Below are 115,343 nucleotides of genomic sequence, written 5' to 3'. Positions count from 1 at the left end.
CGGGTGCCGAAGCCGCCTTCGCCACCACCGCCGGTCATGTGCACCAGCGGATCGACCAGGCCAGGGATGACTCGACGGCCCTCGAGGTCGTGTACCTCGAGGCCGGGAAAGTGTTCATCGACGCTGGCCTCGGGCTCCAGCACCGCCGCGATGCGGCGGTCGGTGATCAGCAGGTGCTTCAGGCCCATCGCGGCAGGGGCGTAGAGGCGGGCATTCTTCAGAAGGGTCAGCATGGCGGCTCCCGAGACAGGGCCGGCCCTGGGGCAGGCCGGCCTGAACGATAAAGGGCAACGTTCACAGTTTGACGTCGTAGCTGAAGTACTCGTTCATGATCTCGTCGTAGGTGCCGTCTGACTTGAGCTCGGCCAGGGCCTCGTTGAAACGTTCGGCGAGTTCACGGTCGCGCTTGCGGAAGGCCACGCCGACGCCCTGGCCGAAGTAGGTCTCGGGCTCCTTGATGAAGTCGCTGATGCGCACGAAGTCGCTCTGCTCGGTATCGATGTCGATCATCGCCTCGGCGATCGGGTAGTCCATGAAGGTCAGGTCCAGGCGGCCGGCACGCAGGTCGGCGACCACGTCGTCGGCACTGGCGTAGCGGCGTACTTCGAGCACATCGCCGTACAGGTCGGTGACGTAGCGATCCTGCAGGGTGGCGCGCTGCACGCCGACGCTCAGGCCCTCGAGGCTGGCCTTGTCGGCGATGTCGATGTCGCGGTCGCGCGGCGTGATCCAGGCGCTCGGGGTGGTGTAGTAGGGCTCGGAAAACAGCACCTGGCGGCTGCGTTCCTCGGTGATCGCCATGGACGACATGATGGCGTCGAACTTGCGCGCCATCAGCGCCGGGATCATGCCGTCCCAGGGCTGCTCGACCCAGGTGCACTGGATCTCGAGGCGCTCGCAGACGGCGTTGCCCAGGTCGATCTCGAAGCCGGTCAGGGTACCGTCGGCGGTCTTGTACTCGAAGGGTTCGTAGGGCACATCGACGGCCAGACGCAGCGGCTCTTCGGCGAGTGATGGGCCTGCGCCGATCATCAGCGCGGACAGGGCGGAGGCCAGCAGAAGGGGGGAACGATTCATGGGGATTTCCTTGGACAAGAGTGAATAACCACAGAGTAGGACCCCTGCAACGATGCATCAGCAGGGAGCTGCCGACAGGCAGGGCAATGTCGCCAGGGGAGGGCGAACAAGCAGAACTTTCAAGGCATTGGAGTATGCGCAGGGGACGCTATTCGTCGAACCATTCGCTCAGGGCAAAGCCATCCAGCCAGGGCGGCCGGGGAAGGGACTCTGCGAAGATGGGGAGCCAGGTCAGGGGCACGAAGATGTCCTGTCGCTTCAAGGTGCTGTCGAGTGTTCTAGCGAGTGCTACAGCAAGTGTTCCAGCGAGTGCCGGTGGTGACACCGGACCCAAGAGGGTCCGGCGCGGTTCCTGCTCGAGGCGTTGGCTCGGGCAGGACTTGTTGCTTCAGCAAGATGCTTATTCAGCAAAGACTTATTCAGCAAAGTACTTGGCATGAATCTCTTCGTAGGTGCCGTTGTCCTTCAGGGTGGCGAGCGCCTCGTTGAAGGCCTTGGCCAGGTCCTCGTCACGCTGACGGAAGGCGATGCCGAAGCCGTCACCGAAGTACTCCTTGGGCTCGGTGATCTGCTCACCGACCACCTTGTAGTCGCCTGCCTCGCTGTCCAGCAGGGTCGACTTGCCGACCGGATAGTCGAGGAAGCCGATGTCGACGCGGCCGGAGTCCATGTCCAGCACCAGGTCGTCGGCGGTGGCGTAGCGGCTGACATCGGCCACGTCGCCGTACAGGTCGGTGACGTAGTTGTCCTGCAGGGTGCCACGCTGCACGCCGATGGTCAGACCCTCGAGGGACTCGACGTCAGGGTTGCCCATCTCCAGGTCGGTCGGGGCGAACCAGGCGGACGGCGGGGTGAAGTAGGGGTCGGAGAACAGCACCTGCTCACGACGCTCGTCGTTGATGGTCATGGAGGACATGATGGCGTCGTACTTGCGCGCCATCAGGCCGGGGATGATGCCGTCCCAGCCCTGAACCACCCACTCGCACTGGATGCCGACTTCAGCACAAAGAGCGTTACCCAGATCGATGTCGAAGCCGGTCAGCTCGCCGTCGGGGGTGCGGTATTCCATCGGCTCGTAGGGCACATCGACGCCGATGCGGATGTCACGAACCTCGGCCTGGGCGGTAGAAGCGAGAACCGCGGTGCCGATCAGGCCAGCGGTAAAGAGCTTGCGCAGTGTCATATAGGTAAACCCTTGTTATTGATAAGCGGGTGTTGATGCGATGGGAGGGCGTCTTGTGGACGCATACCATCACCTTAGCGAATCGGGGCCCTCTCAGGAAGGGCAGGGCGGCAGAAATGAAACGCCAGTTCCCAACGCTTGTTTGACGATAGCGCGACGGCGCCGGAGGCGGTGGCCTCCGGCGTCACGACGGCTTAACCGGAGGCCGGCTTCAAGTGGGCCAGCAGGCGCTTTTCCAGATAGCGGAACAGGTACAGGATGGCGAAGGTCAGGCACAGGTAGATCGCCGCCACGAACAGGAAGGCGTCGAAGGGCGCGTAGTAGCGGGCATAGACGAAGCGAGCCGCACCGGTCAGGTCCATGATGGTCACTACGCTGGCGATGGCGCTGGCGTGGAGCATGAAGATCACCTCGTTGCCGTAGGCCGGCAGCGCCCGGCGGAAGGCGCTGGGCAGCACGATGCGGCGCATCATCAGCGAGTAGCGCATGCCGTAGGCCCTGGCCGCCTCGATCTCGCCACGCGGGGTGGCCTTGATCGCACCATGGAAGATCTCGGTGGTGTAGGCCGCGGTGTTCAACGAGAACGCCACCAGCGCCGGGAAGAACGGCTTCTCCAGCAGTACCCATAGCCAGGTGTCCTGGATGCCCTCGACGAACACCACGCCGTAGTAGATCAGGTAGAGCTGCACCAGCAGCGGCGTGCCGCGGAATACATAGGTGTAGAAGAAGATCGGCATCTTGATCCAGCGGCGCTTGGAACCCCGGCCGATGGCCAGTGGCACCGCGGCGATCAGGCCGACGATCAATGACAGGAACACCAGCTGGACCGTGGTGGTCAGGCCCTCACCGTAGTACGACAGGGTGTCGAGGGTGAAGATGGTGTTGTCGGCCAGCAGTGCTTCGATTGAGGCAAGCAGTGAATCCATCAGTCATGCCCTCCGAAGCCGACGTCGTAGCGCTTCTGCAGTCTGGCGAAGAACCACTCCGAGACGCTGGCGATCAGCAGATAGATGACCGCCACGATGATCATGAACAGGAAGGGCTCGCGGGTGGCCTTGGAGGCCTCCGCGGCGACCCGCACCATGTCGGACAGGCCGATCACCGAGACCAGGGCGGTGGTCTTCAACAGCACCATCCAGTTGTTGGACAGGCCCGGCAGGGCATGGCGCATCATCTGCGGGAAGCGAATACGGCGGAACACCAGGGCGTGGCTCATGCCGTAGGCGCGGCCTGCCTCGATCTGGCCGCTGTCCACCGCCAGAAAGGCGCCACGGAAGGTCTCGCCCATATAGGCACCGAAGATCAGGCCGATGGTCAGGACGCCGGCGACGAACTCGTTGACGTTGATGAAGATGTCGATACCGAAGCGGGCGTACAGCCAGTCGGTGACCATGTTGATGCCGATCTGGCCGCCGAAGAACAGCAGCATCATCAGCACCAGGTCCGGTACGCCGCGGATGATGGTGGTATAGAGGGTGCCCAGGCGGTGGGCCACCCAGTTGCGCGACATCTTGGCGCTGGCGGTGACAAGGCCAAGCCCGATGGCCAGGATCAGTGACAGCACCGCCAGTTCGATGGTGACCAGCGCCCCCTCGAGAAGGCGTGGCCCGTAACCGTGAAGGTCAATCATGGGTCTCTCCTGGCCGCCTCAGCGCTTGGGTGCAAGGAATTGCTTGAGTCGCTCGGAGCTGGGGTTGCCCAGCACCTGGTCGGGCGGACCCGCTTCCTCGACCTGACCCTGGTGCAGGTAGATCACCTGACTGGAGACGTCGCGGGCGAAGGCCATTTCGTGGGTTACCACGATCATGGTGCGACCTTCTTCGGCCAGGTCACGCATGACCTTGAGCACGTCGCCGACAAGCTCCGGGTCCAGCGCCGAGGTCGGCTCGTCGAACAGCATGACCTCCGGGTCCATGGCGAGTGCCCGGGCGATGGCGCCACGCTGCTGCTGGCCACCGGAAAGCTGAGCCGGATAGTAGTCGGCGCGTTCGGCCAGGCCGACCCGCTTTAGCAGGGCGCGGGCGTGTTCGATGGCCTCCTTCTTCGACTTCTTGAGCACGTGGACAGGCGCTTCGATGACGTTCTCCAGAAGCGTCATGTGGGCCCAGAGGTTGAAGCTCTGGAACACCATCGACAGCTTGGCGCGCATCTGTACCACCTGGTTCCAGTCGGCAGGCTCGCGGCCGTGCTTGGTTTCCTTGAAGCGGATCTGTTCGCCGTGGACAAACAGCTCGCCCTCGTTGGGCTGTTCAAGCAGGTTCATGCAGCGCAGGAAGGTGCTCTTGCCGGAGCCGGAGGCGCCGATCAGGGTAATGACGTCCCCCTTGCGGGCCTCGAGAGACAGCCCCTTGAGCACTTCGGTGTTGCCAAAGCGCTTCTTGATATTGCGCACTTCCAGCGGAATTGGTGTATCAGCCATGAATCGGGCTCCAGATAGAATCGGCCGTGCCGGGTGGGCCGGCCGGATGGCGCGGGCTGGCGCGAAAAAAACGGGGGATTCTAACAGGCTTGGAACGGCGCAGCAGACGAAGCTGATCCGAGGGGGTATAGACCTTCGTCGAGTATAGGGGCGGGAGTTGTCATGCGTCTATCTCCAGGTTGTTGTTATGTATATATTTATTGTAAGTAAAAGAGGTGCGGTCTCACGCTGATGTCAGCCTCACCGGGCGCACCAGCAGCGCCGCTCGAGCGCCGAGTTCTACCTTTGCGTTGGGGAACACCACCTTGAGCGGCTCGTCACCGATACGGGTATCGCCGGCCTGGGCGTCACGCGCCACCACGGTACCGGGGGCGAACTCGGTGAAGTTGGGAATGTCATCGGCAAAGCACAGCGCGAAGTCCTCGCTTTCACGGAACACTTCGACAGCCACCGCAAAGCCATCAAGCTGCTGGATCTCGCCCGACTCGGGCAATTGTCCGGCGATCAGCGACTGAATCAGCCGGCCCATGGGTTCAAGTGGCTCGAGATCATTGTGGCCGAACGGCAACGCCTTGCCGAGTTCCAGGGTAAACGCCTGGGCGCCGTGGTAGTGCTTGCTGTAGTGGGAGAAGGTCCAGCTATGCTGATGCTGCTTGAGCGCCGCCTGGATGCCCGCGCCGGCCATCCAGTGCCACTGCTCGCTATCGGTACGAGTCTCGGCGAAAGGGTCCACCACGAAGCGTGGGTAGTGGCTGTCGCGGATCGCGGTGTGCAGGTCGTAGTGCAGCCTTGGCAGCTGGCTGTGGTCGGCGAAGAAGGCATCCACCGCGGCCATCAGCTCACGCGCGCGGTCGGCCTCGTCACCTGGCTGGTCGAGTTCCCGCCGGAACAGTCGATTGAGGTTGGTCTCGACGAAGCGGGTGTTGCGACGAATCGCCTCGAGGTTGCCGAGGATCACCAGCACCGGAGCACCGACAGAGGCAAGCCCTGCCTCAAGGCGCGCCAGGCAATCACCCAGCAGCTCGATCGGCGCGGTCTCGTTGCCGTGGATGCCGACGGACAGCACGCAGGCGCGTGCATCTGCGCCGACGGTGTCCGGGATCAGGCGCAGCAGGCCCGGCCCCTCGATCCGATAGCGGCCGCCTTTTAGCGAGCCTTCCCGGCCCTTGATCGGCCGGTCGGGGGACGACGCATCGGCCTCAAGACTTGCCGTCAGCCACTCAGCCAGCATGGCGACCTCCCGCCAGAGGCGAGGAACAAAGGGAACCTGAGTCGGGTGTCAGAACAAACGTCATCGGGAGTCTTCTTGTTGCCAAGGCATTTATCGAATTCTTGTCGCCGCATCATAGCGAGCCCCCAGGAGGGCCCCGTTGCCTCTCATCGGCCCAGAGCTGGCCCACTACCTACCCACTAGCGACCCTCCGGGCCGACTCGCCAGCCGAGCGGGGGCGAACGGAAACAGGGCAGGGCGTGGCCTGTCAGCGGCCGATGGCCGGGCATTCGATCATCGCTGGAGGCGCGGATGCCGCTTCACCTTCTTAGGCAGCGAGGGACCTCGCAAGAGCGAGCGTCGATCTGGTGAAAACCGGGGGTGCGATAATGAAAGGCCCGGCAGCATTCGCCGCCGGGTTGGAAATGAGTGGCCACAGCGGCAGGCGCCTAGAGACCGCGAGCGCCGGTATAGAGGGTATACAGCGATTGACTGGCGGCCATCAGCAGACGGTTGCGCTTCTCTCCGACGAAGCAGACGTTGGCGCAGACTTCCGGCAGCAGGACGCGACCGATCAGGGTGCCATCCGGAGCAAACACGCTGACCCCATCCTTGCCCTCGCCCCCTGAGGTGCCGACCCAGAGGTTGCCGTCCTCATCACAGCACATGCCGTCGTAGCCCTCGCTGGTGCTTTCCACCAGCCTCTCGGCACCAGCCAGCGTCCTGTTCTCGGCGCTGAAGGTGAATCGCGTGATGGTAGCGGGCTGATCGGGATGGTGCGAAGGGGCGCTATCTGTGACATACAGCGAGCTGCCGTCCGCCCCCAGGGCGATACCATTGGGCTTGTAGAGCTCTGTGGTCAGACGGGTCGGCTCCTGCATGCCGTCCTCCCAGTAGTAGATGGCGGTCTCGAGTTCGAGCGAGCGCTGCTTGCCCTCGTAGTCGGAGTGCGCGCCGTAGCCGGGGTCGGTGAAGATGATGGCGCCGCCGGGCAGGGTGACCAGATCGTTGGGGGCATTGAGTGGCTTGCCGTCGAAGGTGCTGGTCAGCACATGGCGACTGCCGTCCCACTCGTAGCGAACCACCTGGGCCGGTGAGTGTTCGCAGGCGATCAGGCGACCACGATCGTCGAAAGCGTTGCCGTTGGAATGGCCGATATGATCACGCAGCACGCTGACCTGGCCGCTGGCCTCGTCCCAGCGCATCTGCCGGGCCCTGGGGATGTCGCTGAACACGGCGTAGCGACCCACGGCGTTCCAGGCAGGCCCCTCGAGCCAGAGTCCGCCCGTCCATTCCCGTTCCAGCGGGGCGTTGAACAGCATGTACTGCTCGAAACGATCATCCACCACCTGCCAGGCGTCGATCGGATAGCGCTCGGGCGTGGCGGCATGGGCAAATAGCGACGGCGCCGCAGCGGTGGCGCCGATGGCCGCCGTGGCGGCAAGAAACTCTCGTCTTCCCAGTGACATTGCTTGACCTCCATGCAGTGAAAGGGCGACCGAGGTGGTCGCCCTTTCAGCGTATGAGGTGTTCACTGATCTGTATGTTATACATTCTGACGAGGTCAGGCGGCCTGTGGCAGCGTCTGACTATTGCTCAGCCCTGGCGATAGGGCTCGCACTCCTCGCCCTGTTCGACCTCTATCAACTCCTCGACCGGGTAGTCCAGATCCTGTGCGCGCTGGACCAGCGAGCGGTAGGTCGCATCGTCAAGCTGGGGACTTCTGGAGAGGATCCACAGATAGTCCCGGTCAGGTCCGGTGACCAGCGACCATTGTCCGGCGTCATCCAGCGCCAGAATGTTGTAGCTTGCATAGAAGGGGCCGAAGAAGCTCACCTTGAGGCGGCCGACGTTGTCTTCCTCCAGCAGGTAGGCCTTGCCTTCGGCCACGTCGGGCTCGCCCCTGGACAGGTCGACGCCACGGTTGATCACTTGGACGCCACCGTCATCCCGGGTGGCGTAGTCGGCGGTGACGCAGTCGAGCCCTTCCTCGAAGCTGTAATCGAAGCGCGCGATCTCGTACCAGCGACCCAGATAGTCTTCCAGGGCGAAGTCATCGATGGGCTGGGTGCCAGAGGGCAGGCCTGTGCAGGCCGACAGCACCAGCGGGGCGCCAACGGCGGCGAGCAGGGCAGAGCGTCGCGTCGGCTTTCGAGCCGGGGCCGACGAAGGCCGGCGTCCTTGCGTATCCATGAGGGCTCCTGAAGGGTGGCAGGTGGGTGGAAGTCGAGTCACCGCTGGATGTGTTGCACAATTTCCGTACAAGAAGTGTATGTCTTTTTTGCTGCTGTTGTCCAAGAGGCTTCCCGCTTGAGATCGAGCAGCCATAAACGTGCAAGGAGCGCCGCATGACGCTAAAGGGGGCACCAGGAGAGGCCGCGCAGGGAACGGCAGGTAGCCAGCTGGGCCAGCACTATGATGCCAAAGGAAGCCTGCTGGCTCGGCTCGAACGTGCCTTTGTCGAGGCGGGATGCGACCCCGACCATCTGAGTCATGACGAGATGGCCGGTATCGATCAACTGCATCTGGGGGGCAGGGCGGCCAGCCGGCGATTGATGGCCCTGGCGGGGAGGGATGCCGGCCAGCCCCCGAACAAGGGGGACGGTCCTCGCTTGGACGCGTTCGCGGGTGCGGGCACGGGTTCCAGCGGCGCAGCGCGCCTGCTCGATCTGGGCTGCGGTACCGGCGGCGCCAGTCGTCTGCTGGCCCGTGAGCTTGGCTACGAAGTGGTGGGGGTGGATATCACGCCGGGCTTCATCGAGGTCGCGACCTGGCTGAGTCGGGCCTGTGGACTGGAGGACACTACCCGTTTCGTGTGCGCCGATGGTGCCGAGTTGCCGCTGGGGGATGCCAGTGTCGAGGCGGTGTGGTGCCAGCATGCCCTGCTCAATATGCCGGACCTCGCCGCTGTGTTGAGCGAGTGTCGCAGGGTGCTCGCTCCGGGCGGCAGGTTGCTGCTCCACGAGGTGGTTCGAGGCGACAATCCTGCGCCGTTATCGCTGCCGGTGCCCTGGGCGAGAACGCCCGAGCATAGCCGACTGTTGTCCCTGAAGGATCTCGAGCAACACCTCCAGGCCGCCGGGTTTCAGCGCCAGGCACTGGAGGATGTCAGCGCCGAGGCGCTGGCCTGGCGAAGCCATCACCGGCGTCGCGAGCAGGGCGGGGCTGACCGCCGAGCCCATGGTGGCAGCAACACGGACCAGGCGCAGCCGCCCAGGCAGGAGGGGGGCGAGTCGTCACCTCAGGCGTCAGGACCTGCTGCCCGTCCTCCCATTCGTCCCCGCTTGCCTGGTCCTGCGCTGATCTTTGGTGAGGTCTTCTTGGAGATGGGCCGTAACCTGCTCGACAACCTCGGCGACGACCGGGTACGGGTGTTTCAGGGGGTGTGGCGGCGTTAGCGGGACGCTATCCGCCCGGTAGCGATCGATACCGGGCGGGGGTTCGCTGTTTCAGGTTCAGGTTCAGGTTCAGGCTCAGGCTCAGGCTCAGGTTCAGCCCTGGGCGATACGCTCGCTGATCGCGGCGCCCAGACGCTCGGTGGTGCCGTTGCCGCCCAGGTCCGGGGTCAGCACTTCGCTGTCGCCGTCTTCCAGCACCGCCTCGATGGCGGCCAGGATGGCGTCACCGGCGTCCTTGTGACCCAGGTGTTCGAGCATCATGGCGCCGGACCAGATCTGGCCGATGGGGTTGGCGATGCCCTTGCCGGCGATATCCGGGGCGCTGCCGTGAACCGGCTCGAACAGGCTCGGGAAGGTGCCTTCGGGATTGATGTTGGCCGAGGGCGCCACGCCGATGGTGCCGGTGCAGGCGGGCCCCAGGTCGGAAAGAATATCGCCGAACAGGTTGGAGGCCACCACCACGTCGAACCAGTCCGGATGCATGACGAAGTTGGCGGTCAGGATATCGATGTGGAACTTGTCCACCTCGACGTCGCCGTACTGCTTGGCCATCTCGGCCACACGGCTGTCCCACCAGGGCATGGTGATGGCGATGCCGTTGGACTTGGTGGCCGAGGTCAGCTTCTTGCGCGGGCGGCTCTGGGCCAGGTCAAAGGCGTACTTGAGCACCCGGTCGACGCCGTGGCGGGTCATCACCGTTTCCTGGATCACCACCTCCCGGTCGGTGCCCTCGAACATGGTGCCACCGACGCTCGAGTATTCGCCTTCGGTGTTCTCGCGGACCACGTAGAAGTCGATGTCGCCGGGCTCGCGACCGGCCAGCGGGCTCTTGATACCCGGCAGCAGGCGGCAGGGGCGCAGGTTGACGTACTGGTCGAACTCGCGGCGGAACTTGAGCAGCGAGCCCCACAGCGAGATGTGATCCGGTACCTTTTCGGGCCAGCCGATGGCGCCGTAGAAGATCGCATCGAAGTCGATCAGCGTCTCGCGCCAGTCGTCCGGCAGCATCTTGCCGTGCTCGAGGTAGTAGTCGCAGCAGGCGAAGTCGAAGGTCTGGGTATCCAGGTCGATAGCGAAGCGCTTGGCGGCAGCCTCGAGGGCGCGCACGCCCTCGGGCATGACTTCGGTGCCGATACCGTCACCGGCGATGATGGCGATGCGATGGGCCATGAAAGCTCCTTGATCCTGTCTGCTGGCGTGTAGAGGGTGCCTCGCGCAGCGGCCACGATTGTGCTTGGTGTGAAGGGTGGCGGCGGCAAGGTGTAAGGTCAGTCTAGCTCTTTACAGCGAGGCGATAATGGGGCTCGATGGCAATTCATTGTTGATCTCAAGTGGAGAAAAGGGTGGCGTCACTCGATGATCTGGCGTTCTTTCGTCAACTGGCCCAGGCCGGCAACTTGACCGCCACTGCACGCGAGCTGGGGCTGTCGCTGTCGGCGGTCAGCAAGCGCCTGAAGCAGCTGGAGGCGCGGCTCGGGGTGGAGCTCGCCACGCGTACCACCCGGCGGCTTACCCTGACCGCCGAAGGTGAGCGTTACCTGGCAAGGGGGGTAGCGCTACTGGATGAGCTGGCCGAACTGGAAGAGAGCCTGGGCGAGGATCGCGAGGCGCTGGCGGGGCCGCTGCGGCTCAACGCGACCTTCGGTTTCGGCCGTCGCCATGTGGCGCCCTTGCTGTCCGAGTTCTGTGCCTTGCATCCGGGCATCGAGGCGTCACTGGAACTCTCGAACTTTCCCGCGCCATTGGTGGAGGGCGTGGATCTGGGCATCCGGATTGGCGAGCCCCCCGACTCGCGCCTGGTGGCCCGCCGTCTGGTGGCCAGCCGACGTGTTGCCTGCGCCTCTCCCGACTATATCGAGCGCTGTGGTCGGGCCGAGACTCCCCAGGCGCTGCAGCGCCACGCCTGTCTGGTACTGCGGGAGAATGACAGCGATTTTGCGCTGTGGCGATTCGTCGACGCCGACGGTGTCGAGACGTCGGTCAAGGTCGGCGGGCGCCTTACCAGCAATGACGGTGAGGTCATCAAGCGACTGGCGCTCGATGGTCACGGGGTGATGCTGCGCTCCTGGTGGGACGTTCACGATGAACTGAAGGAGGGGCGCCTTGTCAGCCTGCTGCCGGGCTGGCAGGGGGTGCGTGCCGACTTCTTCGCGGTCTACGCCCAGCGCCGGCACGTCCCCGCGCGCTTGCGTGCGCTGGTCGACTTCCTCGCTCGGCGCCTGGCGGCCAGGATCCCGTCACTCGATTGAACGACTGCCGGCCCCGTCAGCCCTTGCGTGCCAGCACTCGCAGCCGGGATTCCAGCATGTCGCGGTCCAGGTAGGTGCCCTGGAGGTGACGCTCTCCGGTGGAGGGATCGAAGGCCTCACGTCCATGCAGTACCCGGCGGTTGTCGAAGGCCACCATCTGCCCGGGACGCAGGTCGAGGGCAATCTGATGCTGTGGTGCATGCAGCAGGGTCCAGAAGTGGTGGTAGGCCTCGTACCAGGGGGTGATCAGTTCGGCAGGCAGGTGCAGGGTGTCACGAATCCAGTTGTTGAAGCGAATCTCGCGGATGCGCCCATCCGTGCCGACGTCGATGACCGGCTCGCGGACGCCGATATCGTGTTCCTCGTCCTGGAAGCGAAAGTCGATGGCGGTCTCGGCCAGAAGCTGGAAGTGATCGGGGTTGGCCGCGCGCAGCGCCTCGGCGACCTGGATGCCGTCGGCGAAGATCGAGCCGCCGCCTTCGGCATCGTTCTTCAGGCAATACAGCAACTGCATGTCCGGCGGTTGGCGCCAGTTGGGCAGGTCGGTGTGCAGCGCCAGGGCAATCGAGGTGTAGGCCGCGTTGTTGGGGTTGGGCTTTGAAATGACGTCGAAACGAGCCCCAAAGTTGGTGGCCTTGAGCGGGCCAATGCGCCGTGCCAGGCGACTGACCTCCTCGAGTTCCAGCGGCCCCTCGTCGAGCAACACCAGACCGTCGCGCAGCAACGCCGTGATCCAGGCCTTTTCGCCGTTGCCCCCGGCTACCAGATCGGCATGCCGCACATGCTGGGGGGAAAACGGCGTCTGCCAGGCGACAGGCCGCGGCAGGCTGTCGATGACGGCCTCGCCGGGGCGACGCTGGTGCAGCCAGCCGGCGGCGAAGCGGCTGTGGTGTCCGTCCTGCCAGTCAAGGTGGAGCTGACCGTGCTCGATGCGGGCCTCGTCGAGCCCTGGAACGGCGGCCATCGGTGTGACCAGGCGTTCCCGGGTCAGCGGGTGGCGGCACTGATCACAGGCGCAGTGATCGCGCAGCCACAACAGAGGAAATTGTCCTCGGTCGCCGTTGTTCCAGACCAGCGAGAGACGCAAGCCTTCAGCGGCCACGTCGGTCAGCGTCAGGTGCTGGGGCCAGGGGGCCAGTTCGTGCATATCGATGTGGCCGGCGTCGGCGGTCGAGGTCAACGAGGTGGTGCTCATGGATGGCTCCCAGGTGACGAGTGTTGACGAAATAGGTGACGAGTGTTGACGCCGATGGTGGGGGCTCGAGGCGATGGCGACAAACGACTAATATGACGCCTTAGGCCAAGCCTGGCTTATGACTGTCTTTTTCATCGTCGCTAAACCACAGGGCCAGAAACTACATGCACCGACTTCCTCCTCTGCATTGGCTGCAGGCCTTCGAGGCCTCGGCAAGAACCCTGAGCTTTACCGCGGCGGGCCAGGAACTGTCGGTGACCCAGGCCGCCATCAGTCAACGTATTCGGCTGCTGGAGGACCGCCTGGGGCAACCGCTGTTCGTACGCCACCCACGTAGCCTGACGCTGACGCCGGCAGGCCAGGCCTGGTTGCCGAGCGTCCTGGAGGCCTTTGTACGACTCGATGAGGGCACCCTGGAGGTCTTCGGGGAGACCCCGGATCGTTCGGTGACGCTGCGCACCACTCCGGCGCTTCAAAGCCAATGGCTGGCGCCTCGTCTGGCACGATTTCACCTGGCCCACCCCGAGGTTACCGTGCGTGTCGTCAGCGCCGTCTGGAGCTCGGATTTCGGTGCCGAAGGAGCCGATATCGAACTGCGCTACGGCCAGGGGGAGTGGCGCGGCATGGAGTCGATCTCCCTGGGTGCGTCGTCGTTGTTGCCGGTCTGTACGCCGTCGCTGGCAGAACTGCTCGTCTCGCCGGATGCCCTGGCCGGGCAGACCCTGCTCCACGCGGCGGGCTTCGCGGTCGGCTGGCCAGCCTGGCTCGAGCATGCCGGGTGCAAGGACGTGTCGAGCCACTGTCACAGTCTGATCTGCGACAACCTGTCCATGGTGATGGCGCTGGCCAGACAAGGGGCGGGGGTGGCGCTGGTGCACCGCTGCCTGCTGGAAGATCCCCAGGGTCTGGTTACCCCTTTCGATATCGAGGTGCCCTCTCGCGAAGGATTCTGGTTGTGTCGGCCGCACAACGAACCGGGCAGCGTCGAAAGCGAACGGCTATGGCGCTGGCTGGCGGGCGAAGTAGCGCCAGGCCCATCGTGACAACTTTGTCGGCAAGAGGTCAGGCCTCGGCACTTTGTTCCAGGCGGGCTGGGGCTGAACCGATCGAGTCGGTATGATCGTGGTCGCTGAACGGGCGCTATTGTTTACGGGCGTAGGCGCTCGTCAGAGCATAGAATTGAGAGGGAGGGCGCGATCCTGCCTTCGTCTGCACCGCCCCCCGGGATTTGCGTCGCCGGGGTGCGGCCCATGATCTGTTTCAGGAGACTGCTGCCACCGTGAATGTGCTGATGTTCACCAACACCTATGCGCCGATCGTCGGTGGTGTCAGCGAGTCCGTGCAGCGCCTGAAGCACCAGTTGCAGCGGGCGGGACATCGTGTACTGGTGGTGGCGCCTCGGCTGGAAGGGCAGCCGCAACACGAGTCGGACGTGGTGCGTGTCGTCGCGGTGCAGCACTTCAATGGCAGCGACTTCTCGCTGCCGGTGCCGATTCCCGGACAACTGTTCGACGCCATCGAGGCCTTCGAGCCGGACATCGTGCATTCCCACCATCCCTTCCTGCTGGGCGACACCGCGGCACGTGCGGCGGAAACCTATGGCCTGCCGCTGGTGTTCACCCACCACACGCTGTACGAGCACTACACCCACTACGTGCCGGGGGATTCCTCGCGGATGCAGCGCTTTGCGGTGGCGCTGGCGACCCAGTACACCTGGCTGTGCGATGAGGTGATTGCCCCCAGCGAGAGCGTCAAGCAACTGCTGGTCCAGCGCGCCGGTAACCCGGACATGACGGTGGTGCCCAGCGGGGTGGATACCGCACGCTTTGCAACGGGCAAGCGCGATCGCTGGCGGGATCACTTCGCGATCCCCACCGATGCCCGGGTGATCGGTCATCTCGGGCGGCTGGCCAGAGAAAAGAACCTGGCATTTCTGGCGGGTGCGGTGTGTAAAGCGCTGGCCGAGGATGGCGAGGCCAGGTGGCTGGTGGTAGGGGACGGGGATGCCCGAGAAGCGGTGGAAGCTGCCGCCGATCGTCATGGGGTGAGCGAGCGCGTCTGTTTTACCGGCTGCCTGCACGGGCAGGCGCTGATCGACGCCTACCATGCCATGGACGTCTTTGCCTTTGCATCACACAGCGAGACCCAGGGCATGGTGGTGGCAGAGGCGATGGCGGCGGGGCTGCCGGTGGTGGCCCTCGATGCCCCGGGCGTCCGTGAAGTCGTGCGAGATGGCGAGAATGGACGTCTGCTGGCGCACGAGGATGAGCAGGACTTCGCCCTGGCCCTGGCCGAATGTACCGACGCCCGCTATTGGCCGTCTTTGCACGAGGCCGCCCTGAGCACGGCCCAGGCCTACGACGAGGCGCGCTGCGCCGAGCGCTGCCTGCGGGTCTACCGCCTGGCGATCGCCCGGGGTGGCCCCTTCACCCACGCCGATGACGGCGGCTGGGAGCGCGTACGCAGCCGCCTGGGCGCAGAGTGGCAGATGCTGCGCTACCGTGGGAGGGTGCTGCGCCACCTGGTCCAGGAGGAGTGGCGTGAAGAGTGGCGTGAAGAGCGGCCTTCCTGGTGGCCCGGCCAGCACGAAGACGAGCCCGAACTGCCGTCGAGATGACGCCGCCTGGTGAGACAGAGTTATTGGGCTTGGGCGCACAAAATGTGCCGAACAGTGCGTTACTTCATTTTATGCTCATGTGGTTCGTGTTTCACCTGGGGAGCAAGATAGAATCTCTCAAGGCTTCGTTTCTTCGGTTGGATAGAGCGACCAGCGCTCGGTGAGGGTAAGACGGTGGAACAGACAGGTCAGGACAGCAAACGATCATTGGCGACCCAGCGTGATGACGACGCCGTGTCCCTGCGCGCGGATCTGACCATCGAGTTACCGATACGCTTCGTGCATGAGCTGTCCGCGGCCGAATCGCTCCAGGACGTGCTGGATACGGTGGCACGCTGGTCAAGTACGGTGTTTGGCGCCAACCGCGCTTCCATCACTCTGGCGCAGTCCGAGACCGAGCTGACCCTGATCGCCATGGAAGGTAACAACGCCATCCCGATGGATCAGCCTGTGCCGATCTACGGCACCATGGTCGGACGTGTCTATCGCACTCGTCAGGCGGAGTACGCCGAGCGTTTTGACGGGAGTCCCGATCTCGACTGCCAGATGCTCAGTGCCAAGGGGCTGGGGTGCTGTCTCGATGTCCCGATGATCAGCGGCAGTCGCTGCGTGGGCACCATGAACATCGCCCACGAAAGCCCGAATGCCTTCACCGATGAAGATCGTGAGCGCCTTCAGGCCATGGCCCACTGGGTCGCCGCCAGCATACGCATCCATCATCAGATCGAAGAGATGGAGGTGTTGTCCGAGACCGACCCCCTGACTGGGGTGTGCAATCGTCGCGCCTTTGCTACCCGTTTTGCCACCCTGGCCAAGCGCTGGCAGCGCGGCAAGGGAACGCTGGGTGTCGCGCTGGTCGATCTCGATCACTTTAAGTCGATCAACGATACCTACGGCCATGAATCCGGGGACAGGGTGCTGGTCGCCGTGGCCAAGGCGCTCGACGCAAGCTTTCGCAAGTCGGACCTGATCGCCCGAATGGGGGGAGAGGAGTTTTGCGTGGTCATGGCGGACGTCGACAAGCCTGCCTTGATGTCTGCCCTCGAGCGTTTCAACCTTGCCCTGTCCGAGCTGGAGATACCCGTCGCCGACAGCGTGATACGCGTCACCGCCAGTATCGGTGCGTTGCTGATCGACAGTGACAGCGCTGACCTCGACAGCCTGGTCAACCAGGCCGATCAGGCGATGTACAAGGCCAAGACCAATGGTCGAAACCGAGTCGAGTTCGTGCACGTGATCTAGTTGTCGAGGCTGCATTATTACCTCAACAGTCGCTTTCGTTCACCTCCTTCTCCACGACCAAATGGAAGTCTGATGGCTCCCCAAAGGGGACTACCTCGATTTCGAAGATATCATTGACTTCTGCGCAGAAAGTTGCACGCTCTTCCTCGTTATCCGCGTTGGTGCTCTCGGCAGCAATGTCGCCATCTTTTCGAATATACAAGTCAAGATCGGCTGTCATGTTGTCAAGTCTCACGTGATAGGTACCAGCCGTTTCGGCTTTATAGAAAAAGTTTCCCTGGGACTCCAAGGGGGCATCCGATTGAAAGGTCAGGTCGAGCGGCAGATATATTGGCTCTGTGGCGAGTAGTCTTATGGACACGTCACTTTCGTCGAAGCTATCCAAGTAGGGGCGGATAAGCAGTTGGTACGGTCCACCTTTCTGCAGGGGGGCGCTGGCCGTTTCTACTGCTGGGTCTTTAGCTGTTCCAGCACTTGCATCGTCAATATTTTCGTCGAAAATTTCCTCACTCTTAGAATTTAGCAAGTTAAGGGTGACGTCTGCGGAACTGCTGACAGTTGCGGTAAATAAACTAAAGGAATCGATGTTAAACTGGCAGGAGATTTCCTGGGAAGACTTTCCATCTATAGTCGCTGCTGCACCTATCTTTCCAGGTGTAAGAAGAGGTGGCACAGACTGAGCTGAAAGATATTGGGTTTGACCATCAATAGAACAGTATAGTGCCCAAGGTTTTTTGGTATCCAAGCTCAACCCAAGGGTATCGCTCTGGTCGCCAGTCCCTGTTGAAATTTTCGGTTCGAATAGGGTAAGGTCAAGTTGGTAGTCTCCTTGAGGGAGTCGTTGGGTCGTCCATTCTTGATGTCCTTCATCTCCGCTACCTAGTTCTGCATTATCTCTCGTTCCGAGCCTGGTGTCCGGTACGCGAATGAGTTCGTCATCATCGCCTACCTGATATAAGCTCAGGCAGCCAAGGTCATCGGCTGAAAGGCTGGAAAATCTAATGCTGCCTTCTTCATCGAGTTGAATTCTTCGACTGAAAATGGCTGAGTTTTCCATATCCAGAGACCAGTCAAGCGGGGTGTCAATAGACAATTTCCCATCATGCGTTGAAGTCTCCGCTGAATTCTCATCTTTCCATATATAAAATCTGCTAACAGAAGGACTGATGGAGAGTGGGTGGTTGGCTGGATGATCAATAGTCGTCCATGTCCCATCGTCAGTATCCGGGGTCCAGTTGTACGCATGAAAATATGGAAGATTGCGGTTTTGAACGTTTTGTAGCGTTACTAGTCGTGTGCTGTTTAGCTGGATGCCATTTCTGGAAGTTTCGTCAATGTCATTGTCAGTGTCATTCATACGCTGCATGATGATAGTTGTTGCTGGATCGGACTCTGATATATTGGTTTGTTGGTTATCAAGTAGTGAAAGTTTACCAGAGGTTGTGTTTATTGTGATGAGTGTCTCTTGGTCGTCTGGAAGTGGATAGGTGTTGCTATAATGGCTTGTGTAGGAAATTCCATAGTCTTCTACTTTGCAAGAGTCAGGCAGCATGGTTACTCGGCGTGCTCTATCAGGAAGGGAATCAAGCTTCGTTGAATTCGCTGTGGTGCTGTTGGAATCCTGTCCGCAGCCTTCTGGTATTTCATATTCCACCAGATTTCTGAACTCTAGTCCGGAGTGGCATAGAGATTCGTGAATCGGTTTTGCCTCTTCCTTTGTCCACTGTCCTCCCTCTCTCATGGTTTCTGCTGCAATGGCCAGGTGTGGGTCGAGGGTAGCTACTATATGGGTCTGCAACGTTGTTTCAGACTGTGGTTGATCCCATGCATCCTGGCGAACAGTTGACTCAGCCATTGTATATGGAAAGTAGCTCATTAATGGGTTTATACCACAGCGTTCTATCAAAGATCGCATCAGTGCTTCATTTCCATTTAAAATCGCATGGCTAAGGAGAGGTAACGAAGTAAACTTCTGATTAAGGTTTTGTGATAGAGATATTTCATCATGAAATAGTGCGCAGTTCGTAGGCTGATTATCTGAGAAAAAATTTGGGTCAAGCGTTTCTAGAAATTTTCGGACGCGCAGACATTCGGTGGAGCCTTGCATATTCTCGTCGTCACAATAGATATCCCCTGTATCAATGCGCCTTAGGACCATGTTGATGAGAGGTTCGTTATTACTCCCTTCGACTGGTTGACCAAGAGAGAAGAAAATATCCTCGTTGTCAATATTTGCTCTTCTGAATAGCTCTATGGATCTGGGTGAAAGCAAATATATGGCACTTTGTAGTGATGCCATGGAAAAGCTGAGACCAGCCTGACGAAGTTCTTCCTGTGCGATATCAGATTCGCGAATATCTTGACTTCGCCCAAGCGAGACAAGGAGAGCCATGAGGCCTACGATAAATAGCGGGACCAATACGCGAGAGGACAAGAAAAATGGCATGTGTTCATCAGTCGAGGGCCGGCTCTTGTTCGAAAATTCTCTGTCTGTCCCTTTCTGGCAAAGTACAAGTAAGCAGTATATGGCTGCTAGAGAAAGTGACAGCATGAGAATGAAATACAAAATCCATAGTAAAGGAGAGTTTACTGGAGGAAAATCTTTTGAAACATATAGAAGGTCGAATATTATTGCTAGAAGTAAAGAAATAAGTGGAAGGATGGAAAAAAAAGTAAAGTGTCCCCCTGCTCGGATTTTTTTTGCAGTTTTCATTATTTTTTTTAGCTTGTGTTTTTGGTATGAATGTTGAAATGTAGGTATATATAAGTCCGGCGACAGCCATCGCCATAAGGCCGATCCCGAGGGAGAAAGCATGCTTTAGATAGACCAAAAAAAATGGGTCTATTCGAAGAAAGATTTCAATGATCCCCCAGAGCGCCGCTACCGAAGCAGCGGAGTAAGCCGCCGTGGTGAAGATGGGATGGTTGTCAATGACGGGAGGGGAAGCCATGACTGTCTCCTTGCCACTGCTGAATTTGCCACCATGCTGTTCTATCGACGTCAAAGGCGCGTCAAAGGCGCGTCAAAGGCTTGCTCGAGAGCGCATGGAACACCCTGATGCTCTAGAGCAAGGCCCGGGCGTAGGCCGAGCGGCAAAGAGCACAGATATTGTTCTCTTGAGTACAGTTTAGACAGGAGAGGGTAAAGTGTTGCTTTTTTTGTGCGGAACTCGGCGTAGGTTCGAGGTGCTCCACTTTATTCTTTTTATGATGCAAGTCTTATTTGGTGTGTGGAAGGACGCTAGCGACCGGGTTTTGGTTGATCGTCAGTCCGATCGGCCTTTCTCCCGTCGGCCCAGCGCTTGAGTCCGACCAGCAGGCCGACACCCAGCGCCAGGCCACCCAGCGCATAGAAGATCTCGCTGCGACTGTCGGCGGTGATCAACTCGCCCAACTGGCTGCCGAGCAGGGTGACCCCGGCCAGGCCCGGGGCGATGCCCAGGGTGGAACCGATCAGGTAGTCGCGAAAGCGCAGATGGAAGGCTCCGGCCATCATGTTGGTCAGGGTGAAGGGGGCCAGCGGCAGCAGGTTGACCAGCGTCATGGTGCGGATGCCGCGTCCCGACAGGTAGCGTGACAGGCCGTTCAAGCGCTTTCCCCCGTAGCGCAACAGCGCATCGCGGCCAAGCTTGCGACCGACCCACCAGGTCAGGCAGGAGGCCGACAGGGTACCGATCAGGGCGTAGCCGAAGCCCCACCAGGGGCCAAATACCAGCCCGGTCGCTGCCACCAGCAGACTCAGCGGAAACATCACAAGCGATAGCCCTGCATAGACAGCAGCCACCACGACGATGGCCCAGGGGCTGTCGCGCCACGCCGTGCCACCCTGGGAAAGCTTCATCAGGGTGTCGACGGTAAGCAGGTCATGCATGGCCAGCCACTGCCAGGTCAGTCCCAGCGCTGCCAGCACGGTGATGGCCAGGGTCGGCAGTAGCCAGCGCCTCGTCATCGGGGGGATTCCTGAGTGGCGGGTGAGGGTGCGGGATGGTCGTTATCGGCAGTCAGCGCCCATGTGAGGGGCTGCTGCTGAAAGTAGCGACAGAGCAGATCGTAGAGTCCCGGGTAGGCCTCCATCAGACGGTCGGGGGCGCTGAAGAAGGTCTCGCAGCAGACGGCAAAGCACTCGCCGGGATGGCTCGCGGCGTAGTCATCGATGGGCGTGGGGTCGCCTGCTTCGAGGCGCTTTTGCAGATCCTGCCAGACCGCCGTGAACTCGCGATGCCACTCCCTGGAGGCGATGGTGACCGGCAGTGGTGGAAATCCGTCGACGTCCTGAGAATTGCCCATGTCGAGCTTGTGGGCGAATTCATGGATGACCACGTTGAAGCCATCCAGGCCACCGCTCTCGACCAGATCGGGAAAGGCGATCACCACCGGCCCCTGGTAGAAGGTCTCGCCGGCGCGCTCGTCCTCGTAGACGTGCATCACCCCGGCCTCGTCCATCTCTTCGACCTGGCGACGAAAGGCGTCGGGCAACACCAGTACTTCGTGCACGTTGGCAAAGGCTTCCTGGTGCTCGTGCTCACTCCAGCCCAGCGTCAACAGGCAGGCCTGGGCCGCCAGGGCCAGGCGTTCCTCGCTATCCAGTGCCGCAGGGTCCAGGTCCGGGTGCAGGCTCAGACGCTTGTCGTGAAGAAACCGCCAGGCGCGCTGACCCAGGTGCTGGGCCGAAGCCTCGGGCACCCGGGCCAGCAAGGGCAGCCGCGCCCGCGCGCCTGCCCAGGTGTCAGCGGGGAAGGGATGGCGGGCATCGAAGCGGGCCGCCCGCCAGCGCTTGAGTCGTGACAACACAGCCTAGCTGTCGTCCTGGTCCCTGGCGCCGGACTTCCACGACCAGTCGCGCAGGCGCAGGTCGAACAGGTCCTTGCGGCGGTCCTTGAGGTTGGTCACCGAGCCCTCGGCGCGCACCACGGTCAACCGCGACAGATCCAGGTCGGAGAACATGATCATCTCGGTGTTGGGGGTGGTCTCTGCCATCACTGCGTCGTGGGGGAAGGCGAAGTCGGAAGGCGAGAACACCGATGACTGGGCGTACTGGATGTCCAGGTTCTCGATGGACGGCACATTGCCGACGCTACCGCACAGCACCACGTAGCATTCGTTCTCGATGGCTCGGGCCTGGGCGCAGTGACGAACCCGCAGATAGCCGTTCTTGGTGTCGGTCCAGAAGGGCACGAACAGCAGGTCCATGTCCTGATCGGCGAGCAGTCGGCCCAGCTCCGGGAACTCCACGTCGTAGCAGATCAGGATGCCGATGCGTCCGGCATCCGTCTGGAATACGCACAGATCCTCGCCGCCCTCGATCACCCAGTCGCGGCGCTCCTGGGGGGTGATATGCAGCTTGGCCTGGCGCTCGATGGAGCCGTCGCGGTGGCACAGGTAGGCCACGTTGTAGAGGCGTCCGTCGTCACCTTCCTCGATCATCGATCCGGCGATGATGTTGATGTTATAGGCCACCGCCATGCGCGACATTTCGGTCTTGAAGCGCTCGGTGAAGCCGGCCAGAAAGCGGATGGCCGCCATCTGGTCCTGCTGGGCGGCGCGGTCCTGAAGGCCCATCAGCGGTGCATTGAACAGCTCCGGGAAGACCGCAAAGTCGCTCTGGTAGTCGGACAAGGCATCGACGAAGTACTCGACCTGCTGCAGCACCGCCTCCACCGAGGCGAACTCGCGCATCTGCCACTGCACGGCGCCGACTCGAACCTGGGTCGGACGACTTTCCAGCATGCGTTCGGCCGGCTCGAACAGGATGTTGTTCCACTCGAGCAGGGTCGCGTAGCCCTGGGACTTCTCGTCTTCCGGCAGATACTTGCGCAGCAGGCGCTTGACCTGGAAGTCGTTGGACAACTGGAACGACAGGATCGGGTCATGCAGCTCCTTGCGCGAGACCTTGTCGATGTACTCGCTCGCCGACATGCTGTCGGCCACCCGGTGATACTCGGGGATGCGTCCGCCGGCCAGGATGGCCTTGAGGTTGAGCTGGCGACAGACCTCCTTGCGCGCCTCGTAGAGGCGACGGCCAAGCCGATAGCCGCGGTAGTCGGGGTCGATCAGCACGTCGATGCCGTACATGGCATCGCCGTCCTTGGCGTTCTGGATCGTCTCGCGCTTGCCGATCAGGTCGTCGTACTTGTGCGGGTTGGAGAACTCCTCGTAGTCGACCAGGGCGGTAAGCGCCACGCCGATGACCCGGCCGTCGTCCTCGATGACGATCTGGCCGTCAGGAAACTCCGCCACCAGCCTGTCGATGGTGATCCTGGGCCAGGCTCCGCCGATGTCGTGGTAGACCTTGTCCATCAGCCCCTTGAGCTGAGGGTAGTCGTCACAGGTGAGGTTGCGGAGATTGAGCTGAAGATCATCGAGGGACATGAAGCGTTCCTCCGGAAATGGACCGCATAGTCTAACATGCCGCCCAGGGCAAGGCGGAACGAGGTGTGCAGCATAGCGCAAAAGCATAAGCGTTATGCATCTAAAGCTCGGGGGGCAGTAGTGCACATCAAGGGAAGCATGAAGCGCTGGAGAGAGCGCTGGAGAGAACGCGTCCAACAAACAGCGGGCCTTGCCACGACAAAGGCCCCGCCGTAGCGGAGCCTTGGGGTGCTGCGCGCAAGCTCTGCAGCGCAGGTGTCCTGCAATCTGGAGGCTTAGACGTCGTTTTCCGGCTCGTTGGCCGAATCGACACCGCTGTCTTCCACCAGGTCGCCCTCGTCCAGCGCCGACTGGCTGTCGCTGGCGGAAGCGTCGTCGCTGGGCGCGTGGTTGGAGTCGACACCGCCATCCTTGACGATCTCGCCTCCGGGAATGGCGCCATCTTCGCCCTCGGCCTTCGCTGAATCGTTGGAGGAGTCGACGCCGCTATCTTCAGGCATGACTTGCTCCTGCTTCATCTCTTCGTCTCCCTCGGCGTGGTGATCGGCCAGGGCGGCGCTGGAGAACAGGCCGATCAAGCCGGCCAGGGCGAGGCGCTTCAGCAGTGTGGTCTGGTAGGTGTTCATCGTAGTACCTCCGGGTTGTAGCTGTTGATGATGCTCTGATGACGGCCCAACGGCATTCCCGTCGTCGACCTTCCGTTGTCCGTCGCGTCATGCGGGGACTGAAGGTGGGGGGCGGGATGTGGGGCGGGTCGTGAGCAGGCCTGCTCGCGACATATTGCGTCACCTTCCTGGTGACGCCATCGAGTGGGTGGCCTGAGCCCTTCCGTGGGCCCTGTGTTCTTCCCTGTCGGTGTCGGGCACTGAGCCTGTCCGCTGGCTCTGTTGGGCTTCCTGCCCAGCGGTTCTTTCCTGGAACCTCTTGCGGCCATCCTGGCCGCTATCACGCGGCGATGACTGCCACGCGGCTGTTCGGGTCAAGGCCTGGGCCCTTCCGTGGGCCCCGAGATCGTCCATGGGGATATCGGGCGCGAGCCTGTCCATCGCTCAGTCGTGGGCGTCCTGCCCTGCGGTTCCTTCCTGGAACCACCGGCAGCCATCCTGGCCGCCATGCCGTGGCGAGTCCCTGCCACTGTGACCATCCGTGGCCTGGCGATTATTCGGTGTCGTTGGCGGAGTCGACGCCGCTATCCTCTGCCAGCTCACCCTTCGGCTGGGTCTCGGACATGCTGTCGTCGGCTTGCTCGGCGCTGTTGGAAGAGTCTACGCCACCGTCTTCGACGAGGGGCTTGTCGGCATTCATGGCGCTGTCATCGGCCATGCTGGAAGAGTCTTGCTGTTCGGTCACATTGTTTGAGGTATCGACGCCGCTTTCCTGGGCTTCGTTTTCCTCATGGTGAGCGGCCATGGCCATGCTGGAGAACAGCGCCATTGTGCTCATGAGTGCTGCGGCCTTGACGATGTGTTTCATGCGGAACCTCTCGTCGCTGGATTTGCAGAGGCCGTTGGCGTCCTGTGCTCAACGGTTGTACTAAACCTATACAACGCATGGTGGTTTTGCAAATACGGACGTTATTCTTGTCTAACTATGGTTAGCCGTTTCAGCGACATCTTGACGTCCTCGGCCCTTGTGACGGGGCCGCGGGACGAAAGTCAGCGGGCCTCGCCGTGACGGCGGATCGGCTGCCGGAAGGTCTGGGCCGTCAGTACGCCGGCAAGCACCAGAGCGCCGCCGCTGAGGTGGTACCAGCCAAGCCGTTCGCCGAGCCAGAGCATGGCGATCAGGGCGCTGAACAGCGGCATCAGATTGATGAAGATGCTGGCGCGGCTGGCGCCGATGTGGCGAATCGCGAACATCCACAGATAGGTGGTGATGATAGAGGCGGGAATGCCGGCGTACAGGATCAGGCCGGCGTTGCTTGTGTCGATCGGTGTCATTGGGCCCAGCAGGTAGGCCGGCAGCAACAGCAGGACGGCGAACATCGCTTGAACGTAGAGCATGACCCAGGGCGATATGGCAAGCGGCCAACGCTTGAGCATGACCCCGTAAAGAGCGTAGCAGGTCGCGGCCACCACCATCAGCGCATCGCCAGGGGCCACTTCCAGATTGGCCAGGACGGCGATGTCACCTCGGCCGAGTAGCCACAGCACGCCAGCGAGAGCCATCACGCCGCCCAGGCAGCCGCCCCAGCTAGGTGGCTCACGCAGCACTAGGGCGCTGAGCAGAATCGTCAACAGCGGCACCATGGCCGCCAGAATGCCCATGTTGGTGGCGCTGGTAGAGGCCGCCGCGACGTAGGCCAATCCTTGCCACAGGGCCATGCCCAGCAGTCCCAGAAGCGCAAGCTTGGGCCAATGCGCGGCGATGGCGTGTCGCTCGCGCCAGCTCTGGCGCCAGACGAAGGGCGTCAACACGGCCACCGCCAGTAACCAGCGCAGGAAGGCGATGCTGCTGGGGGCGATGGTGCCGACGGTCAGCTGGTTGATGGTCATGTTGCCGGACCAGATCAAGACGGCGCCCAGGGGGGCCAGAAAGGGCAGGAGGGGCATCGGGACGGGTCCATGTCATCGAGAAGGTCTGGCGGAAAAGGCACCGCCGCCAGTCAAGGCGGCGGTCGATAACGCAATACCAGTTGTACAGCAGGCTTGTACAGGATTCGAGTGACGTATCACTGTGTCCTGCCCAGGCGTTTAGCCGATAGCGGCGGCACCGGCCTTGGCGACCTGGATGTCCTGGTCCGGCTTGACGCCGGAGATGCCAACGGCACCGGCCACCTGGCCGTCGATGATCACCGGTACGCCACCGGACATCAGGCCCTCCATGGGCGCCGACAGGAAGGCGTTGCGGCCGCCGTTGATCATGTCTTCGAAGACCTGGGTCTCCTTGCGACCGATGGCGGCGGAGCGGGCCTTGGCCATCGCGACGTCGGCACTGAACGGTGCAGCGCCATCGAGACGGCGCAGGCCCAGCGGGTAGCCGCCATCATCGCTGACGACGATGGTCACGGCGAAGCCATTGGCCTCGGCTTCCTTCTGGGCAGCGTCGAGGATGGCGTTGACCTGGGACTGGTCGAGGTAAGGCTTGGTCAGCATGGGGAGTCCTTGTGATTGAGGGTTGTGGTTAATATGGAAAATATTTTCGTTTTTAGTCTAGGCGCTCTGGGCCTGTCTGACCAGAGCCTCGTCCACGATCTCGATCCAGTGGCTCTCGCGCTAGCCTAGCGCTTCATCGACGATCTCGATCCAGTGGCGCACCGGGGTGCGGTTGGTGGCGGCGAGATGGGTCTGGCACCCAATGTTCGCGGTGACAACCACCTCCGGCTTGCCTTCCTCCAGCGCGTCCATCTTGTTGTCACGCAACTGGCGTGACAGTTCGGGCTGGGTGATCGAGTAGGTGCCGGCGGAGCCACAGCAAAGGTGACCATCTCGCACCGGCGTCAGGGTGAAGCCCATCCTGGTCAGTACCGTTTCCACCGCGCCGTTGAGCTTCTGGGCGTGCTGCAGGGTGCAGGGGCAATGGAAGGCCAGGCGCTGGTCGGCGCGCACGTCGAGGGTTGTCAGGTCTTCCTGCCCCAGCACCTCGACCAGGTCCTTGGCGGCCTCGCTGACCCGGCGTGCCTTCTCGGCATAGTCGGGGTCGTCGGCCAGCACTTCGACATACTCCTTGACGAAGGCGCCGCAGCCGCTGGCGGTCTGGATGATGGCCTCGCAACCGGCGTCCAGGTGAGGCAGCCAGGCGTCGATGTTGCGTCTGGCTCGCTCGCGTCCGGCTTCCTGGGCGTTCAGGTGAAAGTCGATGGCGCCGCAGCAGCCGACCTCGGGGGCAGGCGTCAGGCCGATCCCCAGGCGGTCCAGCACGCGAGCAGTGGCGGCATTGGTGTTGGGCGAAAGACCAGGCTGCACGCAGCCTTCGAGAATCAGCATCTGGCGCGGATGACGCTTGCCGTCGGGGCGCTTGCCAGCGTCGACCGGGGCCGGGGGCATCTTGCTCTTGAGCGCCCCGGGGACCAGCGGCTTGAAGGTCTGGCCCAGCGCCAGCAGGGCCTTGAACCGGCCGGGCTCGACCAGTGCCTTGCGCAGGCCGAAGCGAAGCGCCTTGTCGGAGGTGCTGCGCGGCACACGCCGCTCGATCTCGGCGCGGCCGATATCCAGAAGCTTGTGGTACTCGACGCCTGAGGGACAGGTCGTTTCGCAGTTGCGACAGGTGAGGCAGCGGTCGAGGTGAAGACGGGTTTCCTCGGTGATCTGGTCGTCGTCTTCAGGACTTTCGAGCATCTCCTTCATCAGGTAGATGCGGCCGCGCGGACCGTCGCGCTCATCGCCAAGCAACTGGTACGTCGGGCAGGTGGCATTGCAGAAGCCGCAGTGGACGCAGCTTCTCAGGACTCTGTCGGCCTCGCGAATGTGCGGCTTCTCGAGGTCTTTTTCGCTGAAATGGGTCTGCATGTTGTTATCCGCTAGTCATGGTCGAGGCCCGGACCGTCGCCGGGGCCAAACGGGGGATCAGGTCGTCTGTCGATGGCTTTCCGATCATGCCGCCTTCGCCGGGCGGCTGTGATCGTTCAGCGCCCGGTCTACCAGTCCGGATACAGTCGGCGCGGATTGAAGATGCCGTCGGGATCGAGCTTACGTTTCACCCGCTCGTGGTACTTGGCGACCACCGGCTGCAGTGGCGTGAAGGGCTCGGCGGTGCCCGGTGTGAAGCAGGTGGCGTGGCCACCTGCCTGGGCGACGGCGTCACGCAGCGACTCGGCGTCGACTTGCCCCTTGAGCCAGCGCTGATTGCCGGCCCAGTCGAGCAGCAGTTGATGTGGCTCGACGTCGGCGATGTCCAGGCTCGGGGTATTGGTCGGCAGGCTGATCCGCCACAGCGGCGTGCTGGCGTCGCTGAAGAAGGGCAGCGACAGCTCTCTGAGCTCGCGCCAGAAGTCGGCCTCGAGGGTGTCCCCGCCGATCGCCTCGCGGGTGGCGGCCACCGAGCTTGCACCGCCTTCGAGACGCAGATGCAGGGCGCCACTGTGCCAGGCCGCTGCGCTCAAGGGGAGCGGCTTGCGTCCCCATTCGGCCAGACGACTCAGAGCCTCTGACTGGGACATTTCCAGACGCAGGCTGGCGCTGGCGGTGGGTAGCGGCAGCACCTTGAGGGTGACTTCGGTGATCAGTCCCAGGGTGCCCTGGGCGCCGACCATCAAGCGTGACAGGTCGTAACCTGCCACGTTCTTCATGACTTCGCCGCCGAAGCGCTGTTCACGCCCCTGGTGATCGAGTACCCGCAGGCCCAGCACGAAGTCTCGCACCGAGCCGGCCCAGGGGCGGCGGGGCCCGGACAGTCCGGCGGCGATGGTGCCGCCGACGGTGGCCTCGGCACCAAAGTGTGGGGGTTCGAAGGGCAGCATCTGGCCCTGGTCGGCCAGCGCCTCCTCGAGTTCGGAGAGAAGGGTGCCGGCACGCACCGAGACAATCAGCTCGACCGGATCGTAGCTGGTGATACCGCGGTGTTCGCGGGTGGATACCGGCGTACCTTCCACCGGGCGGCCATAGAAGGCCTTGGTGTTGCCGCCGACGATGCGAAGCGGACGTTCGGCGCTTGCCGACTGGATCGCTTCGGACAGAGCCGCCAGGCCGTCGAAGGCGGAAGGGGAAACGTCATTGTTGGACATGGTGGTACCTGAATTCCGACAAAGAGGGACAAACGTCGACAAGGCGCGACACACGGAGCACGGCAGCGCTGCAAGGGCGTCACGGTCGACGGCAGGAGACGAGGCTTGCCGCCTTCCTGTCTGAACCGTGCCCCTTTCCTGCGGCGCCTGGAAGCGTGGCGGCTCTGGCTAGAACCTTGGCAGTTCCGGGTGCGGCAGCTCGTTGTTGTGCACCATGCATGGCACTGAACCTTGATCGCGCGCAGCGCGCCAGCGTCGGGACGCTCTCGTGGCTGTCATGGCTAGAACCTTGGCAGTTCCGGGTGCGGCAGCTCGTTGTTGTGCACGTGCATCGCGCCGAACTCGGCGCACCGGGCCAACGTCGGGATGTTCTTGCCTGGGTTGAGCAGTCCTTCTGGGTCGAAGGCGGCCTTGACCGCGTGGAAGGCGGTGATCTCCAGGCTGTCGAACTGGGCACACATCTGGTTGATCTTCTCGCGGCCGACGCCGTGTTCACCGGTGATCGAACCGCCGGCTTCCACGCATAGCTCGAGAATCTTGCCGCCCAGTGCCTCGGCGGTTTCGAGCTCCCCTTCGCGGTTGGCATCGAACAGGATCAAGGGGTGCATGTTGCCGTCGCCGGCGTGGAAGACGTTGGCCACCTTGAGCCCGTACTGCTGTGACAGATCGCTGATGCCCTTGAGCACCCTCGGCAGCTCGCGGCGAGGAATGGTGCCGTCCATGCAGTAGTAGTCCGGCGACATGCGGCCGACCGCAGGGAAGGCGTTCTTGCGACCGGCCCAGAACTTGGCGCGTTCGGCCTCGTCGCGGGCGAGCTGAACGTCGCTGGCGCCAGCCTTGGCCAGCACCTCACGCACGGTCTCGATATCGTCGTCCACGTCGGCCTCGACGCCGTCGAGCTCGCACAGCAGGATCGCCTCGGCGTCCACCGGGTAGCCGGCTCGGATGAAGTCTTCGGCGGCGCGGATGGCCAGGTTGTCCATCATCTCGAGGCCACCTGGGATGATACCGGCGGCGATGATGTCACCGACCGCGGCGCCGGCCTTTTCCACGTCATCGAAACTGGCCATCAGCACCTTGGCGGTCTCGGGCTTTGGCAGCAGCTTGACGGTGATCTCGGTGACCACGCCGAGCATGCCCTCGGAGCCCATCATCAGCGCCAGCAGGTCGAAACCGGGGCTGTCGAGCGCCTCGGAACCGATGGTCATGCGCTCGCCCTCGATGGTCATCACCTCGAGCCTCAGCACGTTGTGTACGGTGAGGCCGTACTTGAGGCAGTGCACGCCGCCGGCGTTCTCGGCCACGTTGCCGCCGATCGAGCAGGCGATCTGGGAGGAGGGGTCCGGCGCATAGTAGAGCCCGTAGGGCGATGCCGCCTCGGAAATGGCCAGGTTGCGCACCCCTGGCTGGACCCGGGCGATGCGGGCGTCGGCGTCGATGTCGAGAATCCGATTGAAGCGAGACATGACCAGCAGCACGCCTTGTTCCAGCGGCAGGGCCCCACCGGACAGTCCGGTGCCAGCGCCGCGGGTGACCACCGGCACGCCGAGTTCACGACACTGCTTGAGCAGCGCCTCGACCTGGTCCAGGCGCTCTGGCAGGGCCACCAGCATGGGCAGTACGCGGTAGGCCGACAGGCCGTCGCATTCGAAGGGGCGCAGGTCTTCCTCGCGGTGCAGCAGGGTGAGGTCGGGGACCACGCGGGTGAGTTCGGCGAGCACCTCGTTCTTGTCGCGCCGTGGCAAGGCGCCGTCCAGGCGTTCGTCATAGAGGATGTTCATGACGCTTCCTCGGTTGAGCTAGCACGGTCGTGCGGCTAATGATGGTTATTGTCTGCACTACAATCTGCGTTGTCTTGACCTCGGTGTCCAGATTTTGGTTTGCTGGTCTGACCAGTTATTGGCAGATGTGCTCGGTTCAGGGCATCAATACGGACGACGAACCGCGCACGCTGCGGGAGGCAGGACATGTGGGACAACGAAGAACGACTGGCACCGAGCAGCACCTCCCAGGCCATCGCCTCGAAGCTGGAGACGCTGATCCTTGACGGTGTCTTTCGCCCGGGCCAGCTGTTGCCCTCGGAACGGCGGCTGTGCGAGCGGCTGGGGGTGGGGCGTTCCTCGCTGCGCGAGGCGCTTGGCAGCCTGCGAAGCAAAGGCGTGATCGTGACTCGCCAGGGGCGTGGCTCCGAGGTGGCGCCGCTGGTGGAGGCGCCCCATGCCACGCCCTTGATGCACCTGTTTCGCGAGCACCCACGCACCCTGTACGACCTGCTCGAGGTGCGTGCGCTGCTGGAAGGGGAGTCGGCGAGCCTGGCCGCGAGCCGCGGCACCGCCTCGGACAGGGTGCTGATCACCCGGCGCTACCGCGAGATGGCGGACTACGTGGACAAGGCGGACCCCCTCGAGGTGGAGCGTCTGGCGCGACTCGACCACGCCTTCCACCTGGCCATCTGCCAGGCGTCGCATAACCCGGTGCTGGCGCATACCCTGCAGAGCCTCACCGACCTGCTGCTGAGTTCGGTGTTCGCCTCGGTCAAGCACCTCTATCATCGTCCTGACGCCCGGGACATGATCAACCGCCAGCACGCCCGCCTGCACCGCGCGGTGGTAGAGGGCAAGCCACAACTGGCGCGGCGGGTGGCGCTGGAGCACCTGTCCACCATCGGTGACATGCTGCGCGAGATCGAGGCCGAGGATCAGCGTCTGGAGCGCTCGGCCATGCGCCTGGAAGAGTGGTAAGTGCCGGGACGACGGCAGAGACTTCTGCGTGCCGGCCCGGGACCTGCTATTCCTCGTCGATGATGCCGCTGACGGCGGCAACCTCGAGCTTGTGGCCGAGGTGCGCGCGCAGGATGTCGCCCAGGCGCTTGCCATCGCGGGCCTCGATCGCCTCCAGCATGGCCTCGTGGTCGGCGACGGCCTTGGCCCAGTTGGCCGGGCCCATCTCGACGCTGTAGCGAATGCGCTTCACCCGTTGGCTCAGGTTGTTGTACATCTCGATCAGCACGTCGTTGTTCGACGCGGCCAGGATGCACTCGTGGATCTGCTGGTTGACCTCGAAGTAGGGAGCCAGCTCCTGGCGCTGGTAGTGGCCCAGCATCAGCTGATGCAGACGACGGATCTCCTCGACGTCGGTATCTGTCAGGTGCTGACAGGCCAGCTCACCGGACAGGCCTTCCAGGGCGCCCATGACGTCATAGGTGTTCTTGACCCCACGCCGGGTCAGGCGCACCACGCGGGAGCCTCGGTTGGGCAGGTTCTCGACCAGCCCTTCCGAGGTCAGCACCTTGAGGGCTTCTCTGAGCGGGGTGCGTGACACACCGAAGGTTTCACACAGGGCCTTTTCGGCGATCTTCTCGCCGGGCAGCAGGCTGCCTTGCTCGATCAGGTCGCGGATCCTGTCGGCGACTTCCAGGTACAGGCTACGCGGCTGAATCTTTTCCATGGCGGATTTCCCGGGCTCATTATCGTTTGACGGTCGAACGCTTGACGGTTCAACTTTTCCGTATTATGAATTCATTATTCAAATTATGCGAGTGTTGGCGAGCGTATTTGGCCAGGCACTCGGGTAACCCTGTGAGGCAGCGGAGGGTGGGGCCGAATGGCATCGATCGGATTCCGGCCGCTGTCTTGCTGCCTGCCTTTTCTGTCTTCTCTCATATCTTGCGCTGGAGTTGCTATGGCCGGAAACGTATTTCTTGCACAGGTACAATTGTCGCGTCAGTCGGCGCGGCAATTGCTCGACGCCGCCTTCGCCTTTGCCCGCAAGGGCGAACTGCCTCCTCTGACCGCGGTGGTGCTGGACGCCGGCGGCAATCCGGTGGCGGCCGAGCGTGAAGACGGCTGCAGCCCGCTGCGCTGGCCGGTGGCCAACGGCAAGGCCTACGCGGCGTTGGGTATCGGGGTATCCAGTGGTACCACCGGCGAGCGTAACCGCGAGCGTCCCGCCTTCCTGGCGGCGGTGGCCGAGGCCTCCGGGGGCCGCTTCGTGCCGGTGGCCGGGGGAGTACTGATCCTCGATGACGATCAGCGCATCCTGGGTGCGGTCGGTGTCAGCGGCGCTTCTTCGGCCGACGATCAGGCCGCCGCCATCGCTGGCATCGAGGCGGCAGGCTGGCAAGCCGGGCTGGAGCCCGATATGGCCCCCGATCCCTGATTTCGGTCTGGCAACTGTCTGGCGACAGGGACGGATGCCAGACCCGTCAGCAAGCGACAGAGCGAGCCTTCGAGCTCGCTTTTTTTGTGTATGTCTCCAGGGATGCAGCAAGGGAGCGAGTGGCTTGGATAGCTCGTTTTTTCTACATAAGACATTGAAATTTAAGCGATAAATATTCTCTAAGGCGAGTTTGCGAAAGACAAAAGTATAATACCTAATTTTGAATTATGTATCCATATTAACCCTGACCCAGCGGGAAGCGACTCCTGTCCCCAGGCCCTGAACGCCCTGGAAACGGAAAGCTCAAGTGACGGAATCCGCGACTGACGGAACCGTTACGTGAAGAGCACGCCAGCTCCCGTTGAGGCTTCCTCCAGGGTGCCAGTCGGCGCCCACCGCCAGACCACGATGGACAACAACAATCGGAGTGAGGGTTATGAAACTGCTGAAGACCGTACTGGCCGCATCCGTACTGGCGCTTGGCGTCGGTGCCGCTCAGGCCGACGAGGTGCAGATCAAGTTCGGCCACGTCGGTGGCCCGGGATCGCTGTTCGAGAAGACCGCCAACGAGTTCGCCCGTCTGGCCAACGAGCGCCTGGAAGGCGAGGCCGAGGTGGTGACCTATGGCTCCAGCCAGCTGGGTTCCGACGAGCAGATGCTCAACAAGCTCAAGCTCGGCACCATCGATCTGTCGCTGCCGTCCTCGATCATGAGCAGCGTGGCGCCGGAATTCTCGCTGTTCGAGATGCCCTACCTGATCGAGGACCGGGAGCACCTCGCCCGAGTCCGCGACGAGGTGCTGCGCGATGTCCTGTATCCGGTCGCCGAAGACAAGCGCTACCGCATCATCGGCATCTGGGAGAACGGCTTCCGCCAGATCACCAACAACGTCCGCCCGATCGTGGTCCCTGAGGATCTGGACGGCATCAAGCTGCGTACCCCCAACGGTGTGTGGCGGGTCGAGATGTTCAAGAGCTACGGCGCATCGCCGGCGCCCATGGCGCTGTCCGAGGCCTTCGTCGCGCTGCAGACCGGCGCCATGGACGGTCAGGAAAACCCGCTGGTACAGATCTATTCCCAGCGCTTCCAGGAGGTCCAGGACTACCTGTCGCTGTCCAATCACGTCTATTCCCCGGCCTATGTGCTGGCCGGTGCCAGCTGGACCCGCCTGCCCGAGCACGTCCGCGAAGTGCTGATCGAGACCGCCGAAGAGGTCGAGGCCTTCGCACTGGAGCAGGGCGCCTCGCTTGACGAAAGCCTGGTCAGCACCATGGAAGAAGAAGGCATGGAGGTAAACGAGGTCGACACCGACGCCTTCGTCGAGGGCTCTCGCGGGATCTACGAGAAGTTCGCCGCCGAGGTGGAAGGTGGTGAGGAACTGTTGTCGCGGGTGGAAGCACTGCGCGAATAACGCCTGTCCACTGCGGCCTCGCCACCTTCGGTGAGGCCGCATCCACCTTCGGAGGGATGCTCTGTGCTTACCACCATTTCCGCGGCCTACCAGAAGATTCTGGAGGTCATCGTCTTTCTCAATGTGCTGGCGCTGACCCTGGTGGTGACCATCGGGTTCGCGTCACGCCTGTTGGGCTCTCCTTTCAGCTGGTACGACGAGGTCGCCTCGATCGGACTGGCCTGGCTGACCTACTACGGCGCTGCCCTGGCTGCCTTGAAGGGCGCCCATATCGCCTGTCCCAGCGTGATCAACATGGTCTCGCCGTCCATTCGCCTGCCCATCGCGCTGCTCGCCGAGGCGATCACCATCGGCTTCTTCGTGCTGCTCGGCGTTACCGGTTTTCAGGTGGTGCAGATCCTCGAGGGCTCCACGCTGGTGAGCCTGCCCAGCATCTCGGTGCAGTTCACCCAGTCGGTGATTCCGATCGGTGCCGCGATGTTCATTCTCGCCCAGCTGCTCAGGCTTCCCGAGGTCATCCGGGCGGCCAAGGGAGCCGGCTTCGTCGATCACGAGCTCGAAGAGGCCGGTGTGCTGGCCGACGACGTGCGTACCGACGATTCACCCACCGGTCCGCAGCGCGCCAGCTGACGAGGAGAACCCCATGATCATTGCTTCCATGTTCTTCGGCCTGATCGGGCTGATACTGATCAACGTGCCGGTGGCCATCGCCCTCGGTCTCGTCGGCGCCCTGGCCACCGTGGCCAGCTACGGTACCCTGGCCCTGCCCAACGTCGGCATGGTGATGTTCGACGGTGCCACCAAGTTCCCGCTGATCGCGATTCCGCTGTTCATCCTGGCCGGTGCCATCATGAACGCCTCGAGCATCTCGCGCCGTCTGATCGATCTGGCCTCGGCCATGGTCGGTTTCATCAAGGGCGGTCTCGCCATGGTGACCATCGGCGCCTCAATCTTCTTTGCCGAGATCTCGGGCTCTGCCGTTGCCGGTGTCTCGGCGATCGGCTCGATCCTGATTCCGGCCATGCGCAAGAAGGGCTACTCCAAGGAGTTCGCCGCCGCCATCTCGTCGTCTGCAGCGAGCCTGGCGATCATCCTGCCGCCCTCGATCCCGATGATCCTCTACGCGGTCATGTCCGGCGAGTCGGTGGTCAAGATGTTCGTCGCCGGTATCTTCCCGGGCCTGCTCGGCGCCCTGGGGCTGGCGGCCATGTGCTACTTCCTGGCGCGTCGTCACAACCTGCCGGCGGAGCAGAACTTCCAGGCATCGCGTCTGTGGAAGGCCTTCAAGGGCGCCATCTGGGCGCTGCTGATTCCGGTGATCATCCTTGGCGGGATCTTCGGCGGCATCGTTACCGCCACCGAAGGCGCGGCGCTGGCGGTGGTCGTGGCGATCTTCATCAGCGCGGTGATCTATCGCGAGTTCAGCCTCAAGATCTTCTACAAGGCCTGTCTCGATGCTGGCGTGCAGACGGCGGTAGTGATGCTGCTGGTGGCATCCTCGGCGGTGGTCGGTCTGTATCTGACCGAGACCCAGATTCCCCAGCAACTGGCCAACTCGATCGCCGAGATGACCGACAACAAGTACGTGGTACTGGCGCTTCTGAACGTCATCTTCCTGGTGCTGGGCATCTTCCTGCACTCGGCGGCGGCGATCATCCTGGTGGTGCCCATCGTGCTGCCGCTGGTAACCGCGGTGGGCATCGATCCGCTGCACTTCGGCCTGATCGTGACGCTGAACCTGGCCATCGGCCAGCAGACCCCGCCGGTAGCCAGCGTGCTGATCGCTTCCTGCTCCATCGCCAAGGCCGACATCTGGGCCACCACGCGCACCAATCTGTGGTTCCTGGCGGTGCTGTTCGTGATCCTGCTGATCAACACCTACGTGCCCGCCGTGGCCCTGGCGCTGGTCAACCTGATCTACGGCGTGTGATCGCGACCACCACAAGGAGAACAACGACATGAGCGACAACGATCAAGGCCAGGTGCACTACCACAGTGAAGACGGCGTCGCCTGGCTGACCTTCGATCGCACCGCCAGTCGCAACGCCATGACCTGGCAGATGTACGACCAGCTCGAGGCCCACTGCGAGACCATCGAGAACGACCCGGAGCTGGTCGCGGTGGTGATGCGCGGTGCAGGTGGCGAAGCCTTCGTCGCCGGCACCGACATCAAGCAGTTCGCTGCCTTTGACAAGGGTGAAGACGCCATTGCCTACGAGCGTCGCATCGACCGGGTGGTCGGGCGGGTGGAGAAGCTGCCGCTGCCGACGCTGGCGCTGCTGGAAGGCTTCTGTGTCGGCGGTGGCGCGGCCATCGCCCTGGCCTGTGATTTCCGCCTGGCGACACCGAGTCTCAAGTTCGGTATCCCCATCGCCAGGACGCTGGGCAACTGCCTGTCGATCACCAACGTCTCGCGGCTGGTCGAGCACGCCGGCATCGCCCGGGCCAAGCAGGTACTGATGGCGGGCGAGTTGGTACGTGCCGAGGAGGCCCTGGCACTGGGCCTGGTCGGCGAGATCGTCGACGCCGAGACCATCGAGGCGACGGTGACCGAGCAGGCGCAGGCGTTCAAGGAACGTGCCCCCTTGACCGTGCGGGCGGCCAAGGAGGTGATCCAGCGGGTCATCGAACAGCGCCGCCCGGCCTTCGACGCCAGCGACGACTGGATCGCCACCTGCTACACCAGCCGCGACTTCAAGGCCGCGGTGGACAAGTTCGTCAACAAGACACCCTTCCGCTGGCAGGGCCGATAAAGGCCCTGGGGCAAGGAGAACCACAATGCTGCCACTCGATGGGATCAAGGTACTGGACGTCTCGCAGATCATGGCCGGCCCCTACTGCACCATGGTGCTGGGAGACATGGGCGCCGAGGTGATCAAGGTCGAGAAGGCCAACGGCGGCGACGACAGCCGCCAGATGGGCCCCTACGTCGAGGATGAATCGACCTGTTTCGCCCAGATCAACCGCAACAAGAAGAGCATTTCGCTTAATTTGAAAGAAGAGAAGGGGCGCGAGGTGTTCTATCGCCTCGCCAAGGAAGCCGACGTGGTGGTCGAGAACTATCGACCCGGCGTCACCCAGTCGCTGAAGATCGACTACGACAGCCTCAAGGCGATCAACCCGGGACTGATCTACTGCTCGATCTCGGGCTACGGCCAGACCGGTCCGTCGCGTCACAAGGGCGGCTTCGACCTGGTGGCCCAGGGCATGAGCGGGCTGATGTCGATGACCGGGGAGCCGGGCCGGCGTCCGCTCAAGACCGGGGTCGCCGTCTACGATATCGGCGCCGGCCTGACCGCCATCTACTCGATCCTGGCGGCCTATATCCACCGCCAGCGCAGTGGCGAAGGCCAGCACCTGGACATCGCCATCGCCGAGTGCGGCCTGCCCTGGTTCACCTGGGAGGCGGGCGCCTACTTCTCCGAAGGCCGAGTGCCCGAGGCCACCGGCTGGCGCCATCGGGTGTCCGCGCCCTACCAGGCGATGCGGGTACGCGACGGTTACATGATGCTCGGCTGCGCCAACCAGCGTACCTGGGAGCGCTTCTGCGAGGACGTCATCGAGCGCCCCGAGCTGATGGTCGACGAGCGCTTCAAGACCAACCTCGACCGCGGGGCCAACGTCGAGGCGCTGGAAGCCATCCTCGAGGACATCCTCGGGCAACAGGATCGCGCCTACTGGCTCGATCGCTGTGACGCCGCCGGGGTGCCGGCAGGGCCGATCAACGACTTCGACCAGGCCATGCACGACGAACACTACCTGGCCCGCGAGATGGTGCTGGAGGTCGATCATCCGACCATGGGGCGGATGAAGACCCTGGGCTTTCCCAGCAAGTTCTCGGCGACCCCGTTGGCGATTCGCCAGCCGGCGCCGCTGTTCGCCCAGCACACCGACGAGGTGCTTGGGGAGATCGGGCTGGCTGCGGACGAGATCGATGCGCTGCGTCAACAGGGTGCCGTGCGCTGACACCGGCACCACCGCGATCGGCAGCTAGCGTCTGGCATGTCGCCGAATCGGTGGGGCGGTGTCACCATAAAAATTGCATTCATTATTACAGATTATTACAAGAGGGGCGTGGCAGCGCTTGGCGCCCGAACAGCTACCCAGGCGTCGCCCAGTGCGACGTCTGGCCAGGAGGCCTTACATGCTGAATCTCGACTTTCATCCCACCGGACGTCACTTCCTCCAGATCCCCGGCCCCTCGCCGGTGCCGGATCGTATCCTGCGGGCCATGAGCCTGCCGACCATCGATCACCGTGGCCCGGAGTTCGGCGCCCTCGGACGTGAATTGCTCGGCAAGGTCGGCAAGATCTTCAAGACCGACAAGCCGGTGATCATCTATCCGGCTTCCGGTACCGGGGCCTGGGAGGCCGCCCTGGCCAATACCCTGTCGCCGGGGGATCAGGTGCTGATGTTCGAGACCGGCCACTTCGCCTCGCTGTGGCATCGTCTGGCCCTGCGTCTTGGACTCGAGCCCGAGTTTCTGGGCCTGCCGGGGGCCGAGGGCTGGCGCCACGGTGTCCAGGCCGACATGATCGAGGCACGCCTCAAGCAAGACACCGAACAGCGGATCAAGGCGGTGTGCGTGGTCCACAACGAGACCTCCACCGGTGTTACCAGCGACATCGCCGCGGTGCGCCGCGCGATCGACGCCGCCGGTCATCCGGCGCTGTTGCTGGTCGATACCATCTCGGGGCTTGCCAGCGCCGACTATCGCCACGACGAGTGGGGTGTCGACGTCACTATTTCCGGCTCCCAGAAGGGACTGATGCTGCCGCCGGGGATCAGCTTCAACGCGATCTCCGACAAGGCCCTGGCCGCCAGTCGCGAGTCGCGGCTGCCCAAGAGCTTCTGGGCCTGGGACGAGATCCTCGAGGCCAACCAGGGCGGCTACTGGCCCTATACCCCCAATACCAATCTGCTCTACGGCCTCAACGAGGCCATCGACATGCTGCTGGACGAGGGGATGGATAACGTCCTGGCCCGTCATCAGCGCTGGGCGGCGGGCGTGCGCGCGGCGGTGAACGCCTGGGGACTCGAGATCCAGTGCCAGGACCCCGAGGTCTACTCGCCGGTGCTGACCGGCGTAGTGATGCCGGAGGGCGTCGACGCCGATGCCGTGCGCAAGCTGATCTACGAGCGCTTCGACCTGTCGCTCGGCACCGGGCTTGGCAAGGCCAAGGGACGCATGTTCCGTATCGGCCACCTGGGCGACTGCAACGACCTGACGCTGATGGCGACCCTGGCCGGTTGCGAGATGGGGCTGAAGCTTTCCGGGGTGAGCCTTGCCGGCAGCGGCGTCGAGGCTGCCATGGCGTACTTCTCCGAGAACCCGGCGCCCCACGTGGCCCGCCTTGCTCGCGATTGAACCACCGCCCGCCCGTCGGCGGTGCTGTCGCCGACGGTCTACCCAGGGTTATCAAGGAGAGGGTGATGAACTCGTTGACGTCTGCCGCCAAGGGGCGGGATGCACGGATCCAGCCGCTGCCGGACTTTGCCGCGCGCCTGGCCAGGGAAATCCAGGGCGAGGTGCTGTTCGACGCCGCCAGTCGCGGCCGTTATTCCACCGACGCCTCGATCTATCAGATCACCCCGGTGGGCGTGGTGATCCCGCGCCATCAGGATGATCTGGCCACGGCCCTGGAGATCGCTCGTGGGGAAGGCATTCCGGTGCTGCCTCGGGGTGGCGGCACCAGCCAGTGCGGCCAGACGGTGGGAGAGGCGCTGGTGATCGACGCCAGCCGCCATCTGAACGGTGTGGTGTCCTTCGACAAGGAGGCGCGCACGGTGGTGGTCGAGCCCGGCATCGTGCTCGATCACCTCAACGCCTGGCTCAAGCCCCATGGCCTGTGGTTCCCGGTGGATGTTTCCACCAGCGCCCAGTGCACCCTGGGCGGCATGGCCGGCAACAACTCCTGCGGCTCGCGCTCGATCCACTACGGCAACATGGTGCATAACGTCCAGGCACTGGACGTCCTGCTGGCCGACGGCGAGAAGGTGCACCTCGGTCTGGTCGGCGAGCTGGCCGCCGGTTCCCGGGCGGCGCGGCTGGCCGAGCAGGTCGAGGCCATCGCCCGGCGTGAAGGCGAGCGCATCCGCGAGCACTATCCCAAGGTGCTCAGGCGGGTGGCGGGCTACAACCTCGATCTGTTCGACTGTCAGAACCCGCTGCCCTATGAGGCCGACGGTCGTGCGAACCTGGCCCATCTGCTGGTGGGGTCCGAGGGCACCCTGGCGCTGACCCGCCAGTTGACCCTGAAGCTGTCACCTCTGCCGCAGCACAAGGTGCTGGGGGTGGTGAACTTCCCCACCTTCTATCAGGCCATGGACCTGACCCAGCACATCGTGACCCTGTCACCGACGGCGGTGGAGCTGGTCGATCAGACCATGATCGCGCTGTCTCTGGAGAATCCGTCCTTCCGTCCGGTGATCGAGAAGGCCCTGATCGGCAAGCCCGAGGCGGTGCTGCTGGTGGAATTCGCCGGCGAGAACCGAGACGAGCTGCTGGCGAGCCTGGCTCGGTTGAACGAGCTGATGGCAGACCTGGGGCTTCCGGACTGTGTCGTCGACATGCCCGAACCCAAGGCCCAGAAGGCGCTGTGGGACGTGCGCAAGGCGGGACTCAACATCATGATGAGCATGAAGGGCGACGGCAAGCCGGTGTCCTTCATCGAGGACTGTGCGGTGCCGCTCGAGCATCTGGCCGAGTACACCGACAAGCTCACCGAGGTGTTCCATCGTCACGGCACCGAGGGCACCTGGTACGCCCACGCCAGCGTCGGCACCCTGCACGTGCGCCCGATTCTCGACATGCGCCGGGACGGCGCCGAGAAGATGCGCGCCATCGCCGAGGAGGCCTCGGCACTGGTCAAGGCCTACAAGGGCGCCTACTCCGGCGAGCACGGCGACGGCATCTGTCGCGGCGAGTGGGTGGCCTGGCAGTTTGGCGAGACACTCAACGACGCCTTCCGCGAGGTCAAGGGGCTGTTCGACCCGGACAACCTGCTCAACCCCGGCAAGATCGTCGACACCCCGAAGATGGACGACTCTCGGCTTTTCCGCTTTCCCGGGGAGTACCAGCGCATCGAACTGACGCCGGTGCTGGACTGGTCGCCCTGGAACGTCGAGCGAGATCCCTTGAACGGCGAGCAGACCCCACCGGGTAGCGGCCGCGATGTCACCGGCGGCCTCGCCAGCGCAGTGGAGATGTGCAACAACAACGGCCACTGCCGCAAGTTCGATGCCGGCACCATGTGTCCTAGCTATCGCATCACCCGCGACGAGAAGCACCTGACCCGCGGCCGCGCCAATACCCTGCGCCTGGTGTTGTCCGGCCAGCTCGGTCGCGACGGCCTGGCCAGCGACGAGGTCAAGGAGGCGCTCGATCTGTGCGTTTCCTGCAAGGGCTGCAAACGTGACTGTCCCACCGGCGTCGATATGGCGCGGATCAAGATCGAGGCCCGGGCGTCACGGGTCGCCAAGGAAGGGGTGTCGCTGCGCGAGCGCCTGATCGGTGACCTGCCAAGGCGCGCGCCGGTGCTGCGACGCCTGTCACCCTTGGTGAAGGCCATCGACGGCATGCCTTGGCTGGCCTCACCGCTGAAGCGGGCGCTGGGGCTGGCCGAGGAGCGCGCGCTGCCACGCGTCACCGACAACTACCTGGGGCGGGCCCGACAGGGAGAGCGACCTGCCGTTGCCGACCAGGCGGTGAAGGAGGTGGTGCTGTTCGTCGATACCTTCAACAACTATATGGAAGCCGACAACGTCGAGGCCGCCATGCGCGTGCTTCAAGCCGCGGGTTACCAGGTGATCCTGGCGAGCGCTGCGGATCGTCGTCCGCTGTGCTGTGGGCGTACCTACCTGGCCAGCGGTCAGGTCGATCGGGCCCGGGCGGAGGCCGAGCGGACCCTGGCGGCGCTGACCCCCCACGTGGAAAAAGGGCTTGCCGTGGTCGGGCTCGAGCCATCCTGCCTGCTGACCCTGCGCGACGAGTTCCTGGGCTTCGGCCTGGGCGAGCCCGCCAAGCGACTGGCCGAGGCGAGCCTGTTGTTCGAGGAATTTCTGGTGCGCGAGAAGGATGCCGGCAGGCTGGAGCTTTCGCTCGAGGCGCTACCGGTGTCGCGGGCGCTGCTCCACGGCCACTGTCACCAGAAGGCGTTCGATGCCCTGACGCCGGTGCAGCAGGTGCTGTCCTGGATTCCCGAACTCGAGGTGGAGACCATCCAGTCGTCGTGCTGCGGCATGGCCGGTAGTTTCGGCTACGAGCGTGAGCACTATGAGGCCTCCATGCAGATGGCGGAACTCTCGTTGCTGCCGGCGGTGCGCGACGCCGAGGATGCGCTGATCGTGGCCGACGGCACCAGCTGTCGTCACCAGATTCGTGACGGTGCCGCACGTGAGGCGCGTCATGTCGCCAGGGTACTGGCCGAGGCGCTGGCCTGAGTCGTCGGGAGGGCAGGGGGGCAATGCTCGGGTGACGGTCCTCTTGTGACAGTTCAGGAATGACAGTTTAGGGCGACAGTCCTCAGACGAAATCCGAACTGGCATACTCGGGGAAAGGCCAGCGCGAACAAGGAGAGCGCCATGATCGACCTACGCAGCGATACCGTGACCCAACCGACCGAGGCCATGCGTGATGCCATGGCCATCGCACCGGTGGGCGATGACGTCTGGGGTGATGACCCCAGCGTCGCCGCCTTCGAGGCAGAGGTGGCCGATCGCGCGGGCTTCGCCGCGGCGGCCTTCTTTCCCTCCGGCACCCAGAGCAATCTGACCGCCATGCTGGTCCACTGCGCGCGTGGCGACGAAGTGATCGCCGGGCAACGCTCGCACATCTATCGCGATGAAGGCGGCGGTGCCGCTGTCCTTGGCGGCATCCAGCCCCAGCCCCTGGCCCAGCAGGCAGACGGACGCATGGCGCTGGAGGATATCGCCGAGGCCATCAAGGGTGACGATATCCATCATGCGCGAACCCGACTGATCGCACTGGAAAATACCTTTCAGGGCCGGGTATTGCCCCAGGACTATGTGCAGGAGGTGACCGGCCTTGCCGCCGAGCGAGGCCTGGCCTGTCACCTCGATGGCGCCCGCCTGTTCAACGCCAGTGTCGCCACCGGCAAGTCGCTGGCGGAGCTGTGTGCCGGTTTCGATTCTGTATCGCTGTGCTTTTCCAAGGGGCTGGGCGCGCCGGTGGGCTCGTTGCTGGTCGGCGGCGAGCGCTTTATCGCCGCGGCCCGTCGCTGGCGCAAGACGCTGGGAGGCGGCATGCGCCAGTCGGGGCTGCTGGCGGCGGCCTGCCGGCATGCCTTGCATCACCATGTGGAGCGACTGGCCGACGACCACCGTCATGCCCGCCAGCTCGCCGAGTGGCTGGGTGGTATTGACGGCATCGGAGTGGCAGGTCAGGCCACCAACATGGTCTTTCTCGACGTGCCGGCTCCTCACTGCGCCGCACTGGAGGGCTTTCTTGCCGAGCGTGGCATCTTGATCGCGGTGAGGCCGCGTACCCGCCTGGTGACCCATCTGGGGGTCAGCGAGTCGGATGTACGCCGAGTGGCGACGGAGATCGCAGCGTACTTTGCCTCTCTCGCACAGGAACCGACAACGGAGTAGGCAGAGTTTGGAAACAGCGTCCACTATATAGGCAGGGTGGGCGCCCCGCGCCCCCCATCCACAAGGATAACCTCGTCAGGAGCGGGCCATGGCCATCTATCGTCTGGGTAACCATTCCCCCCATATTCATCGCACCGTCTTCGTCGCCGAGAGCGCCGAGGTCATCGGCCAGGTGAAAATCCATGAAGACGCCAGCATCTGGTACCAGGCGGTACTAAGGGGCGATACCGAATCACTTGAAGTGCGAGAAGGCAGCAATATCCAGGATGGTGCGGTGCTGCACGCCGACCCCGGCTACCCGCTGTCGGTAGGACCGGGCGTCACGGTGGGGCACCAGGCGATGTTGCATGGCTGCACCGTGGGCGAGGGCTCGTTGATCGGCATCCAGGCGGTGGTGCTCAATGGCGCCGTGATCGGCAAGAACTGCCTGATCGGGGCAGGGGCGCTGGTCAAGGAAGGCGCCGAGATCCCCGACAACAGCCTTGTCGTCGGCTCGCCGGGCAAGGTGATCCGGCAACTGGACGACAAGGCCATCGCCGCACTCAAGACCAATGCCGAGGGCTACGTGACCAAGGCGCGGCTACATCGTACCCGGCTGGCTCGCATCGGCTAGGTCATCAGAGCCTGCGCTCGTCGACGTATCGGACAGCGCCTGCCCCCCCTTCGCAAGAGGCCACGGACACCGTGCCGCGCTGTCTGTGGTCTGCGGGCAACTCGTCAACACCCTGGAGGGAGCGTCCCCGGTCTAGAGATGCCGTCGGGTCGGCCTTCTGTGCCGCTTGACCCTGTGCGGACCGGGAGCCTTGTGCCTCAGCAACAGCATGGATTCCGAGGATCTCGCGCCGTTGGTAATCACCACGACGGCGATCACGGTGATCATGGCAAGCAGCAGATAGGACATCTGAATTTCCCCTGGTCGAGAGTCGTGGCCCTTGTCGAGGCCATGCGTGCGTGGGCGCTCACGAAGAGCCATCCCCTGGTCAGTGCGCAGGCAACGCGCCTTGCCGCTGAACCTGAAAGCAAGAATGCTGCACGTGCGTACTACACTGAATTAACTCTAGGCGCAGGGTATAAGGGCCGCCATATCGGCACAGAGGTAGTCAAACTGTGCTTAGAGTGGCGCAGTTCTCGAGCAAAGGTGGCGCCTGTCGCCAACAAGAAGGGGGTGTCATCGTCGATGACACCCCCTTGTCGGTCAGCCAGGTGGCGCCTGGCTTGGCGTAGTGCCTACTGCAATAGCCCCATCAGCGGGTCGGAGATACCGACGACCTGCATCGCCACCAGCCCGATCAGCCCCGCCGCGAGCACATAGTAGATGGTCGGCAGGATGGTCTTGCGAATGGTGATGCCCTCGCGTCCCAGCAGGCCCACGGTGGCCGAGGCGGCTACCACGTTGTGGATGGCGATCATGTTGCCGGCGGCGGCGCCGACGGCCTGAAGCGCCACCATCAGCGCGGTGGACACACCGAGTTGCTGGGCCACGTTGAACTGGAAGTCTGCCAGCATCAGGTTGGACACGGTGTTGGAGCCGGCGATGAAGGCACCCAGCGCGCCGACGGCAGGAGCGAACAGCGGATAGATGTCGCCGACACCGTTGGCCACCGCGGTGGCCATGGCCACCGGCATGGAGGCCAGATCCGCGCCGTTGACGCCGGAGTTGATCAGAATGCGCACCATGGGGATGGTGAACACCAGCACGAAGCCGGCGCCCAGCAGGGTACGGCTGGATTCACTGAAGGCCGCCTTGAGCTGATTGCCGTTCATGCGATGCATCAGAGCGGTGATCAGCACCACCATCAGCAGGATTCCGCCGGGCAGGTAGAGTGGCTGCAGGCTGCCGGAGATACCGGCCTCACCCAGGATGTCGCTGAAGCCCAGGCTTACCGAGGTCAGTGCCTGCTTGAACGGCTCGATGGTACGTGACGCCACCAGCAGTACCGCCAGCAGCACGTAGGGCAGCCAGCCCATGAAGGTGCTCATCGGTGCGCGGCCCACGACCTCGTCGGCCTTGATGCTGAGCTTGCCGATCCAGTGGGCAGGCCAGCTGTCACTTTCCGGGAAGTCCCAGCTCTTTTCGGGAATCAGGAAACCGCGACGGGCGGCCGGGACCACGATGGCAAGGCCTACCATGGCGCCGATCATCGACGGGAATTCGGGGCCCAGGAAGACTCCGGCCAGGGCGTAGGGCACCACGAAGGCGACGCCTGCGAAGATCGCGAAGGGAGCAATCGCCAGGCCTTCCTTCCAGGAGCGGTTGGCACCGAAGAAGCGCACCATGACGCTGACCATGATCAGCGGCATCAGCACACCGACCACGGCATGCACCAGCGCGACTTCTCCGGCAATCAGGCGGAAGTACTCCATCCAGGTGGAGCCACCGGCTTCCAGCGTCTCGGTGATGCCGACCCTGTCCAGGCCACCGGCGACACCGACCACGATGGGGGTGCCGACAGCGCCGAAGGACACCGGAGTGGACTGGATCATCATGCCCACCACCACAGCGGCAAGTGCCGGGAAGCCCAGCGCGACCATCAGCGGGGCGGCCACCGCCGCCGGCGTGCCGAAGCCCGAGGCGCCCTCGATGAAGCAGCCGAACAGCCAGGCCACGATGATCGCCTGGACGCGGCGGTCCGGGCTGATGCCGGAGAAGCCATTGCGAATGGCGGCGATACCGCCGGAGTGCTTCAGGGTGTTGAGCAGCAGGATGGCGCCGAAGATGATCCACAGGATCGCCACGGTCAGGATCAATCCTTGCAGGGTCGAGGCCAGGACCCGTGTGAAGGTCATGTCCCAGGCCACCAGGGCAATCAGCGCGGTGACCAGAAAGACGATGGGCATGGCGACCTTGGCGGCCATGCGCATGCCGATCAGCAGGATGCCGGCCAGTATGAGCGGCACAAAGGCTATCAAGGCTAGAGTGGTGTCGGTCATGGTGTTGGGGTCTCTTGTCGTGTCCTTGTTTGTAATATCCGTTGTGTCGAAGTTGGCGGTCTCACGCCGGGGTAAGGCTCGGACAAGGCGGCACGATAAGCCGACTAGCGAAATCGTTCTAGACTGGGATATTGGTCAGACCAATGCGGTGCTTACGACTCCTCGTCCGATCATTCTTCAAATTTATTGTTTAACAGTAGGTTAGAGTCGACAAAGACGCTGGAGGCGGGTTCGAACGAGGCTAGTTTCTTAGACTAATGGACAGGTTTGTCTTCATCCCTCAGGAAATCATGGCGTTGGCGAGGTGGGCGGTTGATGGCACTATCGGCAGACATTCCCCTTCTAGAGGTATCTGGCATGGCCCTGGTGATGTACGACCTGTGTGGCATCGATGAGTCACTGCGTTTTTCTCCCTTCTGCTGGCGAGCCAAGCTGGCCATCGCCCACAAGGGGCTCGAGGTGGAGGCGCGGCCCTGGTGCTTTACCGAAAAGGAAAAGCTCGAATTCACGGACCATGACAAGGTCCCGGTGCTGATCGATGGCGACGAAGTGATCACCGACAGTTTCGAGATCCTGCGATACCTGGATCGTGCCTACCCTGAGGCCCCGACGCTGCTTGGCGGTCCCTTGGCCGAATCCCGCGCCCGCTTTTTCAAGCACTACAGCGAGCGTGCCCTGCAGTTGCCGATCCTGCGCACCATCGTGATGGACCTGATGAACGCCATCCATCCCAAGGACCGCGACTACTTCCGCACCACTCGTGAAAAACGCCTGGGCATGACCCTGGAGCAGTTCCATTCTCCGGCCAAGGGGCTCAGCCAGCTCGATAGCGCCCTGGAGCCCCTGCGTGGCCAGCTGTCGGGAAGCGACTTCATCGATGGCGATGCGCCCGGTGCGGCGGACTACCTGGTGTTTGCCAACTTCATGTGGGCCCGTTCGGTATCCACCGCGGATCTGGTGTCCAATGCCGATCCGGTTTACGCCTGGATCGAGCGGATGCTTGATGCCAATGGCGGTGTCGGCCGCAACGCGGTGCGCATCTGTGATATCGAAGGCGCCTATCGCGCCTGACCCTTGCTGCCGAGCGAGGCGACGCCCTGATATCGTCGTCTCGCTCTTTGCCCTCTGCTCTGTCTCGCACTCTGCTCTCGACTTCTCGATGCGCTTCCCTCCTCAGTTTCCTTCGGTAAGCCTTCGCCTTTAGTCTGCGGCGATCATGTCCCCACGGTTATTGCCGCATGTCGATCATGGCTTTAGAGGATCGCCGGCAAGGGCCCTCGTCTTAGCTAATCTTGCAGATATCTTTTGGAAGGCCATCGGACAACGCTGCGGTAGCTGTACCGAGCTGGTGAATCTGCGTGCAAGTTGCTCCGGTGGCCCGTCGGAAATGGCGAAACAGCGGTTCTGTGCTTGATGACGAAGCTGTCGATTGTCGCTACTGTCGATTGTCGCTATCGGCGACCGTCGTTATTGGCGATTGTATTTGTCGTTATTTCTTACAAAAGCGTGTTTGTTGTGCTTCTGGAGCTGGCGCCGCTGCTGTCATCAGAGCGTCAATCATCTACTGCTATGGTGCGAATGGTGCGCCGCTGGGCAGATGCTGAGAATGCTGGGTGACTTTACCCGCGTTAGTGCAATTAGTGGCTCGTATATGCCTTATATGATGTTGCGGTGCAGCAAGGTGCGTTCTAGTCTTCACATGCGAGACGATTCTGTGCTCGTTTGAAGACGATATGTAACCGGTGCAGCACAAGATACTGCCAGGCTGCCTCGTCTCGTCGTTGTTACGGCGATCAGGCTGCCCGTGGGCCGAGCGTGCTGGCATACCTATAGGGAGTACCAACATGAGCGAGAACAAGGCAATGCCGACAATGGAAAACATGATCCCCTCCATGGACAAATTGTTGAGTCCGTGGCGTGAGGGGAGCCTGCTGACGCTGGAGTATTCCCAGAAGATGCTGGATGTGCGTTTCAAGACCATGGACTCCGCCATGAAGGCAGGTATCGCACAGGCCCGGTCCTGGTGCGAAGTGCGCGATGCCGAAAGTCTGAAGAACGCCAGCCAGTCCCAGCAGGAAACCCTGTCGGTGATCGGAGAGAGCCTGCGCGAGGAGAGCGAGACGTTGCTCAAGTTGAGCAAGGAGTACCAGGAAAAGTGTCAGGGAGTGGCCAAGGAAGCGCTGGATTCGGCCAAGGAGTAGCGGCGAAGCTGGTACGTTCTGGACGCCAGGGGCGTCGGCTGTAGACATCGGCTAGCGTCATCGGCGAGGAATATTGCCCGCAGACACGGCCCGGATACATGGCTCGGTGATATGGCTCGGCGATATGGCCCTGAGATATCGACGTCGACATGTCGATGATGACACCGGCAGGCTCAAGCAGAGATATCAAAAAAGGAGAATGGAGCCAGCAGGAACGTCACCAGCAAGCGTTTAGCTAGCAGGAAATTAGCTAGAAAGAGATTAGCTAGAAAGAGATTAGTCAGAAGTAAATAAAGCAGTAAAAAGGTGTCTGGCCCCGAGCGACAGGCGCTGCGCAAGTCGCGGAAAGGTGGGCACGAGCGTAATGGTCCCGCCTTGGGTGCAGTTTCAGCATGGTCGTGAGATGAGGTAGTGCAACTCAAGCGAGAGCGACGAGCCCCATAAGTGAGGTAGCGCAACTCTACTGTCGTGCAGCTGGCAGGGTCCAGAGCATGACTCGGTGGTTCGCTGAACGTGGCCGATGGGCACCACGTGAAAGGGTCTGGTAGGCCGTCATCCACATGGGGCCGTTCGTCTACAACCAGCCCGGACGCGAAAAGCGTGACGATTTCAGGATGACGAGAGCGCCAAGGCCTCTGGTCATCGACGTAGGGTTTGGCGGCCGGTCACCAGGTGACCGGCCGTTTTTGTGTGCTTGCTACTTCAGCTAGCGCGATCTTCCAGTCGGAACCGAGCGATCCGATTGATCTGCACCACGGCTTCCTGCCTTTCCTGCTCGGCTGAGTTGTTCAGGCGCTGTTCGAAGGCGGCGAGGATGGTGTGCCGATTGCCGCCCTTGACCGCCATGATGAAGGGAATACCAAAACGCGCCTTGTAGCTATCGTTGAGGCGGGTGAAGCGCTCCAGCTCCTCCGGGGTGCACTGGTCCAGCCCGGCCCCGGCCTGCTCGCGGGTGGAGTCGTTGGTCAACTCGCCTGCGGCGGCAGCTTTGCCGGCAAGATCAGGGTGCGCCCGGATGACCTGTAGCTGTTCCTCCGGGGAGGCGTCGCTGAGGACCTGGCCCATGTGCTCGGCAAGACGTACCGGATCGTCATGCTGCTCGTTCAGGCCACGATCGAAGGCACGCTCCGCCACCCAGGGTGAGTGCTCGAAGACGTCTCCGTAGGTGGTCACGAATTGGGTCTTGTCCATCTGGCTGGGGCGTTGGGTGAGGCTAGGCATGGGGAGTGGCTCCTGTCATGACGGCAAGGTAGATGGGGACGATCATAGCTCTGATGACTCGTTGGTGTCGGTCACACCTTGTTGGCAGCGGGCGTAGGCGCAGACGGCAAGAGGTCGGTCGAGCCTTTGTTGCTGTCGGCAAACACCAGGCAGCTATGCATGCTCAAACTGTATACAAAAAATAGTTTGAAATGTACTCTTAATTTGGTCAATGATGTATGTTGTCATGGTTCCACACCACCATGCACTGGTTCCGCCATGCCGGCATCGCTCAAGTCACCTTCGTGTTGCTGCAAGCCACGACCGGCGAAAGCCTCTGGCCTGGTGTGACGAGAGACGATGATGCTTCATGTCAGTGATTCACTTTAGCCAGTCCAGGACTGGATACATTGACCCGCTGATCGACCCGCTGATGACCCGCGAGAGGGGAGGACACTTATGGGACGCCTGACCACCCATGTACTGGATACCGCGCTTGGCCGCCCAGGCCAGGGGATTCGTATTGAGCTCTTTCGCATCCTTGGCGACGAACGTCAGCGCCTCGTGGAGACGATGACCAACGATGACGGTCGCTGCGATAGCCCGATCCTCGAAGGCGACGACTTCGTCGAAGGAGAGTACGAACTGCTGTTTCACGCCGGTGACTATCTGCGCGCCCTGGGTGTCGAGGCCTCGGAGCCGCGTTTCCTCGATCGGATTCCCCTGAGATTCGGCGTGGCGGATGCCAGTGAGCACTACCATGTGCCGCTCTTGCTGTCGCCTTATAGCTACTCCACCTACCGCGGAAGCTGAGCGTCATCGAGCACGATCAACCAGGCAGCCATCGATACTGACTGCCTTCCAACAACAACTGAAGTCGGGATAGGGCCATGTCATCGTACCTGTTGGACGTGAGCAATTTTCTGCTGCGCTGGCTGCATGTCATCGCGGCCATCGCCTGGATAGGCGAGTCGATCTACTTTGTCATGCTGGACAACTCGTTGAAGACCCCCAAGGACGAAGAAGACCGCGGCAAGGGTGTGTTCGGCGAAATGTGGGCGGTCCACGGGGGCGGCTTCTACCACAATCAGAAATACGCCACGGCGCCGGCCAAGCTGCCGGACGATCTGCACTGGTCCTTCTGGAAGGCCTATACCACCTGGCTGTCCGGTTTTGCGCTGTTCGTGATTCTGTACATGGCCAACCCCAGTTTCTACCTGGTCAACCCCCAGAGTCCCTGGGAGTGGGCCGCCAATCTGTCCGGCTGGCAGGCCAATGTGGTGGCTCTGCTGTTCCTGCTCGGTGGCTGGGTCGTCTACAACGAGATGTGCAAGCGTGTCAGCCCCAACATGGAGCGCGATGGCCTCTTGAGCCTGGGTGTCGCCGTCATGATGGTGGTGGTGGCCTATCTCAGCGTGCATATCTTCGCCGGACGTGCCGCCTTCCTGCTGACCGGTGCCGTCATGGCCACCGCCATGTCCGCCAACGTCTTCTTCTGGATCATTCCGGGTCAGCGCCGCATGGTGAAGGCGATGAAGGCGGGCGAGACGCCCAACCCCCTGGACGGCAAGCGCGGCAAGCAGCGCTCGGTGCACAACACCTACTTCACCCTGCCGGTGGTGCTGCTGATGATCAGCAACCACTATTCCTTCGCCTATACCAGCGACTGGGCCTGGGTGATCATGGCGCTCTTGATCTTTGCCGGCGCCCTGATTCGCCAGTACTTCGTGCTGATGCACAGCGGTCAGCACAAGCCGAGCTACCCGGCCGCCGGGGTGACGCTGATTCTGGTGGCCTTCGCGGTGGGGGCTCCGAGCCTGACGACCAGTCCGGCCGCCGACAACGCCAGCAGCAGCAGTAGTGCACCGGTTGCATCCGACGCTTCGCCGTTGGCCCAGGTGCATGCTGTCATGCAGGAGCGCTGTGTCAGCTGCCACGCCGCCCAGCCCGCCCACGCCGGATTCACCGCTCCGCCCGCCGGTGTGGCGCTGGAAACCGAGGCCCAGGTCGAGCAGCAGAAGGCCGCGATCCAGCAGGTGGTCGCCAGCGGCTATATGCCGCTTGGCAACCTGACCCAGATGACCGACGAGGAGCGTGCTCTGGTCGCCAACTGGGGCGAATAGAGGACCAGGATGAGCCGCAGTTGCCCCGGCGGGATGCGGGGAACTGCGGTTCTTTCCTGTCGGTATATCTCGTATACAATGGGGATATATTGCATCCGAGGACAGTGTCGATGAATCAGCGCGTGAAGCCTTCGCCCCCCGCCTCACCGGCCCCCAGACAGGGCAAGAACGGTGACGGCGCCGAGCGTCACGAGGCCATTCATCGCTCGATCAGCGACGCCATCATCGAGCACCGGCTCAAGCCGGGCGCACGTTTGCGCGAGGATGCCCTGTCCGAGGTGTTCGGGGTCAGTCGTACCGGCATTCGCAAGATCCTGCAGCGCCTGGCGCTGGAGCAGCTCGTCACCCTGACGCCACGCCGTGGCGCCAGCGTGACGCGTCCTACCGCTGACGAAGCCAAGGACGTGTTCGACGCCCGCCAGATGGTCGAGTGCGGGCTGATGTCGGATATCGCCAGGCGCATCACCCAGGATGACATCGTCACCCTCAAGGACATGGCTCAGCGTGAGCGGGAAGCATTGCGAAGTGGTGAGCAGAGCGTCGCGATTCGTCTGTCCGCCGACTTCCACACCTATCTGGCCCGGGTCTCCGGCAACCGCACCCTGGCGGATTTCGTCGAGCGCCTGTGTTCGCGCAGTTCGCTGATTCTGGCCGTCTACGGCAACGCCGGGCACCTGGGCTGCGAGTCACATGACCATCAGGATCTGATCCAGTACCTGGAAGACGGCAAGGGCGAGCGCGCCGCCGCCTTCATGGGCCGCCACCTCAAGGCCATCGAGGCCTCGTTGTCGATCGTCGAGGAAGAGGACGAGGCGCCCAACCTGTTCGATATCTTTGCGCCCTGACGCTTACCGCGTCTCTAGAATGCCTGGCTCCGAAACGACAAGGCTCCCAGCGATCGCCGGGAGCCTTGTTGCTTGTTGCTTGTTGCTAGTTGCTAGTTACTAGTTACTAGTTACTAGTTACTAGTTACTAGTTGCTAGTTGCTAGTTGCTAGTTGCTAGTTGCTAGTTGCTGCTCGAGGAAGCTCGGCTGTCGGGCCTGGCCTCAGTGGGCCGTCACCGCCTGCTTGTGCTGGCGCATCAGCGCGTAGTAGATGGCGCCACCGAGTGCTGCCCCCATCATCCAGCCGAAGCCGGCCAGCCCCTGCAGGGCAGGCACCACCACCGTCGCCAGCGAAAAGATCGCGGCCAGCGCAAAGGCCACCACGGCGCGCAGGTTCCAGCCGTTGGTGTATGTGTAGGCGTCACCGTCACGAGACGAGAACAGCGCCTGGACGTCGAGTCGGCGGCCCTTGATCAGGTAGAAATCGACCACGATGATGCCGTAGAACGGAGCGACGATGGCACCCACGGCGTTGACGAAGCCGGGCACGCCGATCTGGCTGATCACCGAGACCCACAGCGCGCCGACGAAAAAGGCCACGCAGGCGGTGATCAGGCCGCCGACCTTGAAGCTGATCGCCCGGGGAAAGAGGTTGGCCAGGTCGTAGGCCGGGGGAATGAAGTTGGCCACCAGGTTGATGCCGACGGTGGCGGCGAAGAAGGTGACCGCCGCCAGCAGCGTCAACGGCAAGGCGTCGACCCGGTCGACGATATCGGTGGGGTTGGTCAGGGCCTCACCGAACAGCACCAGGGTACCGGCGGTGATGATCAGCGCGATAAAGGAGAAGAAGGCGACGTTGAGGGGAAGCCCCAGCAGGTTGCCGAGCTTCATCTGACGTTCAGTTCTGACGAAGCGGGTAAAGTCGCCGAAGTTGATCACCACGGCGGCGAAGTAAGCCACCATGGTACCGACCACGGCAGCGAAGGCGCCGATGCCACCGCCGCCTTCCCCGCTGGCCGAGAAGATGGTGCCCACCGCCGGCAGCAGCTCGCTGCCGGCCTGCCACCAGACCACCACCATCAGCGCTACCATGACCACGTAGACCAGCGGCCCCGCCCAGTTGAGGAAGTGCTTGATACGCTCGATCCCCGACCAGAAGATCGCGATCTGAAACAGCCACACCAGCACGAAGGATAGCCAGGCGACCGGTGACAGACCGAGCATGCCGGCCCCGCCGTCGGTACCGATCAGGGCGGTGATCATCAGGGTGACGGCGGTGGAGGCGAAGTAGGTCTGGACGCCGTACCAGAAGATCCCGACCAGGGCGCGCAACAGCGCCGGCAGGTTGGAGCCGCGCACGCCCAGGCTCGCCCGCACCATGACCGGGAAGGGGATGCCGTAGCGCACGCTGGGGGCACCGGTCAGATTGACCAGAAACATCACGATCACCCCGGCCAGGATGATCGCCGCCATCACCGCCCAGCCGCTCAGGTTGTAGGACAGAAACAGCGACGCGGCCAGGGTGTAGCCGAACAGGCTTTGGATGTCGTTGGACCAGACGTTGAAGATCTCGAAGGCGCCCCAGTTGCGCCGAGCGTGGGGCAGCGGGGCCAGGTCCTCGTTGTACAGGTCCGGATCGACCCGGGAGGTATCGAGGCTTAGATCGTCATGGGACATAAAGGTGTCTCTTTCTTGTTTCTGTTGTTGTTTCAGCCGTCGTGACTATTGATGCAAAGGACGCGCTCAGTCGCGGCCCAGGGCCGCGACCGCCGCCCTGGCCGCCGCACTGACGGCTATCACCAAGGGCACTTCGGTGCTGTCCTGAAGTCGAATGGCGGCATCTGACAAGGGCCCCCCGCCCATGATCACGGCTTCGGCGCCGTCTTCGCCGACCGAGGCCTCGATGGCGTCAGCCAGGGCGGTATCGAGTGCCTGCGGCGAGTCGAGCAAAGCAACCGGATCGCCGGGGGTGACGCGGGTGCCTCTGTACTGATCCTGATAGCCCAGAGCCTCGGCCTTGGCGGCAAAGGACTCGATCAGTGCCGGGTCAGGGGTGATGGTGGCGATACCGAAGGGGCGGCCATCGCGCGCTGCCTCGTGGAAGACCTCTTCGCCGATGCCGAATACAGGAATGTCGACGGCTTCGCGCAGTTGATCAAGTCCGGGATCGCTGAAGGCTGAAACGATAATGGCGCCGGTGGATGGGTCCTCGGCGGCCTGGCGGCCCAGTTCGACTACGCCTTGGCTCGCCGCGACCATATCCTCGGGGGTGGTCAAGAGGCGAGGCGCCGAGGTATTGCTGACCCCGACAACCCGCGCCTTTCCCTGGGCTTCCCGCTCGGCCAGCGCTGCCATGGCTTGGGTGGCGGTATCGCTGGAGTTGGGGTTGATGAGCACGATGGTGCTCAGGGGGGCCGATGCTGGTTTTTCGGCGCTGGCCATCGGCGCAACGGCCATCATCAGGGCGAGCCCGGGAATGGCGACAGCCTGGAGCAGGGAAGGAAGAGAGAGTGTCATCTTGTTGTCCTCGGAATTCGACGAGTGCGAGGCGCCCGACCACCTGGGGTCGGGGCCTCGCCTTGTTCACTGAGTAAAGCGCTGGCAGCCCTTCCAGTAGCGCATCAGCAGCAGGTAGGTGAGGCCCGCAGGGATCAGGCTTGCGTACCAGGACACTGTGGGCATGCTGAAGGCGGCGACGACGCCCACTGCGGTGGCGATGAAGGCGGCCAGATTGACGCCACGGTAAGGGCCGTTCTCGTCGTACAGCTTGTCCAGATCCAGGGTGCGGCGGCGAATCAGGTAATAGTCCACCACCAGTACCGCGAAGATCGGGCCGAGGAAGGAGGAGTAGGTCTGCACGAACACCTGCAGGCCGGCGGCAGACTCGTCCTTGACCAGCTCCCAGGGAAAGGTCGCGAAGGCCAGCAGGCCGACGACCACCGTCGCCTTGCGGAAGCTCATCTTGAAGGTGTCCATCAGCACGTAGGTGGGCGGCACCACGTTGTTGAGCACGTTGGTGGTGACCTGGGCGAAGGCGATGAACAGCAGGGTCGTCATCAGCAGCGGCGTGTTGTCGACGGCGTTGGCGAAGACCTTGATCGGGTCGGCCACGCCGGTGGCCTCGGACACCATGTAGCCGATCAACCCCATGAACAACGTGCACGGCAGGATTGACATGGCGTAGATGGTGGTCAACAGACCCGGCCCGGTGCCCTTGACGTGCTCGCGGGAGTAGTCGCTGACATTGAGCATCATGGTCGAGTAGATGCCCAGAAACAGCATGGTGGCACCCCAGAAAGGCAGCCCCCAGGAGCCTTCCATGGTCAACAGGTTGGCCGACAGGGCATCGCCGTAGCGGACCACGGTGCTGTAGAACATGTAGACCAGCGAGGCCAGGATGAAGGCGCTACCCACGTTCTCCAGCCACTTGATGCCCTGGAAGCCGAGCACCGACAGGCCGATCTGCAGAAACTGAAAGCCGATGAAGAACACGATCAGGTTGTCGTAGCCGAACAGGGTGGCCGACACCAGGTTCAGGGCGCCCGCTCCGATCCAGCTCTGAAAGCCGTACCAGACGATGGCCGGCACCGCCCTGACCAGTCCTGGCAGACGAGTGCCCTGGAAACCGAAGGCGCTGCGCGCCTGGACCATGAAAGGAATGCCGTACTTGTAGCCCGCGGCGCCATTGATGGCCAGGGCGATGCCGATGACGAAACAGCCGATGGCGATGGCCACCGTGGCCTGGATCAGGTTGAGGGTGCCGACCACGCTGGAGCCCATGGTGAAGGTGCCGATCGAGACGCAGCCGCCGAACCAGGCCAGCAGGTAGGAGGTGCGCCCCATGATACGGGTCTTCTGGGGGGCCAGCGATTCGTCGCCGACGCTCTTGGTGGTGGCCTCGGCGACGCCCTGGGGCTCGCCTGGCCGGGAAGTGGAAGTGGTCATCTTGGACCTCGCTCGTTGTGGATTGTTATGGGTCAAGCCTTGTCATGCTGTCGGAGGGCAGAGGGAAGGGCTCAGCGGCCGGTGGTCTCCAGATCCAGATGGGACAGATGCTGGAAGGTGCCGCTGAAGGCCTTGGGTCGGGGAAAGGCGAGGTCACCGGTCTTGCAGGTGCCAAGGCCCAGCCCTACCAGTGCCTCGCTCAGCTTCACCGCCGCCGTCACCCCTTCCACCACCGGCAGGCCCACCTCGCGGCTGATGGTCTCGGTCAGGTCGGCCATGCCGCCGCAGCCCAGCACGATGGCGCCGATGCCGTCCTCGTCCCTGGCACGACGGCTCTCCTCGATGATCTTGTCGAGTGCGCAGTCGCTATCGTCTTCAAGGTCCAGCACCGGGATCTCGGCGGCACGCACCCGGCGACACTGGTGACGGAAACCGTACTGGTCGAGCAGGTGTTCGGCGATGATCACGGTGCGTCCCAAGGTGGTCACCACCGAGAAGCGCGTGCTGATCAGGCTGGCCATATGGAAGGCCGCTTCGGCGATGCCGATCACCGGTGCACGGGTGGCTTCTCGCGCCGCCAACAGGCCCGGGTCGCCGAAGCAGGCCACCACGTAGGCATCGACCTGGGCTTCCCTGTCCATGCGCAGGACCTCCTCGACCACGCCCACGGCGCTGATCGCCTCGTCGAAATGGCCCTCGATGGAAACCGGGCCACTGACCGGCTGGGAGGCGGTGATGCGCGTGCCTGGCGCGGCGATGGCACTGCCGGCGAGGCGAATCGTCTCGGTCATGCCGGCGGTGGTGTTGGGGTTGATCAGGTGGAGATGCATGCCTGTATCCTTCGTGGACGAGGAATCAATGTCTTTGTACACAAAATAGATCGATATCGGATACGCATCAAGGGCTGAGTTGGTCGAACGCGGTTGGCTGGGAAACGCCTTAAAAAACAGTGTATTGAGTATTTTTGTGGTGCGAGGGTCACGATCATGAGGAGTGTGAACTGTAAGTGAATACTGAGTTATCGATATAGTAAGTACAATACAATGGCAATTGTTGTATACAGTTTCTCGTGTATGGACTTCATGCGGCTTGTCGTCATGAACGGTATGGGCAGTGAGGGGAGGGGCGTGGGCGAGTTCTGCGGCGAAGTACGATGTGCCTTTTCCCCTGGTAGGGGATCGATGAAGGTGTTGCCAAGAAAGTGAGTACAGTCTATTTTTAGTTTGTATACATAATGGCGTGCGGTGACGTCACGCACAGCGCGCGAAGGCAGGCGCAAGGGAGGAGCGAAGGCAGGCGCAAACGCTGCGCCCGGAGGTAGCGTTCAGCTGAAGTGTCTCGTTGAAACGATCGGCTGAAGCGCGCTATTCAGGGAGCCCCAGGCGTCGTTGCTCATGTGTCTGGCTAAAAGTGCCTGGTCCCGTGTGCCTGCCACCACGACCCGGGCCCCAGGTTCCAGAAACTGTGTTTCAGGTGCCCATTCAACCGCAGGCGTCCGGGGCCGCAGGCACGCCACCTTGCTCTCTCGCCTATGTACTTGCACGCTCGCACGGCAGTGGTGGCTCCGGCCATCGCCCGACTTTCAGGAGAAGCTACCCATGACAACAACATCCTATCCGCGTGATCTGATCGGCTATGGTCGCACGCCTCCCCATGCCAACTGGCCAGGCAAGGCCAGGATCGCCGTGCAGTTCGTGCTCAACTACGAAGAGGGCGGCGAGAACTGTGTGCTCCATGGTGACGCGGGCTCCGAGCAGTTTCTGTCCGAGATCATCGGTGCCGACAGCTATCCCGATCGCCATCTGAGCATGGAATCGATCTACGAGTACGGCTCCCGTGCCGGGGTCTGGCGAGTGCTGCGGGAATTCGAGCGGCGGGGGCTGCCGTTGACGGTATTCGGAGTCGCCATGGCGCTGGAACGCCACCCTGAACTGGCCCACGCCTTCAAGGAGCTGGGGCACGAGATCGCCTGTCATGGCTATCGCTGGATTCACTACCAGCAGGTCTCGGAGAAGGTCGAGCGGGAGCACATGCGCAAGGCCATCGAGATCTTCGAGCGGCTCTACGGCGAGCGTCCTCAGGGTTGGTACACCGGCCGCGACAGCCCCAACACGCGGCGGCTGATACTCGACGAAGGCGGTTTCCTCTACGACAGCGACTACTACGGCGACGACCTGCCGTTCTGGACCTGCGAGGCCGACAGCCAGGGCCAGCACCATCCGCATCTGGTGGTGCCCTATACCCTGGACAGCAATGACATGCGCTTCGCCGCGCCCCAGGGCTTCAACACTGCCGATCACTTCTTCACCTATCTGCGTGATGCCTTCGATGTGCTCTACGCCGAGGGCGAGGACTCTCCCAAGATGCTGTCGGTGGGCCTGCACTGCCGCTTGATTGGCCGTCCGGGACGTTTTCGCGCTTTGCAGCGCTTTCTCGACCATATCGAGGCCCACGATCGGGTCTGGGTCACCCGGCGGATCGATATTGCCCGTCACTGGGCGGAGCAGTTTCCCGCGCCGACGCCGGCGCCGATCGGCTGACGCAAGCCATCGCCCTGATCTCCCCGAGTGTCGACCGCCTCGGGGAGCCCTTTCTCGCCCGTACTTCAGGAAATACCATGCTCGAATTGACCGCACATCCCCTGACAGCGGAGGCCTTCGCCCCCTTTGGCGAGGTCATCGACGCGCGCAACTCCGCCTCCTTTCCGATCAATGCTGGTCGCACCCAGCGCCACCATGATCTGGTGCCGATCGAGACCCTGGGCGACAACGCGCGGCCGATGATCAGCCTGTTCGTCAGCCAGCCCATCGAGTTGCCGCTGACGCTGTCCTTTCTGGAGCGCCATCCTCTCGGCAGCCAGGCCTTCATGCCGCTGCACGAGGAACGCTTCATCATCGTGGTGGCTCCGGCCGGCGATAGCATCGACCCTGCCGAGGTGCGAGCCTTCGTCACCGACGGTCGTCAGGGCGTCAACTACCGCGCCGGTACCTGGCACGCCATCCAGTCCGTGCTGGAGCGTGAAGGCGAGTTTCTCGTCGTCGATCGCGGTGGTGACGGCAACAATTGCGACGAATACCCCCTCGAGGTTCGCGTCACCCTGGGTGAGTGACGAGCCCCGTCGACCGGGCGAAAGACACGGCTGAGCGATACAGCTGCATGGCATACGGGCCAACAACAAGGATTTTTCAATGAGCGCTTCCCAACCGACACGACACTACTATGCGCCCCGCGGTGGGCATCCGGACCAGAAGGTGATGACCACCGACAGGGCGATGTTCACCGAGGCCTTCGCGGTGATCCCCAAGGGCGTCTATCGGGACATCGTCACCAGCAAGCTGCCCCATTGGCACAACACCCGGCTGTGGGTGCTGTCACGGCCGCTGTCGGGGTTCGCCGAAACCTTCTCCCAGTACATCATGGAAGTCGGCCCGGAGGGCGGCAGTGAACGTCCGGAGCCCAACCCTCAGGCGGAAGGCGTGCTGTTTGTCGTCGAGGGGGAGCTGGAGCTGACCCTGGCGGGCCAGGTACACGTGATGGTGCCCGGCGGCTACGCCTTTATCCCCCCTGGAAGCGACTGGCAGGTGCACAATCGCAGCAAGGAAGCCGTGCGTTTCCACTGGATACGCAAGGCCTACGAACGCGTCGACGGTATCGATCTGCCCGAGCCCATCGTCACCAACGAGAACGATATCGCGCCGACGGTGATGCCGGATTGCAACGAGGTGTGGGCGACCACCCGCTTCGTCGATCCCGACGACATGCGTCACGACATGCATGTCACGGTGGTGACCTTCCAGCCCGGCGGAGTGATTCCCTTCGACGAGACCCATGTCATGGAGCACGGCCTCTACGTGCTCGAGGGCAAGGCGGTGTATCACCTCAACCAGCAATGGGTCGAGGTCGAAGCGGGTGACTACATGTGGCTGCGCGCCTTCTGCCCGCAGGCATGCTACGCCGGTGGTCCCGGTCCGTTCCGCTATCTGCTGTACAAGGACGTCAATCGGCATATGAAGCTGCCGACGCTGGACTGACCGACCAGGGCCTCGACCCGGAAAGCGAGCTCGATCGAGGCCCCCGACCCCGCCCCCTCACGCCCTTTACTCGGAACCTGCTGCGTGCTGCTCCTGACGCAGCAGGGTTTCCAGCGCGGGGGCCTCCATCGGGCGGTAGAGCAGGAAGCCCTGCATCAGGGTGACGCCGATTCGCTCGAGGCGAGCCTCCTTGGCGTCCTTGTCCACGCCCTCACAGATGACCTGCAGGCTCAAGTGCCGGCACAACTGGTACACCGATTCGACGACACTGGCCTGGCGGGGCAGGTGGATATCGTCGATCAGCGTCTTGTCCAGCTTGATGAAGTCCACGCCAAGCTGGCTCAGGTAGTTGAAGGAGGAGTAACCGCTGCCGAAGTCATCCAGTGCGAACTGGACGTCCATGGATTGAAACAGCTTGATATCGGAAAGCGTCCGGGGAAGGTCCTCGAGCAGGGCCTGTTCGGTGATCTCGATGCCCAGCGAGTTGACCGGGCAATCGTTGAGCGCATTGAAGAAGCATCGCCGGACGTTGCCGCTGGAAAAGAACAGTGGCGTCACGTTGATGAACAGACGCTTGGAAAACCCCGCCTCATTCCACTGCCGCACATGGTGAGCGGCAGTCCTTATCACCCAGCATTCGATGCCTTCCATGACGCCGGCGTGGTGGCGCAGCACGTCCAGAAACTGCGGGGGATGCAGCAGGCCCTGGGCATCGCGATAGCGCAGCAGGGCCTCGATGTGCTTGATGCGGTGAGTCCTGACGTCGACGATGGGCTGGAAAACCAGTTCGAGCTGGCCTTCGTTCAGCCATTTCAGGGTTCGGTCTGCCTGCTTGATACGACTCCAGCGGCTGACGTTCTCTTCCATCAGCACGATATCCAGGGCGTCATCGCCAAACGCCGAGTCGCTTGCATTGCGCGAGGGAAAGACCGGGTATTCATCCTTGCTGGAGCGCTCGCGGTGGACATAGCGGCGCCACGCCACGCTGTATATCAGCACCCCGCAGCCGATACAGGTCAGTTGCAGCAGCATCGATGGCAGGTAGACGCCATCGAAGGCCAGGTAGCTCGAGATCAGATAAGGCACCGCCCAGTGGACGCTGTTGGGTGGCGGCGCCACCCAGCCCATGGACATGGCGGCGTAGGCCAGGCTGGCATTGATCGTCGGCACCGAGATAAAGGCCCAGGCCATGCGCAGGTTGAACACCAGCGGTATGCCAAAGACCAGGGTCTCGCTGATGTTGAACAAGGTCAGCGGGGCGGAGATGCGCGCCAGCGACTTGTACTCCCGGCGTGAACTCACCACCAGCATCACCAGCATCAGGCACAACACCGAGCCCGCCCCACCCGGGGTGGCGTAGAGGGTGAAGAACTCAGGCGAGGGCAGCCCCAGCACGTCACTTTTGTTCTGCAGGTATTCGAACACCCCCAGCATGGTGGCGTAGCCGTGGATGGCGAACAGCGACAGCACCTGCAGAAACATCACAAACAGGATGACCTCCAGGTGATAGGGAATACGGTCGACCAGCAGCGCATAGATGTCCTGGGCGTAGCGATCGGCGAGGGCGACGAAGGCAAAGCGCAGCACAATGGCCAGCATGACTGCCATGACGCCAGGCAGCACGTAGCGCAGGTTGAAGGTGATCATCTGGCTCATGACCACGCGCTGGGGATGGCTCCGGGTGTTCTCCCGGGCGAACAGCTTGAAGGTGGTGTGGGTCAGAAGGATCGCGGGGTAGATGGCGATGGTCGACCCCAGGCTGCGGGTCTGCTGGCCGACTTCGGCGTAGAGCTGGTCCCAGCCACACAGGATCCAGAACACCGGCAGCGACACCAGCATGACGGCCGGCGCTCGGATACGGTTGTGGCTGTTCAGTGACCAGCTCAACGACAGCAGGATCACTTCGGGAAACAGCTCTCCGAGATAGCGCGCCAGGTGGCTGACATAGACGGCGATGCCGGTGTCGATGCCAGCGAAGTGAAACAGATTGGCGGCCACGGTCACCGCTGCCATCACGATGACGTAGGGCAGGATCGACAGATAGGCGTTGCGAATGGCCAGCAGGGTGCGATGCGCCGACAGGCTGGACAAGCGCTCATCGATATCGCGAAAGTTGGCCATCGTGTCGATCACCGTGGCAGTCGATCTCGAGCGCCCGGTGACGCTTGCGCGCAGGAGAGCGGGGCAGGGGCAAGAGCAAGAGCGTCATTGGCTGGCGCACCGTGAACCGCAGGTCAAGGTAGCCTTCCCGTCTGGTCATCAGAGGCGAATAGGGCGGGTGCCCGCCAATCCGGCGGCCTGTCGTGCTTTAGACCGCACAGTTTATCGAGTATAGCCCTTCGCTGTGCGGGTTGTTCCTGTTCCGCTCACTCTTGTCTTGACGTTTTCTCTGGTTCGAAAGCACGGCGCCGTGCTTTCGAATCTTTCCTTGTCCGCGCGACCGCCTGTTGTCGCGCGATTCGCCCGGATGGGCGATGCCCGTTACGGCACATCTCACCGATCACTCGTTGTATCAGGGACTTGTCGACGCAAGTTGGCTGACGCCAATGGACTAATGGAAAAAATTTCCAAAAATGTTTGCGGGGCGCTTGCCTGGCTGCTAGAAATAATGGAAAGAGATTCCAAAAAAACAGTTTCGTATGATGTTGCGCTGCAAAAATGTATACAATAATAGACGATTCAGGAGATGCATCATGACTCGCATGACTGCTGCCGACGCCGCTGTTCACGTACTCATCAAGGAAGGTATCGAGGTGGCCTTCGGCGTGCCCGGGGCCGCGATCAACCCCTTCTATTCGTCGATGCGACGCGTCGGCGGGATCGACCATGTGCTGGCGCGCCATGTCGAGGGCGCCTCCCACATGGCTGAAGGCTATACCCGCACGAAGGCCGGCAATATCGGGGTCTGCATCGGCACATCGGGCCCCGCCGGAACCGACATGATTACCGGGCTCTACTCCGCCAGCGCCGACTCCATACCGATCCTCTGCATCACCGGTCAGGCCCCGGTCAGCAAGCTGCACAAGGAAGACTTCCAGGCGGTGGATATCCAGGCCATCGCCGGGCCCGTGACCAAGTGGGCGATCACCGTGCGGGAGGCGGCCCAGGTGCCGCACGCCTTCCAGCAGGCCTTCCAGATCATGCGTTCCTCGCGTCCGGGGCCGGTGCTGATCGATCTGCCCATCGACGTCCAGTTGACCGAGATCGAGTTCGATCCGGACGCCTATGAGCCCCTGGCGGCCTACAAGCCGCGGGCCAGCCGTGCCCAGTGCGAAAAGGCCCTGGGTATGCTCAACGAGGCCGAGCGCCCCTTGCTGGTGGCGGGAGGAGGCATCATCAACGCCGACGCCGCCGGCGAGCTTCAGACCCTGGCCGAGCTGCTCGGAGTGCCGGTGATTCCGACCCTGATGGGCTGGGGCGCGGTGCCGGACGATCACCCGCTGATGGCGGGCATGGTGGGGCTGCAGACCTCCCATCGTTATGGCAACGCGACCCTGCTCGAGTCGGACTTCGTGATGGGGATCGGCAACCGCTGGGCCAACCGTCACACCGGCAATCTCGAGACCTACACCGAAGGCCGCACCTTCGTGCATATCGATATCGAGCCGACCCAGATCGGGCGCATCTTCGGCCCCGACTACGGCATCGTTTCCGACGCCAAGGCGGCGCTCGAGACGATGGTCGAGGTGGCCCGCGAGTGGCGTGAACACGGACGGCTCAAGGATCGCAGTGGCTGGGTGGCGTCCTGCCAGGAGCGCAAGCGCACCATGCTGCGCAAGACCCACTTCGACGATGTGCCGGTGAAGCCCCAGCGGGTCTACGAGGAGATGAACAAGGTCTTCGGTCGCAACGCCCGCTACATCAGCACCATTGGCCTTTCACAGATCGCCGGGGCCCAGTTCCTGCACGTCTATCGACCGCGCCACTGGATCAACTGCGGTCAGGCTGGCCCCCTGGGCTGGACCATTCCTGCCGCCCTCGGTGTCTGCCGGGCGGATCCCGAGGCCGAGGTGGTGGCGCTGTCGGGGGACTATGACTTCCAGTTCATGATCGAGGAGCTGGCGGTGGGCGCCCAGTTCAAGCTGCCCTACGTCCACGTTCTGGTGAACAACGCCTATCTCGGCCTGATTCGCCAGGCCCAGCGCGGCTTCGACATGGACTACTGCGTGCAGCTCGCCTTCGAGAACATCAACTGCGAGGAGATCGACGGCTACGGCGTCGACCATGTGTCGGTGGTCGAGGGACTGGGCTGCAAGGCGCTCAGGGTCAGTCGGCCCGATGACATTGCGCCGGCGCTGGAGCAGGCCCGCGAGACGGCCCGTCAGCACCGCGTGCCGGTGGTGGTCGAAGTCATCCTCGAGCGGGTCACCAATATCGCCATGGGCACCGACCTGACCGGTATCAACGAGTTCGAGGCGCTGGCCGAGAACCTCGAGGATGCACCGAGTTCCATCGCTGCCTTGACCTGATTCAGCTCGAACTGAGAGCGACGGCCGCCGTGGTCTGGCGGTCGTCGATCGACGAAGTGTCTTACGCGCAACAGGAGATTTTCATGGCCAAGTTTGCCGCCAACCTGAGCATGCTGTTCACCGAAGTGGACTTTCTCGATCGCTTCGAGGCCGCCGCCAAGGCCGGCTTCCAGGGTGTCGAGTACCTCTTTCCCTATGACCATCCCGCCGAGGAGATCAAGGCGCGGCTCGACGCCCATGGCCTGACCCAGGTGCTGCACAACCTGCCGGCCGGCGACTGGGCCGACGGAGAGCGCGGTATCGCCTGCCACCCGGATCGCGTCGAAGAGTTTCGTGCCGGCGTCGACACTGCGATTGAGTACGCCACCGTCCTGGGCTGCGGTCAGGTCAACTGTCTGGCCGGCATCGTGCCCCAGGGCGTCAGTCAGGACGAGGCTCACCGTACGCTGGTCGACAACCTGCGCTACGCCGCCGAACGCCTGGCCGACGCCGGTATCGTGCTGTTGGCCGAGCCGATCAATACCCGTGATATCCCGGGCTTCTTTCTCCATCGCACCGAACAGGCGCTGGCGCTGTTCGATGAGGTGGGCAGCGACAATCTGAAGCTGCAGTACGACATCTATCACATGCAGATCATGGAAGGGGATCTGGCGCCGACGATGGAGCGTCATCTCGCACGCATCGCCCACGTGCAGCTGGCGGACAACCCCGGACGTCACGAGCCGGGCAGTGGCGAGATCCACTATCCCTTCCTTTTCGCCCACCTCGACCGGATCGGCTATCAGGGCTGGATCGGCTGCGAGTACAAGCCGGCCACGACCACCCAGGAAGGCCTGGGCTGGTTCGACCAGGCCAGGGCGTGATCCCGATATTCGTAACCCCCTGAAAGATCAGGCAAGGAGAATCACAATGAGCAAGATCGGTTTTATCGGACTGGGCATCATGGGGCGTCCCATGGCGGGACATCTGCTGGATGCCGGGCATGAGCTGGTCAGCGTCAAGCGCGGCAAGCTCGACGCGACCCTGGCGGAAAAGGGGCTCAGTGAGGTCGCAAGCCCCAGGGCCGTGGCCGAGGCCAGCGAGGTGATCATCACCATGGTCCCCGACACCCCGGATGTCGAAGACGTGCTGTTCGGCGAAGACGGCGTGATCGAAGGGCTCAAGCCCGGCACCCTGGTGATCGACATGAGCTCGATCGCCCCCCTGGCGACCCAGGAATTTGCCCGTCGTATTCACGAGGCCGGGGGCGAGTATGTCGACGCGCCGGTATCCGGCGGCGAGGGGGGCGCCATCAATGCCGCCCTGACGATCATGGTGGGCGCCACCGAGGAAGGCTTCAAGCGTGCCTTGCCGCTGTTGGAGGTGATGGGCAAGACCATCACGCATATCGGCGGTCACGGGGCCGGGCAGACCTGCAAGGTGGCCAACCAGATCGTGGTGGCGTTGACCATCGAGGCGGTATCCGAGGGATTGCTGTTCGCCTCCAAGGCCGGTGCCGACGTGGCCAAGGTGCGTGAGTCGCTGCTGGGTGGTCTGGCCCAGTCGAAGATCCTCGACGTGCACGGTGAGCGGATGATCCAGCGGACCTTCGATCCTGGCTTTCGTATTCGCCTGCATCAGAAGGATCTCAATCTGGCACTGGAAGGAGCGCGAGGGCTCAATCTGGCGCTGCCGGGTACCGCCAACGCTCAGCAACTGTTCCAATCCTGTGCCGCCCTGGGTGGCAGCGACTGGGATCACGCCGGTATTGTGCGTGCCCTCGAGGCCCTGGCCGATCACGAAATCGGTCAGTAGACGGGTTCGAGCCCTCGGGCCGGCAAGGTCCGGGGGCCGGGCAGGGAGATGACTGCTCCCTGAACGGCGGGTGTGAGGTCGTCACTCGTCGGGATCGCGCAGGCGATCCTTGCTCGCCGATGGGCCCCCCCCATTTTTTCCCATCGGTGAGCTCTTTTTGCTGTCAGGCGACGCTTGATGCCAGGCGATGCTGACCAGAGCCCTCGCTGCCTTTCGTCCTGGGCATCTCTCTCGTATCGACGGAAAGAGGGATTGCGATAGCCTCTTGAGCAAGGCAGCCTTGAACAGGTATCACAGCTGGCGAGCCCCGCTATCACGAAAGTTTTGTAGTTTAATTACAGGCCGCGATCAAATTTTCCTGCGCTGGAATTGGCGTGCTCGAATTCCGTGATGATCCTTGTCTATCATCAGGTTGCGCCTAACCTTGGCGCATTGTAGAGGTGGTGGCACCAGCATCTTGGCCTTTAGTGGTGGTCGCTACAGCGATCATTTTGTAGTAAAATTACAGGATTCGGATCTGGATGCCATCGACGCGGCTTCCACCTATCCTGCTTGCGTCATTTTCGAACCAGTCGAGGACAGCATGAGCCAACTCCCGCATACCCCCGTACGTCGTACCAAGATCGTTGCCACCCTCGGGCCCGCCAGTGATCGTGAAGGGGTCCTGGAGGAGATGCTGCGTGCCGGCGTCGACGTGGTTCGCCTCAATTTTTCCCATGGCAGCGCCGACGACCATCGCCGCCGCCTGAACGAGGTCCGGACCATCGCCGATCGACTCGGTCGCAGTGTGGCCGCGCTGGGGGATCTTCAGGGACCCAAGATCCGCATCGCCCGCTTCGCCGAGGGGGCGGTCAATCTGGAAGAAGGCGCTGACTTCGTCATCGATGTGTCGATGGATTCCCAGGCCGGCGACGCCACTCGGGTCGGCTGCGACTACAAGGAACTGGCCGACGACGTGGCCGGTGGCGACCGTCTGTTGCTGGACGACGGCCGCGTGGTGCTGGACGTGGACCGCGTCGACGGCAGCCAGATCCATACCCGTGTGGTGGTCGGCGGCAAGCTGTCCAACAACAAGGGCATCAACAAGCAGGGCGGTGGCCTGTCGGCGCCGGCACTGACCGACAAGGACAAGGAAGACCTCAAGACCGCCATCGATATCGGCGTCGACTATCTGGCCGTGTCCTTTCCGCGTACCGCCGAGGACATGCTGGAGGCGCGTCGCCTGCTGGGCGAGGCCGGCGCCGAGATCGGCCTGGTCGCTAAGCTCGAGCGCGCCGAGGCGGTGGCTTCCGATGAGACCCTGGATGGCATCATCGAGGCCAGTGAGGCGGTGATGGTGGCGCGTGGTGACCTGGGCGTCGAGATCGGTGACGAGAAGCTGATCGGTACCCAGAAGCGCATCATCAAGCATGCCCGCAGCCACAACCGCGCGGTGATCACCGCGACCCAGATGATGGAGTCGATGATCGAGTCGCCGCTGCCCACCCGGGCCGAGGTGTTCGACGTGGCCAACGCGGTGCTGGACGCCACCGACGCGGTGATGCTGTCGGCCGAGACCGCCGCCGGCGACTACCCGGTGGAAACCATCGAAGCGATGGATCGCGTCTGTCTGGGCGCCGAGCGCGAGCGCATCGCCCAGGAGTCCGGGCACCGCATCCACGAAGGCTTCGAGCGCATCGACGAGACCATCGCGCTGTCGGCGATGTACGCCGCCAACCACCTGGAGGGAGTGGCCGCCATCGCCTGCATGACCTCTACCGGTTACACCCCGCTGATCGCCTCGCGCATCCGCTCGGGCCTGCCGATCGTAGGGCTGGCCCACAACCCCATCGCCCAGCGTCGCATGGCGCTGTATCGCGGGGTCATCTCGCTGCCCTTCGACACCAGCGAAATGTCCGCCTCCGAGCTCAACGACCGCGCCCTGGAGCGTCTGGTCAACCACGGCGTGGCCGTGCCGGGGGACCACGTCATCCTGACCCGCGGCGACCACATGAACGCCCACGGCGGCACCAATACCCTGAAGATCCTGGACGTCAACGACGGTCACGTCGCTGGCTGAACCTTCACTCAGCCCGATGCACAGGTTCCGCGCCCGATCCAATGGATCGGGCGCGGTCGTTGTGGGGTGCCACCACTGGTGTATACATATGATGCGCCGAATGTGGTGCAATGGCAGAAAACGTGAGAAGGTCAAGCTTTCCAAGATGATGGGTAGGCAGCAATGAGCAACGCCTGGCAGCAAGAGGTGCTGGCCGAGATCAAGGCCGGGGGACGCATCAGCGATGGGGATATCGTACGCCAGGTTCGCCGAGCCGTGTTGGCCCAGCGGCTGCCACCGGGCACCCGACTGCCCGAGGTGACGCTGGGCGAGGTGTTCGGCGTGAGTCGTTCGGTGGTGCGCAAGGCGCTGACCCGTCTGGCCTCCGAATACGTGGTCGACCAGCGTCCCAATCAGGTGGCGCGGGTGCGCTCACCGGACGTCGACGAGACCCGCCAGACCTTTGCCGCCCGGCGTCTGGTGGAAGGTGAGCTGGCGGCACTGACCGCTGGCACGCTGCCATCGACGGTACTGCTGCAGATCGAGGATCGTGCCGACCGTGAGCGTCAGGCCTTTCTCGCCAATGATGAGCCTTCGCGCATCGAACATTCCCTGGCGATCCACCACCTGCTGGCGGAGCATTCTCCCAACCGGGTGCTGGGCACCATGCTCACTGACCTGATCCTGCGCACCTCGATCGTCATCGCGCTGTACAAGCGCCAGGGGCTCGGTAGCTGCTATCTCGAGGGCGATCACCACCGTCTGCTCGAGCACCTGCGCAGTGGCGACGCCACAGCCAGTCGCAACGACATCGAGCATCACCTCGACAGCCTGATGGGCCTTCTCGACCTGGGACCACGGGACAGCCGTATCGACCTCAAGTCGATCCTGGGCGGCGAGGGTTGAGGCGAGACTCCTTTCTTCCTGATTGCCGCCGCGAGCCGTGTTGATCATGCGTTTTCCCTTGTCGATCCTTCTCCTTGGCCTGTCTCTCGGACTTGCACCGATGTCCGCCGTGGCCGACCGGGTTCACGTCGCGGCGGCGTCTTCGCTGCAGTTCGCGATGCCCTCCTTGATCGAGCGCTTCAAGACGAGCGACAGCGACACCGGCAAGGATGGCGACATCGACCTCAGCGTCACCTTCGGCGCCTCGGGCAATCTTCAGCGCCAGATCGAACAGGGGGCGCCCTTCGCGTTGTTTCTGTCGGCGGACGAGCGCCGCGCCCGGGACCTCGAGCAGGCCGGGCTGACCCAGGGCGAGGGCGTCGACTATGCCCAGGGCCGGCTGGTCTGGCTGCAGCGTGACGACCGACCGCTGCCGCCGCAGGACGCACCGCTTGAGGCGGTGCGCGAGGCGGTCGCAGGGCTTGAGCAGGGAGGCCCTGCGCGGCGTATCGCTCTGGCCAACCCGCGCCACGCCCCTTATGGCATGGCCGCCCGCGAGGTGCTCGAGCGCCAAGGGCTGTGGCAGGCAAGTGAACCCCTGCAACTGTTGGGTGAAAACGTCGCCCAGGCCGCCCAGTTCGCGCTGTCCGCCGAGGCCTCCGGTGGCCTGGTCGCCTATTCCCTGGTCAAGGCGCCACGCCTGGCCGAGCGCGCTGGCTGGCGGTTGATCCCCGCAGACTGGCATCGACCCCTGGTACAGCGCATGGTGCTGCTCGAAGGGGCGGGCGCCGGCGCCGAGGCCTTCTTTGACTTCTTGCAGACGCCCGAGGCGCAGGAGATCCTGCGGGATTATGGCTTTACTGCGCCCGTGACCGGCGAGTAGCCGCTTTATGGACGCTCTGGCGCTGGTCGTCTCGCTCAAGCTGGCCTTGCTGACCAGTCTCTTGTTGCTGGCACCGGGTATCTGGCTTGGGCGGCGCCTGGCCCACAGCCGGTCACGCTGGCGGCCGCTGGCGGAATCCCTGGTGGCACTGCCGCTGGTGATGCCGCCCACCGTCATGGGCTTCTACCTGATGCTCGCCTTCAGTGCCGACGCCCCGCTGGGCGGCGCCTGGCAGGCGCTGACCGGCACCAGCCTGAATTTCTCCTTCAGCGGCATCCTGCTGGCCTCGCTGGTGGTCAACATCCCCTTCGCGGTACAGCCGATCCAGCGTGCCTTCGAGGCCTTGCCGGACCACCTGCGTGAGGCCGCCTGGTGCAGTGGGCTATCGACCTGGCGCACTTTTATGACCATCGAATTGCCGCTGGTGATGCCTGGCGTCATCTCGGCGCTGGCGTTGACCTTTGCCCACACCCTGGGGGAGTTCGGCGTCATCCTGATGGTGGGAGGGGCCATCGATGGCGAGACCCGCACCCTGGCGATTTCCATCTACGACCACGTCCAGGCCTTCGACGAGGGGGCCGCCGGGGTGATGTCGGCGCTGCTGCTGGTGGTCTCCTTCGTGACCATTGCGGTGGTCTACGGGCTGGCGGCGCGCCGCCGCTGGCGGGGGCGTTGAGCATGCACCATCACCAGGATGTCCATTCGGGACTCGACGTCGACCTGGCCCAGCTCGGGCCGATTCCGCTCGAGGCACGGTTCGCCTGCCGTCCCGGAGAGTTGCTGGCGCTGGTCGGTCCTTCGGGCAGCGGCAAGTCGACCCTGCTGCGCGCCATCGCGGGGCTCTATGCTCCTGCCTCGGGGACGGTGCGCTGTGGCGGCGAGCGGTGGTTTGACGCCGAGCAGGGGGTGGTGTGGTCGCCGCAGCGGCGCAGGGTGGGGCTGGTGTTTCAGGACTATGCGCTGTTCCCTCATCTAGACGCCGCCGACAATATCGCCACCGCCCTGGGCCACCTGCCGCGGCGTGAACGTCGCCTGCGAGCCGCGCTCTGGCTAGAGCGAGTCAACCTCGAAGGGCTGGAGCGGCGCCTGCCGCGAGAGCTGTCCGGCGGCCAGCGTCAGCGGGTGGCCCTGGCCAGGGCGCTGGCCAGGGAGCCACAGGTACTGCTGCTCGACGAACCCTTCTCGGCGGTGGACCAGGTGACGCGCCGGCGGCTTCAGCGTGAGCTGGTGCAGTTGCGCGAGCGCCTCAATATCCCCATCGTGCTGGTCACCCACGACCTCAACGAGGCCAGCGCCCTGGCCGATCGCCTGTGTGTGCTGCATGGCGGCCGGACCCTGCAGCAGGGCACCCCGAGCGAACTGTTCCGGCGCCCCGACAGTCCCGAGGTTGCGCGCCTGCTGGACCGGCCGAACATCTTCAGCGGGCGAGTGGTCGATACCGCCCAGGGACTGCGCCTTGGCTGGGGCGAGTGGTGTCTTGAGGTGGCCGCAGGCCTCGAGGGGCTCGGCGAGGGAGCCAGGGTGACCTGGTACCTGCCGGAATCCGATATCGTGCTGCAGCGCCGCGACCGGCCCTCCCGCGGGGTGCGGGAAAACCTGGTCACCGCGCGGGTGGATGAGCTGCTGGTGCTGGGCGGACAGAGTTCCGTGACCCTGAGGGTGCCCCACGAAAGCCAGCCCCTGCGCTTTGATATCTCGACCCACGCCGCCAGGCGCAATGGGCTTGCGCAGGGTGCCTGGGTCAATGTCTCGTTGCTGGCCGCTGGCATCCACCTGATGCAAGCGGATAAGCTGCCTGCCTTGTCTGCCGATGACCATCCTGACTGAGAGGCCTCCATGACCCTGACTCGCCGTCGATTCCTCAGCTCCCTGGCGCTCGCGCCGGTGGCGTTTTCTACTCCCTTTCTGGTGACGTCGGCCTTTGCCGCCGCCGACAGGGAAGAGGTGACCCTGGTGGTCCACGGATCCCAGGGGCCGAGTCGTCTGACGGTCGAGGTGGCCGACGAGGCGGCGGAGCGCAACCGTGGGCTGATGGGGCGCGAGCGACTGGCCGATGATGCCGGCATGCTGTTTCTCTACGCCAGTCCCCAGGGGGTGCATAACGGCTTCTGGATGTACCAGACCCTGCTGGCGCTGGATATCGCCTTTATCGGCGCCGACGGACGCATCCAGGAGATTCGTCGCATGGAGCCCTGCCAAGGTGAGGCCCAGGAGTGTCCGACCACCCGCCCGGCGTCGCGCTATCACGCGGCCCTGGAGGTCAAGGCCGGGACATTCGAGGCGCTGGGCGTCGGTCCCGGTGATTGCGTCAGCTGGCCGGGCAGCAGCGGGGGCTGCAGCAGCTAGGGGTCCTTGCGGGGGGCGTTGGGTACCGGCGGGGTGGCGGGAGCGCGACGAGGCCCGAAGCGGATGACGATCAGCGCCACCCCGGCGACCACCATGCCACCACCGCCCAGCTTGTAGGCGTCGACGCTGTCACCCAGCAGCACGATGCCGAGAATCACCGCCAGCACCGGTACCAGCAGCGTCAGCGGTACCACCCGGTTGACGTCGTGACGCCGGATCAGGCCAAACCAGATGCCGTAGGCCAGGATCGAGGACATCAGGGCGGTGTAGAGTACCGCCCCCCATCCCGCAAGGCCGGCGTCGAGCATGGCTTGCCAGTGGTTGTCCTCGAACCACCAGGAGGCCAGTGCCAGCTGGGGGGTGGCGAACAGCGCGATCCAGCCGGCCATCGCCATCGGCGAGACCTTGGGGCCACGTTTGATCAATAGTTGGGACACCGCCCAGCCCAGGGCGCTGGCCAACAGCAGGGTGGTGGGCAGCGGCGCCGGAAGGGAGGGGCCCCCGGCCAGCACGCCAATGCCGCCGAACGACAGCAAGAGACCCACCAGGCGTTTTGCGCCGAGCCGCTCCTTGAGAAAGATCACCGCCAGCAGGGTGGCGAAGGGCGTGCCCATCTGTATCAGCAGCGCCCCCGTGCCGGCTTCTGCCTGGCCGAGCCCGATGATAAGCAAGGCAAAGTTCATCACCCCGAAGGTCACCGACAGCAGTGCCAGGAAGGGCAGCTGGTGGCGCGCCACCGGATGAAAGGGCACCAGCAGCGCGGCCACCAGCGCCAGGCGCAGGGTGGTCAGGAGCAAGGGCGGCATGTCTGACACGCCAAGCTTGATGACGATGATATTCAACGCCCAGATGACGATGACCAGAAGGCTGAGGAGAAGGTCGCGAAGGGGCACCGGTCGTCCTTGATGGGAAAAGCCAGCAGCATAGCAGAGCCCTAAAGCCGGTCCGAGGGGGGGCTTCTTTCGACTGCCTTGTTGGCCACGCCAGATTCGGCCATATCCTGCGCAGACGCCTGATGTTCACACGACCCGCAGGATTCCGTTGACCAGCCCTTGCATGGACGACGAGGCGAGGACATCTGAGCGTGTGAGTCTGAAGGCCGACAGGCCTTTCGCGCATCGCGCGGCACTTGTCGCGGATTACCGTTTGCAGGCATATTGAAAAGTCGACAAGATCAAAACGTTTCTCCCTTAAATCACCACACTCGACCCCCAGCCGTCGCCAGGCTCGATCCGGCTTCTGATGCAGCGCTTGTGTCAGGTAGCGGTCAGCGCTGGCCTGGCCAAGGGGGCATCAATGCAAGGACACGTCATGACATCTCTGTTCGGCTCGCGCGCGCCGTCTCGTTTCTCTCTCACCCTGGTCGGTGCGGCCATCGCCCTTGGCTCGCTGGCCGCCTCGGCGGACGTCGAAGCGCGGGAACTCAAGGTCTCCACGGTGCTTTCCGATGCCTTCCCCTGGGGCCAGGCCGCTCAGAAGTGGGCTGACCTGGTCGAGGAGCGTTCCGACGGCGAGCTGACGCTCAGGGTCTTTCCCAATTCCCAGCTGGTCAGCGGTGACCAGACCCGGGAGTTCTCGGCGATGCGCTCGGGGCTGATCGACCTGGCGGTGGGCTCGACCATCAACTGGTCGCCCCAGGTGCCGGAACTCAATCTGTTCTCCTTGCCCTTCCTGATGCCGGACGAGAGCGCGGTGGACGCGATCACCGAAGGTGAGGCCGGCGAGCTGGTGTTCCAGGCGATCGAGTCGCGGGGTGTGGTGCCGCTGGCCTGGGGCGAGAACGGCTTCCGCCAGCTGTCCAATTCCCAGGGCGTGATCGACGAGCCGGCGGACCTGGAAGGCCTGAAGATCCGGGTGGTGGGGTCGCCGCTGTTCCAGGACACCTTCAGCGCACTGGGCGCCAACCCGACCCAGATGAGCTGGGCCGACGCCAAGCCGGCGCTGACCACCGGCGCGGTGGATGGCCAGGAGAACCCGCTGTCGGTGTTCGACGTGGCGCGTATCGACCAGGTCGGCCAGGAGCACGTGACGCTGTGGAACTACATGAACGATCCGCTGATCTTCGCCGCCAACCAGCAGGTCTGGAGCACCCTGTCCGATGACGAGAAGGCGTTGCTGCGTGAGACCGCGGTCGAAGCCGGCGCCTGGGAGATCGCCATGACCCGCGAGCAGGAGAGCGAGCGTCTGGCGGCCATTCAGGAGCGTGGTGTGACCGTCACCGACTTGAACGAGGAGCAGCACGAGGCATTCGTCGCGGCGACCGAAGGGGTTTACGAGAAGTGGGTACCGCGCATCGGCGAGGATCTGGTCGAGGCCGCCCGAAGCGCCATCGACGCGCGCTGAGCAATCGCTCTGACGCGGCGGTAAACCTTGTGCCGACCCTCATGATCGAGGGTCGGCGTTGATTGACTCCCTACCGACGCCCTTTCTCGATGAAACGTCCTGATGCACGAATCGAGCGCACCCTGGCCACCCTGGCGATCCTGATCATCGGTGCGATCAGCCTGGTCAATGTGGTGGTGCGCTACATCACCGGTGGTTCCTTTGCGTTCACCGAAGAGTTTTCTGTCTTTCTGCTGGTCATGTTGACCTTCGCCGGCGCCTCGGTGGCTCTGCGTAGCCATCGCCATATCCGTATCGGCCTGCTGGAGCGGGCGCTGCCGCCGCTTGGCTATCGCCTGCTGGTGATCTTCCAGGGCTTGTGCGGGCTGCTGGTGCTGGGCCTGATCACCTGGTTCGGTGCGCTCATGACCTGGCAGGAGTACCAGTGGCAGTCGTTGTCGCCCGGACTTGGGCTGCCCCAGTGGTGGTACCTGATCTGGCTGCCGCTATTGTCGGGGCTGATGTTCCTCCGCCAGTGCCAGGCGAGCCTGGAGCGGCTGCGCGGAGGTGCTCGCGATGACGCCTGATGTATGGATGCTGATCGCCTTTCTGGTGCTGCTGATCGCCGGGGTGCCGGTGGCCTTTTCGCTGGGTCTGTCCGGCGCCGTGGGCATCGTCACCGGGCTGTCGCCGGCGATGCTGGCGACCCTGGGCACCAATACCTACAACAGCGTGGCCAAGTATCCGCTGATCGCCATTCCATTGTTTATCCTGACCGGGCTGATCTTCGAGCGGGCCGGGGTCGCGGCACGCCTGGTGCGCTTCGCCCAGGCGCTGATCGGCCCCCGCCATGGTGGTCTCGCAGTGGTGGCGGTGGTGGTGTGCATGATCATGGGGGGCATGAGCGGCTCCGGCCCCGCCGACGCCGCCGCGGTGGCCATGGTGATGCTGCCGAGCATGACCCGGGCGGGCTATCCGCGGCCCTTCTCGGCGACCCTGATCGCTTCCTCGGCGTCTACCGCCATCCTGATTCCGCCTTCGGTGGCCTTGATCCTGTACTCCATCGTGGTGCCGGGGGTGGATCTGCGGGCGCTGTTCGCCGCCGGGCTCTTTCCTGGGGTGCTGGCCGGTGCTTCGCTGCTGATTCCGGCGTTGTGGCTGTCCCGGCGCTACGGTTGGGAAGACCCTGCCGAGATGGAACGTCCGCCCATCGGCAAGAGCTTCCGCGAGGCGCTGCCGGCGCTGTTTGCGCCGGTGATCATCCTCGGCGGTCTGCGCAGTGGCCTGTTCACGCCCACCGAGGCGGCGGTGGTGGCCGTGGCCTACGGCATCCTGGTCGGCCTGGTGCTGACCCGTGAGCTGTCGCTCAAGGATCTGTGGGGGCTGATGGGCGAGGCGGCGGTGGTGTCCGGGGTGGTCATGCTGATCATCGCCCTGGCGGGCATCTTCGCCTGGTCCGGGACCATGCTCGGTACCTTCCGTCATCTGGCCGAGTGGGTCATCGGGCTGTCCGACAATGGCACCTTGCTGCTGCTGTTGATCATGCTGGCGGTGCTGGCCGCGGGCATGCTGCTGGATGCCATCTCGATCTACCTGATCATGATGCCGATCCTGATCCCGGTGATGCAGCACTTCGGCTGGAATCCGGTGTGGTTCGGCATCCTGCTGGCCATGAACATCGCCATCGGCCAGTTTACCCCGCCGGTGGCGGTCAACCTGATGGTGACCACCGAGGTCGCCAAGGTCCGGCTGGAACAGACCCTGGGCTGGGCCATGATATTCGTGGCGGCGATGGCCTCGGCGCTGGCACTGGTGGTGATCTTCCCGGAGATCGCCCTGTGGCTGCCTCGGGTGCTGGGTTACAACGTCTAGGCCGCCTGGGGCGGTATCCTGGGCAGTGATAGGACACAAGGCGCGAGCATGGCTCGCGCCTTGTGTGTTTTAACGACCCTTTCGCGACCCTCTCAAAACTTTCAATCGTTGTCGGTCAGCGTCTCGAGCCAGCGCTGATGGACGTCCCGGCTGGCCTCGTCGAACAGCACGAAGCGCACCAGCTCGATATCGGGGCAGGCGGGCAGGGTGGTCAGCACCGTGGATACGGCGATTTCCGCCGCCTCGTTCAGCGGGTAGCCGAAGACACCGGTGGACAGAGCCGGGAACGCCACTCGACGGATGCCGTGCTGCTGGGCCAGGCCCAGCGCCTCGCGGTAGCAGCCGGCGAGCAGTTCGGCGCTCGGTTCGTCGACGCCGTAGACCGGGCCGAGGCAGTGGATCACCCAGGCGTTGGGAAGGGCAAAGCCTTCGGTGATGACCGCCTGGCCGGGGCGAATCGGTGCCAGCGGCCGTCCGGCCTGGGCCAGCTCCGGGCCAGCGGCGCGGTGCAGGGCTCCGGCCACACCGCCACCGCTTTCCAGCTGGGCATTGGCTGCGTTGACCACCGCCTCGACGTCGGCCTGGCGGGCGATGTCACCGGTAATGCATTCGATCAAGGGATAGTCCATGGAGACTCCTGTCATTGGCTTGCGGTGGTATCCGTCGGTGACGGTAGCGGCCCTGTGGGCAGCCGGTCGATGTCCTGACGGCGGTCGCCTGCCAGCTGAAGCCGCTTTCTGGCGCGCTCCAGGGTGTCGCGCTCAAGCTGCCAGCTGACGAACGCCTGCTCCTCGCCCAGTACCTCTGGCGACGCCTCGGAGGTGACCAGTGGCGGGCACAGCAACGAGTGCCCCCAGTCGCTTCCCGCCCGATTGAGGCTTAGCCAGTAGCACTGGTTTTCCATCGCTCGGGTGATGACGAAGCTGTGCCAGCTGGTGAAGGAAAAGTCCCGGGTGAAGGCTACCGGGTGGACCATGAGGTCGACCCCCAACTGGCGGTAGCGGGCGGCCAGCTCACTGAACCTGAGGTCGTAGCAGATCATGAAACCGACGCGCCAGCCGGCGATATCCAGCGTCACCAGGCGCTCGCCCGGGCTGAAGTGGGCCGCCTCGGCGCTGGCGCCGAACTGGGCGCAGTGCAGCTTGTCGTAGGCTCCCGCCAGTCGCCCCTCGGCGTCGACGACCACCTGGCTGATATGGCGCTGGATGGAGCCGTCGGCCAGGCGTGATCTGCGCGCCACGCCGAAGGCGATCGGGCACGAGAGCTCCTGGGCCAGCGCGCAATAATGTGCTGTCACAGGCCCTTGCAGGTCGTCATCGAGTTCATCCATTGCCTCGAAGGCCTGCTCACCGTACTCCTGGGACGACAGCTCCGGCAGCACGATCAAGTCTGGTCGCTGCTGTGCCGCTGCAGTGCGCAGGCGCTCGGCCAGGGCGTCGAGATGGGCACGCTGGTCGAGCCGATTACGGGTCGCCGCGATAGTGGTCTGGCAAGCCAGCAGGCGCATGGATTCCTCGCTTGTTGCGAAAGAGGCAGGGTAACCCGAATCAGTGGCCGGACGACATGGGTGGCAGTCGATTGCGCCAGCGGTGCCAAGGGCTATGCTCACGATAGACCGTCGGCGCTCGATCCCCGATCTGCGAGCGTCAGTGGTCGAGCGCCCCGGGACCCTGTGGTGTACCTGGCCATCGTTGCAGGCGGTCGTCACAGGCCATCGTCGCAGGCCGGCGAAATAGGGGGGAGACGATGCCTCGTCTCGTCGTGGGGGATCTTGCAGAAAAAATTAACGCCCACTAAACGTTAGCGGTAGCTAAACTCTCGTTTTACAATGATCTGGCCTGGTCTTGCCAGGTGAATTTATTGCTAAAGGAATGACTGGTGGATTTTTTGCCGGCCCAGGAGGGGCAAGGCACGAGTCCATGCCGTCAACGTCGACAATACCAAAAGAGGTGTGACCATGAAGCGCCATGCTTTCTCCGCCGCTGCCCTATCCAGCGCCATTCTCGGAGCCGCCATGTTCACGTCCCCGGCCATGGCCCAGGACGAAGAACAGTTCATCACCATCGGCACCGGGGGTCAGACCGGCGTGTATTACGTCGTTGGCCAGTCTGTCTGCCGCTTTGTGAATCGCAACAGCGAAGAGACCGGCATCCGCTGTAACGCGCCGTCCACCGGTGGCTCCGTGGCCAACGTCAATGGTATTCGCAGTGGCGAGCTGACCATGGGTGTCGCCCAGTCTGATGTGCAGTATCAGGCCTACAACGGTACCGGCAACTTCGAGGGCGAAGCCTACGAAGACCTGCGCGCCGTGTTCAAGGTGCATGGCGAGCCGCTGACCATCCTGGCCCGTGCCGATGCCGACATCGAGAGCCTCGATGACCTGGCCGGCAAGCGCGTCAACATCGGTAACCCGGGTTCCGGCCAGCGCAACACCATGGAAGTGGTGATGGACGCCAAGGGCTGGACCGAAGACACCTTCTCGCTGGCCTCGCAGCTCGACGCAGCCGAGATGGCATCTGCCCTGTCGGACAACAACATCGACGCCATGGCCTACGTCGTCGGCCACCCCAATGGTTCCATCCAGGAAGCCACCACCACCGTCGACGCCAAGCTGGTGCCGCTCAACGACGACGCCATCAAGGGCCTGGTCGAGGAGTATCCGTACTACTCCATGTCCACCATTCCTGGCGGTCTGTACAAGGGCAACCCGGATGACGTCGAGACCTTCGGTGTCGCCGCGACCTTCGTGACCAGCGCCGAGGCCGACGACGAGCTGGTCTACCAGACCGTCAAGGCGGTGTTCGACAACTTCGATCGCTTCAAGCGTCTGCACCCGGCCTTCGAAAACCTGGATCCGCAGGACATGGTATCCAACGGTCTGTCCGCACCGCTGCATGAAGGTGCCGCTCGTTACTATCGCGAGCAGGGCTGGATCGAGTAAGGGTTCTTCCCCTCTCGGGGGAATAGCCAGCTAATCTCTGCGCGGTCGGCCGTTGGGCGGCCGCGCAGTGCGTTGTGGCCCGTCGATGGATCGACACCGGACGTTCGGTAGAGACCAGACAGCGCCAGCACGACTGGCCCGCGAAAGCGGGCATTCGGGGATGGAGGCGAAGCCCTCCATCATGACGATTCCTCTTCCAGGCAGGGCACGCTTATGACTGAGGACAACAAGAGATCCACGCAGTCCGAAGTGGATCTCGAGGACATGGTCGCCTCCAGCGACTCCGGTTCGCGCAACCCCTTGGGTGCGCCCGGCAAGCTGCTGGTAGGCGTTGCGGCGGCATGGTCGCTGTTCCAGCTATGGATTGCTTCGCCGTTGCCGTTCATGGCCGGCGTCGGCGTCTTCAACGCCACCGAAGCGCGCTCTATTCACCTGGCCTTTGCATTGTTTCTGGCCTTCATGGCCTACCCCGCGACCAAGCGCTCGCCGCGGGACCGCATTCCTCTTCAGGATTGGGTGCTGGCGATTCTGGCCGCTTCCGCCGGGGCTTACATGTTCGTGTTCTACGAACAGCTGGCTGACCGTCCTGGCGCACCCATCCTGCAGGACGTCATCGTCGGTGTGACCGGCCTGATCCTGCTGCTCGAGGCAACACGGCGGGCGCTCGGGCCGCCGCTGATGATCATCGCCTCGATCTTCATCTTCTATTCGCTGGCGGGGCCCTGGATGCCGGGTATCCTCGCTCACCGTGGCGTCAGCCTTTACGGCCTGGTCAATCACCAGTGGCTGACCACCCAGGGTGTGTTTGGTATCGCCCTGGGCGTTTCGACCAGTTTCGTCTTCCTGTTTGTGCTGTTCGGCGCGCTGCTCGACAAGGCAGGTGCCGGCAACTACTTCATCAAGGTCGCCTTCTCGCTGCTGGGCCACTACAAGGGCGGGCCCGCCAAGGCCGCCGTGGTGGCCTCCGGCATGACCGGCCTGATCTCCGGCTCGTCCATCGCCAATACCGTGACTACCGGTACCTTCACCATTCCGATGATGAAGCGTGTCGGCTTCTCCTCGGAGAAGGCCGGTGCGGTGGAGGTGTCCTCCTCGGTCAATGGCCAGATCATGCCGCCGGTGATGGGCGCCGCCGCCTTCCTGATGGTGGAGTACGTCGGCATTTCCTACGTGGAGGTGATCAAGCATGCTTTCCTGCCGGCGCTGATTTCCTATATCGCGTTGATCTACATCGTTCACCTCGAGGCGCTCAAGGCCAACATGGAGGGGCTGGAAAGCTCCAACCCGCCCAAGCCGCTGGTACGCAAGGTGATCGGTTTCCTCGGTGGTCTGCTGCTGATGATGGTGGTGGCGCTGGGTGTCTACTATGGCCTGGGCTGGCTCAAGCCGGTACTGGGTGATGCGACTCCCTGGGTGGTGGCCGTGGCGCTCTCGGTGGTCTACGTGGCGCTGTTGAAGCTGGGTGCAAACTATCCCGAGCTCGAGCTCGATGATCCCAACGAGCCTATCTACAAGCTGCCCCAGACCCGACCCACGGTGCTGGTAGGCCTGCAGTACATCCTGCCGGTGATCGTGCTGATCTGGTGTCTGATGGTGGAGCGCCTGTCACCGGGACTGTCCGCCTTCTGGGCGACGGTGTTCATGATCTTCATCATGCTGACCCAGCGCCCGATCATGCACGCCTTCCGTGGGCGGGGTGATCTTGGCAAGGATCTGCGCGAAGGCTGTCTGGACCTGTGGACGGGGCTGGTGACCGGCGCGCGCAACATGATCGGTATCGGTATCGCCACCGCCACCGCCGGCATCATCGTGGGTGCGGTCTCCCAGACCGGTGTCGGCCTGGTGCTCGCGGACGTGGTCGAGATCCTGTCCATGGGCAACCTGATGCTGATTCTGTTCTTCACCGCCATTCTCAGCCTGATCCTGGGCATGGGGCTGCCGACCACCGCCAACTACATCGTGGTGTCGGCGCTGCTGGCTCCGGTGATCGTGCAACTGGGTGAGCAGAATGGTCTGCTGGTACCGCTGATCGCGGTGCACCTGTTCGTGTTCTACTTTGGCATCATGGCCGACGTCACGCCGCCGGTGGGCCTTGCCTCCTTTGCCGCCGCGGCGGTTTCTGGAGGGGATCCGATCCGCACCGGCTTCCAGGCGTTCTACTACAGCCTGCGTACCGCCGCGTTGCCGTTCCTGTTCATCTTCAACACCGACCTGCTGCTGATCGATGTGGCGCCCTTGCAGGGCGTATTGATCTTCGTGGTGGCGACCATCGCCATGCTGATCTTCGCCGCGGCGACCCAGGGCTACATGATCACCCGCAATCGCTGGTACGAGAGCATCCTGCTGCTGCTGGTGGCCTTCACCCTGTTCCGCCCGGGCTTCTGGATGGACATCATCCATGATCCTTATCGCAGTGTGCCGCCGTCCGAGTTCGTCGAGGCCTACGGCAACGTGGACGAGGACAGCACCCTGCGTCTGCAGGTCAAGGGCGAGGACGCCTTCGGCGATCCGCTGACGACCTACATGACGCTGCCGGTGGCAGACGGCGAGACCGGTGAGGATCGCCTGCTCAATCTCGGTCTGGAACTGATCGTCGAGGACGGTCGCGCCATCGTCGACATGGTGACCTATGGCAGTCAGGCTGCGGATCTCGGCTTCGACTTCGATCAGGAGATCGTCGAGATTCAGGCACCGGTGGATCGCTGGCCGAAAGAGCTGATGTGGATTCCGGCGCTTCTGCTGTTCGCCCTGATCGTGTTGGCACAACGCCGTCGCCGGCCCCCTGAAACCACTGAAGCCACGGCCTGAGGAGGTCCGTCATGTACCAGAAGATCCTGTTACCGGTCGATCTCAATGAGCCATCGTCGTGGGAGAGGGCACTGCCGGTGGCGCTCTCGCTGTGCCGCAACTTTGGTGCCAGCCTGCACCTGGTGACGGTGTTGCCGGACTACCGCATGCCGCTGGTGGGGTCCTACTTCCCCAAGGACTTCGCCAAGAAGGCCCATGAAGCGGTACAGAAGGCGCAGCATGACTTCATCGTCGAGCACGTGCCGGAGGACCTGACGGCTCAGGCGATCATCGCCGATGGCTCCCCCTGGGAAGCCATCATCAAGGTCGGCAAGAAGATCGATGCCGACCTGATCGTCATGGCCTCGCATACCAAGCGCAAGTTCGCCGACTACGTGATCGGCCCCAACGCCGAGCACGTCGTCCATCACAGCAAGTGTTCGGTGATGATCGTGCGTTGACCCAGACGGCAAGCGCTAGCGCCATCGACGCCCCCTCACATGAGGGGGCGTTTTCGTAAGCTTGCGTAGGTTGAAGGCGAATCCAGGGCCCATCAACTACAGTCAAATTAGAGTCGATGGGCGCCGGCGATGGCGTGAAGGAACCTCGCATCTTGCCCCTTGACTCCCGTGACAGGTGGGCGGTGGCAACCGTCATCCGTGGGTACAAGGGGGAGTAGATGATGAGTGCAGCAGCATCACGACACGACAAGGAGTCGAGCGGGGCCAGGGTAAAGATCTCCATCAAGAACGTCGGTATGGGGCGGCCCAGGGTGTGGTTATCTTCGGGTTTCGAGGATTTTAGGGCCGCCACTGCGGTCAGCCTTTCCTATGGCATGTTCTGGGTCGGGCTCAGCATCGCCGTCACGGCAGGGGCGCTGACGCTGGGACTGTGGCATTGGCTGTTGCCGCTGGTGGCCGGCTTCATGTTCATCGGGCCGCTGGTGGCGGTGGGCTCCTACGGGATCAGCAGGGCGCTGGAAGAAGGCCGCTCCCCGACCCTGGGGGATGCCTTTGGCGCCTGGCGCGGCCACACCGGGCAACTGGCCATGATGGGCGTGATGATGATGATCTTCTTTCTCGCCTGGATTCGCCTGGCCACCTTGCTGTTTGCCCTGTTCTTCGGTCTCCAGTCGCCGGATCCGTCCACGGTCTATGCGTCACTTCTGACCACGCCGGAAGGCCTCGGCATGCTGGTGGTGGGGCTGGCCTTTGGCTGTGTGCTGGCGTTTGGCGCCTTTTCCATCAGCGTGGTCGCGATTCCAACCCTGATGGATCAGGACCTGACGTTCATGGAGGGCATCGAGGCCAGTATTCGTTCGGTGGCACGCAATTTCCGACCGATGCTGCTGTGGGCAGCGATTCTCACCGGCTGCGTACTGGTGGGGATGGCCACCTTCTATATCGGGCTTGCCTTGATTCTGCCGGTACTGGGGCACGCGAGCTGGCACGCCTACGAAGACCTGGTGGTGTGCGAACGGCTGGACGACCCCGGCGCCTGAGGGCGGCAACCTGGTCCGCGAAGACGCCCCGACAGGGGGCGTTTTCCTGAACCAGCAAAGCTCGAGGGGCCCGCAGACTGACCTTTGGCGCTCGATCACGTAATCTACTCCTGCAGAAAGAGTCAGGAGACGTCATGCGGGTGCCAGCTTTCCTTTGCCAGGTGGGTGTCCTCCTGGGGCTGTTGGTAGCAGGGGGAATCGGCCAGGCCCATTCCCAGCCTCTGCCAGCTCCGGAGGGGCCTGTGCTGCTCAAGGTATCGGGCAATATCCAGAACACCAATGTGGATGCACAGCTTCTGCTGGATCGTGCCATGCTCGACGATCTTGAGAGTCGTGCGCTGGTGACCGATACCCCGTGGCATAGCCAGGCCAGCCGTTTCGAGGGGCCGCTGCTCCGCAGCGTGCTGGAATCCGCCGGTGTCACCGCCGACAGCATTCGCGTGCACGCCTTGAACGGCTTCGTGGCCGATATCCCGGTCTCCGATGCCTATCGCTATGACGTCATCCTGGCCATGAAGCAGGACGGCGAAGCGATGTCGGTGCGAAACTTCGGCCCGCTGTTCGTGTTGTACCCTTTCGATGATCATCCAGAACTACTTAACGAGTCGGTCCAGTTTCGCTCGGTGTGGCAGGTAGATGCCATCGAGGTCCCGTGATCAATGTCACCGGGAGATCGGTCGAAGGCCATCAGGAGGCAAGGCAGGGAGTGCAGCGCCCCAATACCATAGTGAGTGATCCCGGTGTATCGGCTGGTGTCGACCCGAACATTCTGCCAGCAGATTCCCGACCCAAGGAGGAGGGTGCTCGGCGCATCCGTTCCGTATGCGACGCTATCCTCTGAGACTGGTATTCAGTGCCGTGGCGGCACTGACCTTCTTTGCCGCCGCCATGGTGGTGATCGGTCTGGTCGCCTGGCGCCATGACAATCTTTCCCACCAGGTGGTGGAGGATATCACCTGGCATTCCTACAAGCTGGACCGAGACGTGGTGTTGCTGCGCAATCACCTGTTGTTCGGGGAGCATGGACCCGAACAGCTGGCCGGCTTCAGGCTCGAGTTCGACCTGTTGTTCAGTCGACTGAACCTGTTTCGCCACAGCGACATTCACGATCTGGTCGAGGAGGCTCCGGCCGCGCGTCGCCAACTGTCGATCATCATCAGCCTGATGCAGGACCTGGATGCCGAGGTCAGTGCCCTGGCGTCCCTCGATAGCGAGGCAGAGGCCGTTCTTGACCAGCATCTTGCCGCGCTATCCACCGAGACCGAAAGGTTGATCATGGCCGTCAACGGCCATCTGGCCGAGATCAATACCGCAGAGCGTGTTCGTCTGCAGCGACTGTACCTGTTGCTGCTGGTGATGATCCTCGGTATGAGCCTGGCCGGAGGGGTCATGCTTGCCGTGCTTTTCAAGGAAGCCCGTGATAACGAGGCCTCGCGCAAGGCACTGGAGACGCTGAGCGGCGAACTGGAAATCAGTGCCCGGCGCGCTCAGTCCGCCAGTCAGGCCAAGTCCGACTTTCTGGCCACGGTGAGCCACGAGATCCGCACGCCGCTCAACGGCGTCATCGGCATGAGCGAACTGCTGCGTGATCTCGAACTGTCGGAGCCCGCCAGCCGCTACTCGCACACCATTCATGACAGCGCCCGCCAGCTGATGGGCATGATCGATGACATCCTCGACTTCTCCAAGATCGAGGCAGGACGCATGGAGCTGGATGTTCAGCCGGTGGCACTCGATGCCTTGATCGAAGATGCGCTGGAGCTGTTTCGTCCGCGCGCACTCGACAAGCGGTTGCGCTTGCTTGGCCACGTGGACGAGACGCTGCCGGCACGACTCCAGGGGGACCCGGGCCGGCTTCGACAGGTGCTGCTCAACCTGCTGGCCAACGCCATCAAGTTTACCGATCGCGGCATGGTGAGGCTGTCGGTAGCGCCGGTGGACGAAGGCTGGGTGCAGTTCGACGTGGTGGATACCGGTCAGGGCGTCGAGGCGTCCCTGCTGCCTCAGCTGTTCGAGCCCTTCCGCCAGGGCGATGCCTCCGTCGCCCGGCGCTATGGCGGCACCGGTCTGGGCCTTGCGATTTCCAAGCGCCTGGTAGTGGCCATGGGGGGCGAGATAGGGGTCGACAGCCGCCGAGGCAAGGGCAGTCGCTTCTGGTTCCGATTGCCGCTGGTGCCCTGTGACGAACCCCGCCGTCAACCGCTGACGGTGGCCAGGGCGCGCGCGCATCCCAAACAGCTCGCCGAGGCGGATCTGCTGGTGGTGGAAGACAATCTGGTCAACCAGGAAGTGGCGATCGCGATGCTGGAACGCCTCGGCTGTTCGGCTACCCTGGCTTCCTGCGGCAAGGAAGCGCTGGCTCTCTGCTCACAGCGCCGTTTTGACCTGATATTGATGGATGTCCAGATGCCTGATCTGGATGGTCGAGAGGTCACCCGACGCCTTCGCAGCTTCACCGATTGGCGTAGTGAGGTCCCCGTGGTGGCGATGACCGCGGGCGGCGCCAGTCACGATGAGTCGGACTGCATGGCGGCCGGCATGAACGACTATCTTACCAAGCCTCTCTTGATGGGTACGCTGCTGTCGGTACTCAAGCGCCACCTGCTGGGAGAGTCCGAGACCCCGACGACTCAGGGAGGCACCTCTTCCCTGATCAATGCCGATACGCTCGATGCCCTGGACGAAGGGCTTGGGGGCGAGCGCCGGGATGCTCTGGTGGACCTGTTCGGGCGTCAGGCGCGCGAACGCTTGCCAGAGATCCAGAGTGCCTACCGGCGAGGCGAGGAGGAGCCGCTGGCCCAACTGGCCCACCAGCTCAGGGGCGAGGCCGCCGGCGTCGGCGCCATGGCTCTGGCCGAGGCGGCGCGAGCGCTGGAGCGTTGTGCCCTGGATGGCTGCATCGAGGATGCCAGAGGCGTCATCGATGCGCTGCCTGAGCTGCTTGAACGCACCCTGGCGGCCTTTGCCTGCAGCGAGAGGCGCGCCTCCCAGACCTGAGGTCGGCTTTGGCGTCCCGCTGTGTTGCTGAGGTGTGCTGCTCAGTTGTCGTGGGAAGGTGCCGTTTCAGTTGCCTTGGGGATGGGGGCGCCGCCAGCGCGGATGTCGTGGCACCACCACCCGTTGGGCCCGGTATTCACCCCGCACCGCATCCATCGCCAGCGCCAGGGCCTGCTCGGCGATGCCCCGATGATCCTGGACGGCGGAGTTGACCGCCAGCGGCAGGAAGTCCAGCAGGCGGTTGTCGCCGAAACTCGCCATGGCCAGACGCGGGGGCAGGCCGCCGCGTGCAATCAATTCGTCCAGGGCGCCTTCCAGCAGAATGTAGGACGCGGTTACCAGGGCGTCGGGCAGTCCCTTCTTGTCGATGTAGTCAGCCAGCAGCCTGGCGCCTTCCTCGCGGGCATAGTGATCGCCGCTTTCCAGGGTGCACTCGAGCTCGCGTCCCTTTACGCCTGCGCGGAAGCCGGCGCGGCGCTCTTCGGTGATCGAAAGGTGCGGCACCGCATCGAGCCATAGCACGCTCTTGACTGCCGGCGTCATCAGCGAGCGTGTGAGCTGTTCGGCGGCCTCGCGGTCGTTGCTGACGACGCTGGCGAAGCTCGCTTCGGGCAGGCCCCGGTCGATGGCGATGATCGGCAGACCCTCATTCATCAATTCGGTATAGAAGGACGCCGGCTGCGCCAGACAGCTTGCCACGATCAGCGCCTCGCAGCGTTGGGCGCGCAGTGACAGGGCCAGATCCCGCTCGCTGTCGGGCTGGTCGTCGGAGCCGACGATCAGCAGCTGGTAGCCCTGGGCCCGCGCTCCGCGTTCCAGGTGCTTGGCCAGGCGGGCGTAGCTCGAGTTTTCCAGGTCCGGCACGATCAGCCCCAGGATGCGGCTGCTGCCGCGCCGCAGGGCCGCCGCCTGGGCATCGACGCGGTAGCCATGCTCCGCCACCACCGCCATCACTCGGTCCACGGTGTCCTGACGAATACGGCGCTCCCTGGCCTTGCCATTGACGATGTAGCTGGCGGTGGTGCGGGAAACGCCGGCCAGGCGGGCAATTTCGGCCAAGGTCATGCGGGTGTCTCCATTGAAGGCGTCGGGCGTGGTCACGGCGACAAGGTGTCAATTCCCTCTAGTCTACCTGGCATGGCAGCAGTGTCCCCCTGCCAAAGTCGTAGCTTTTGCGACTTGCCATGTGCGCTGAATCGTACCAGCATTGTGGCATGGTGAGGTGACACGATTCAGCTTTCGAGCATCTGCATTTGCCGAAGCCAGGTGATCCCAGCATCCGGCGTGCGCTGCATCTGTTGCATCCCGGCAGTGCCGGGGCGCTGGACCTCCTCGCCGACACCGTTCAACCGATACCGGTGAGGAAACGCTGCACCTCACCCAGGAGAGCCCTTCATGCTGACGCTGAACGCCGACGACATCCTGCTGGATTGTCGTGCCGAGAGCTGGCGCCACGCCCTCGACGCCGCCTTTGACACCCTGAAGGCGGCCAGCCTGGTCGATGACGGCTACCGCCAGGGCCTGGTCGATCGGGAGTCCCAGTCCTCTACCTGGCTTGGCAATGGCATCGCCATCCCCCACGGCACCCCCGAGAGTCGAGGCGCGGTGCGTCGCACCGGGGTGCGGGTGCTGCAGTTCCCCGAGGGCGTGCGCTGGCACGACGGCAACCTCGTTCATGTATTGGTGACCATCGCCGCCCAGAGTGACGAGCACCTGGATATCCTCAGAAGCCTGACCCACGTGCTCGACCGGGACGGTGTCTCCGAACGCCTGGCCCAGGCGAGCAGCGCCGAGGAGATCACCGAGCTGCTGGCTCGGCCGGTGGTTCGCCCGCGACTGGACCAGGACACCCTGGTGCTGGGCCATCGCGCCGACGACCTGCTCGATCTGGCGCTGGCCGGGGCTCAGCGGCTGCGCCAGCTGGCATTGGTCGATACCGCCTATCTTGCCGAGATGGTCACCACCATGCCGACGCACCTGGGACGGGGGCTGTGGCTTGCGTCCAGCGAAGCCGGCGTGTCCACGCCGGCACTCGCCGCGGTGACGCCGGCCAAGCCCGTCCAGCATCAGGGTAGCGACGTCGAAGCGGTGTTGTGCCTGGCCTCCCATGGCGAGGCTGGACGCCCGCTGGCTGACGCCATCGTGTCGCTGGTGGCGTCACTGGATGAGTCCGACGCCGCCCATCTGCGCGAGCGGGACGCTGACGACTGGCTGGCGCTGCTGGCTGGCGAAGGCGGCTCGGCCCAGAGTCGCCGTGTACGCTTGCTCAATGCCCATGGGCTTCACGCGCGTCCGGCCAAGGTGCTGGTCCAGAAGGCACGCGAAAGCGGGGTCGCCGTGCAGGTACGCCTGGCCGAGCGCAGCGGACGCCCGGTGTCGGCGGCGTCGCTGACCAAGGTGATCGGTCTTGGTGCCAGACGAGGACAGGAGCTGATCCTGTCGGCGCGGGGCGAGGGTGCCGAACAGGCGCTGACATCGCTGGTCGAGGCGATCAACGATGGTCTGGGGGAGCAGGTGACGCCACTGGCGTCTTCGGCTGTGTCGCAGGCCGGGGCCGAGCAGGCGGTCGCGGAGCCGGTGGCGGCAAGCATGCCGCCCGCCGACCAGCCGCTGGAAGCGGTGGCCGCATCGCCGGGGCTCGCGGTGGCGCCACTTTTCGTGATCAAGACCCCGGACTTCGACTATCCCCGCGAGGCGGCGGACCCCGCCTTGGAGCGACAGCGCCTCGAGCGGGCCATCGCCCAGGGCGGCGAGCAGCTCAAGGCCCTGATCGCCCGGACCGCCGGAGGCGAGGTCGCCGCCATTCTGTCGATGCATGAGGAAATGCTCGAAGACCCGGAACTGGCCCAGGCCGCGCGCGAGGGCATCGACGAGGGGCTTTCCGCCGAGGCCGCCTGGTGGCAGGCCATCGACGTCGCCGCCCGCGCCCAGGAACAGCTGGCCGATCGCCTGCTGGCCGAACGAGCCGCGGATCTGCGTGACGTCGGCCGTCGTGTGCTGGGTATCCTGTGCGACGTCGAGCTGCCCGAGCCGCCGGCCGTGCCTTACCTGCTGGTAACCGACGATATCGGTCCGTCCGATGTCGCCCGCCTGGACACCGAGCGGGTTCGCGGCATCCTCACCGCCCGGGGCGGCGCCACCGCCCACAGCGCGATACTCGCCCGGGCACTAGGGATACCGGCGGTAGTCGGCGCCGGTGCCGGCGTGCTGGCGCTCGAAAATGGCACTGAGATGCTGCTCGACGGCGATGAAGGCTGGGTCGTGCCGGCACCCTCGCAAGCGCGTCGCGAGCGCTTCGAGGCGCGCATGGAAGCGCTGGAGGCGCTCAAGGCACGTGCCTGGGACGCTCGCTTCGAGGACGCCCGGACCGAGGATGGTACCCGCGTGGAGGTGGTCGCCAACCTGGGCAATACCGCCCACGCCCGCGACGCCGTATCGCGCGGCGCCGAGGGGGTGGGGCTGCTGCGTACCGAGTTTTTGTTCATGGCCCACGCCTCGCTGCCGGACGTGGAGACCCAGGAGCGCGAATATCGCGAAGCCCTGGATGCTCTGGACGGCCGCCCGCTGGTGGCGCGGACCCTGGACGTGGGTGGCGACAAGCCGCTGGCTTACTGGCCACTGCCCCAGGAGGACAACCCCTTCCTCGGCCTGCGTGGCATTCGTCTGGCCCTCAGGCGTCCCCAGGTGCTGCGCGATCAGTTCAGCGCCCTGGTGAAGGCCGCCGACGGCCGGCCGCTGCGCATCATGCTGCCCATGGTCAAGGACCTGGATGAGTTCCGCGCCGCCCGTGCGATCTTCGATGAGGTGCTGCGCGAACTCGGCGTCAGCCGAGACGGCGACCGCCTGCAGCTGGGCGTGATGATCGAGGTGCCGTCCTGCGCGCTGCTGGCGCCGAGCCTGGCGCCCGAGGTCGACTTCTTCTCCATCGGCACCAACGACCTGACCCAGTACACCCTGGCCATCGACCGTGGTCATCCTGAGCTTTCCGGGGAGTCCGACGGCCTGCATCCGGCGGTGCTGCGTCTGATCCAGATGACCGTCCAGGCGGCCCACGCCCATGGCAAGTGGGTCGGGGTGTGCGGCGAGCTGGCCAGCGACCGCCAGGCGATCCCGGTACTCGTTGGCCTCGGCATCGACGAGCTGTCGGTGAGCGCGCGTCAGGTGCCCATGGTCAAGGCACGCCTGGCGTCGGTCTCCACCACCCGGGCGCGGGAACTCGCCGCCCTGGCGCTGGCCGCGCCTACCGCTCGGGACGTGCGCCGAGAGCTGGAGGCGAGCCAATGAACGCGATATCCGGCAATGCCGCCAAGCCACCGGTGCTGACCGTCTCGGCCAACCCGGCGCTGGACCTGTCTGTCGCCGTTGACCGGCTGACGCCGGGAGCGCTGCACCGCGCCGAGGCCGTCGAGCTGACCGCCGCCGGCAAGGGCGTCAACATGGCGCGGGTGCTCGCTGCCCTGGGCCACCCGGTCTGTGTCACCGGCTTTCTGGGCAGTGACAACGACTCGCCCTTCGTCGCCGCCTTCGCCGAGATGGGGGTCGAGGACGCCTTTGTGCGATTGCCCGGCGCCACCCGCATCAACACCAAGCTGAGCGAGGCCGACGGTCGCGTCAGCGATATCAATGCGCCGGGGCTCAGCGTCGATGCCGACGCCTGGCAGCGCCTGATCGCCAGCATCGAGACGCGTCTGACGACGCCTGCGCTGCGTCCCGCCGCGGTGATGATCGGCGGCAGTCAGCCACCGGGAGTTGGCGCTTCGGCGCTGGCCGAACTGATCACGCGGATCAAGGCCACCGGCGTGCCGGTGTGGGTGGACACCAGCGGTGAGGCGCTCAAGGCCGCGGTCAAGGCGGGGGCCGACGCGGTGAAGCCCAACCTGGAGGAGCTCGCCGACTGGGCGGATCGTGACATCGAAGCGGACGCCGACGTTCAGCGTGCTGCCCTTGAGCTTTACGCCGCCGGCGTCGGCGACGTGTTGATCTCCGCCGGTGCCGACGGCGTGACCTGGCTGGGCCCGCATGGCCTGTGGCAGTCGCTGCCTCCAGCGGTCAGGGTCGCCAATACCGTGTGTGCCGGCGATACCTTGTTTGCCGCCATGCTGCACGGCGTCCTGTGCGAGGCGCCTGTGGAACAGGCGCTGAGATTTGCCACGGCGCTGTCCGCCGAGGCGGTGCGCCACACCGGCGTGGGCCGGGCCGACGCCTCCGATTTCACCGACCTTCTTTCCGACACCAGGGTGCGGCGCCTCAATGACGTCGAAGCCCGGGGAGTACTTGCATGAACGTGATCCTGTTGACGACCTGCCCCGGTGGCAGCGTCACGAGCTACCTGGCCGCCCAGCGCCTGACCCCCGCCGCCGAAGCCAAGGGCTGGCAGCTTTCCACCGAGGTGCACTCGAGCCTGGCACCGGTCGAGACCCTGTCCCACCAGACCCTGGCTGCGGCCGAGCTGGTGATCGCGGTGGGCGAACCCATCGCCGGTGCCCACCGTTTCAGCGGCAAGCGCCTGTATCGGGGCAGCCTGGAAGATGCCCTGAGCGACCCGGCGGACTTTCTCGAGCGGGCGGCCCGCGACGCCCAGGTGTTTACCCCCCTCAACGATGAGGCGGCCAGCGCTTCAGGGGATGGCCCCGCGGCAGACAACGTCAGCGACGAGGCTCGCATCGTCGCGGTGACCGCCTGTCCCACCGGGGTCGCCCACACCTTCATGGCCGCCGAGGCACTGGCCGAGGCCGGGCGTGGGCTCGGTCATCAGGTGCGCGTCGAAACCCAGGGCTCGGTGGGCGCCCAGGATCAGTTGACCGACGACGAGATCGCCCAGGCGGATCTGGTCATTCTGGCCTGCGATATCGAGGTCGATCCCACCCGCTTTGCCGGCAAGCGGATCTACCGCACGTCCACCGGCAACGCCCTGAAGAAGTCGCGCCAGACCATCGAGGCGGCGCTGGTCGAGGCCCAGGTGGAAAGCGCAGATGGCGGAGCCAAGGCCGAGTCCGCCAAGAGCTTCAAGGAGAAGGGCGTCTACAAGCACCTGCTGACCGGGGTGTCCTTCATGCTGCCCATGGTGGTGGCCGGGGGCCTCTTGATCGCGCTGTCCTTCGTCTTTGGCATCGAGGCCTTCAAGGAGGAGGGCACCCTGCCTGCCGCCTTGATGGAGATCGGTGGGGGCACCGCCTTCGCCCTGATGGTGCCGGTGCTTGCTGGCTACATCGCCTATTCCATCGCCGATCGCCCCGGCATCGCTCCGGGCATGATCGGCGGCATGCTGGCGTCGAACATCGGTGCCGGCTTTATCGGCGGTATCCTGGCGGGCTTTCTGGCCGGCTACGTGGCCAAGGCGGTGACTCGCTACGTCAAGCTGCCTTCCAGCGTCGAGTCGCTCAAGCCGATCCTGATCATCCCGCTGGTCGCGAGCCTGGTCACCGGCCTGGTGATGATCTATGTGGTCGGTGAGCCGGTGGCCGGGGTGCTCGAGGCACTGACCGCCTTCCTCGAGAGCATGGGCTCCACCAATGCGGTGCTGCTGGGGATTCTGCTCGGCGCGATGATGTGCTTCGACCTGGGGGGGCCGGTCAACAAGGCGGCCTACACCTTCGGGGTGGGCCTGCTCGCCTCCGAGACCTACGCCCCCATGGCGGCGATCATGGCCGCCGGCATGGTGCCGGCGATCGGCATGGGCATCGCCACCTTCGTCGCCGGGCGCAAGTTTGCCGACCCCGAGCGCGAGGCCGGCAAGGCCTCCTTCGTGCTGGGGCTGTGCTTCATCAGCGAGGGCGCGATTCCCTTCGCCGCCAAGGACCCGCTGCGGGTGATTCCCATCAGCATGCTGGGCGGCGCCATCACCGGAGCCATCTCGATGCTGGTGGGCGCCAAGCTGATGGCCCCCCACGGCGGCGTATTCGTGCTGTTGATTCCAAATGCGATTACTCCAGTGTTGTGGTACCTGCTGGCGATCGTCGCGGGCTCGCTGGTGACCGGGCTCGGTTACGCCGCCATCAAGCGCGGCGAGACGGCCGCCATGCCGGTGGGCGAGGGGGCCTGATATGGGGGGCTCGGCACTCACCGGCGGTTGACGGCCAGCAAGGTGCAGGTGGCGCCCTGGGTGCCTCTCACTGGTGCACGATGAAGGGTATTGCTCAATGGCTCGGCCTGACAGGTCGGGCCATTTTTTTTGTTCTTGACCCTTTAACGAAATGATCGACTGGTATTTTGCTGGATTCTCAGTAAAAAGACGGAAAAATTCCGAGCGCATGGCATAATGGCGCGCTTCTTGCCTCATGCTAGGCAGGACCCGGAGCAGGTGGCGACCCCACCTCAGCCGGGACAGGGCCTTACCGGGCCCAGGCGGCCCCCACCCGGGGCCTGACAAGGTCTTGTGAAGGCCGGCGAGAGTCGGCGCTAGCTGGCGTGAGCTGGCACGAGGCGGTACGTCCGATTGATGAGGAGATCCCATGTCAAGCGAACCCGTGACTCTCATGGTGGCCCGCCGCGTGGCGCGTGGACGCTACCGTGACTTCACCCTGTGGCTCGATGAAGGCCGCGAGCTGGCGGCGGACTTCCCCGGCTATCTCGGCTCCGGCATCCTGGCGCCGCCCCCCGGCGACGACGAGTATCAGATCATCTTTCGCTTTCAGGACACCGATACCCTCGCACGCTGGGAGCATTCCGCCTCGCGCCGTGCCTGGCTCGAGCGTGGTGCCGGCCTGTTCGAGGCCCCCCAGGAGCGGCGTGCGCTGGGACTCGACAGCTGGTTCACCAGCCCCGGCCCCAGGGTGCCGCCGCGCTGGAAGCAGGCGATCGCCATCTGGCTGGCGTTCTTCCCGGTGTCGCTGATGTTCCAGTGGCTGCTGGGCGATACCCTGGCGACCTTGCCGCTGGTTCCTCGGGTACTCGCCAGCACCCTGATGCTGACCCCGGTGATGGTGTTCCTTTTCATCCCCCTGTCTACCCGCCTGCTGGCGCCCTGGCTTCAGGCGCCGCCCGGACGTGGCGCTCGCCTGAGCCTGCGTCTGCGCCGCAGCTGAGGCTGACAGGCGGCCCTCCCGGCTCGCATTGAGTCTGGCCACTGCTCGCGCCTACACTCAGGTCATGCGGCGTTGCCGCGGATCTTGAGGACAGCCCATGGGCAGTGCGAGCACGGCGCCCCGCGTGGAAGGCGACATCACCGCGCGGGAGCGCCCTACACCAGAACAACAAGAGCTTGCGTCGCTGGGACTCAAGGTGGCGGCCAGCCGCCACCCCAAGGCTGAACAGGCGGCGTGTGAGCTGCATCACGAGCTCTATCATCCCGACCTGGGTTTCGTGCTGTTCTTCGTCAGCGCCGAATACGCGCTGGACCCCCTGGCCCAGGCCCTGGAGTCGACCTTCGGTGGGCTGCCGCTGGCGGGTTGCACCACGGCGGGCGAGATCACCCCGCTGGGGTACGAGCGCGGTTCCATCGTCGCCATCGGGTTCGATCGTCGTCATTTTGGCGTGGCCACGACCCTGCTCGAGGACCTCGAGAGCGTCTCCCTGATCGACGCCCAGCGTCGGGTGGAGTCGCTTCTGGCCACCGCCAGGGGGCATCTGGATGGCGAGGCCTTCGCGCTGACCTTGCTCGATGGGCTGTCGGCCAGCGAAGAGCAGGTGCTGACCACGCTGGACGCCGCCCTGGGAGGTATCCCGAGCTTCGGTGGCTCGGCCGGGGACGACAACCGATTGGCGCATACCCATGTGTTTGCCGGTGGGCGCTTTCACAGCGCGGCGGCGGTGGTGGTGCTGATCACTACCCACCATCCCTTCGAGGTGTTCTCGACCCATCACCTGGCGGCACGCCGTGACAAGCTGGTGGTCACCCGCGCCGATCCTGCGGGCCGGCGTGTGCTGGAGCTCAATGCCCTGCCTGCGGTGGACGAGTACGCCCGGCTGGTCGGTGTCTTGCCAAGCGAACTCGATGAGGGCGTGTTTGCCCGCCACCCGTTGGCGGTCAAGCTGGGCGACGCCTATTACGTCCGCTCGATCCAGCGTGCCAACGCCGACGGTAGCCTCAGCTTCTACTGCGCGGTGGAGACCGGCATCGTGCTGACCGCCATGGCCGGCACGCCGATTCTCGAGGCCCTCGACGATACCCTGGGGGGCCTTCAGCGCCGGCTGGGGCGGCCGCAGTTGATCATCGGCTGTGACTGCTTTCTCAGGCGTCTGGAGTTCGAGGCGCTCGAGCAGATCGACGACGCCTCCGAACGACTTTCCAAGGCCTCGGTGGTGGGCTTCAACACCTACGGCGAACAGCACCACGGCATGCATATCAACCAGACCTTCACGGGGGTGGCGATTGGATCTGGTCGGTGAGCCAAGGCAGGATCGCGCCAGCAATGCACTGGAACAGGAACTGCTGGAGGAAAACCATCGGTTACGCCGGATCTGCCAGGCGCTGATCGAGCGGGTCGAGTCCGCCGGGGCGGGCGGGGCACCTTATGGTGCCTTCGAGCACGCGGTGCTGCTCGCCGAGCAGGTGCGCGAGCGTACCGAGACCCTGCACCGAACCCTGGATGAACTGGCCGAAACCAACGCCCGGCTGGAGGAAGCCCGGCGCGACGCCGAGGCCGCCAATGCCTCCAAGACCCGCTTCCTGGCGGCGGTCAGCCACGACCTGCTGCAGCCGCTCAACGCCGCGCGGCTGTTTGCCAGCGCCCTGGAAGAGCGAAAGTTGCCGGAAGAATCCGGCCGCCTGGTGCAGCGTATCGATCGCTCGCTCAGCGACGTGGAATTGCTGCTGGGGACCCTGGTCGACATCTCGCGACTGGATGCCGGAGTGCTGACCCCGGACGTGGCCCCCTTCGCCGTCTCGCAGTTGCTGGATGCGCTCGCCGAGGAATTTCGTCAGATGGCCAGCGCCCGCGGGCTGGCGTTTCGCTATGTGGCCAGTTCCGCCTGGGTCGAGTCCGACCTGGCGCTGCTGGCCCGGGTGATTCGCAACCTGATGTCCAACGCCGTGCGCTACACCGAGTCGGGGCGGGTGCTGCTGGGCTGTCGCAGGAGGCGGGTCGGCCAGCAGTACTGGCTCGAGATCCTGGTGGGGGATACCGGTCCGGGCATCGACGAGGCTCGGCGTGACGAGATCTTTCTGGAGTTTCGCCGCGGCAACGCCGAAGCCCCGGGGCAGGAGCGCGGGCTGGGACTGGGGCTTGCCATCGTCGATCGCATCGCCCGGCTGCTCGATCATCCCATCACCCTCAACAGCCGACCCGGCCAGGGCGCCCAGTTCTCGGTGAGTGTACCCTGCGCGCGTGCGACGCGTGCGGTAGCCCCGTCGGCCTCGACCCTGCAGCAGGCCGGCGCGCGTCAATTGCAGGGTACCGAGGTATGGGTGCTGGACAACGATCCCGCCATCCTCGAGGGGATGAGCGCCTTGCTGGGAGGCTGGGGCTGTCGGGCGTGCCTGGCGCCGCGAGTCGTGGATCTGGAGCACAGCCTGGCCAAGCGTCACGAGACACTGGGCCCGGATAAGCACTCGCCGGCGGTGGTGATGATCGACTACCACCTGTCCAGCGACGAAGAAGATGGCCTGGCGCTGGCGCAGCGCCTGGCCGACGCCCACCCGGGCCTGGCCCCGATACTGATCACCGCCAATCACGACGCCGAGATCAAGCGGCGTTGCCGTGAGCTTGGCTTCCCCTGCCTGCTGAAGCCGCTGAAGCCTCTGCGCCTGCGTCAGGCGCTGATGCACCTGCTCGACGCCGGTTGAGCAGGCTTGCGCCGGTCAGCGAGATGTTCGTTATCTGCTAGCGCGCCCGCCGCCTGGCCAGGCAGGCCAGCAGGCTGGACTCGTCGGCGGCCAGGATCGCCTGAACACGGCTGCCGACGCCAAGCTTCTTGAGGATCGCCGAGACGTGGGTCTTGACCGTGGTCTCGGCGATATCGAGCTCGCGGGCGATGACCTTGTTGGAGGCGCCGCGAATCAGCAGGGTCAGCACCTCGAGCTGCTTGACCGTCAACTGCTCGAGCGCGCCTGCATCGGACGAACTCGTCGCCCCCTGTGTCGCCCCCGACGTCGCAGGCGGGGCGCTCGATGCCTCGGCCGGGCGACGCATGATCTCGGCGGGCAGATAGATCTGGCCGTCGAGGATCTGCTTGATCGCCGCCAGCAGGTCCGGGCGTGGCGTGGACTTCGGCAGGTACCCGATGGCGCCCAGATCCAGGGCGCCGAGCACCGTGGCGCGCTCGCTTTCGGCCGACAGCACCGCCACCGGCACCGCCGGAAAGGCCCGGCGCAATTCGCGCAGCCCGTCCAGGGCCGAGGCGTCGGGCAGGTTTAGATCCAGCAGTACCAGGTCGACGTCGTCGTCGGCGTCGAGGGCGCTTGCCAGCGCGGCGAAGCAGTCTGCCTCGCGCAGCTCGGTGCCGGGCAGGCCCGATTGAATGACCGCGGCAATGGCGTCGCGAAAGAGCGGGTGATCGTCAGCCACCATCAGGCTGTACATGTCTGGCGTCCCGGTTGTCTGTGTCCTTGGTCGGTCTCCTACCGAAGGAGGAGGCGCTCTCCTGCCAGGGCAGTATGTCGCAAGCCAGGTTCCTGACCAAGACTGGAGTGGCAGACAACTACAACATCCTTTCCAAGGAGACACGCCATGATCTACGCCAACCCCGGACAACCCGACGCCGTGGTCAGCTTCGACGAGCGCTACGGTAACTATATCGGCGGCGAGTTCGTCGCCCCGGTCAAGGGTCAGTACTTCGACAACGTAAGCCCGGTCAACGGCCAGGTGTTCTGCCAGATTCCTCGCTCCGGTGCCGAAGATATCGACAAGGCACTGGACGCCGCCCACGCCGCAGCGCCGGCCTGGGGGCGCACCTCCGCCGGCGAGCGCAGCAATATCCTGTTGAAGATCGCCGAGCGCATCGAGGCCAACCTGGAGGCGCTGGCGGTGGCCGAGTGCTGGGACAATGGCAAGGCGGTGCGCGAGACCCTGAATGCCGACATTCCGCTGGCGGTGGACCACTTCCGCTACTTCGCCGGCTGCATTCGTGCCCAGGAAGGCACCGCCGCCGATATCGACGCCAACACCGTGGCCTATCACTTCCACGAGCCACTGGGCGTCGTCGGCCAGATCATTCCCTGGAACTTTCCGCTGCTGATGGCCACCTGGAAGCTGGCCCCGGCGCTGGCCGCCGGCAACTGCGTGGTGCTCAAGCCCGCCGAGCAGACCCCGGCCTCGATCCTCAAGCTGATGGAGGTGATCGGTGACCTGCTGCCTCCCGGCGTGGTCAATGTGGTCAACGGCTTCGGCGCCGAGGCGGGGGAGGCCCTGGCTACCAGCAAGCGCATCGCCAAGATCGCCTTCACCGGCTCCACCCCGGTAGGCTCGCACATCCTCAAGTGCGCCGCCGACAACATCATTCCTTCTACCGTGGAACTTGGCGGCAAGTCGCCCAACATCTACTTCGCCGACATCATGAACGCCGAGCCGGAGTTCATCGACAAGGCCGCCGAGGGGCTGGTGCTGGCCTTTTTCAACCAGGGTGAGGTGTGCACCTGTCCGTCACGGGCGCTGATCCAGGAGAGCATCTACGAGCCGTTCATGGCCAAGGTGATGGAGCGGGTCACCACCATCAAGCGTGGCAACCCGCTGGACACCGATGTCCAGGTCGGCGCCCAGGCCTCCAAGGAGCAGTTCGACAAGATCATGTCCTACATGGACGTGGCCCGGGAGGAAGGCGCCGAGTTTCTGACCGGTGGCAACCAGGCCAAGCTCAATGCCGATCTGGACACCGGCTATTACATCGAGCCGACGCTACTGAAGGGCAACAACAAGATGCGCGTCTTCCAGGAAGAGATCTTCGGCCCGGTGGTGGCGGTGACCACCTTCAAGGATGAGGAAGAAGCCCTGGCGATTGCCAACGACACCGAATTCGGTCTTGGCGCCGGCGTCTGGAGTCGTGACATCAACGTGGCCTTCCGCATGGGGCGTGGCATCCAGGCCGGTCGCGTATGGACCAATTGCTACCACCAGTATCCCGCCCACGCCGCCTTCGGCGGCTACAAGAAGTCCGGCGTCGGTCGCGAGACCCACAAGATGGCACTCGAGCACTACCAGCAGACCAAGAACCTGCTGGTGAGCTACGACACCAACCCCCTCGGCTTCTTCTGAGCAGGCACTGAACGCTTGCGACATTTCATCAGCGCTTCTCTCGAAGCGTATGAAGATTGGCCGCAATCTTCGCTCTGCTTGCTGGAACCTGGAGTCGATCCGGGCCCGGTACCGCCGGGCCCGGGAAGCTTCACCGGAGTTGCCTGACGCCGTTTGGCTCTCAGCGTCACTCCCGTTCACCGGGTGTCTCCGGACACCTTTCTCCTCTGTACCGTCCTTCTTTGATAGCGGGCGGACAGAGACCCTTTTTGCCCGGATCAGGGCAAGGAGCACAACAATGCAAAGCACCATGGAAGCCGCCGTCGTTCGTCAGTTCGGTCAGCCCTTGACCCTCGAGGAGGTCGAGGTACCGCGTCCTGCCAGGGGCGAGGTTCTGGTCAAGATCGCCGCCTCCGGGGTCTGCCACACCGACCTGCACGCCGCCCACGGCGACTGGCCGGTCAAGCCCAACCCGCCGTTTATTCCCGGCCATGAAGGCGTCGGCGAGATCGCCGCGGTGGGTGAAGGCGTCAACCACGTCAAGGAAGGCGATCGGGTGGGAATTCCCTGGCTGTACAGCGCCTGTGGCCACTGCGAGCACTGCCTTGGCGGTTGGGAGACCCTGTGCGAGTCCCAGCAGAACACCGGCTACTCGGTCAACGGCGGCTTCGCCGAGTACGCCATCGCCGACGCCGGCTTCGTCGGCCATCTGCCGAGCAATGTCGGCTTCGTCGAGATTGCCCCGGTACTGTGCGCCGGTGTCACCGTCTACAAGGGCCTGAAGATGACCGATACCCGCCCGGGGCAGTGGGTGGTGATCTCTGGCATCGGTGGTCTTGGCCATATGGCGGTGCAGTACGCCGTGGCCATGGGCCTGAACGTGGCGGCGGTGGACCTGGCCGACGACAAGCTGGAGCTGGCACGACGGCTCGGCGCCACGGTCACCGTCAACGCCTTGAAGGAGGACCCGGTGGCGGCGATCAAGCGGGACATCGGCGGCGCCCATGGGGCCCTGGTCACGGCGGTCTCGCCGAAGGCCTTCGAGCAGGCCCAGGGCATGGTCCGGCGCGGTGGCACCATCGCCTTGAACGGCCTGCCGCCGGGAGACTTTCCGCTGCCGATCTTCGATACCGTGCTCAACGGCATCACCGTGCGAGGCTCCATCGTCGGTACCCGCCAGGACCTGCAGGAGGCGCTGGACTTCGCCGGTGAAGGCAAGGTCAAGGCCACCGTGTCCACCGACCGTCTGGCCAATATCAACGACATCTTCGGCCGCATGATCGATGGCAAGATCGAGGGCCGAGTGGTACTCGATATGCAAGGCTAGGTTGACTGAGCAGCGGCGACCGATACAGCAGGGCGGCGACACCAGGTGTCGCCGCCCTGTCATGTTGATGTGATGTCCTTGTCATCCTTGCCTACGCTGGTGTCGCGGCACCATCCATGGCATCTCGAACCCGCAAGGAGCCGACCGCATGAGTACCGACCATCACGTTCCTCTGGCCTTGGAGGCCGTCATCTTCGACTGGGCCGGGACCCTGGTCGACTTTGGCTCCTTCGCCCCGACCCAGGTGTTTGTCGAGGTGTTCGCCGAGATCGGTGTGGCCGTCAGCCTCGACGAAGCCCGCGGCCCCATGGGAATGAGCAAGTGGGACCATATCCGCGCCCTGTGCGATCTGCCCGACATCGCCGAGCGTTTTCGCCAGGCCTGTGGCCACTCGCCGAGCGACGAGGACGTCGACGTGCTCTATCGGCGGTTCATGCCGTTGCAGGTGGCCAAGGTGGCCGAGCATTCCGCGCCGATTCCCGGCGCCCTGGAATGTCTCGCGGGGCTGCGGGGCAGAGGACTCAAGATCGGTTCCTGCTCCGGCTATCCCGCCGAGGTGCTGGCGCCGGTGCGACGTGCGTCGGGTGAGGCGGGGCTCGAGGTGGACCACGCCGTCGCCGGTGACGAGGTGGTGCGCGGGCGACCCGGGCCGGCCCAGGCGCTGGCCAATGTGGTGGCGCTCGGTATCGGCGATGTGGCGGCTTGCGTCAAGGTCGATGATACCGCTCCCGGCATCGAGGAGGGGCGCGCCGCCGGCATGTGGACGGTGGCGGTGACCGATACCGGCAACGCCATGGGGCTGGATCTCGAGGGTTACCAAGCGACCGCGCCGGATGCGCTCGAGCGGCGCCGGCGCCACGTAGCCGAGCGACTGAGCGCCTGTCGTCCCCACTACCTGATCACAAGCGTCGCCGAGCTTGACGGTGTGCTGGATCAGATCGCGGCTCGGCTTGCCCGGGGCGAGCGACCCCAGGCCTTGTGAAGGTCAGCTCGGGGAAAAAACGGACAGGTCGAGTGCGTGGCTGCGTCCCAGCCAGATGACGCCCTGGGTATGGTCGAAGAGGTCGTCGTCGGTGCCCAGATGCACGAAGATGTCCAACTCCCCCCGGTGAATGGCGAGCCAGGGCACGATCTCGCCGTAGGCCTCGGCCGCGAAGGATAGCTGGCAGCTCCAGCGCGGATGCGGCCCCACCGGTTGTTGATGAAAACGCCCCACCTGAACTACAAAGCGCGCCTGGCATTGCTCGGCCAGGGTCCTGGCCTGGGCAAGCCCTTCGGCATCGTCGTAGTAGAGGTGGGCGTGGTAGTAGCGAATCTGGTCGACGTCGGGCATGGGACTCTCCTGGGCGCTTCGCTGATGACGTCGACAAGGATCGCGTCCCTGGCGATGCATGGCAATCGCGGTGTCACGCCCGCCTGCCCACCAGCGTTACATACCAAAGCGGCGGCCCTGGGGCCGCCGCTGTCACTTGCTCCGGCGTCGTCGGTGACGACCTTGCCGGGTCACGCTCAGGGTTCCTGGGTCGTGCCCTGGGGCGGCTCGCCGATAAAGCCCGGCATGGCCGGCGTCGGCGTGCCCTGGCGGGCGATGGCCAGGAACTGCAGGTGGCGCTCGTACTCGCCGAGCACGTCATCGATGACCTGACCCCGGGTGTAGCCATTGAGGTTCTGACCCACGCCGCCTTCGGCCAGATGTACGTCCAGGCGCAGGTAGTAGTCATCGTCCGCCGGCAGGAAGCTCGGCGTGCGCATGCGATGGGGGCGGACCTGGTAGACGAAGCTCTGCATCTCCTCGAAGTCCACCTGCAGGGTCAGCCGCGGCAGCGGTTCGCCCTCGACCTGTTCCTCGCTCAGGGTGGCCGACTGGCCGCGACGCTCGAGTTCCTCGACGAACTGTTTCAGGCCCGGGCGCAGGGCGTGCTCCATGGTCGACTCGGCACCGGCGCGGTTGGAGGTGTCCAGCGCCCGATCCAGGCGTTCCTTCCAGTTGCCGCCTTCGCCGCTGGCCGCGACCAGCTTGCGCGCGTCGGCCTTTTCCTTCTCGGTGCGCAGGGCCCGCGCCAGTCCCACCATGATGGCGAACATCACCAGCGAGAACGGCAGGGCGGTGATCACCACCGCGCTTTGCAGGGCGTCGAGGCCGCCGGCCATCAGCAGGGCGATGGTAATCAGGCCGATCACCGCCGCCCAGAAGATGCGCAGGCGGATCGGCGCGTCGTGGTTGACGTCACGCAAGATCGAGGTGAAGTTGGCCAGCACCAGGGCGCCGGAGTCCGCCGAGGTGACGAAGAACACCACCCCGAGCAGGGTGACCACCGAGGCAGTGACGCCGATGTAGGGGTACTGCTCGAGGAAGGTGTAGATGGTGGTCTGGGGAGTGGCCAGCGCCTGCTCGCCGAGCACCGCCAGGCCGTCATTGGCGACCATGTCGATGCCGGCGTTACCGAAGATCGACATCCACGCCATCATGAAGCCCAGCGGAATCAGCAGGGCGCCAAGGGCGAACTGACGAATGGTGCGCCCGCGCGAGATGCGCGCCAGAAACAGCCCGACGAAGGGTGTCCAGGCGATCCACCAGCCCCAGAAGAAGATGGTCCACCAGCCTTTCCACTGCTGGGCGTCGCTGCCGGCGAAGGCGTAGGTGTCGAAGCTCTTGCCGACGAAGCCACTGAAGTAGTCGCCGACGTTGAGCACCAGGGCGTTGAGCAGCGCCAGGGTGTCACCCTGGAACAGCACGAACAGCAGCAGGGCGGCGGCCAGCAGCATATTGAACTCGGACAGCCGGCGAATGCCCTTCTCGACGCCGGTGACCACCGAGATGGTCGCCAGGATCACCACCAGCACGATCAACACCACCTGGGTCGACAGGCTTTCGGGTACGCCGAACATGAAGCTCAGGCCGTAGTTGAGCTGGATGACGCCGATACCGAGGCTGGTGGCGATGCCGAACACGGTGGAGATCACCGCGGTGATATCGACGGCGTTGCCGATGGGGCCGTAGATGCGCTTGCCCAACAGCGGGTAGAGAGCGCTGCGGATGGCCAGCGGCAGGCGATGGCGATAGCTGAAGTAGGCCAGTGCCATGCCCATCAGCACGTACATGCCCCAGCCGGTCAGGCCCCAGTGGAGGAAGGTCTGAGGCACCGCCTGCCTAAGTGCGGCGGCGCTTTCCGGGGCCATGTCCGGGGGCGTCAGGTAGTGCGACAGCGGCTCGGCCACGCAGAAGAACAGAAGGTCGATACCGATGCCTGCGGCGAACAGCATCGAGGCCCAGGACAGCAGCGAGAATTCCGGGCGCGAGTGGTCCGGGCCGAGGCGAATGTTGCCGACCCGGGACAGGCTGATGACCAGCACGAACACCAGATAGGCCACGGCGGCCAGCATGTAGTACCAGCCGAAGGTGTCGTTGACCCAGGCAAGACCGCTGTCGAACAGGGCACCGGCCCGCTCGGTGAAGGTCATGGTGAAGAACAGAAAGACCACGATGCCGGCTACCGCGCCGTGAAAGACGACGGGGTTGAGGCGATCGCGGGAGGCGCTCTCGTGATGTGACATGCACGTGCTCCCTCGAGGATGAAGTGAGACAGAGCCTGCCCGGCGAGGCTATCGCCTTTCTCCACGATGCCGTCCTGGCATCCTGATGCTGCTTCCGTGAGCGTTACGCCATTTTGTTAATTGACCGACCAATTAACAAAATGATGATCGCGGAGTGGCCGAGTCGTGGCTCGGCACCTGTGGGCGGCTCTTGCGAAGGGTCTGGGCGACCCACCGCGGCCAGGGGCGCGCGGGTATTTTATTGATTGAACGTTCAATAAAATACAGAGATGGGGAGCATCTTTCAACCCGAGGGGGAGAAACGGCGGGCAGGGGGCGCACGAAAACGCCATGCCCGAGGCTCGGACATGGCGTGTGGGTACAGGGCTTTCTGGTCCCCCGGGTCGGCGCCTATGGCCGAACCGGTGGCGTCAATATCAGGCCTCGGGGGCGTGATGCTTGTCGGGACCATGAGCGCGGTGCTCACCCGGACCACCGCGCGGGTGGTCGCCGTGGCCTGGCATCATGGTGTGCTTCAGTTCACGCAGCTGGCGCTCGTCGAGGATCTCGGCCAGCTGGTCACGGGTGGAGGACATCAGTTCGCGCCAGGCGTCATGACGGGCTTCTGGGTTCTCGAACTCCTGGGCCTTCAGCGCTTCGGCGCCTTGCTTGAAGGACTCGCGAGCGGCGTTGAAGGCGTCGCGCTCGTCGTCGGACAGCTCCCACTTGTCGACCAAGGCGTTGATGCGCTCCTCGCGCAGCTCGTGGCGGGCACGTTCGAGGGCGGCGACACCGTCTTCACCGAGGATCTCCATGCGCTGCTCGCGGAAATCGTCGTTGAGTTCCTTGACCTCCTGACGGTGCTCCATGGCGGCCTGCTTTAGCGCTTCGCGGGTCTCGGCGTCGATGCCGGCGCGGTCAAACAGCTCGGCGCGCATCTCGCCCCCTTCGTGGCGCGGGCCTTCGGGGCGGTCGGGCGAGGCTGTTGCGGTCATGGCGACCGGCAGCAGGGCGGCAGAGACAGCGGCGGACAGCAGGGCCTTGCGGGCAAATGTCATTTTCATGGGTCGACTTCCTTCAGCGTTGATGCCTCGTCACAGGACGTGGCGTTATGGCGGGCGATGCCCTTGTTGACGTGATCCATCTTGACCCTGGCTCGTGCAAGGCTGATGCAGCCAATGTGCAGAGAAGCGGCAAGCGCAGACGAGTTCGTGCAACGCAGGGTTCGAATTTTCGGCGGGGCAGTGCAACCGCGGCCGAGGAATCGGTGCCGGTGAAATTTTCTTCAATACCGAAGGGCGTCATCGCGTCAGCCTGAAACGCCATCCTGTGAGGCATGTGTGATGACGTTTTCTCTGGAAGAACTGCTGGCGATCTTCGCTTTCTCGCTGGTGGCCTCGATATCGCCGGGCCCGGTCAACCTGCTGATCCTGTCCACCGGTGTGGGTCACGGCTGGCGCCGAGCGATGCCCCTGGTGGTGGGTGCCAGCGGCGGTTTCACCCTGCTGCTGGGCCTGCTCGCTGCGGGGCTCGGGAGTGTCTGGCTGGCGCTGCCCGGGCTTCAGTGGCTGGTGCGCCTGGCGGGCCTGAGCTTCGTGGCCTGGCTGGCCTGGCGCCTGTTGACGGACGCAGGCGACTGGGGCACGGACCAGCGGCGTGAACCGCCGGGGCCCGCCACTGGCGCGCTGATGCAGTGGCTCAACCCCAAGGCCTGGATCGCCTCGTTGGCAGGGCTGGGGCTTTTCACGGCGGGACGGGAAAGCGTCGATATCGCGCTGTTCACCCTGGTCTGGGGCAGCGTCTGTCTGGCGAGCGCCATCGGCTGGGCGTGGCTCGGTGGACACGCCCGGGGCTGGCTGTCGTGCGAGGCAAGACGGCGGGGCCTCCAGCGCCTGCTGGCGGCCTTGCTGATTTGCAGCGGCGCGCTGATGCTGCTGTGAGGCAGCTTGCGGCCACCGGTACGACGGTCAGGCGCGCTGCTCAAGGTGCTGAATCTGACCCTTCAACGGGCCTGGCATCTGATCTTGCATATAACCTTGCATCTGATCCTGCATATGACCCTGGATATAGTGCCCCGGGGTGGTGGCCAGCAGCTTCTTGAAGGTGCGTTGCAGGTGCGCCTGGTCGGCGAAGCCGCAGTCGTTGGCGACCGCAGCGATGGGATCGCCCCGTCGCAGTCGTTGCCTGGCATGACGCACGCGCAGGTCGATCAGCGCCGCATGGGGCGTGGTGGCATAGTGACGTCGAAAGCCCGAAATCAGGCTGGTGGCGCGGCACTCGGCGGCGGCGCAAAGATCGTCCAGGCGCAGCTCTTGCTGCCAGTCGTCGTGAAGCCGCTCCCAGGCGCGCACCAGCCGCTCGGGAGGCGCGCCGTGTTCTGCCTCGCCTTGCGCCGGCAGGTCGAGCAGGCCTGTCAGGCGCTCGGCGAGCCGCTCAAGCACGGTCTCGCGCTCGAGCAGGCTGGCATCCCCATCGGCAAGGGCGTCGGTGGCGAGGCGAATGGCTTGGTGAAGGTGGGCGTCTTGCGTCGTCAGTGCCGAGAACATCGCACCGTCATCGCCGTCGAGGCCGCAGCGCTCGGTCAGCCAGGCGCTGTCCAGGTAGAGCATGTCATAGCCCCAATCTCGCTCGCTCAAGGCGTTGCAGGCGTGGACGTCGCCGGGGTTGATCAGCACCACGTCTCCCTGGCGCACCTCGAGGGTACGGTGGCGGTTGAGGAAGCTCGAGTGGCCCTGGATGATCGCGCCCAGCGAGTGGGTGTCGTGGCTGTGGGGCGCGTGGCTTAGCCGGTGCCCGCCCCTGACCCGGCGCGCCTCGACCTGGGGCATCCGCGGGTCGCGCAGGTAGCGGGAAAAGGTGGCAGCGATCCTGGGGGGCATGACGGTCTTCCTGGCAAGACGCCGTGGCTGCGTCGAGGTCTTCACTCTCGTCGATCCTGGGATGCCAGGCAAGAGACGCCTGCGCTGGATCAAGGGAGAGGGGAGTTTGTCAGGCATTTTTGGCGTCACAACCCTTGGCGAGGCCAAAGCCTGATAGCCGTCAACGAGGCCCGCGGGGGGCATTGTTAAGGTCTGTCATCTTTTTTCAAGGCGCGCTGTCAAATCGACGAACGGTCAGGGGGACTTGGCTCGGCGTCGGACAGCAGCGTCACCTCAGACATCGAGATCCACATGACAGACACCGTGACGTCCACCCGGGAGGCCGGCGAGGCCCCCAGCTATCGCGAGATGCACCGCGATGCCAGCGAATTTGCCAGCCGTTCCGACTACCTCGAGCATGAACTCAAGATCATGCGTCCCCGGCGCTATGGTCTTAATCTGATCGGCCGGGACTTCCACTTCGAACTCGAGGACCTGGTACCGGCGATTGCCGGCACCATCGGCATCATCGCCATGTACTCGGCGGTGATGATGTCCTGGGCCAACGGCCTGTCCGCCGCCTGGCCCGATGTCACCCTGGGGCGCGAGTTCGCCATCGCCGTCTCGCGCCTGGAGATGCTGCTGCCGGTCCTGCTGTTCTGCGTGCTGGGCTCAGGTATCTTCAATCCGCGTGCCAACCTGGCCGGCAATCACGGCCCGATGATTCCGCTGATCGCCAGCATGGCCCTGGCCGGTGCCCACCCGCTGGCCCTGGCGCTGTGGATCGGCGCCTTCGGCCTCGGCCTTTCCTGGGTCAAGGGCGGCTCGCGCCTGGTCAACCTGACCTCCCAGGGCACCGCCGGTGGCCTGCTGATCTTTCTCGGCTTTTCCGGCGCCATGAGCCAGATCGGTAGCCTCAAGGCGTGGGGCATGGGGCTCGAGGGCCAGATGGGCTACGTCGCCCTGGTGGTGCTGGCGGTCAATATCCTGCTGTACGCCGTGCTGGCGCGGCTGGGCAAGCGCTGGCTGGCGATTCCCGCCTGCGCGGTCACCGGCCTGGTGGTGGCGCTGGCGCTGGGTGCGGGCTTCGATCTCGAGTTCACCACCGAGACCGGCCTGCCGCCGCTCAGCCCGAGCTACTGGTGGGGCAGCACCGACCACGGCTGGATGCTGGGGCTGCCGAACATGCAGCACTTCATCGCCTCGCTGCCGTTCGCGATCCTGGCGGTTGCCATGTGGTCACCGGACTTTCTCGGTCATCGCATCTTCCAGGAGATGAACTATCCCAAGGGTACCGATCGGGTACTGATGGACGTCGACGACACCATGACGATGTGCTCGCTGCGTCAGGTGGTCGGTACCGCCCTCGGCGGTGGCAATATCACCTCGTCCTGGGGCACCTACATGATCCCGGCGGCCATCGCCAAGCGGCCGATTCCCGCCGGCGCCATTTTGCTGGGGCTGTTGACCATCGCCATAGCCATCCTCGGCTTCCCCATGGACGTGGCGGTGTGGCCGCCGGTGATGTGCGTGGCGCTTTTGGTCGGAGTCTTCCTGCCGATGCTCGAGGCCGGCGTGCAGATGATCAAGGAAAGCCGCGACGCCCAGGCCGCAGGCGTGTGCCTGTTCGCTGCGGCGGTGACCAACCCGGTGCTGGCCTGGGCGGTGACCATGCTGCTCGACAACAACGGCTGGATCGGTGACCGCGAACGCGCCACCCGGCTGTCGCTGGCCGACCGTCTGATCATCCCCGCCTCGGTGCTGGCGGTGTGTCTGTTCGCCATGCTGGCGGTGGGCATGTTCGAGGGACAGTACGGGATTCCCGCGCTGTTCTAGATAGGCCGCAAGTGCCATACGCAAGAGGCCGCCCAAGGGCGGCCTCTTGCGTTATCGGTGAGTCGGTCGAGACACTTAGCCGACCGGCTTGCTTGGTGCTGGCGACTGAATCTTCGGGCCTGCCGTCAGTCGACGCGAAACAGATAGAAGGGGCTCTCGATTACGGCCATGGCAGCGTGACAGAGGGCACAACGTGATATATGGCGGCCCCCCGCCCCTGAGTAAGGTGCTCGATTCGCCTCTCCACGCAAGGGGCCCTTCCACCGGCAGGTATGGAGAGGCGCGTTCAGCAAGCGATGGCCTGAATGCCTTTTTTCTGGATGACTGCCAGTAGCCTCAGCGCGGGCCCTCCAGGACGCTTCACGCCGCGCTCCCAGTCTGAGACCAGGTTCTTGCTGACGTTGAGGTAGCGAGCGAAGACAGACTGAGAAAGATTTTCGCGCTCGCGCAGCGCTCTGATGGCGTCGGGGGAAATCATTTCTACAGTGGTGAGGCAGCTCTCATCGAAGTCGCGCATCGTTTGCTTGTCGACGGCGCCTACCTCGTGCAGAGCTTCCATGGTTTCATGGATCGCCGCCATCGCTTCGCTACGGTATTTCTTCGCCATCGTCTTCCACCTCCAAAAAATGCCCCTTATGAATCAACTCGACCAGGTGCTCTTCTGACAGCTCGAGGATGTGTTGGGCGGCCCGTTTGAACGCAACCTTTTCCTCGTCGCTGATATTGCTCTGTTGGCTCTTGGCGAAGCCGTAAACGAAGAAGGCTCGGTGTGCCTGGCGGTAGAGGATGATCGTGCGGTAGCCGCCTGACTTGCCTTGCCCGGGACGAGCCACCCGCTGCTTGATCACGCCTCCGCCCAGGTCAGCATCGATCAAGCCCCGTTCCGCTCGCTGGATAGCGTCGCGCAGCGCGGCGTCGTCAAGTTTCTGTTTTCTGGCGAAGCGTTCAGGCGTTCCTGAAGATCCTCACCGGCCACGACCTTGCCGTTCAAAGTCTACTACGTAGTGGGACATCATGCGGCCCGCAGCAACTGTCCTGCCTGCAGCAGGGCGTTGCAGGGCAGTGTCTCCTTTTCGATGCATAAGACGCGGGGCATCAAGCAGAAAAAGAGAAAGGCAGAGCGGCCGGGCGATGTCCAGCCGCCGAGGGACTGCTGCCGGGGGACGGCTGCCATCAGAGGCAGCCCCGAGGATCACTCTTCCGGCTGGTACTTGTAACCGACGCCGTAGACGGAGCGGATGATTTCTCGCTCGGGCCAGATATCGGCGATCTTCTTGCGCAGCTTCTTGATATGGCTGTCCACGGTGCGCTCGGAGACGATGCGGTGGTCGCGGTACATGTGATCCATCAACTGCTCGCGGGCGAAGATTCGCCCCGGCGAGTGCATCATCACCTTGAGCAACTGGAATTCCACCGCGGTGAGGCCAAGGTCCTGACCGTCGGCCAGGGCGCGCCAGCCGCTTTCGTCCAGCACCAGGTCGTGGTTGGCTTCGCTGTCCTGCTGGTGTGCCTGGCTGCGGCGCAGCACGGCCTTGACCCGGGCGACCACCTCGCGCGGGCTGAACGGCTTGCAGATGTAGTCGTCGGCACCCAGTTCGAGGCCCAGCAGGCGGTCGACCTCCTCGACTCGGGCGGTCAGCATCACCACCGCGATATCGGGCCAGCGCTGACGGATCTCGCGGCACAGGGTCAGGCCGTCGGTGCCAGGCAGCATCAGGTCCAGCAGCACCAGGCTGGGGCGCGACTCGGCCTCGCTGAGGTAGCCGACCACCTGGTCGCCGTGGTCGATATGGTGGGTGGCGTAGCCGCTGCCCTCCAGGTAGTCCGCCACCAGACGGGCGATCTTGGGTTCGTCCTCGACGATCAGGATGTCGTCGAGACTGGCGTCGGTGTCGTTCATTCATCGTCCTCGTGCTGCTGATGGTCCGGCAGGGCCGGAAAACGCAGGGTCCAGCATAACCCGCCAAGCTCGGAAGGGGAGGGGCGCATGTCGGTGTCGTGGGCGCGGGCCAGGGCGGTGGCGATGGACAGCCCCAGGCCGCTGCCGCCGCTTGAACGGTTGCGCGAGCCTTCCACCCGGTAGAGGCGTTCGGTCAGCCGCGGCAGTTCGTTGACCGGCACCCCGGGGGCGCTATCTTCCCAGCGCAGCACCCAGTCGTCGGCCTCACGCCGCAGCGATACCTTGAGTCGCCCCGGCGCCTGGGTGTAGGCGCAGGTATTGTCGATCAGGTTGTTCCATAGCTGGCGCAGGCGCTGCAGGTCGCCGCGAATCCACGCCGGGCCCTGAATATCGTGCTCGAGGGTCAGGCCATGATCGGCAAGCCAGCCCTCGGCTTCGTCCAGCCGGGTGGCCAGTTGCTCGCCCAGGTCCAGCGGTGCGAGCTGGACTTCCAGCGCGCCGGCGTCGCTCTGGGACAGCAGGCGCAGGTCGGCGACCAGGCGCTCTAGCTGGCCGACCTCCTGGGACAGCGAGCGCAGGTTGTCCTGGTCGAGGGCGCGAATGCCGTCCTGCATCGCTTCGATCTCGCCGCGCAGCACCGCCAGTGGGGTACGCAGCTCATGGGCGATGTCGGAAACCCAGCGAGTACGCGCCTCGCGGCTGGCTTCCAGGGTTTCCGCCAGCACATTGAAGTCGTGGGACAGGCTGGACAGCTCGTCGCGACCGCGCTCCGGCAGACGGATGCTGTAGTCGCCCTCGGTCAGCCGGCGGGTGGCCAGCGCCATGCCGCGGGCACGTCGGCCCATCCACCAGGACAGGGCGGCGGCCAGCAGCAGCGAGGTCAGCGCCAGGGCGATGACGATGATGGTCAGGTTACGTTGCTGCTGGGCCAGAAACAGTCGGTCCATGCGTGCCATCAACTGTTCCGGTGGGCGATAGCCCAGGGTGCCGACCTGGCGGCCCGCGCTCATCACCGGCAGCCAGCGCAGTTCGGCGGCCATGTCGTCCTTGTCTGGGGGCAGGCCGATCACCGGCAGGCCGCTTTCGTCATGGAGCACGAAGTCCCTGGGGTCGCCCAGGTCGCCTTCGATGCTCATCGGCGGCAGGTTGTCGCCGGGCCAAAGCTGGCGGCGTACCAGGTGGTGCCAGGCGCGCGGCGACTGGCGCAGCCACTGCCAGTTCTGGCGTCGCGCCCAGGCCTCGCCGAGGCCTTCCGCCAGGGTCTCGGCGCGCTGGGTCTGGGAGCGGTCGAGGTACTCGATGAAGCCCTGGTCGAGGCTGCGCGAAATCGCCACGAACACCAGCCCGGCGATGGCCACATTGACCACCAGGATGATGACGAAGAGCTTCAGACCCAGACGTGAGAAGGCCGGGCGAAACAGGTGTTTCGCGGACATGCGACGATTCCTTGACCGAAATGGCGAAAAAGATGAACACAGCATGCCATCGTCGGCGCCAAAAAGGCGCCAATAACGGTGAAACCTTTGTGCAGCCTTCGCCGACGGATGAGTCGAGCGTTCACCTCAGTCCGTAGCGGTCATACCGTCAGGGACAGCTTTCCCCGATCAGCAGTCGCGTTCCCAATAGGCGGTTCTCGGCGGGTTCCAGACCCAGCACCATCCGCGCGGCGACGCGCCCCTTCTCGATGCTGTCCTGGCGCACGGTGGTCAGGCGCGGGGCGCGGTACTGGCCTTCTTCGATGCCGTCGAAACCGGTCAGGCGCAGGTCCTCGGGGACACGGATACCACGCTGTTCGGCCAGGGTCAGGACGGTCAGGGCGATGCGGTCGGACATGCACAAGAGCAGATCCGGGCGCTGTTCTGCCGGCAGGTCGAGGATCTCCTCGATCACCGGGGCGCAGACCGCGTGGGTGTTCTCGTCGATGTTCCACACCGGGACGCCGGTGGGGTCGATGTCGTGTTCGTCCAGGGCGCGGTGGAAACCGTCCAGGCGCGAGCGGGTGATGGTGCGATGGGCATCGAGACAGCGATGCTCGGCACTCACCGGGCCATTATAGGATTCATCGATCAAGCGCAGGCTGAGGATGCCGACCCGCCGTGGATGTTTTTTCAGTGCGTGGCAGGCGATGGCGTGGCAGGCCGGTTCGTTGTCGATATGGACGGTGGGGCGGGCATCGATATGGAAATCCACCCCGACCAGTGGACGCTGGGCCGGCAGCTCGTTGATCAGCCGATCCCCGGGCATCAGACCATAGACGACAAAGCCGTCGGCCATGCTGGCGGAGCCCGGGTGACAGAGTGCGTCGGCGTGACGAGGAGATTCGGGCTGACGTCCCGACAGCAGCAGCAGGGTGTGCCCGTGGGCGTCGAGCACCTCGGTGATGCCGGTCAGAAGCTCGCTTGAAACCGCGTCGTTGAGGCTGTAGGTCAGGGTCTCTGCCAGCACCACCGCGACGATGCGGGACTGCCCGGTACGCAGGCTGCGGGCCCTGGCGTCGGGGCCGCGGTAGCCCAGGCGCCGGGCCTCTTCGAGGATGTGCTCGCGCAGGGCGCGGGACAGTTGATCGGGGCGATTGAAGGCGTTGGAGACGGTGGCCGTAGAGACCCCGAGCCGCTGGGCCAGATTCTTCAGGGTGATGGGGCGGTCCTCAGGAGTCACGTCGGTCTTGCCTTCCTTGCTGCGTGCATTCGCTAGCATAAAGCGCTTGGCCACCGGGCGTCACGGCTTGGCACCACCACCTGGCATCAGAGCGCTACCATAAAGCGCTGAATGAGTGGTTGTCGTCATAGTGCGACCAGAAACAGAATGAGTGGTGGTGACAGCAGCGACAGGATAAAGCCGCTGACCACGGCGATGGGCACGCAGCGCACGCCACCGTGTTGCTGGATC

At 64.0% G+C, this 115,343-nt stretch carries 100 protein-coding genes (2 of these 100 only partly in view); 54 read left to right on the top strand and 46 right to left on the bottom strand.

Annotation, left to right across the window (positions count from 1 at the left end; translation table 11 throughout):
• The 9 genes from iadA to NKF27_RS16050 form a co-directional block, all read right to left on the bottom strand.
• Positions 1-233: the start of a beta-aspartyl-peptidase gene (iadA, locus tag NKF27_RS16090; RefSeq protein ID WP_253553181.1), read on the bottom strand. 925 nt of this gene lie to the left of the window's left edge; the window shows 233 of its 1,158 coding nt (coding positions 1-233); the start codon lies at positions 231-233; its stop codon lies off the left edge, out of view.
• 61 nt (positions 234-294) lie between these two features.
• Positions 295-1,077 carry a transporter substrate-binding domain-containing protein gene (locus tag NKF27_RS16085; RefSeq protein WP_253553179.1) on the bottom strand — a complete coding sequence of 261 codons (783 nt, stop codon included), beginning with the start codon at positions 1,075-1,077 and terminating at the stop codon, positions 295-297.
• A gap of 415 nt (positions 1,078-1,492) precedes the next feature.
• Positions 1,493-2,254: a transporter substrate-binding domain-containing protein gene (locus tag NKF27_RS16080; protein WP_045992836.1), complete on the bottom strand. Its 762-nt coding sequence runs from the start codon at positions 2,252-2,254 to the stop codon at positions 1,493-1,495.
• Positions 2,255-2,454: 200 nt separating this feature from the next.
• A complete protein-coding gene (locus NKF27_RS16075) occupies positions 2,455-3,186 on the bottom strand; it encodes an ABC transporter permease (RefSeq protein ID WP_108132404.1) in 732 nt (243 codons plus the stop codon).
• Positions 3,186-3,890 (bottom strand): ABC transporter permease, encoded by a 705-nt coding sequence (locus NKF27_RS16070; RefSeq protein WP_045992793.1) that lies wholly within the window; start codon positions 3,888-3,890, stop codon positions 3,186-3,188. Before NKF27_RS16070 ends, NKF27_RS16075 begins: the two co-directional genes overlap by 1 nt.
• A gap of 18 nt (positions 3,891-3,908) precedes the next feature.
• Positions 3,909-4,679, bottom strand: a complete 771-nt coding sequence (locus NKF27_RS16065; RefSeq protein WP_045992792.1) for an ABC transporter ATP-binding protein — start codon at positions 4,677-4,679, stop codon at positions 3,909-3,911.
• Positions 4,680-4,902: 223 nt separating this feature from the next.
• The gene (locus tag NKF27_RS16060) at positions 4,903-5,910 is read right to left on the bottom strand and encodes a succinylglutamate desuccinylase (protein WP_253553173.1); all 1,008 of its coding nucleotides are present in this window, start codon (positions 5,908-5,910) and stop codon (positions 4,903-4,905) included.
• 428 nt (positions 5,911-6,338) lie between these two features.
• Complete coding sequence (locus NKF27_RS16055) at positions 6,339-7,358, bottom strand: SMP-30/gluconolactonase/LRE family protein (protein ID WP_253553171.1); 1,020 nt, start codon at positions 7,356-7,358, stop codon at positions 6,339-6,341.
• Between the two features lie 127 nt (positions 7,359-7,485).
• On the bottom strand, positions 7,486-8,082 hold the full coding sequence (locus NKF27_RS16050; RefSeq protein WP_253553169.1) for a lipocalin family protein: 597 nt from the start codon (positions 8,080-8,082) through the stop codon (positions 7,486-7,488).
• Between the two features lie 155 nt (positions 8,083-8,237).
• Here NKF27_RS16050 and NKF27_RS16045 point away from each other — a divergent pair, with 155 nt between their 5' ends.
• The gene (locus NKF27_RS16045) at positions 8,238-9,287 is read left to right on the top strand and encodes a methyltransferase domain-containing protein (RefSeq protein WP_253553167.1); all 1,050 of its coding nucleotides are present in this window, start codon (positions 8,238-8,240) and stop codon (positions 9,285-9,287) included.
• 93 nt (positions 9,288-9,380) lie between these two features.
• Here NKF27_RS16045 and NKF27_RS16040 read toward each other — a convergent pair whose 3' ends face one another.
• Complete coding sequence (locus NKF27_RS16040) at positions 9,381-10,457, bottom strand: tartrate dehydrogenase (protein WP_045991709.1); 1,077 nt, start codon at positions 10,455-10,457, stop codon at positions 9,381-9,383.
• Between the two features lie 173 nt (positions 10,458-10,630).
• Between NKF27_RS16040 and NKF27_RS16035 the strand changes: the two genes are divergently transcribed.
• Positions 10,631-11,536, top strand: coding sequence for a LysR family transcriptional regulator (locus NKF27_RS16035; protein ID WP_108132410.1), 906 nt, complete (start codon positions 10,631-10,633; stop codon positions 11,534-11,536).
• 16 nt (positions 11,537-11,552) lie between these two features.
• Here the strand turns inward: NKF27_RS16035 and NKF27_RS16030 are convergent, their stop codons facing one another.
• Positions 11,553-12,731, bottom strand: coding sequence for a TauD/TfdA family dioxygenase (locus NKF27_RS16030; RefSeq protein WP_253553165.1), 1,179 nt, complete (start codon positions 12,729-12,731; stop codon positions 11,553-11,555).
• A 164-nt stretch (positions 12,732-12,895) separates the two neighbouring features.
• On the opposite strand from NKF27_RS16030, the gene NKF27_RS16025 reads away from it, so the two are divergent.
• The 3 genes from NKF27_RS16025 to NKF27_RS16015 all read left to right on the top strand — a co-directional run bounded on the left by NKF27_RS16025 (position 12,896) and on the right by NKF27_RS16015 (position 16,590).
• On the top strand, positions 12,896-13,774 hold the full coding sequence (locus tag NKF27_RS16025; RefSeq protein ID WP_253553163.1) for a LysR substrate-binding domain-containing protein: 879 nt from the start codon (positions 12,896-12,898) through the stop codon (positions 13,772-13,774).
• Positions 13,775-14,010: 236 nt separating this feature from the next.
• Entirely contained in the window at positions 14,011-15,348 is a 1,338-nt protein-coding gene (locus NKF27_RS16020) for a glycosyltransferase (RefSeq protein WP_253553161.1), read from the top strand.
• A gap of 207 nt (positions 15,349-15,555) precedes the next feature.
• A complete protein-coding gene (locus NKF27_RS16015; RefSeq protein WP_253553159.1) occupies positions 15,556-16,590 on the top strand; it encodes a sensor domain-containing diguanylate cyclase in 1,035 nt (344 codons plus the stop codon).
• A 22-nt stretch (positions 16,591-16,612) separates the two neighbouring features.
• Here the strand turns inward: NKF27_RS16015 and NKF27_RS16010 are convergent, their stop codons facing one another.
• The 12 genes from NKF27_RS16010 to glcD all read right to left on the bottom strand — a co-directional run bounded on the left by NKF27_RS16010 (position 16,613) and on the right by glcD (position 30,402).
• Positions 16,613-18,982, bottom strand: a complete 2,370-nt coding sequence (locus tag NKF27_RS16010; protein ID WP_253553158.1) for a hypothetical protein — start codon at positions 18,980-18,982, stop codon at positions 16,613-16,615.
• 61 nt (positions 18,983-19,043) lie between these two features.
• A complete protein-coding gene (locus tag NKF27_RS16005) occupies positions 19,044-19,541 on the bottom strand; it encodes a hypothetical protein (RefSeq protein WP_253553156.1) in 498 nt (165 codons plus the stop codon).
• Between the two features lie 290 nt (positions 19,542-19,831).
• Complete coding sequence (locus NKF27_RS16000) at positions 19,832-20,539, bottom strand: TVP38/TMEM64 family protein (protein WP_253553154.1); 708 nt, start codon at positions 20,537-20,539, stop codon at positions 19,832-19,834.
• Positions 20,536-21,381 carry a zinc-dependent peptidase gene (locus tag NKF27_RS15995; RefSeq protein WP_253553152.1) on the bottom strand — a complete coding sequence of 282 codons (846 nt, stop codon included), beginning with the start codon at positions 21,379-21,381 and terminating at the stop codon, positions 20,536-20,538. The genes NKF27_RS16000 and NKF27_RS15995 overlap by 4 nt, the downstream gene beginning before the upstream one ends.
• A 3-nt stretch (positions 21,382-21,384) precedes the next feature.
• Positions 21,385-22,959 (bottom strand): bifunctional GNAT family N-acetyltransferase/carbon-nitrogen hydrolase family protein, encoded by a 1,575-nt coding sequence (locus tag NKF27_RS15990; RefSeq protein ID WP_045991713.1) that lies wholly within the window; start codon positions 22,957-22,959, stop codon positions 21,385-21,387.
• A gap of 275 nt (positions 22,960-23,234) precedes the next feature.
• Complete coding sequence (locus tag NKF27_RS15985) at positions 23,235-23,585, bottom strand: hypothetical protein (RefSeq protein ID WP_108132416.1); 351 nt, start codon at positions 23,583-23,585, stop codon at positions 23,235-23,237.
• 532 nt (positions 23,586-24,117) lie between these two features.
• Positions 24,118-24,432, bottom strand: a complete 315-nt coding sequence (locus NKF27_RS15980; RefSeq protein WP_045991716.1) for a hypothetical protein — start codon at positions 24,430-24,432, stop codon at positions 24,118-24,120.
• Between the two features lie 182 nt (positions 24,433-24,614).
• Positions 24,615-25,511, bottom strand: coding sequence for a DMT family transporter (locus tag NKF27_RS15975; protein WP_253553151.1), 897 nt, complete (start codon positions 25,509-25,511; stop codon positions 24,615-24,617).
• A gap of 141 nt (positions 25,512-25,652) precedes the next feature.
• Entirely contained in the window at positions 25,653-26,054 is a 402-nt protein-coding gene (locus tag NKF27_RS15970) for a heme-binding protein (protein ID WP_253553149.1), read from the bottom strand.
• 120 nt (positions 26,055-26,174) lie between these two features.
• Positions 26,175-27,407 (bottom strand): glycolate oxidase subunit GlcF, encoded by a 1,233-nt coding sequence (glcF, locus tag NKF27_RS15965; RefSeq protein WP_045991719.1) that lies wholly within the window; start codon positions 27,405-27,407, stop codon positions 26,175-26,177.
• Between the two features lie 128 nt (positions 27,408-27,535).
• The gene (gene glcE, locus NKF27_RS15960) at positions 27,536-28,621 is read right to left on the bottom strand and encodes a glycolate oxidase subunit GlcE (protein ID WP_253553147.1); all 1,086 of its coding nucleotides are present in this window, start codon (positions 28,619-28,621) and stop codon (positions 27,536-27,538) included.
• Positions 28,622-28,902: 281 nt separating this feature from the next.
• The gene (glcD, locus tag NKF27_RS15955; RefSeq protein ID WP_253553145.1) at positions 28,903-30,402 is read right to left on the bottom strand and encodes a glycolate oxidase subunit GlcD; all 1,500 of its coding nucleotides are present in this window, start codon (positions 30,400-30,402) and stop codon (positions 28,903-28,905) included.
• Between the two features lie 186 nt (positions 30,403-30,588).
• Here glcD and glcC point away from each other — a divergent pair, with 186 nt between their 5' ends.
• A complete protein-coding gene (glcC, locus tag NKF27_RS15950; protein ID WP_045991722.1) occupies positions 30,589-31,362 on the top strand; it encodes a transcriptional regulator GlcC in 774 nt (257 codons plus the stop codon).
• Between the two features lie 46 nt (positions 31,363-31,408).
• Here glcC and NKF27_RS15945 read toward each other — a convergent pair whose 3' ends face one another.
• The gene (locus NKF27_RS15945; protein WP_222515986.1) at positions 31,409-32,068 is read right to left on the bottom strand and encodes a GntR family transcriptional regulator; all 660 of its coding nucleotides are present in this window, start codon (positions 32,066-32,068) and stop codon (positions 31,409-31,411) included.
• 234 nt (positions 32,069-32,302) lie between these two features.
• Here NKF27_RS15945 and NKF27_RS15940 point away from each other — a divergent pair, with 234 nt between their 5' ends.
• The 10 genes from NKF27_RS15940 (at position 32,303) to NKF27_RS15895 (ending at position 44,415) form a co-directional block, all read left to right on the top strand.
• Positions 32,303-32,779 carry a heme-binding protein gene (locus tag NKF27_RS15940; RefSeq protein ID WP_253553143.1) on the top strand — a complete coding sequence of 159 codons (477 nt, stop codon included), beginning with the start codon at positions 32,303-32,305 and terminating at the stop codon, positions 32,777-32,779.
• Between the two features lie 436 nt (positions 32,780-33,215).
• Positions 33,216-34,190 (top strand): TRAP transporter substrate-binding protein, encoded by a 975-nt coding sequence (locus NKF27_RS15935; RefSeq protein WP_045991725.1) that lies wholly within the window; start codon positions 33,216-33,218, stop codon positions 34,188-34,190.
• 63 nt (positions 34,191-34,253) lie between these two features.
• Positions 34,254-34,820 (top strand): TRAP transporter small permease, encoded by a 567-nt coding sequence (locus NKF27_RS15930; protein ID WP_071211091.1) that lies wholly within the window; start codon positions 34,254-34,256, stop codon positions 34,818-34,820.
• Positions 34,821-34,833: 13 nt separating this feature from the next.
• Entirely contained in the window at positions 34,834-36,120 is a 1,287-nt protein-coding gene (locus NKF27_RS15925; RefSeq protein ID WP_253553141.1) for a TRAP transporter large permease, read from the top strand.
• 28 nt (positions 36,121-36,148) lie between these two features.
• Positions 36,149-36,943, top strand: coding sequence for an enoyl-CoA hydratase/isomerase family protein (locus tag NKF27_RS15920; protein ID WP_253553139.1), 795 nt, complete (start codon positions 36,149-36,151; stop codon positions 36,941-36,943).
• 25 nt (positions 36,944-36,968) lie between these two features.
• Entirely contained in the window at positions 36,969-38,156 is a 1,188-nt protein-coding gene (locus NKF27_RS15915) for a CaiB/BaiF CoA-transferase family protein (RefSeq protein WP_045991728.1), read from the top strand.
• Positions 38,157-38,334: 178 nt separating this feature from the next.
• Entirely contained in the window at positions 38,335-39,558 is a 1,224-nt protein-coding gene (locus tag NKF27_RS15910) for an alanine--glyoxylate aminotransferase family protein (protein WP_213229115.1), read from the top strand.
• Between the two features lie 65 nt (positions 39,559-39,623).
• Positions 39,624-42,632 (top strand): FAD-binding and (Fe-S)-binding domain-containing protein, encoded by a 3,009-nt coding sequence (locus tag NKF27_RS15905; RefSeq protein ID WP_253553137.1) that lies wholly within the window; start codon positions 39,624-39,626, stop codon positions 42,630-42,632.
• 141 nt (positions 42,633-42,773) lie between these two features.
• Positions 42,774-43,802 (top strand): low-specificity L-threonine aldolase, encoded by a 1,029-nt coding sequence (ltaE, locus tag NKF27_RS15900; protein WP_253553135.1) that lies wholly within the window; start codon positions 42,774-42,776, stop codon positions 43,800-43,802.
• Between the two features lie 88 nt (positions 43,803-43,890).
• A complete protein-coding gene (locus tag NKF27_RS15895; protein WP_045991732.1) occupies positions 43,891-44,415 on the top strand; it encodes a gamma carbonic anhydrase family protein in 525 nt (174 codons plus the stop codon).
• 614 nt (positions 44,416-45,029) lie between these two features.
• On the opposite strand, the gene NKF27_RS15890 is transcribed toward NKF27_RS15895, so the two are convergent.
• Positions 45,030-46,733 (bottom strand): L-lactate permease, encoded by a 1,704-nt coding sequence (locus NKF27_RS15890; RefSeq protein ID WP_108132428.1) that lies wholly within the window; start codon positions 46,731-46,733, stop codon positions 45,030-45,032.
• Positions 46,734-47,090: 357 nt separating this feature from the next.
• On the opposite strand from NKF27_RS15890, the gene NKF27_RS15885 reads away from it, so the two are divergent.
• From NKF27_RS15885 to NKF27_RS15875, 3 genes are all read left to right on the top strand, one after another.
• Positions 47,091-47,804 (top strand): glutathione S-transferase N-terminal domain-containing protein, encoded by a 714-nt coding sequence (locus NKF27_RS15885; RefSeq protein ID WP_108132429.1) that lies wholly within the window; start codon positions 47,091-47,093, stop codon positions 47,802-47,804.
• 339 nt (positions 47,805-48,143) lie between these two features.
• Positions 48,144-48,350, top strand: a complete 207-nt coding sequence (locus tag NKF27_RS15880; RefSeq protein ID WP_253553133.1) for a hypothetical protein — start codon at positions 48,144-48,146, stop codon at positions 48,348-48,350.
• A 227-nt stretch (positions 48,351-48,577) separates the two neighbouring features.
• Positions 48,578-48,934: a hypothetical protein gene (locus tag NKF27_RS15875; RefSeq protein ID WP_045991735.1), complete on the top strand. Its 357-nt coding sequence runs from the start codon at positions 48,578-48,580 to the stop codon at positions 48,932-48,934.
• Positions 48,935-49,636: 702 nt separating this feature from the next.
• Here the strand turns inward: NKF27_RS15875 and uraD are convergent.
• Positions 49,637-50,155: a 2-oxo-4-hydroxy-4-carboxy-5-ureidoimidazoline decarboxylase gene (uraD, locus tag NKF27_RS15870; RefSeq protein ID WP_253553131.1), complete on the bottom strand. Its 519-nt coding sequence runs from the start codon at positions 50,153-50,155 to the stop codon at positions 49,637-49,639.
• Between the two features lie 438 nt (positions 50,156-50,593).
• Between uraD and uraH the strand changes: the two genes are divergently transcribed.
• The 3 genes from uraH to NKF27_RS15855 all read left to right on the top strand — a co-directional run bounded on the left by uraH (position 50,594) and on the right by NKF27_RS15855 (position 53,102).
• Positions 50,594-50,947: a hydroxyisourate hydrolase gene (uraH, locus tag NKF27_RS15865; protein WP_253553129.1), complete on the top strand. Its 354-nt coding sequence runs from the start codon at positions 50,594-50,596 to the stop codon at positions 50,945-50,947.
• A 77-nt stretch (positions 50,948-51,024) separates the two neighbouring features.
• Positions 51,025-52,257: a urate hydroxylase PuuD gene (locus NKF27_RS15860; RefSeq protein ID WP_253553127.1), complete on the top strand. Its 1,233-nt coding sequence runs from the start codon at positions 51,025-51,027 to the stop codon at positions 52,255-52,257.
• Positions 52,258-52,367: 110 nt separating this feature from the next.
• Positions 52,368-53,102: a GntR family transcriptional regulator gene (locus NKF27_RS15855; protein ID WP_083970245.1), complete on the top strand. Its 735-nt coding sequence runs from the start codon at positions 52,368-52,370 to the stop codon at positions 53,100-53,102.
• Between the two features lie 202 nt (positions 53,103-53,304).
• Here the strand turns inward: NKF27_RS15855 and NKF27_RS15850 are convergent, their stop codons facing one another.
• The 4 genes from NKF27_RS15850 to NKF27_RS15835 all read right to left on the bottom strand — a co-directional run bounded on the left by NKF27_RS15850 (position 53,305) and on the right by NKF27_RS15835 (position 57,857).
• Complete coding sequence (locus tag NKF27_RS15850; protein ID WP_253553126.1) at positions 53,305-54,759, bottom strand: NCS1 family nucleobase:cation symporter-1; 1,455 nt, start codon at positions 54,757-54,759, stop codon at positions 53,305-53,307.
• Positions 54,760-54,825: 66 nt separating this feature from the next.
• Positions 54,826-55,599, bottom strand: coding sequence for an aspartate/glutamate racemase family protein (locus tag NKF27_RS15845; protein WP_197037103.1), 774 nt, complete (start codon positions 55,597-55,599; stop codon positions 54,826-54,828).
• A gap of 66 nt (positions 55,600-55,665) precedes the next feature.
• Positions 55,666-57,027 carry an NCS1 family transporter gene (locus NKF27_RS15840; RefSeq protein ID WP_108132433.1) on the bottom strand — a complete coding sequence of 454 codons (1,362 nt, stop codon included), beginning with the start codon at positions 57,025-57,027 and terminating at the stop codon, positions 55,666-55,668.
• A 71-nt stretch (positions 57,028-57,098) separates the two neighbouring features.
• Entirely contained in the window at positions 57,099-57,857 is a 759-nt protein-coding gene (locus NKF27_RS15835; protein ID WP_108132434.1) for an aspartate/glutamate racemase family protein, read from the bottom strand.
• A gap of 768 nt (positions 57,858-58,625) precedes the next feature.
• Between NKF27_RS15835 and puuE the strand changes: the two genes are divergently transcribed.
• From puuE to NKF27_RS15820, 3 genes are all read left to right on the top strand, one after another.
• Positions 58,626-59,567 (top strand): allantoinase PuuE, encoded by a 942-nt coding sequence (gene puuE, locus NKF27_RS15830; protein WP_045995184.1) that lies wholly within the window; start codon positions 58,626-58,628, stop codon positions 59,565-59,567.
• Between the two features lie 77 nt (positions 59,568-59,644).
• On the top strand, positions 59,645-60,136 hold the full coding sequence (locus NKF27_RS15825; RefSeq protein ID WP_253553124.1) for an ureidoglycolate lyase: 492 nt from the start codon (positions 59,645-59,647) through the stop codon (positions 60,134-60,136).
• 79 nt (positions 60,137-60,215) lie between these two features.
• A complete protein-coding gene (locus NKF27_RS15820; RefSeq protein ID WP_045995186.1) occupies positions 60,216-61,058 on the top strand; it encodes a bifunctional allantoicase/(S)-ureidoglycine aminohydrolase in 843 nt (280 codons plus the stop codon).
• Positions 61,059-61,124: 66 nt separating this feature from the next.
• Here NKF27_RS15820 and NKF27_RS15815 read toward each other — a convergent pair whose 3' ends face one another.
• The gene (locus NKF27_RS15815; protein WP_253553122.1) at positions 61,125-63,179 is read right to left on the bottom strand and encodes an EAL domain-containing protein; all 2,055 of its coding nucleotides are present in this window, start codon (positions 63,177-63,179) and stop codon (positions 61,125-61,127) included.
• Positions 63,180-63,751: 572 nt separating this feature from the next.
• On the opposite strand from NKF27_RS15815, the gene gcl reads away from it, so the two are divergent.
• From gcl to NKF27_RS15770, 9 genes are all read left to right on the top strand, one after another.
• Positions 63,752-65,527 (top strand): glyoxylate carboligase, encoded by a 1,776-nt coding sequence (gcl, locus tag NKF27_RS15810; RefSeq protein WP_253553121.1) that lies wholly within the window; start codon positions 63,752-63,754, stop codon positions 65,525-65,527.
• Between the two features lie 83 nt (positions 65,528-65,610).
• Complete coding sequence (gene hyi / locus NKF27_RS15805) at positions 65,611-66,390, top strand: hydroxypyruvate isomerase (protein ID WP_253553119.1); 780 nt, start codon at positions 65,611-65,613, stop codon at positions 66,388-66,390.
• Positions 66,391-66,436: 46 nt separating this feature from the next.
• A complete protein-coding gene (locus NKF27_RS15800) occupies positions 66,437-67,321 on the top strand; it encodes a 2-hydroxy-3-oxopropionate reductase (RefSeq protein WP_045994097.1) in 885 nt (294 codons plus the stop codon).
• A gap of 583 nt (positions 67,322-67,904) precedes the next feature.
• Positions 67,905-69,380, top strand: a complete 1,476-nt coding sequence (gene pyk, locus NKF27_RS15795; protein ID WP_045994096.1) for a pyruvate kinase — start codon at positions 67,905-67,907, stop codon at positions 69,378-69,380.
• Between the two features lie 162 nt (positions 69,381-69,542).
• Positions 69,543-70,265 carry a GntR family transcriptional regulator gene (locus tag NKF27_RS15790; RefSeq protein ID WP_222515971.1) on the top strand — a complete coding sequence of 241 codons (723 nt, stop codon included), beginning with the start codon at positions 69,543-69,545 and terminating at the stop codon, positions 70,263-70,265.
• A gap of 46 nt (positions 70,266-70,311) precedes the next feature.
• The gene (gene modA, locus NKF27_RS15785; protein ID WP_253553117.1) at positions 70,312-71,127 is read left to right on the top strand and encodes a molybdate ABC transporter substrate-binding protein; all 816 of its coding nucleotides are present in this window, start codon (positions 70,312-70,314) and stop codon (positions 71,125-71,127) included.
• A gap of 7 nt (positions 71,128-71,134) precedes the next feature.
• Positions 71,135-71,803, top strand: a complete 669-nt coding sequence (gene modB / locus NKF27_RS15780) for a molybdate ABC transporter permease subunit (RefSeq protein WP_045994094.1) — start codon at positions 71,135-71,137, stop codon at positions 71,801-71,803.
• Between the two features lie 2 nt (positions 71,804-71,805).
• On the top strand, positions 71,806-72,954 hold the full coding sequence (locus NKF27_RS15775) for an ABC transporter ATP-binding protein (RefSeq protein ID WP_253553111.1): 1,149 nt from the start codon (positions 71,806-71,808) through the stop codon (positions 72,952-72,954).
• A gap of 9 nt (positions 72,955-72,963) precedes the next feature.
• Positions 72,964-73,473: a DUF192 domain-containing protein gene (locus tag NKF27_RS15770; protein ID WP_253553109.1), complete on the top strand. Its 510-nt coding sequence runs from the start codon at positions 72,964-72,966 to the stop codon at positions 73,471-73,473.
• On the opposite strand, the gene NKF27_RS15765 is transcribed toward NKF27_RS15770, so the two are convergent.
• The gene (locus tag NKF27_RS15765; RefSeq protein ID WP_253553108.1) at positions 73,470-74,366 is read right to left on the bottom strand and encodes a DMT family transporter; all 897 of its coding nucleotides are present in this window, start codon (positions 74,364-74,366) and stop codon (positions 73,470-73,472) included. The genes NKF27_RS15770 and NKF27_RS15765 overlap by 4 nt on opposite strands.
• Positions 74,367-74,793: 427 nt before the next feature.
• On the opposite strand from NKF27_RS15765, the gene NKF27_RS15760 reads away from it, so the two are divergent.
• The 3 genes from NKF27_RS15760 (at position 74,794) to NKF27_RS15750 (ending at position 77,667) form a co-directional block, all read left to right on the top strand.
• Positions 74,794-75,816, top strand: coding sequence for a DctP family TRAP transporter solute-binding subunit (locus tag NKF27_RS15760; protein ID WP_253556492.1), 1,023 nt, complete (start codon positions 74,794-74,796; stop codon positions 75,814-75,816).
• A gap of 89 nt (positions 75,817-75,905) precedes the next feature.
• Positions 75,906-76,382 (top strand): TRAP transporter small permease, encoded by a 477-nt coding sequence (locus NKF27_RS15755; RefSeq protein WP_253553106.1) that lies wholly within the window; start codon positions 75,906-75,908, stop codon positions 76,380-76,382.
• The gene (locus NKF27_RS15750; RefSeq protein WP_253553104.1) at positions 76,372-77,667 is read left to right on the top strand and encodes a TRAP transporter large permease; all 1,296 of its coding nucleotides are present in this window, start codon (positions 76,372-76,374) and stop codon (positions 77,665-77,667) included. The genes NKF27_RS15755 and NKF27_RS15750 overlap by 11 nt, the downstream gene beginning before the upstream one ends.
• 101 nt (positions 77,668-77,768) lie before the next feature.
• On the opposite strand, the gene NKF27_RS15745 is transcribed toward NKF27_RS15750, so the two are convergent.
• On the bottom strand, positions 77,769-78,296 hold the full coding sequence (locus tag NKF27_RS15745) for a macro domain-containing protein (protein ID WP_253553102.1): 528 nt from the start codon (positions 78,294-78,296) through the stop codon (positions 77,769-77,771).
• An 11-nt stretch (positions 78,297-78,307) separates the two neighbouring features.
• Positions 78,308-79,174, bottom strand: coding sequence for a carbon-nitrogen hydrolase family protein (locus NKF27_RS15740; RefSeq protein ID WP_253553095.1), 867 nt, complete (start codon positions 79,172-79,174; stop codon positions 78,308-78,310).
• Between the two features lie 450 nt (positions 79,175-79,624).
• Here NKF27_RS15740 and NKF27_RS15735 point away from each other — a divergent pair, with 450 nt between their 5' ends.
• From NKF27_RS15735 to NKF27_RS15710, 6 genes are all read left to right on the top strand, one after another.
• Positions 79,625-80,608 (top strand): TAXI family TRAP transporter solute-binding subunit, encoded by a 984-nt coding sequence (locus NKF27_RS15735; protein ID WP_045994086.1) that lies wholly within the window; start codon positions 79,625-79,627, stop codon positions 80,606-80,608.
• Positions 80,609-80,821: 213 nt separating this feature from the next.
• Positions 80,822-83,416, top strand: coding sequence for a TRAP transporter permease (locus tag NKF27_RS15730; RefSeq protein ID WP_045994085.1), 2,595 nt, complete (start codon positions 80,822-80,824; stop codon positions 83,414-83,416).
• A gap of 11 nt (positions 83,417-83,427) precedes the next feature.
• Positions 83,428-83,856: a universal stress protein gene (locus NKF27_RS15725; protein ID WP_045994084.1), complete on the top strand. Its 429-nt coding sequence runs from the start codon at positions 83,428-83,430 to the stop codon at positions 83,854-83,856.
• A gap of 221 nt (positions 83,857-84,077) precedes the next feature.
• Positions 84,078-84,896 carry a DUF2189 domain-containing protein gene (locus tag NKF27_RS15720; protein ID WP_045994083.1) on the top strand — a complete coding sequence of 273 codons (819 nt, stop codon included), beginning with the start codon at positions 84,078-84,080 and terminating at the stop codon, positions 84,894-84,896.
• Between the two features lie 242 nt (positions 84,897-85,138).
• The gene (locus NKF27_RS15715) at positions 85,139-85,552 is read left to right on the top strand and encodes a molybdopterin-dependent oxidoreductase (RefSeq protein ID WP_231498610.1); all 414 of its coding nucleotides are present in this window, start codon (positions 85,139-85,141) and stop codon (positions 85,550-85,552) included.
• A 166-nt stretch (positions 85,553-85,718) separates the two neighbouring features.
• Positions 85,719-87,893 (top strand): ATP-binding protein, encoded by a 2,175-nt coding sequence (locus NKF27_RS15710; protein WP_253553087.1) that lies wholly within the window; start codon positions 85,719-85,721, stop codon positions 87,891-87,893.
• A 66-nt stretch (positions 87,894-87,959) separates the two neighbouring features.
• On the opposite strand, the gene cra is transcribed toward NKF27_RS15710, so the two are convergent.
• Positions 87,960-88,958, bottom strand: a complete 999-nt coding sequence (cra, locus tag NKF27_RS15705) for a catabolite repressor/activator (protein WP_253553074.1) — start codon at positions 88,956-88,958, stop codon at positions 87,960-87,962.
• Positions 88,959-89,288: 330 nt separating this feature from the next.
• Between cra and ptsP the strand changes: the two genes are divergently transcribed.
• From ptsP to NKF27_RS15675, 6 genes are all read left to right on the top strand, one after another.
• Entirely contained in the window at positions 89,289-92,177 is a 2,889-nt protein-coding gene (gene ptsP, locus NKF27_RS15700) for a phosphoenolpyruvate--protein phosphotransferase (RefSeq protein WP_253553067.1), read from the top strand.
• Entirely contained in the window at positions 92,174-93,175 is a 1,002-nt protein-coding gene (locus NKF27_RS15695) for a 1-phosphofructokinase family hexose kinase (RefSeq protein WP_253553065.1), read from the top strand. The genes ptsP and NKF27_RS15695 overlap by 4 nt, the downstream gene beginning before the upstream one ends.
• Positions 93,172-94,935, top strand: a complete 1,764-nt coding sequence (locus tag NKF27_RS15690; protein ID WP_253553063.1) for a PTS fructose-like transporter subunit IIB — start codon at positions 93,172-93,174, stop codon at positions 94,933-94,935. The genes NKF27_RS15695 and NKF27_RS15690 overlap by 4 nt, the downstream gene beginning before the upstream one ends.
• A gap of 409 nt (positions 94,936-95,344) precedes the next feature.
• The gene (locus tag NKF27_RS15685; protein WP_204248979.1) at positions 95,345-95,917 is read left to right on the top strand and encodes an antibiotic biosynthesis monooxygenase; all 573 of its coding nucleotides are present in this window, start codon (positions 95,345-95,347) and stop codon (positions 95,915-95,917) included.
• A gap of 97 nt (positions 95,918-96,014) precedes the next feature.
• Complete coding sequence (gene nosP / locus NKF27_RS15680) at positions 96,015-97,220, top strand: nitric oxide-sensing protein NosP (RefSeq protein WP_253553061.1); 1,206 nt, start codon at positions 96,015-96,017, stop codon at positions 97,218-97,220.
• Positions 97,204-98,616: a hybrid sensor histidine kinase/response regulator gene (locus NKF27_RS15675; protein ID WP_253553055.1), complete on the top strand. Its 1,413-nt coding sequence runs from the start codon at positions 97,204-97,206 to the stop codon at positions 98,614-98,616. Before nosP ends, NKF27_RS15675 begins: the two co-directional genes overlap by 17 nt.
• Before the next feature lie 37 nt (positions 98,617-98,653).
• Here the strand turns inward: NKF27_RS15675 and NKF27_RS15670 are convergent, their stop codons facing one another.
• Positions 98,654-99,352: a response regulator transcription factor gene (locus NKF27_RS15670; protein WP_253553050.1), complete on the bottom strand. Its 699-nt coding sequence runs from the start codon at positions 99,350-99,352 to the stop codon at positions 98,654-98,656.
• 147 nt (positions 99,353-99,499) lie between these two features.
• Between NKF27_RS15670 and NKF27_RS15665 the strand changes: the two genes are divergently transcribed.
• The 3 genes from NKF27_RS15665 to phnX all read left to right on the top strand — a co-directional run bounded on the left by NKF27_RS15665 (position 99,500) and on the right by phnX (position 103,308).
• Positions 99,500-101,020 carry an aldehyde dehydrogenase family protein gene (locus tag NKF27_RS15665; protein WP_253553048.1) on the top strand — a complete coding sequence of 507 codons (1,521 nt, stop codon included), beginning with the start codon at positions 99,500-99,502 and terminating at the stop codon, positions 101,018-101,020.
• Positions 101,021-101,297: 277 nt separating this feature from the next.
• On the top strand, positions 101,298-102,326 hold the full coding sequence (gene adhP, locus NKF27_RS15660; protein WP_253553046.1) for an alcohol dehydrogenase AdhP: 1,029 nt from the start codon (positions 101,298-101,300) through the stop codon (positions 102,324-102,326).
• A gap of 148 nt (positions 102,327-102,474) precedes the next feature.
• Positions 102,475-103,308, top strand: coding sequence for a phosphonoacetaldehyde hydrolase (gene phnX / locus NKF27_RS15655; protein WP_253553044.1), 834 nt, complete (start codon positions 102,475-102,477; stop codon positions 103,306-103,308).
• A gap of 3 nt (positions 103,309-103,311) precedes the next feature.
• On the opposite strand, the gene NKF27_RS15650 is transcribed toward phnX, so the two are convergent.
• The 3 genes from NKF27_RS15650 to NKF27_RS15640 form a co-directional block, all read right to left on the bottom strand.
• Entirely contained in the window at positions 103,312-103,659 is a 348-nt protein-coding gene (locus tag NKF27_RS15650; RefSeq protein ID WP_253553036.1) for a DOPA 4,5-dioxygenase family protein, read from the bottom strand.
• A 176-nt stretch (positions 103,660-103,835) separates the two neighbouring features.
• Entirely contained in the window at positions 103,836-105,881 is a 2,046-nt protein-coding gene (betT, locus tag NKF27_RS15645; protein WP_213229182.1) for a choline BCCT transporter BetT, read from the bottom strand.
• A 416-nt stretch (positions 105,882-106,297) separates the two neighbouring features.
• Entirely contained in the window at positions 106,298-106,924 is a 627-nt protein-coding gene (locus tag NKF27_RS15640) for a hypothetical protein (RefSeq protein ID WP_253553034.1), read from the bottom strand.
• 279 nt (positions 106,925-107,203) lie between these two features.
• On the opposite strand from NKF27_RS15640, the gene NKF27_RS15635 reads away from it, so the two are divergent.
• A complete protein-coding gene (locus tag NKF27_RS15635; RefSeq protein ID WP_253553032.1) occupies positions 107,204-107,800 on the top strand; it encodes a LysE family translocator in 597 nt (198 codons plus the stop codon).
• A gap of 27 nt (positions 107,801-107,827) precedes the next feature.
• Here NKF27_RS15635 and NKF27_RS15630 read toward each other — a convergent pair whose 3' ends face one another.
• Positions 107,828-108,739: an AraC family transcriptional regulator gene (locus NKF27_RS15630; RefSeq protein ID WP_253553030.1), complete on the bottom strand. Its 912-nt coding sequence runs from the start codon at positions 108,737-108,739 to the stop codon at positions 107,828-107,830.
• Positions 108,740-109,030: 291 nt separating this feature from the next.
• Here NKF27_RS15630 and NKF27_RS15625 point away from each other — a divergent pair, with 291 nt between their 5' ends.
• Positions 109,031-110,554: a DUF3360 family protein gene (locus NKF27_RS15625; protein WP_253553028.1), complete on the top strand. Its 1,524-nt coding sequence runs from the start codon at positions 109,031-109,033 to the stop codon at positions 110,552-110,554.
• A 286-nt stretch (positions 110,555-110,840) separates the two neighbouring features.
• Here the strand turns inward: NKF27_RS15625 and NKF27_RS15620 are convergent, their stop codons facing one another.
• From NKF27_RS15620 to NKF27_RS15595, 6 genes are all read right to left on the bottom strand, one after another.
• Positions 110,841-111,161, bottom strand: coding sequence for a DNA-binding transcriptional regulator (locus NKF27_RS15620; protein ID WP_108132465.1), 321 nt, complete (start codon positions 111,159-111,161; stop codon positions 110,841-110,843).
• Entirely contained in the window at positions 111,142-111,450 is a 309-nt protein-coding gene (locus tag NKF27_RS15615; RefSeq protein WP_367399268.1) for a type II toxin-antitoxin system RelE/ParE family toxin, read from the bottom strand. Before NKF27_RS15615 ends, NKF27_RS15620 begins: the two co-directional genes overlap by 20 nt.
• 296 nt (positions 111,451-111,746) lie before the next feature.
• Positions 111,747-112,454 carry a response regulator gene (locus tag NKF27_RS15610; protein WP_045994066.1) on the bottom strand — a complete coding sequence of 236 codons (708 nt, stop codon included), beginning with the start codon at positions 112,452-112,454 and terminating at the stop codon, positions 111,747-111,749.
• Complete coding sequence (locus NKF27_RS15605) at positions 112,451-113,890, bottom strand: ATP-binding protein (RefSeq protein ID WP_253553022.1); 1,440 nt, start codon at positions 113,888-113,890, stop codon at positions 112,451-112,453. The genes NKF27_RS15610 and NKF27_RS15605 overlap by 4 nt, the downstream gene beginning before the upstream one ends.
• Positions 113,891-114,038: 148 nt before the next feature.
• The gene (locus NKF27_RS15600) at positions 114,039-115,151 is read right to left on the bottom strand and encodes a LacI family DNA-binding transcriptional regulator (protein ID WP_253553020.1); all 1,113 of its coding nucleotides are present in this window, start codon (positions 115,149-115,151) and stop codon (positions 114,039-114,041) included.
• 86 nt (positions 115,152-115,237) lie between these two features.
• Positions 115,238-115,343 carry the 3' portion of a lysine exporter LysO family protein gene (locus tag NKF27_RS15595; RefSeq protein WP_253553019.1) on the bottom strand. It continues 821 nt past the right edge of the window, so the window shows 106 of its 927 coding nt (coding positions 822-927); its start codon lies off the right edge, out of view; it ends in the stop codon at positions 115,238-115,240.

The sequence above is a fragment of the Halomonas sp. DN3 genome, from assembly GCF_024137905.1.
GTDB classification, from domain to species: domain Bacteria; phylum Pseudomonadota; class Gammaproteobacteria; order Pseudomonadales; family Halomonadaceae; genus Halomonas; species Halomonas litopenaei.
Note: the sequence above shows the minus strand (reverse complement) of the source record. Positions and strands in the feature narration are given on the sequence as shown.

Bases quoted from the DNA above. Each gene is read 5' to 3' on its own strand.
- NKF27_RS15925 (WP_253553141.1), top strand. From the start codon at position 34,834: ATGATCATTGCTTCCATGTTCTTCGGCCTGATCGGGCTGATACTGATC.
- NKF27_RS15825 (WP_253553124.1), top strand. From the start codon at position 59,645: ATGCTCGAATTGACCGCACATCCCCTGACAGCGGAGGCCTTCGCCCCC.
- NKF27_RS16010 (WP_253553158.1), bottom strand. From the start codon at position 18,982: ATGGCTCTCCTTGTCTCGCTTGGGCGAAGTCAAGATATTCGCGAATCT.
- NKF27_RS15665 (WP_253553048.1), top strand. From the start codon at position 99,500: ATGATCTACGCCAACCCCGGACAACCCGACGCCGTGGTCAGCTTCGAC.
- betT (WP_213229182.1), bottom strand. From the start codon at position 105,881: ATGTCACATCACGAGAGCGCCTCCCGCGATCGCCTCAACCCCGTCGTC.
- NKF27_RS16065 (WP_045992792.1), bottom strand. From the start codon at position 4,679: ATGGCTGATACACCAATTCCGCTGGAAGTGCGCAATATCAAGAAGCGC.
- ptsP (WP_253553067.1), top strand. From the start codon at position 89,289: ATGCTGACGCTGAACGCCGACGACATCCTGCTGGATTGTCGTGCCGAG.
- glcF (WP_045991719.1), bottom strand. From the start codon at position 27,407: ATGCAGACCCATTTCAGCGAAAAAGACCTCGAGAAGCCGCACATTCGC.
- NKF27_RS15770 (WP_253553109.1), top strand. From the start codon at position 72,964: ATGACCCTGACTCGCCGTCGATTCCTCAGCTCCCTGGCGCTCGCGCCG.
- puuE (WP_045995184.1), top strand. From the start codon at position 58,626: ATGACAACAACATCCTATCCGCGTGATCTGATCGGCTATGGTCGCACG.
- NKF27_RS15640 (WP_253553034.1), bottom strand. From the start codon at position 106,924: ATGAAAATGACATTTGCCCGCAAGGCCCTGCTGTCCGCCGCTGTCTCT.
- NKF27_RS15860 (WP_253553127.1), top strand. From the start codon at position 51,025: ATGTCATCGTACCTGTTGGACGTGAGCAATTTTCTGCTGCGCTGGCTG.
- uraD (WP_253553131.1), bottom strand. From the start codon at position 50,155: ATGCCTAGCCTCACCCAACGCCCCAGCCAGATGGACAAGACCCAATTC.
- NKF27_RS15630 (WP_253553030.1), bottom strand. From the start codon at position 108,739: ATGCCCCCCAGGATCGCTGCCACCTTTTCCCGCTACCTGCGCGACCCG.
- cra (WP_253553074.1), bottom strand. From the start codon at position 88,958: ATGACCTTGGCCGAAATTGCCCGCCTGGCCGGCGTTTCCCGCACCACC.
- modB (WP_045994094.1), top strand. From the start codon at position 71,135: ATGGACGCTCTGGCGCTGGTCGTCTCGCTCAAGCTGGCCTTGCTGACC.
- NKF27_RS16005 (WP_253553156.1), bottom strand. From the start codon at position 19,541: ATGGCTTCCCCTCCCGTCATTGACAACCATCCCATCTTCACCACGGCG.
- NKF27_RS15775 (WP_253553111.1), top strand. From the start codon at position 71,806: ATGCACCATCACCAGGATGTCCATTCGGGACTCGACGTCGACCTGGCC.
- NKF27_RS15905 (WP_253553137.1), top strand. From the start codon at position 39,624: ATGAACTCGTTGACGTCTGCCGCCAAGGGGCGGGATGCACGGATCCAG.
- NKF27_RS15970 (WP_253553149.1), bottom strand. From the start codon at position 26,054: ATGCTGACCAAGCCTTACCTCGACCAGTCCCAGGTCAACGCCATCCTC.
- NKF27_RS15625 (WP_253553028.1), top strand. From the start codon at position 109,031: ATGACAGACACCGTGACGTCCACCCGGGAGGCCGGCGAGGCCCCCAGC.
- NKF27_RS15790 (WP_222515971.1), top strand. From the start codon at position 69,543: ATGAGCAACGCCTGGCAGCAAGAGGTGCTGGCCGAGATCAAGGCCGGG.
- NKF27_RS15940 (WP_253553143.1), top strand. From the start codon at position 32,303: ATGGCCGGAAACGTATTTCTTGCACAGGTACAATTGTCGCGTCAGTCG.
- NKF27_RS16030 (WP_253553165.1), bottom strand. From the start codon at position 12,731: ATGAGCACCACCTCGTTGACCTCGACCGCCGACGCCGGCCACATCGAT.
- NKF27_RS15605 (WP_253553022.1), bottom strand. From the start codon at position 113,890: ATGTCCGCGAAACACCTGTTTCGCCCGGCCTTCTCACGTCTGGGTCTG.
- adhP (WP_253553046.1), top strand. From the start codon at position 101,298: ATGCAAAGCACCATGGAAGCCGCCGTCGTTCGTCAGTTCGGTCAGCCC.
- NKF27_RS15635 (WP_253553032.1), top strand. From the start codon at position 107,204: ATGACGTTTTCTCTGGAAGAACTGCTGGCGATCTTCGCTTTCTCGCTG.
- NKF27_RS15610 (WP_045994066.1), bottom strand. From the start codon at position 112,454: ATGAACGACACCGACGCCAGTCTCGACGACATCCTGATCGTCGAGGAC.
- NKF27_RS16040 (WP_045991709.1), bottom strand. From the start codon at position 10,457: ATGGCCCATCGCATCGCCATCATCGCCGGTGACGGTATCGGCACCGAA.
- gcl (WP_253553121.1), top strand. From the start codon at position 63,752: ATGACTCGCATGACTGCTGCCGACGCCGCTGTTCACGTACTCATCAAG.
- NKF27_RS15735 (WP_045994086.1), top strand. From the start codon at position 79,625: ATGAAGCGCCATGCTTTCTCCGCCGCTGCCCTATCCAGCGCCATTCTC.
- NKF27_RS16060 (WP_253553173.1), bottom strand. From the start codon at position 5,910: ATGCTGGCTGAGTGGCTGACGGCAAGTCTTGAGGCCGATGCGTCGTCC.
- NKF27_RS15800 (WP_045994097.1), top strand. From the start codon at position 66,437: ATGAGCAAGATCGGTTTTATCGGACTGGGCATCATGGGGCGTCCCATG.
- NKF27_RS15750 (WP_253553104.1), top strand. From the start codon at position 76,372: ATGACGCCTGATGTATGGATGCTGATCGCCTTTCTGGTGCTGCTGATC.
- NKF27_RS16075 (WP_108132404.1), bottom strand. From the start codon at position 3,186: ATGGATTCACTGCTTGCCTCAATCGAAGCACTGCTGGCCGACAACACC.
- glcE (WP_253553147.1), bottom strand. From the start codon at position 28,621: ATGTCCAACAATGACGTTTCCCCTTCCGCCTTCGACGGCCTGGCGGCT.
- NKF27_RS16070 (WP_045992793.1), bottom strand. From the start codon at position 3,890: ATGATTGACCTTCACGGTTACGGGCCACGCCTTCTCGAGGGGGCGCTG.
- NKF27_RS16045 (WP_253553167.1), top strand. From the start codon at position 8,238: ATGACGCTAAAGGGGGCACCAGGAGAGGCCGCGCAGGGAACGGCAGGT.
- NKF27_RS15980 (WP_045991716.1), bottom strand. From the start codon at position 24,432: ATGAAACACATCGTCAAGGCCGCAGCACTCATGAGCACAATGGCGCTG.
- NKF27_RS15945 (WP_222515986.1), bottom strand. From the start codon at position 32,068: ATGGAAAAGATTCAGCCGCGTAGCCTGTACCTGGAAGTCGCCGACAGG.
- NKF27_RS16025 (WP_253553163.1), top strand. From the start codon at position 12,896: ATGCACCGACTTCCTCCTCTGCATTGGCTGCAGGCCTTCGAGGCCTCG.
- NKF27_RS15650 (WP_253553036.1), bottom strand. From the start codon at position 103,659: ATGCCCGACGTCGACCAGATTCGCTACTACCACGCCCACCTCTACTAC.
- NKF27_RS15885 (WP_108132429.1), top strand. From the start codon at position 47,091: ATGGCCCTGGTGATGTACGACCTGTGTGGCATCGATGAGTCACTGCGT.
- NKF27_RS15755 (WP_253553106.1), top strand. From the start codon at position 75,906: ATGAAACGTCCTGATGCACGAATCGAGCGCACCCTGGCCACCCTGGCG.
- NKF27_RS15835 (WP_108132434.1), bottom strand. From the start codon at position 57,857: ATGCATCTCCACCTGATCAACCCCAACACCACCGCCGGCATGACCGAG.
- NKF27_RS15875 (WP_045991735.1), top strand. From the start codon at position 48,578: ATGAGCGAGAACAAGGCAATGCCGACAATGGAAAACATGATCCCCTCC.
- NKF27_RS15920 (WP_253553139.1), top strand. From the start codon at position 36,149: ATGAGCGACAACGATCAAGGCCAGGTGCACTACCACAGTGAAGACGGC.
- NKF27_RS15975 (WP_253553151.1), bottom strand. From the start codon at position 25,511: ATGCCCCTCCTGCCCTTTCTGGCCCCCCTGGGCGCCGTCTTGATCTGG.
- NKF27_RS15740 (WP_253553095.1), bottom strand. From the start codon at position 79,174: ATGCGCCTGCTGGCTTGCCAGACCACTATCGCGGCGACCCGTAATCGG.
- NKF27_RS15725 (WP_045994084.1), top strand. From the start codon at position 83,428: ATGTACCAGAAGATCCTGTTACCGGTCGATCTCAATGAGCCATCGTCG.
- glcD (WP_253553145.1), bottom strand. From the start codon at position 30,402: ATGAACATCCTCTATGACGAACGCCTGGACGGCGCCTTGCCACGGCGC.
- pyk (WP_045994096.1), top strand. From the start codon at position 67,905: ATGAGCCAACTCCCGCATACCCCCGTACGTCGTACCAAGATCGTTGCC.
- ltaE (WP_253553135.1), top strand. From the start codon at position 42,774: ATGATCGACCTACGCAGCGATACCGTGACCCAACCGACCGAGGCCATG.
- NKF27_RS15690 (WP_253553063.1), top strand. From the start codon at position 93,172: ATGAACGTGATCCTGTTGACGACCTGCCCCGGTGGCAGCGTCACGAGC.
- nosP (WP_253553061.1), top strand. From the start codon at position 96,015: ATGGGCAGTGCGAGCACGGCGCCCCGCGTGGAAGGCGACATCACCGCG.
- NKF27_RS16000 (WP_253553154.1), bottom strand. From the start codon at position 20,539: ATGACGAGGCGCTGGCTACTGCCGACCCTGGCCATCACCGTGCTGGCA.
- NKF27_RS15890 (WP_108132428.1), bottom strand. From the start codon at position 46,733: ATGACCGACACCACTCTAGCCTTGATAGCCTTTGTGCCGCTCATACTG.
- NKF27_RS15745 (WP_253553102.1), bottom strand. From the start codon at position 78,296: ATGGACTATCCCTTGATCGAATGCATTACCGGTGACATCGCCCGCCAG.
- NKF27_RS15850 (WP_253553126.1), bottom strand. From the start codon at position 54,759: ATGTCCCATGACGATCTAAGCCTCGATACCTCCCGGGTCGATCCGGAC.
- NKF27_RS15600 (WP_253553020.1), bottom strand. From the start codon at position 115,151: ATGCTAGCGAATGCACGCAGCAAGGAAGGCAAGACCGACGTGACTCCT.
- NKF27_RS15730 (WP_045994085.1), top strand. From the start codon at position 80,822: ATGACTGAGGACAACAAGAGATCCACGCAGTCCGAAGTGGATCTCGAG.
- modA (WP_253553117.1), top strand. From the start codon at position 70,312: ATGCGTTTTCCCTTGTCGATCCTTCTCCTTGGCCTGTCTCTCGGACTT.
- NKF27_RS15710 (WP_253553087.1), top strand. From the start codon at position 85,719: ATGCGACGCTATCCTCTGAGACTGGTATTCAGTGCCGTGGCGGCACTG.
- NKF27_RS15620 (WP_108132465.1), bottom strand. From the start codon at position 111,161: ATGGCGAAGAAATACCGTAGCGAAGCGATGGCGGCGATCCATGAAACC.
- NKF27_RS15840 (WP_108132433.1), bottom strand. From the start codon at position 57,027: ATGACCACTTCCACTTCCCGGCCAGGCGAGCCCCAGGGCGTCGCCGAG.
- NKF27_RS15985 (WP_108132416.1), bottom strand. From the start codon at position 23,585: ATGAACACCTACCAGACCACACTGCTGAAGCGCCTCGCCCTGGCCGGC.
- NKF27_RS15910 (WP_213229115.1), top strand. From the start codon at position 38,335: ATGCTGAATCTCGACTTTCATCCCACCGGACGTCACTTCCTCCAGATC.
- NKF27_RS15990 (WP_045991713.1), bottom strand. From the start codon at position 22,959: ATGTCCCTCGATGATCTTCAGCTCAATCTCCGCAACCTCACCTGTGAC.
- NKF27_RS15720 (WP_045994083.1), top strand. From the start codon at position 84,078: ATGAGTGCAGCAGCATCACGACACGACAAGGAGTCGAGCGGGGCCAGG.
- NKF27_RS15820 (WP_045995186.1), top strand. From the start codon at position 60,216: ATGAGCGCTTCCCAACCGACACGACACTACTATGCGCCCCGCGGTGGG.
- NKF27_RS15935 (WP_045991725.1), top strand. From the start codon at position 33,216: ATGAAACTGCTGAAGACCGTACTGGCCGCATCCGTACTGGCGCTTGGC.
- NKF27_RS15845 (WP_197037103.1), bottom strand. From the start codon at position 55,599: ATGACACTCTCTCTTCCTTCCCTGCTCCAGGCTGTCGCCATTCCCGGG.
- NKF27_RS16055 (WP_253553171.1), bottom strand. From the start codon at position 7,358: ATGTCACTGGGAAGACGAGAGTTTCTTGCCGCCACGGCGGCCATCGGC.
- NKF27_RS15685 (WP_204248979.1), top strand. From the start codon at position 95,345: ATGTCAAGCGAACCCGTGACTCTCATGGTGGCCCGCCGCGTGGCGCGT.
- hyi (WP_253553119.1), top strand. From the start codon at position 65,611: ATGGCCAAGTTTGCCGCCAACCTGAGCATGCTGTTCACCGAAGTGGAC.
- NKF27_RS15815 (WP_253553122.1), bottom strand. From the start codon at position 63,179: ATGGCCAACTTTCGCGATATCGATGAGCGCTTGTCCAGCCTGTCGGCG.
- phnX (WP_253553044.1), top strand. From the start codon at position 102,475: ATGAGTACCGACCATCACGTTCCTCTGGCCTTGGAGGCCGTCATCTTC.
- NKF27_RS15915 (WP_045991728.1), top strand. From the start codon at position 36,969: ATGCTGCCACTCGATGGGATCAAGGTACTGGACGTCTCGCAGATCATG.
- glcC (WP_045991722.1), top strand. From the start codon at position 30,589: ATGTGGGACAACGAAGAACGACTGGCACCGAGCAGCACCTCCCAGGCC.
- NKF27_RS15695 (WP_253553065.1), top strand. From the start codon at position 92,174: ATGAACGCGATATCCGGCAATGCCGCCAAGCCACCGGTGCTGACCGTC.
- uraH (WP_253553129.1), top strand. From the start codon at position 50,594: ATGGGACGCCTGACCACCCATGTACTGGATACCGCGCTTGGCCGCCCA.
- NKF27_RS15895 (WP_045991732.1), top strand. From the start codon at position 43,891: ATGGCCATCTATCGTCTGGGTAACCATTCCCCCCATATTCATCGCACC.
- NKF27_RS16050 (WP_253553169.1), bottom strand. From the start codon at position 8,082: ATGGATACGCAAGGACGCCGGCCTTCGTCGGCCCCGGCTCGAAAGCCG.
- NKF27_RS16085 (WP_253553179.1), bottom strand. From the start codon at position 1,077: ATGAATCGTTCCCCCCTTCTGCTGGCCTCCGCCCTGTCCGCGCTGATG.
- NKF27_RS15855 (WP_083970245.1), top strand. From the start codon at position 52,368: ATGAATCAGCGCGTGAAGCCTTCGCCCCCCGCCTCACCGGCCCCCAGA.
- NKF27_RS15670 (WP_253553050.1), bottom strand. From the start codon at position 99,352: ATGTACAGCCTGATGGTGGCTGACGATCACCCGCTCTTTCGCGACGCC.